This window comes from Lactobacillus sp. JM1 (genome assembly GCF_009834385.1).
Classification (GTDB): Bacteria; Bacillota; Bacilli; order Lactobacillales; family Lactobacillaceae; genus Lactobacillus; species Lactobacillus paragasseri.
On record NZ_CP044412.1, the window covers coordinates 1,208,432 to 1,323,774 of the forward strand.

Below are 115,343 nucleotides of genomic sequence, written 5' to 3' on the forward strand. Positions count from 1 at the left end.
AAATCACGACCGGTTGCGTGTCCACTAGTATGCTTATCTCTACCAAGTTCTTTAACCGTACCACCCGCACGGTAAATCATGTCACTTGTCTGAGCAACCATTGTTTCAACTGAATGAGAAGGAGTAGTAGCGATAAATACCAAGTCACCCTTCTTGATTTTGATCATGCGGTGGCGGTTAGTTGCCATTTTTTGAAGTGACTTAAGTGGCTCACCCATGCGGCCAGTTTCTAAGATCACTAATTCTTTATCAGGAATCTTCTTTAAATCTTTACTATGAACTAACAAGCCTTTAGGGACATTTAAGTAGCCTAATTTCATGGCAGTGTAGACAATTTTACCTGCATCTCTACCAGTTAAGAAAACGTGCCTTCCAGTTGCTGCTGCTGCTTGAAAAATCTCTTGGACACGGACAATATTCGATGCTTTAGCTGCCGCAATGATGCGGCCATTATAGTTTTCAAATATATTAAAAATATACTTTTCAATGCTAGTCTGACGATCATTTGGAAAGTTAGCTTCAGCATTAGTTGAATCACTAAGTAATGCTAAAACGCCCTTTTGCGCAATTTCAGACAAGCGTACAAAATCAGTCCGGAAACCGTCTTTTGCTGATGGATCAAACTTAAAGTCTCCAGTGTAAACAATTTCTCCTTCTTTAGTAGAAATATCAATACCTAAAGAATCTGGAATTGAGTGCGTAGTCTTAAAGAAAGATACATTTGCATTCTTAAATTCAATTTCTGTATCTGCATCAATAACATGGAATAAGTCATTTTTACGACGTCTATTTTCACGTTGGACAGCAATCTTAGCTAATTCAATCGTTAATTTTGAACCAAAGACTGGAATATCATAATCTCTTAAGATATATGGCAAAGCACCAATTGAATCAGCATGACCGTGTGTTAAGAAAATACCGGCAATCTTATCACCATAATCACGGAAGAAATCTAAGTCAGGGATTACGACATCAATTCCAAGTAACGATGAATCAGGATATTTTAAACCTGCATCCATAATAAAAATTTCGTCTTCTACTTGAACAGCGTACATATTTTTACCATTTTCACGTGCGCCGCCCAGGATCATTATCTTAATCTTTTGTGACATTTTCTTGCTTCTTTCTATATTTACTTAAATTATTTATGGATCTTAATGATCAAAACGAAGTTAATCTAATTAATTTTACCATATACTTATATGAATTTGAAAGAAACAAAAAAGCTACTCTTCATGACAAAGAGTAGCTGAGGCTTATGAATTATTAAGATTAACGACGTAAACCTAACTTGTTAATTAATTCACGGTAACGTTGAATATCCTTGTTCTTCAAGTAACGAAGTAAGTTACGACGGTGACCAATCTTCTTAAGCAAACCAACGTATGAGTGGTGGTCTTGCTTGTTAGCCTTTAAGTGAGCGTTCAAGTTGTTGATATCACTAGTTAAAAGTGCAATTTGAACTTCTGGAGAACCAGTATCGCCATCGTGACGTGCGTATTCTTTAATTAATTCATCTTTCTTTTCTTTTGAAATAGCCATTAGAAAATACCTCTCTTTTAAATAATTGCCATTAACAACGTTAACCGTCGGCGGCGGGAAAACAGCGTTAATGGTTCCAACAAATAATAATATTACATTGAAGTTTTTAAAAAAGCAAGCCCAAATTACCTTGCACCAAAAGCTTCTATTAAGTATAATTAACGAGTAAATCTATTTTATCGAGGTGATTTTGATGCCACAAATTAAATCAGCAATTAAACGTGTTAAGACTACTGCTACTGCTAACAAGCGCAATGCTGCTGAATTAAGTAAATTGAGAACTGCTGTAAGAAAATTCAACGAAGCTGTTGAAAATGACGCAAAAGATGTCCTCGATTTAGAAGTTAAAGCTGCACGTGCTTTAGATAAGGCTGCTTCTAAAGGTCTTATTTCTAAGAACAAGGCTAACCGTGATAAGTCACGCTTATCTAAGAAGGCTGCTAACAAGTAATCACTTGCTTGACACTTTATATTAGACAAAATAAAAGCTCGGAGATAATTCTCCGGGCTTTTTTGTCGTCTAAATTTTTAGTAAGAAAAGTTTTAAAAACTCATTCCCGCGATATGTTCCATTTTTATATCCAAAATCAAGTTCAATTGCCTGCTTTAATAGGCTCGCTAGCTTATTCAAAGAGACTTTATTTTCCATAGCTAACTTTACCCGATATGGATTTACCTTTAACTCTTTAGTAATTTGATCTTTACTCCAACGCCGATTTTGAAGAACTTTAACGCAATTCAAAAATTCAATTTGCGACTCAAAAATAGCTAATAATTGAATCGCACTTGCTCCTTCTCTTAGATGATCATCTAAACGCTGAGTAGCTTCTTGATAATTTTTATTAAAAGCGGCTGTTAATATTTCAAAAATATTTTCTGAAAGAGAGCGATCAATATTTTCATTAATTAGGGTCTCTGTAATTCTTTTATCTTCCCCAACAATATTTTTTAATTTCAAGTAATTACTTAACGCTGCATCTAAAACTTGATCACTTCTTTGGATTAAAATTTGCAGCGCCATGTTCGTAATTTGGTAGCCTTCTTCCTTGCTAATTGCTTTAATTACCCCACTCACTTCATAAGGCTTAAGCGCTGTTTCAACAACATTAACATGCTCCAGCAAAAATTTACTCATCTTTTTTCGGCGATCGATTTTTTCATAATTAGCTACAAAAGCCACTATATCTTCTAAGTCATCTAAATGTTCGATAATTTTAGTTAATTTTTCAATTTGCTTTTTATACTTTTGCGGGACCTTAGCCATTAAAAAGAAAGGATTCTTAACAACGACAATTTTCTTAGAACTAAACAAAGAAGACTCTGTTAAAGTAGCCATTAGTTCATCCAACCCATCTTCAAGGCAATCCACAATTACTTGGTCAAGGTCTGTAAATTTCTTTTGATTAAGATAATTACGCACTAAATAATCATTAAAAAAAGAATCTGGTCCCTGGATCAAAAGATTAGCATTCTTAGGATTGGTCTGTTTAAAAAGAGAGATTAATGTCATTTTGTATTTCCTTTATAAAAAGTCGTAATTGTCTCACTGTTAAACGGTGAGTAATTCCAAGTAATTGTACCACTATCTTGCGTATTTAAGTATGAGATGCTCAAGTCTTTCAATGTTTTTAAAGTTTCCTGATGGGGATGACCAAAGCGATTATTTCGTCCTGATGAAATAAAAACGAGTTGCGGATTTAACTGTTTTAAAAAGTCTGGATCACTAGAAGTCTTACTACCATGATGCCCCAGTTTGAAATAATCTACTTGTAAATTATAGTGATTTAAAATTTCTTTTTCTCCTTCTCTACCTAAGTCTCCGGTAAAAAGCCAACGTTTATTTGCTAACTTAAAAGTTAAAGACAGAGAATCTTCATTTTTACCCAAACCAGGTTTAAAAGGATAAACTACATCAAAATTTAAATCTTTAGTTTTAACTTTATCTCCTGCAAGTAAGGGAATTAATTGGACATCTTTTAAATGGCCATTTATTTTTCTTCTAAAAGATTGGTTATCTGTTAATCCTCTAGCAAAATATAATTTTTCTACTGGAATTTGATCAAGGAGTGCTTTTAAATCACCAATATGATCCGCATCTTGATGACTTAAAAAAACGCCATCCAAATGATCAATTCCTTGAGCATATAAAAATGGGATCGTAATTCGATTTAATTGTGGCTCGCTTTTCTTTTTACCAAAATTCAATTTTCCGCCGGTATCTATTAAATAAGTCTTTCTATTCAACGGCGTAGTAATCAAAATGCTATCGCCTTGGCCAACATCAATAAAAGAGACTTGTCCTTTTAAAGGAAAATGAATCAAGCAAAAAATACTAACATATGCTCCAACTATGATCGATCTTAACTTTAATTTTTGAATCTTATGTTTAGGTAAAATAATTAAAAATACTGTCACAACTAATAAAAATATTGTTTGCAGCCAATTGATTTGACCAAAAGTTACTAAGCCCAATTGCTTATCAGCAATAAAATTAGTTAAATCTGCAAGTCCTTTAAAAATTGGTTCACTTAACTTTACAGTTGCTGGCAAACACCAAAACAAAAAAATTACAATAAAGGTCAGTGGTAAGAGAATAAAATTAAAAATTGGAACAATTAAAAAGTTATAAATGACAGTTAAAAAATTAATCCGATAAAAATTATGTAATAAAATCGGTGTGATTAACAAATTAAGAGCAAAATTCTGTCTAATTTTCTTAAAGTCTTTACTTATTTCTAGACCAAAAACTAGTAAATAGCTCAAAATAGCTCCACTGCTTAAAAATAATAAAGGATTAAAAAGCAAATGCGTTAAAACCACTATCCCTAACTTGTCGCCGCTACTAACCATAATTTTCTTTCTTTTAAAGAAAACACCCCAAAAGTAACTTAAACTTGCACGAACAAAGCCAGCCTGAAAATTAGACAATAAGATTTCGATTACTAAAAAAGTAACGCAAAGTATTGTAACCTCTTCTTCTGTTCTCTTCATCACTGTCCCTAGCCATGTAATACCTAAGATATATAAACTCACATGTAAACCGGAGATACTCAGAAGATGAATAATGCCTAGGTCTCGATAACTATTCAGTAAAACCTTATTATCTGTACTCGGGTTTTGTGCTAACACCATTTCACTAGCAAAAAATCTAGTATATTGGGGCATTTTTTCAAAATAATTCATCAAAAATTTACGGAGCATATGAACCCAATCAAAAACAGCAATCTGCTTAGGATAAATTTGATAACTCTCAAGCTTAACTCTTTCCCTGATTTTTTTACTGCGATAATATTTTTGATAATCAAATTCACCAGGATTCGTTGCAGGCATAATCGTTTCTACTTTTGCCTTGTAGTTTACCAAATAAACGACATGATATTTGTTTAATTCCTTTTCAAAAGACTTATTTGCACTTCCATTGACTAAAACTTTATTCTTCCCTATTTTTCCTTCTCCATAGAAGAAATTATCACTCACCTTCACTTGATCACTATATATTAGAATCGGCTCTCTAATTTCTAATTCACTTGTTCTTTGATTAATAAAGCATAAAGTTATAATTACTCCTAAAAATATTGCAACTAAATACCAATATTGCGGAAATTTATAAGTTAGCAACAAACAAAAAATAATTAAAAACAATGTAGCAACAATACCTTGGATAAGGTTAGTGGTCTGCAAGATAAGAAAAGTTGCTGAAATACAAACTAAGCCAAGCAATAAATAAAATCCAGTGGCATAGAAACTAGAGTGCCAACTGATCTTTGAGCTTTTCAAAAGTTTTTTCACCAATTCCTGTTACCTTAGTCAAATCTTCAATTTGCTTAAAGCCACCATTTTGATCACGATAAGCAATGATTTGCTCTGCCTTCTTTTGACCAACGCCGTTTAACTTTTGTAAGTCCTGCACCGTTGCTGAATTTAAATGAACTTGCTCTGAACTTGAACTAGAAGTATCGGAAGCGGCAGGATTTTGACTATTAGAAGTTCCATTTCCAGGAAGATTTTCTACTTTTTCACCAATATGCGGGACATAAATTTGATCTTGATCTTTTAATAAGGCTGCTCGATTAATTGCCCGCGTCTCTGCTTTATCAGTTAAGCCACCACAAATTTTCAACAGATCGTTTAGTCTAGCCCCATTTTTCAATGTATAGACACCACTATGTTTAACAGCTCCAGCAATGTCTACAGTTACTGTGTTTTGCTTTGATGAACTATTTAAGTTTGATGTAGATTGAGTAGTTTTATTCTCACTTTTAGAAAATTCCGTTGACTGGGTCTTATTATTTTCGCTCAAAACCTGGGTGTTATTGACTGCTGGCTGATTATTTTTTTGAATAAAATATCCTCCACCTAGGATCAAAACAATAATTCCAATTACCCAAATTTTCTTTTCTATTATGAATTCTTTGATTTTTTCTAAATCCATTTTTATCACCTCATTATTTATTACGAAAAAAAGCAGCAATTTTTTTGCTGCTTTCAATTTATTTTTCTAAATAATTTAGTGCATCTTCGAAACAAGCTACTGGCACAATCTTCATCTTAGTATGTATTTTCTTAGCAGTTCGGACTGCTTCGGCATAATTTGTTTCATTCTTTTTAACCCCTTCTGGTTGATCAGTTGGTGCAAAAAAGACTCTCATTCCTTGACGGCTGGCGGCTATTACCTTTTTATCAACGCCGCCAATCATTCCTACCTTACCATCACTATCAATTGTTCCTGTACCAGCTATTTTCTTAGCACTAAGATTCTTACCAGTAAACAATTGATAACACTCAAGTGTAAACATTAAACCTGCAGACGGGCCGCCAATATCTCCTGCATCAATTTTAACTGCGGGATCAGTTACGACCTTCGTATGATCTACCAACTGAATACCAATTCCATAACGATTGGTCCCAGATAATTTAACTGTTTTTCCTGAAAAAGTCAGATGCTTCTTTCCTCGAATAACTGCTATTTGTACTTTTTTATGCTTTAATGAAGAAACGTATTTTATTAGATCCTGACTAGAAGAAAATTTTCTATCATTTACGCTAACTAGAATATCTCCAACTTTCAACTTATTCTTAAAAGTTGAATTTTTCATAACTTCCATCACATAAACGCCTAAAAATTCTTGACGATACGGGACTTTTGCTTTCTTAGCTGCGTAATAGATTGCATTGTTCTGACTAGTTTCCATGTAGTATTGCTGCATTTGATTATATTCAGCACTACTTGATGTCCCCATTAATTCAGTCTTTGAATAACGACTATCTCCTGCCCTAAAGAAACTAGTTAAATAGTCAATCATAACTGCAGGACGTTCACTCACAGTGACTAGATAAAAATTAGGATTAGGTTTTCTTGTACTTTTAACATACTTACTAATTTGAAAAGCTTCCCCCGGCGCTTCAATATAGTATTGTGTAGGCCATAGACAAAAAACAACTGCTATTAAAAATGCTGCTATTCCTAGCAGCCAAAATTTTAATTTTTTATTTTTCTTCATCATTTCGATTCCTCAGCTTTTCTTTCAAAGCAGCTGCCACTGACTTTGGAACTAGAGTTGAAACATTGCCACCAAAAAATACTGTTTCTTTAATCATACTTGAAGAAATGAAGCTATCTTCTGGACGAGTAAACAATAAAACTGTATTTAATTTTGGATCTAAAGTCTTATTAATTCCAGCAATATCACGCTCATAATTAAAATCAGTGGTATTTCTCAATCCTCGAACAATTGCCCCAGCATTAAGTTCATGAGCTACTTCTACAGTCAATTCAGCTGGACGAGCAATCACTTCAACATTTTCATCGTTTTCGAAAACTTTTCTAGCCAAATCTAAGCGCTCTTTTTCATCAAAAAGATACTTCTTACTTGTATTCGTCATAATTACTACATACAGTTTTTCAAACATTCTAGCTGCTGCTTCAACCACCTCAACGTGACCATTGGTTATTGGATCGAAACTCCCAGGGAAAATTGCCTTTGTCATTTTACTTCCTCTTGTAAACTTTTACTTTTGTTCTACCTAACTGATGATCCTTAATAATTGAAAAGCCAGAAACTTCTGGTAATTCATCATGCTCATCAGTCTCAGCTACAATCAATGCATTATCATTTAATAGATCATTTTCAAGTAATTTAGTCATAATCTTAACAATCTTTTGCTTAGCATACGGAGGATCAAGAAAAATTAAATCAAACTTTTTCCCTTCCTCGTTTAAAATTTTAATGGCACGATTATCACTACACTTTAGAACTCTAAATCTATCTTCTTCTTTAGTAAGTTCAACATTTTTCCTAATAATTTGACATGCTTGACCACTAATATCAACTAAAACTGCACTGTCATAACCGCGAGAAACAGCTTCAATTCCTAAAGCTCCACTACCAGCATAAAGGTCTAATACTCGCCCACCATCAAAAAATTGCCCCAAGGAGTTAAACAAAGAGCCCTTTACTTTATCGCTAGTCGGACGAGTAGCATTACTTTTTAAAGTATGTAAATTACGCTTAGCATATTTTCCTGCAATAATCCTCAAACTCGTAAATCCTCGTTTTCTTCTCGTAATTTTTCTGCTTCTTCTTTTAGTTCACGCATCATCTTTTCTTCGTGTTCAGCAGAAAAATCAAGCTTATCGGTTTTTGAAGTTTCTACTGACTGGACATAATTCTTACTCTTTAATTCAGTAATTACCTTTGAAGCATATTCTGAACTTACATATAGAACTACATACTTATTTTTACGTGAAAAATAGATAATATTGCCAAATCGGCGCAACTTGTATTGATCGCTAATTTGATAAAGCCAAACAATTATTTGTGTGCGCGCCGTCATTTTGTTATTTGACTCATCTTTAAAAACCAAACTCAAAGTACACTCCTACTTTCTATCATTGTCTTCTTTTCAGCAGCTGAAATATTTAAGACTAATCCTAAAGCAGCAGTTAAGACAATCATTGAAGATCCACCATAAGAAATAAATGGCAAGGTTACCCCAGTGATCGGCAAAAGACCCAAAACTGCTCCTACATTAAAGAGCGTTTCGGTAAAAATCATAGTTACCACACCAAAGCAAACCAAAGCATTGAACTGTGAATCAGCGTGAATTCCAACTTCCATAATGCGCCACATCAGGAAGAATAATAAGGAAATAATCACAATCGCACCAATTACACCTAACTCTTCAGCAGTAATAGATAAAATAAAGTCGGTATATGGCTCTGGTAAATAACCTCTTTTTTGCATACTGTTACCTAAGCCAACACCAAATAAACCGCCATTGTGAATTGCATAATAGGAATTAACTAACTGAGCACCACCAGTTTTTTCTAGTTTGAAGGGATGAACAAAGGCTAATAAGCGTTGGAACTGATAAGAATCCTTAATGAATCCTGGTGTCCAAACCAATAACACTAGCATCAGCAAGACAATCCCAACGAAAAGCCCGATAAGCCAATAAACTGCTAACTTAGTTGGAATACCAGAAACACTGTACATCACAAACACAATCATAAACAGAATGGCTGAGCCACCAAAATCTGGTTCTAAAATAACCAGTCCAATCATCATAAACGAAATAACTGTCGGTCCAAATAAATTATGCCAAATTTGACCTGGAACAAACTTTCCATCCCGTCTTGATAAAACAAAAGCTAAATATAGTACTAAAGACAACTTAGCTACTTCCACAGGTTGAATATTAATAAAACCTAAATTGATCCAGCCAACTGCACCATTAATAGCAGCTTTTCCATGACTAATTACTTTCAAGACAATCAAAAAGAATAGCATAGAAAATGAAATACCTAAGTAAGACATAACAAATTTTCTATTTTTGAATATTTTTAATTTCAAAGCAAAACATGGAATTCCAAAGAATAAAAATGCAGCAACAAAATATATAATTTGCCTTTTCATATATACACTAGGTGAAAAGCCATTTACTAACAAAATATCTGAACTTGCTGAATAGACCATGATAACCCCAATGGTTGACAAAATCAGGTATGGGATCAAGATGCTATAGTCTAAGTATCTTAATTTTTGTCGCACGATATACTTGCCCCTTTAGTTAAATAATCTTTCTCATTATATCACTACCTTTACGGATAAAAAAAAGTAGCTCCACAAAATGAGCTACTTTTAAAAATCAAATAAGAATTTAACTACTTATTACGTCTCTTATCTGCCTTTTTTCTTTCGTTAGTGTTTAAGATCTTCTTACGTAAACGAATGCTTTCTGGAGTTACTTCACAGTATTCATCATCATTCAAGAATTCAATAGCTTCTTCCAAAGTCATAGTCTTAGGAGTCTTAATTGAAGCTGAGTGGTCCTTACCTGCTGCACGGGTGTTAGTTAAGTTCTTACCCTTAGTTACGTTAACAGCAATATCGCGTTCACGTGATGATTGACCTACAATCATACCTTCGTAAACTTCAACACCAGCACCGATGAATAATTCACCACGTTGCTCAACTGATTGAAGTGAGTAAGTAGTTGATTGACCTTGGTTAATTGAAACCAAAGCACCATTACGACGACCTGGTTCCCAGTTCTTAACTACTGGTTTATATGAATCAAAAGTATGGTTCATAATTCCGTAACCAGCAGTTTGAGACATGAATTCGTTGTTGTAACCAATCAAACCACGTGATGGTACTAAGAATTCAAGTCTAGTTTGACCATTACCAGTAGATTCCATATTCTTCATTTCACCTTTTCTTTGTGAAAGAGAATCAATAACTGAACCTACGTAAGCATCTGGTGTATCAACTTGAACTGCTTCAAATGGTTCACACATTTGACCATCAATTTCACGGTAAATAACCTTAGGACGTGAAAGTTGTAATTCGAATCCTTCACGACGAAGTTCTTCAACTAAAATTGACAAGTGTAATTCACCACGACCAGAAACAGTCCAGGCATTTAATTGATCAGTTGGTTCTACCTTCAAAGAAACGTCAGTACGAGTTTGACGAATCAAACGGTCTTCAAGTTTCTTAGGAGTAACTTGGTCACCTTCACGACCTGCAAATGGTGAGTCGTTTGCGACAAAGTCCATTTGAAGAGTTGGTGGATCAATCTTAAGAAGTGGCAATGCTTCAGGCTTATCTGCAGAAGCAATAGTTTCACCAACATAAATATCATTAATACCTGAAATAGCAATAATGTCGCCGGCTTTTGCTTCTTGAATTTCGTTACGCTTCAAACCGAAGTAACCGAATAACTTAGTAACACGGAAGTTTTGCGTTGAACCATCACGTTTCATAACAGTAATGTTGTCTCCAACCTTAACTTTTCCGCGGTAAATACGACCTACACCAATACGACCTACATAATCATCCCAATCAAGCATAGTGATTTGGAATTGTAGAGGCTCATCAGAGTTATCAACTGGAGCAGGAATGTTCTTAACAATAGTATCAAAAATAGGATCCATTGTTTCTTCTTGCTTAGCTGGGTCTGAGTCATATGAAGAAGTACCATTTAAAGCAGATGCATAAACAACTGGGAAATCAAGTTGTTCATCACTAGCACCTAATTCAATGAATAATTCAAGAACTTCATCTAGAACTTCCTTTGGACGAGCACCTGGACGATCAATCTTGTTAATAACTACGATTGGCTTAACACCAGCTTCTAAGGCCTTCTTAAGCACAAAACGAGTTTGTGGCATAGTACCTTCGTAGGCATCAACAAGTAATAAACATCCATCAACCATGTGCATGATACGTTCTACTTCACCACCAAAGTCAGCGTGTCCTGGTGTATCCAAGATGTTAATTGTAGTGTCACCATACTTAACAGCAGTGTTCTTAGATAAGATTGTAATACCACGTTCACGTTCAATAGCATTGGAGTCCATAGCACGGTCTTCTAGATTCATGTGCTCTGGCAATGTATCTGATTGTTTTAATAATTGGTTAACCAAAGTAGTCTTACCGTGGTCAACGTGTGCGATAATGGCAATATTTCTAATATCGTCTCTTCTTTGCAAAAGAAATTCCTCCCCGAACTTCATAAAAAAACTGTGACTCCAGTCACAGCTATCTTATGCAAAATAATAATGCAGTTATTGAAGCTTTATATCTCTATAGTTTCGTTTTACAATTCTACTCTAAAAATATCATGCCGTCAACGAAAGTACAAGCTGTGAACTGTTTATTTTTAACAAAAATATTATACCAAAAACTTCGATTATTGCCGTCTTTTCTTTCAATTGTTATCATATTCATAGCAAATTTAAAATTAAGGAGATATTTATTTTGATTTTAATGCATGATATTACGCGCGATGGCAACCCTGTCTTAAGACAAGTTGCTAAGCCTTTAACCTTCCCATTAGCTGATGAATATAAAGAATTAGCTGACGAAATGATGCAATATTTAATTAACTCGCAAGATCCTAAAATTGCTGAAAAGCACCAATTAAGAGCTGGCGTTGGTCTAGCTGCTCCTCAAGTCGGCAAGAGCATTCAGATGGCTGCCCTTTTAGTTCCAAATGATAAAGGTGAGATTATTTTCAAAGAAGTTTTTGTCAATCCAAAAATTCTTTCTGAATCAGTTAGAAAAGCTTGTCTTGCTGAAGGCGAAGGCTGCCTAAGTGTTGACAAAGATATTGAAGGCTATGTTCCCCGTCCTGATAAGTTAAAGATTCATTATTATACAGTTGATGGCGAAGAAAAGACAATTCGCTTAAAGGATTATCCAGCAATTGTTGCTTCTCACGAAATTGACCACTTAAATGGTCACTTATTCTATGACCGTATCAATAAGCGAAATCCTTTTGATTTAGCAGAAGATACCATTGTTATTTCTTAAAAATTAGTTCTTAATTTTTTGGAAATTGGGCGTTAGGACAAAATGTTCTATCGCCTTTTTACGTACTATATATAATGTAAATTGGTATACTTAAAAGTAAGTTTATGATAAAATTTTAATAGCTATGAATTTCTGCGACTTTTTCGCAGAAGTTTTTTTGAACGTTTTAATATAAGGAGATTATAAGAAATGATCTACAAAGTTTTATACCAAAAAGACCAGATCGTTAATCCAAGAAGAGAAACTACTAAAACTCTTTTTTTAGAAGCAGATAATGTAGTTGCAGCAAGAACTATGGTTGAGGATAATACCCCCTACAACATTGAACTCATCCAAGAATTAACTGGAAACTCACTTGCTTATGAAAAGCAAAGTCCAGATTTTAAGCTGACAACTTTCAAATCTGAAGATAAATAACGACCTTGAAATTAAAGAATAATGAAGTCGGCGTTTTCGCTATAGGGGGTCTAGGCGAAATCGGCCGTAATATGTACTGCGTTGAGTACCAAGATGAGATTATCATCATGGACTGCGGTATCAAATTCCCAGAAGATGACATGATGGGAATTAATTATGTTATCTCAGACTATTCTTACCTTATTAAGAATAGGAAAAAAATCAAAGCATTAGTTGTAACTCACGGACATGAAGACCACATTGGCGGAATCCCTTACCTTTTAAAGAAGATTCCTGAAATTCCAGTTTATGCAACACCATTTGCCCTCGCTTTAATTCGCGGGAAACTTGATGAACATGGAATTTTAAATTCTAGTGAACTTCACGAAGAGCATGAAGATACGGTTTTGAAATTTGATAAGCTTTCAGTCAGTTTCTTCAGAACAACTCACTCAATTCCTGATACTTTGGGAATTGCAGTTCATACTCCAGAAGGTGCAGTAGTCTTTACGGGAGATTTTAAGTTTGACTTAACCCCTGTAATGAATCAACCTGCCCCTGACTTTCAGAAGATGGCTAAGTTAGGTCAAGAAGGCGTACTTGCACTCCTATCTGACTCAACTAATGCGGAAGTTCCAACCTTTACAAAATCAGAAAGATTTGTTGCTCACTCCCTACACGATATCATCACTGGAATTAAAGGTAGAATTATTTTTGCTACTTTTGCTTCTAACCTTTATCGTGTATCAACTGCTATTAAGGCAGCTGTTGACACTGGAAGAAAAGTCGCAATCTTTGGTCGCTCAATGGAAAATGGTGTTCAAAACGGTATTGATCTTGGCTATCTAAATATTCCTGAAGGAACTTTAGTCGATGCCAATGAAATCAACCATACTCCACCTGAAAAAGCGATGATTTTATGTACTGGTTCTCAAGGAGAACCACTTGCAGCTCTTTCAAGAATTGCAGATGGAACTCACCGTCAAATTTCATTACAACCAGGCGATACAGTAATCTTCTCATCTAACCCTATTCCGGGCAATACAACTAGCGTAAACCACTTAATTAATAAGTTAACTGAAGCGGGCGCTAATGTTGTTCATGGTAAGATTCATAATGTCCACACTTCTGGACACGCTGGTCAAGAAGAACAAAAGATGATGATCGAGTTAACCAAGCCTGAATACTTTATTCCTGTCCACGGTGAATACAGAATGCAAGTTGTTCATACTGAAACTGCTCAGTCTACTGGAATGGCTAAAGATCATACCTTCGTTCTAAAAAATGGTGATGTACTTGCTTTAACCAAAGATTCATCAAGAATTGCTGGTCACATCAATATCCCGGATGTCTTTGTTGACACTTCTGGTAGTGACGATGTTGGTAATATCGTCGTTCGTGACCGTCAAATTTTAGCTGAAGAAGGTCTTGTGGTAGTGGTAGCAACTGTTGACTACAAACATCAACGTGTTTTAGCAGGGCCAGATATTTTAAGTCGTGGTTTTGTTTATATGCGTGAATCAACTGAATTGATTAGTCAAGCACAGAAGCATGTCTACCATATTCTTAAGACTGAAATGGCTAAAGATCCGCAACCAAAAGAAAATGAAATTAGAAAGGCAATTATTGAGAATCTTCAAGATTTCTTATATTCTAAGACTGAAAGAAGACCGATGATTTTGCCAATGCTAATTGAAAAGAAATAAAATAAGCCCCAAATGGGGCTTATTTTTATATGAATTAGGCAATTAACAATGAAAAAGGTTCATTTACTTGTAAATTTAAAATCTGGTAGCGATAAAGGCGCAAAAGCCCTCAAAGAAATTGAAGCTGTCCTGAAAAAAGAAAAATTGGCATATAATATACAAATTTCTACTTATCCTAGACAACTCGTCCCGATTGCAACTAAGACAGCTAATGAAATTAACAATAATCATGAATATATTGTTGTAGTTGGCGGTGATGGATCTTTGAATCAGGCTTTAAATGGGATAAAAAATTCACTTCATCCTGACACTCCCCTTGCCTATTTTCCAGCTGGTACCGGAAATGATTTTGCTCGAGCAGCCAAACTTCAAAATAACCCCTTGAAATTTATCAAAAAAATCAAAAATCATCCAACAGTAACAAATGTCGACTGTGGCAGATATCAAGATTTGCTTACAGGTGAAGAAAAATACTTTGTCAATAATTTAGGAATTGGCTTTGATGCGTTTGTGGTCAATAAAACCAATCATTCAAAGCTCAAAACTAAGTTTAACAAAATCAATATAGGGAATTTAACTTATGGAATAAATATTGCTCAAGCTCTCAAGGGACAAGATAATTTCAAAGTTAAGATTTTAACTAATGAACATACTTATTCCTACGATCACGCATACTTAGTTACGACAACTAATCATCCCTACTTTGGCGGTGGTGTTCCAATTTTGCCAATTGCTAATATTTATAATCATAAATTAGATATTGCGATTGTAGAAAAGCCTAACTTGGCCAAATTCTTATATCTCTTTTCTAAGCTTCTCCTCAATGGATCACATATGCAAAGCAAGCAATTTCATTATTTTGAAGCTAATAAAATTGAAGTAGAAACCTATCAAGCAGAATACGGTCAACTTGATGGAGAAGAATTGAATAGAAGAAAATTCCACTTAAAATTTGAAGTTGATCATTTTAAATTTTTGAAATAAATGCAAAACAAGCCATCACATAACGAGGTGGCTTGTTTTACTAATCTCTTGTTTTTAATTTTATATCTTCCATCCCAATCATTGGGTCAATTTTACCAGAATAAATTAAATCAGGAGTTAAGATATAGTCTTTGGGTTCATTTATTTCTTCCTTAATTTCAGTTTGAACCTGCTCTTGTTTAGTATTTGCGTTAGAATTATGCTCAACTACTTCTTTCAGTCCTAGCTCATGCCTGATCTTAGAAGCTAAATCCGTCTTACGGTCATTTCCTGGCGTACGTAAGGCCATAAGGTAAGCCTTTTTTTCTCCTACCATGACAAGATTTTTCTCAGCACGGGTAATTGCCGTATAAAGCAAGTTACGTCTCAACATCATATAATTCTGCATAGTAAGATTCAAAATAACTAACGGAAATTCAGATCCCTGCGACTTGTGAATTGTAATTGCATAAGCACGAGTAATATCATTTAAATCTTTAACGTTAAATTCTATTTCTCGACCATCAAAATCAGCAATTAAGATCTTCGCCTTATCATCTGGATTAAGTCCAATAATTTTGCCAATTTGACCATTATAAATATCCTTTTCGGGATTATTTTGTAATTGAAGAATACGATCGCCAATTCTAAAGCTTTCATTATGCGCTTCAATTACTTTAGTTTTTGAAGACATTGGATTCATTACATCTTGCAAGATATCGTTCAAGTGAGTGATTCCGCCCTGACCATTATACATAGCTCCAAGGACCTGAACATCATCCTTTTTAAAACCACGCTTAATAGCTAAGTTAACAATCTGATCAATTGCATCTCCAACTAAACTAGGTTGACAAGGGATAAAGGAATAATTCTTAGTTTTATTAAAGATTATCTGTTCAGCATCTTCTTCGTTAATTGCATGAGCTAGCTTGATAATTGATGAATCCTCTCCTTGCCGATGGATTACCTGGAGTCTAGTTGTTGGGAATGCTTCTGACTTAATTAAGTCACTGAAAATATTTCCCGCTCCAACCGAGGGCAGCTGATCTTGATCCCCAACAAAAACAATTCTTTTCGTCGAATTAATACCTGATAACAACTGCTTAAATAGAAACATATCAACCATTGACATTTCGTCAATGATTAGAATCTCGCCATTTAATTCATTAACATCAGTTGCATCATTTTCGCCAATACCTAGTCCTAACAAGCGATGAATAGTTTTAGCAGAAATATCAGTAATTTCGCTCATTCTCTTAGCTGCTCGACCAGTTGGTGCAGCTAATAAAAATGGTGGATCCTCACTATATAAGGCCCCACTCGGGATGTCAGCAAGTTCCTTTAAGCACATTAAAATTCCATTGATAATTGTTGTCTTACCAGTACCTGGTCCACCAGTAAGGATAGAAATTGGATTATTTAAAGCATTTTTAATCGCATTCTTTTGCGTTTCGTCATACTTAATCTCAAGTTCTTCTTCAGCATGATTAATTGCCTGCTCAATGTTTTCATCACTGAAGTCTTCTTTTTTCACCCGATTTTTGACTAGACGTTTTAATTCATTTGAAATATCAAGCTCCGTTTGAAAAATTTCTTGCAAGGCTGCTTTATCACCTGAAACAACTACCTTACCTTGTCGCTGAAGCTCATTCACGCTATTTGCTAAGTCATCATAAGAACTAGCCTGAACCAATTCATACGCTTGCGTTAATAAATCATCTAGTGCCACATAAGTATCTCCCAGCGTACTTAGAGCATTCTGCAAAATACTTAAAATTGCACCTCTAACCCTTCTTGGATCATTTAATTCAATTCCAAGTGCTTGGCCAATATTATCAGCTGTTTTAAAACCAAAACCTCTAATTTCACCAACGGCTTGATAAGGATCTTCTTCAAGTTTTTTAAGAGAATCTCCATGATAGGCTTTATAAATATTTCCAGCAGTTTTTTTATTAATTCCATACTTAGCTAGTTTAATAACAATTTCTGAAAAAGAATCCATCTGATTAATCCCAGATAGTAAACTATCTTTCTGCTTTTGTGTTAAATCAAGGTCCTCAATTTCAGTTGGATTGGCCTTAATCATGTCTAAAGCATTCGTTCCTAGACTATCAATAATTCTTTCAGCAGCTTTTTTACCAATACCAGGGAATTTATCAGAACTTAGATATTTAGCTAGACTTCCCTCTTCATGTGGTAAAACAGGTTCATATGAACTAACACGAAATTGTTTACCGAATTTTTCATGTACAACAATTTGACCGACAAATTTATAAGTCGATCCAATCTGAATATCACCAAAATTACCAGTTACCCGGATATTATCACGATCATAATCTGCTAATTTGCTAATTAAATCTACATCAATAATTTTGAAAAGATCCTGATTATTTTCAAAAACAATCCCATTAATTCGTCCAGTAAAACTAGTTTCTGCCATTTTTACCTCTAATCAATTTTGCTACAGCATTGTATTGTTTTTGCGCTTGGGCAAAATATTTTGGATTCTGTTTTTTCGAAACTTTAAAATATTTTTCTGCCTTATCAGGGTTAGTATCAAATAAAGTTAAACCTAGCAAGAAGTTAACTTTTGCATTCCTTTGATCTTTTAGAATCTTACTATAGGTTTGATTTGCTGATTTTAAATCTCCCAGACTAAGCCAAATATCACCTATTAATTCTAAAGTCCTCTCATCCTGATTTTTCAAAGTTAAAGCATAAGCTAGTGCCTTTTGGTATTGGCCTAACTTCATAAAAATCAAGGCCTTTTGATACATCGTTTCTTCATCATCTGGAATTGAATTAAGTAAAGCTAACGATTTAGCAAAATCTCCCTGCATGTAGTAACAAACAGCAATGTTATAAGTTAAAGCCTCTGGCTGATCAACAAGTCCTCGAGCTTTTTCTAATAATTCTAAAGCTTGATCAGCCGAATTTTGTTCAATCAAATAAGTTGAAAGCTGTAAATAATTTTCAATATTTTTAGGATGATTATTTATTTTTTTAATCAATAAGTGTATAGCATCATCAACTTTGCCAGCATCATATAAGTTGGCTATTTTTTTATCCATTTTTAAATTGTATCCCTACTAGTAATCTTTCGATCTAAATAGCTTGTTTCATTCCATGCTATTTCATTAAAGGTCTTTCCTTGATTTTCAGTGTCAAGAATCGTCAGGCTAGTATTAGTCAAGCCGCCACGTTTTCTAATATCAGCAACGTCATAACCCTCAAGAGTTCTAATTAATGCACATAGAGCTGCCCCGTGGCTCACCAAAAGCACCTTATCATCTTTATTTGGATAGCGTTTAACAATATCACTAATTAAACTTTTACCACGTTTAATCATGTGTTCAAAGTCTTCACCATGAAAAGTTGATGGATCGTAGCGTTCTGGCGAATAACGAAAGGCCTTAATTTGATCAGGGTATTGACTCTCAGCGTCAACAAATTTCATTCCCTCAAGATCGCCAAGATTAAACTCTTTTAGGCGATCATCTACAATAACTGGAACAGTAATCCCCATATCATTTCTAAGCATTACAGCAGTAGTTAAAGCACGTTGTAAAGGACTAGCATAAAAGGCCCTAAACTTAGTTCCCTTTAAGTACTCAGCTAATTTTTTAATATCTTCATAGCTTTCTGGTAAGAGTGGTGAATTACCACTACCTCCTTGATAGCGCCCTTCTAAATTCCACTTTGTTTTTCCATGTCTAACAAAATATAATTGCATACTTTTCCCTCCACTTTTACTATTTATTATAAGTTTTCAGGACAGAAAATAACAGTTTCTAAAAACAAAAAGAAGCCTCATTGAGACTTCTTTTGACTATACTAATTGTAATTGCTTTTCATTCTGGTAAGCACGGTCAATAGTTGCTCCGCCAAGACATTCTTCGCCATTATAAAAAACAATTGCCTGTCCTGGTGTAACGGCACGTGCAGGCTCATCAAATTCAACATGGACTGTATTATCTTTTGCATGGTAATGCATAGTAACACCAACATCTGGCTGGCGGTACCTGAACTTAGCTGTACACTTCAAGTCAATGTCATGATCGGGTAAACCAGTAAAGAAAGAAACACCACTTGCATCTAAGCTAGTAGCATATAAAAGCTTACTGTCGTATCCCTGCTCAACGATCAATTCATTCTTTTTTAAATCCTTACCAACTACAAACCAAGGATCAGTTGATTCTTTCGTTGAACCTAAGCCAAGACCAGATCTTTGACCAATAGTATAATACATTAATCCAGCATGCTCGCCCACAACTTTTCCATCAGGGGTAACCATCTTTCCTGATTGAGCTGGTAAAAACTCACTCAAGAATTTTCTAAAATTACGTTCACCAATAAAACAGATTCCAGTTGAATCCTTCTTCTTGGCAGTTGCAAGGCCTGCAGCAATTGCGATTTCACGCACCTGAGGCTTGGTTAAGTTAGCAAGTGGGAAGATTACCTTTTTCAGTTGATCTTGTGAAAGTTGACTTAAGAAGTAAGTTTGGTCCTTATTGCCATCCTTTGGCCGCATCATATGTACAATACCATTCTCATCAACTTTAGTTGCTGCATAGTGCCCCATTGCAATATAATCTGCATCTAGGTCCATTGCAAAGTCTAAGAAGGATTTAAATTTTATTTCTTTATTGCACATTACATCGGGATTAGGAGTTCTGCCTTTTTTATATTCATTTAAGAAATATTCAAATACTCGCTCCCAATAATCTTTTTCAAAGTTAATAGAATAATAAGGAATGCCGATTTCATCTGCAACTTTTTTTACATCTTCGTAATCTTCAGTTGCCGTACAAACTCCGGAATCATCAGTATCATCCCAATTCTTCATGAAGACGCCGACAACATCAAAGCCTTGTTGTTTGAGTAAAAGAGCAGAAACTGAAGAATCGACTCCCCCACTCATTCCAACAACGACTCTAATTTTGCTGTTATCTACCATTTTATCTTTTTCTCCTTTTAGCAAGGTGCAATAATCTGACGATCTTCAAGATCCTTTAAAATGAAGTCAAGTAACTCAACCATTGGTACTAACTGCTTATTTTTAAAAATATTAACTTTCTGTAAGCCATTAGTATCAGTGACTACCATTGTTAAATGATCTAAATCTTCGTTAATTGTTAGTTTCAACTGACAGGTCGCATTATAAGGGGATTCATTATATAAAGGATGCTTATACATGAAATTACCTCTTTTAGTCTTAGTAAAGCCTGCATCAATTAAAGCGTAACGCTTAATTTCTGGACTAATTGTAAATTTACGATTATCGCCATTAATAATTACTGTATTTGCCATAAAATATCACTCTCAATATTATTATCTTATTTTTTGTAAGTGTTAAGTATATAATTTTCAATAACATTATACATTAAAACAAGTTCTAGCCAAAAATGGTTAGAACTTGTTAATTATTTACTTAATCGTTGACACATTTTAACTAAGCTATCTGCAAAACCTTTAACTTCATCTGCAGTAGTAAAACGTCCAAAACTAATTCGAATCGATTCTTCAATACGAGGAGAGTTTTTACCATACATTGCCTCTAACACATGAGAGGGATTTAATGAACCTGCTGTACATGCCGATCCACCTGAAACTGCATAACCATTCAAATCTAAGTTAGTCAAAGCAGAATAAGTTCCAACGCCCTTTAACCACAAGTTTAAAACGTGATGGGAAACGGCTCCCTTAAGTGAGCCATTAATTTCATAGTCAATCTTATTTTGATCAAGTTCATCAAGAATTATTTGCTGAAACTTTCGATAATTTTCCTGAAGCTGTTTTTTGTCCATCTCTCTCAATTCTTGGGCAGCAACGCCAAAGCCGGCAATTCCTGGAACATTCTCAGTCCCTGGACGACGCTTTAGTTCTTGCTCTCCTCCTAAAAGAAGATTACTTACATTTAAGCCATTTTTTTCATAAAGAAAGCCCAAAAATTTAGGTCCGTTAACCTTATGAGCAGAAGTAGATAATAAATCGATATTCATATCTTTAACATCGATTTCAATATTTCCAAATCCTTGCACGTCATCTACATGAAAATAGGCATTTGAATCTTTAACTAGTTCACCAATTTCTTTTAGAGGCATGATTGAACCAACTTCATTATTAACTGCCATTACTGAAACTAGAATCGTATCTGGCGTTAATTCTCTCTTTAAGTCCTTTAAATTGATATGTCCAGCTTCATCTACATCAAGATAAACAATTTCATATCCTTCTTGAGCTAAACGTTTCATTGGATTCAAAACAGAGGGATGTTCAACCTTGGTAGTAATTATTTTCTTGCCAATTTTCTTTCTAGCACGTGCTGTCCCAAAAATTGCAGTATTATTACTTTCAGATCCGCCACTAGTAAAAATAATTTCTTTATCTTCTGCATTAATTGTTTCTGCTAGTTGGTGACGAGCTGCTTCAACCACTTGACGTGCTTTACGTCCAAATGCATGTTGACTAGAAGCATTTCCAAAATCATTGGTCATCTCACTACTAATTTTTTCAATTACTTTTGGATCCATCGGAGTAGTAGCCGCATTATCCAAATATACATTTTTTCTAGTCATGTTATACCTCTTTATCTTTCTTACATTTTGGAAGTGGCTATTTTATTTTAACATAAAAAATAGACTAAGTTCATCTGAACTTAGTCTATCATTACCCTAATCTAAAACTGTTTCTTCAAGATAAGATGAAATTACGCTGGCTGCTTTAGCACCCACTTCTTTAACAAACTTATCAAAGTCATTATCAGCATTAGCATCGCCATTATCTGAAATAGCACGAATAGCAACTAAAGGCGTATTGAAATGTCTAGCAACTTGTGCAAAAGCTGCTCCTTCCATTTCCACCCCAAGTGCGTCAGAAAAGTTCTTTTTAATTTCATCTTTTTGTGCTTCAGATTGTACAAAAGTATCCCCCGTAACAACAAGACCTTCTTTAAAGTCTACATTTTGGCTTAAAAGATACTTCTTAAATGCTTCACGTGCTGGGTTCTTAAGATTAAATCTTGCTGGTTCACGTGGAATTTGACCTTCAACGTATTCTCCAGCGCTCACACAATGTGCATCATGGTAAGCAAAACTATCTACCAAAATTAAATCTTTTCTTTTCACATTTTCTTGCATTGAACCAGCAGAACCAGTCATAAACACTAAGTCAATATCTTCTTTAGTTAATAAGCTAGTTAAGTTCATAGCCGCATTAACTTTTCCAATTCCACTAAGACCTAAGTAAATGTCATTTCCATTAATTGAAAAGTGATCAAATTCAGTTGTACCAAAAACTTCTTTAGTTTCAGACTTAAAATGCTTTTTATAAAATTCGGCCTCTTCTTCCATTGGAACAATAATCGCAATTTTCATTTTTTACCTCTAAATCTAAAGTTTAAACAAAGCGAACAAAACTATAATTAATAAAACAACAACAATTAAAATTGCATAGTTCAAGCGCTTTTTTAAACGATTAATTCTATTTTCACGCTCTTCTTCTGAAGAAAAATTCTCTCTTGATTCAAAATTAGCAGATTCCTTAACTGTTGGTTCTGGATCAACCTCATCAACTTGTTGATCATCTTTCTTCAAGCGCTTAAAGTTATCAAAAATTTTTCTTATTTTTTTCTGCTGTTGCTTTTTACGATAATCTGCCCGTTTTTCAGTCATTACTTTGGTTTCCTGTTAAAATCATATTTTCCCAGAATGTAATTGCCATAACAGTCTTAGCATCCATAATCTTGCCTGACGCAATTAATTGTTTTATCTCAGGAAGACTGTACCATTCTTGAGTTAAAAATTCATCTTCATCAAGAGGACGTTTGTGCTCAATTTTTGACAAAGTATCACAATAGAATAAATGAATTTTTTCATCACAGAATCCAACTGAAGTATAAAATTCACTTACCTTTTCCCAATATTCTGCCTTATAGCCGCCCTCTTCATTTAACTCTCTTTTCATTGCATCAAGTGGAGATGCATCTGTTTCGTCAATTAAACCTGCAGGAATTTCTAGAGTTAACTGTTTGATAGGTTCTCGCCATTGCTTTACAAGAAGCATTTTTTTCTCATCATTAATTGCAATTGCTGCACTAGCATCGGGATGCTTAACTATTTCACGAGTTGCTGTTTTTCCATTAGGTAGACTAATAGTTTCAACGTTTAAGTCGATAAGTCTACCTTCGAATACAGGCTTGTTTGAGATTTCAGTTTCTCTTAGATTCACTTAATTTCTCCTTTTAGTCATGATCAACATAAACGTTGATACATTGTAGACCCTTTTTTCCTTGTGCTAATTGGTAACGTACTCTTTGACCTACATTTAACTTTTTATAACCTTCTTCTTTAATCGATTTATAAAAAACAAAATAAGATGAGTGCGTTAGATCATCCTCAATAAATCCGTACGCAGAATTCGAATCGAATTGTTTAACAGTACCCTTACGCATTATTTCTCTAAGCCTTCTTTTTCTGCTTCAGGAAAGTTTTCAGCTACAATAGCTGCACAACGCGCACATAGTTCTGGGAAGCGTGAGTCACTACCAACATCAGTTGTAGTACGACGACATCTTGGACAAACTTCACCAGCTGCATGTTCTACCACGATTGAAGCAGTTGATAATTTTTCTGCATTTTCAGGTGCTTGATCATCACTGATTGTTAAATCGGAAACAATTAAGATCTGTCTTACATTTGCATTTAATTTATCAAGAAGTTTTCTAGTTTCTTCAGTTGGGTAAAGAGTAACGTGTGCTTCAAATGATTTACCAATTACCTTAGCGCTACGTGCTTCTTCAAGAGCCTTCAAGACATCAGAACGAACCTTCATAAAGTCATTCCAGTCTGTTAGAACTTCATCTTCATTAGCAAAATGTTCTACTTCTGGCATGTTAGCAAGTTGAACGTAATCTTCTGGTTCCTTTAAATAGCCCCAAACTTCTTCCATCGTATGTGGCAAGATTGGTGTCATCAACTTAGTTAACTTAACTAAAACGTCATAAATCACAGTTTGCATTGAACGACGAGTTTCGCTGTCTTCTGGATCGATATAAAGAACATCCTTAGCAAAGTCTAAGTAAAAGGCAGATAAGTCATTTGAAATAAAGCTAAATACTTTCTTATAAACACTATTGAAATCAAACTTATTGTATGCTTCAATAGCTTCTTCAATCAAGCGATTCAACTTGATTTCCATATATTGATCAACACCAGACATGTCTGGGTAAGCAATTGAATTTTGCTTAGGATCAAAGTCAGTAGTATTAGCGAGCATAAAGCGCATAGTATTTCTAATCTTACGATAACTTTCAGCAGACTGACGTAAGATATCTTGAGAAACAGCGACGTCAGAAGTAGTATCTGCTCCGGCTACCCATAAACGAATAATTTCTGCACCCATTTGCTTAACCACATCATTAGGTGAGATTACATTACCTAATGACTTAGACATCTTGTGTCCCTTATCATCTAACACAAATCCTTGTGATAAAACTTGTTTATAAGGAGCTTTACCGGTTACAGCTACTGAAGTAATTAAACTTGAGTTAAACCAACCACGATATTGGTCACTACCTTCAAGGTATAAGTCTGCTGGGAATCCTAAACCATCTCGCTCTTTCATTACACCAGCCCATGATGAACCAGAATCAAACCAAACATCTAAAATATCAGTTTCTTTTCTGAATTTACCATTTGGTGAATGCTCTGACTTAAATCCTTTAGGAAGCAATTCTTCAGCAGTATGAGTATACCAAGCATTAGAACCTTCCTTTTCAAAAATTTGAGCAACGTGTTCAATTGTTTCCGGAGTAACAATTGGTGTGTCATCTTCTGCGTAGAAGATTGGAAGTGGAACACCCCAGGCACGTTGACGAGAAATTACCCAGTCACCACGATCTTTAATCATATTGTAAAGACGAGTTTTACCCCAGGTTGGAATGAAGCTAGCTTTTTCAATTTCTGCTAAAATTTGATCTCTAAATTTATCAACCGAAGCAAACCACTGAGTAGTTGCACGATAGATAACTGGTTTCTTAGTGCGCCAGTCATGTGGGTATGAGTGAGTGAAGAAGCTAAGTTTTAAGAGCGCACCAGCTTTTTCAAGTTTATCGGCCACCACTTTGTTAGCATCATCATAGAACATACCAACTAGGTCAGGATCTGGCACTTCTTTAGTAAATCTACCTTGTGCATCCATTGGACCAAATACTGCCAAACCATAACGACGACCAACATTGTAGTCATCCTCACCAAAACCAGTAGCATTATGAACTAAGCCAGTACCATCATCATCAGTAACATAGGTATCGTTCATAACTAGACCATATTGACCTAACCCAATCTTACCATAAAGAGGATGTCTATATGTCATTCGGTCGAAATCAGTACCCTTTAGGGTCTTAAGAACTTTATAGTCTTTCCAGCCTAAATCCTCAGCAACTGCTGAAAGGCGATCAGCACCGATCACATACTTTTTACCGTTAACTTCAACAACTACATAATCAAATTTGGGATTTACAGTAATTCCGACGTTACTTGGAATAGTCCAAGGAGTAGTAGTCCAAATTACAAGTGAAGTATCTGAATCTAAGATTCCTTTTCCATCTTCAATTGGGAAAGCAACATAGATTCTTGGTGATTTAATATCATGGTATTCAACTTCTGCTTCAGCCAAAGTTGATTCACTTGACCATGACCAATAAACAGGCTTCTTACCCTTGTAGATGTAACCTTTTTTGAACATTTCGCCGAATACTCTAATTTCTTCAGCTTCAAACTTAGGCTGTAAAGTAATATAAGGATGATCCCAATCAGCCATTACGCCTAAACGCTTAAAGTCGGTCATTTGCTTCTTAACTTGTTCTTCAGCAAATTGACGGCAAAGTTCTCTATACTTTGCGCGATCCATACTTTTACGATCAACGCCCTTTTTAGCTAGCTGCTGTTCAACTGGAAGACCATGCGTATCCCAACCAGGAACATAAGGAGCATAATAACCATTCATATTCTTGAAACGAACGATAATATCCTTAGAGATCTTATTTAATGAGTGACCCATGTGAATATTACCATTAGCAAATGGAGGGCCATCATGAAGGTCAAAGCGAGGCTTGCCTTCATTGAGCTTTAATCTTTGTTCATATAATTTATTTTCTTCCCATTCTTTTTGCCATTGAGCTTCACGCACTGGAAGATTTCCGCGCATCTTAAATTTAGTTTTGCCCAAATTCAATGTATCTTTGACTCTCATAAAAAATCCTTTCTTATATAAAAAAAGCTTCATCCCAAATAGGACGAAGCTTCTCGTGGTACCACCTAACTTGAACAGAACAACAGAATACAGTTATTCCATTCCACTTATATCTGTGTATCGCACAGACAAACGTTTAAGCCAATTGGCAGCTGATTAACTTTCGACACGTGTTAGTCTTTCACCATCACTAACTCGCTAAATCGTCTACTTGTTGGTACTGTCGACTTAAATTAGTTATTTTTTAAATCATCTGGGAAAATAATTACAGGACCATCACGCCGCTGGGTATTTTCTTCTGTAGCATGCATGCTTTCCTTAACTGGACTATCTCCGGTCAAGACACCTGGCTTATCTTCCTTTTCTTGAACAGAGTTTACTTCATTTACCGCATTATTGTCAACCTCTGGATTAGCTGATACAACATTTTCTTGTGGTGCTACTTCGTTATCCATTGGACCATCAGGAATTGACTCATCTTCAACTGGTTGCGATCCATCTGCTGGATACAAACGTGAACGACCATAATATTTATCTAAGTAATATTGCCAATCAGAATCACTTAATTCTTTAACTTGATCCTTTAACATTCCTTGAACGGCTTCTCTAAAGTCTTCAACTTTTGCCTTAAGCAAATCATAATCATGATTCAAAGTATCATACTGGCTCTGAAGTTCGGCTCTCTTTTTATCCCCATCATCTTGAGCCTTTTTAAGAATATCATCCGCGTCTTGATTAGCTTTTTTGATAATTTCTTGAGCTTCGACATTTGTCTTCTTTTTAATTTCTTCAGCATTTTCTTGTGCAGAAATTAAGGATTCATTAATCGAATCTTTTACTTTGTCATATTTTTCAACACATTTTTTTAACTCAACATTTTCATTTTTTAAATCAACAATTTGGTCAAGTGCATCCCCATATGCATCAACAATTCGATCTAAAAAACTATCTACCTGTTTGGAATCATATCCACGAAGTTTAGTTGCAAACTCTTTATTATGAATATCCATTGGCGTCAATGTCATATTATCACCTTTTCTTTGCTTGCCATGCCTTTATTTCAAGTCGTTTCTTACCTTTCTTCGTAGTGGTAAGATTAATAATCTCATATCTACCATAATGGCGAATACTAAGCATATCCTGTACAGAAACAATTATATTAGATTGAGCTACAAGATGCCAATTTAATTTTACTTCACCATCTTCAATCATCTTTTTAACTTGGCTTCTACTTAAATTAGTAACAGCGCTAACCACTGCATCTAAACGTAAAGAAATGGTAATCACACTCAATTCTTTGCTATCATCTTCTTGCACTAAAACTTTTGAAAGTGGAAATTCATGCAACTTTACTTTTGTCCTACCAACACGAGTAACTTGTTCAAGGAAGTAATTCTTCAATTCAGTTTTAACAAAAAACTGCCACGTTCCATTCTCATCATTGATAATATCGCCAAAAGTATCTAATTTAATACCTAGATGGGTCAAGACACCCAGGATTTGACTATGAGTAAGTACAGCCCATTTATGTGGATAAGCAATTTCAAAAAGTGTAATTTTAAACATTGAGGGTTCATATGCTTGAATCCAATCGCATAAAAGCAACCTCTTTTTTTCAGCATTTGAAAAACCACCAAAGCTATACAATTGTGCATAGCCACCAACAATTTCTCTAAAAATATATTGTTCCCTAGGATTTAAGAAATCAGTCAAAATTGGCTCATTTTTAAATAAAAATTGATTAAAAAGACCGACGAAATAATCTACCGTCGGTCTTTCACTTTCATCAAAATGTTGATAAAAACTACTAGCTTGTCTTTTTTCCATTTTATCTAATAAGTACGTACCTAATTATATTTGCTATCCAATAAAGAACATAATTATTTACAAAATAAATTACTAATAAAGCTACCACTGGAGCAAAGGAAATTCCAGCAATTGGAGGGATGAAACGTTCAAATATCTCCAAATAAGGCTCGACAATTTTTCCTAGTACTCGACCAACTTTAGTTACAAGTAACCTTGGAATCCAAGTTAGTAAAGTATAAATTACAATCAGAAAGCTATAGATATTCAATAAATCAGAGATAATACGTAATATCCAGCCTACAATTGAAAATATCATTAATCCATTTTATCTTTCTTTTCAACTAATTCAGCAATTTTGCCATCAGTTTCAAATTTAGGTGGAGTTGCCAAAAAGATCTTATCGCCAACGCGCTGAATTTCACCGTTTAAGGCATAAACAGTACCAGTAATAAAATCAACTATTCTACGTGCCTGTTCATCATCCATACGAGCAAAATTAATAATAACAGCCTTGTTATTGAGAAGATTTTGAGCTACTTCTTTTGCATCGGAATATACACGTGGTTCGTACAATACAATCTTGCTAGTAGCACCTACGCCTGAATTGATAGAAACAACATTAGCTCTTCTCTCATTTTTTTGAGCTTGAGGAACTTCTTCCCCTTGTTGTTCTGCTTCAGAATATGGTGCTTCATTCATTTCATCATCTTCAGCAATACCAAAAAATCTGCCTAATTTGTCAAAAGCCATAATATTTTCCTCCAAATATTAATCCTGACGACGATGCTTGAAGAATGGAATATCATTGTCTGATTCATCATCTGCACTAGTTTCGATTTGAGAAATGCTAGTAGAGTCGTCTGAACTAAATGAATCGAACTCATCGTCATCTTTTTCTTCATTTTCTACAGGTTGTGGACGCTTATTTTCTTTTCTATCTTGCTTCCAAACGCTTGTGGGGTCAAGTAAAGTATCTTGAGATTCTTTCTTTTCTGCATTTACTTCTGGAGTAGCTGGAGCAGAAGTTTCGTTTGAAACTGTATTTTCAACTTTAACTTCTGAATTTTCCATTGGTGAAGGAACTGTTTCAGTTTCTTCCTTCTTTGCAGGTTCTGGATTTACTACTTCTTGACGGCTTGGACGTGAAGGGCGACGCATTGGTTGTTTTGAAGCCTCTTCTTCTGCTTTTGAGTCAATTCCAGTAGCAATTACTGTAACTACAACTTCATCGCCCAAGTTTGCATTAATTGATGTACCAAAAATAATATTTACTCCATCACCAGCAGCTTTTGAAACAATATCAGAAGCATCTTGAGCTTCAAATAAAGTTAAATCTGGTCCCCCAGTAATGTTAAGCAATACTTGCTTAGCACCATCAATTGAAACTTCCAATAATGGAGAAGAAATAGCAAGTTTAGTAGCTTCAACAGTTCTATTTTCACCACTAGCACGGCCAATTCCCATTAAGGCTGCACCTTGATTTTCCATAACAGTCTTAACATCAGCAAAGTCAAGGTTCACATAGTCAGTTGAAGTAATCAAATCAGAGATACCTTGAACACCTTGACGAAGAACATTATCAGCTTCTTTAAAGGCATCCATCATAGGCGTCTTCTTATCAACCATTTCTAACAAACGATTATTAGCAATGATAACTAAAGTATCAACATATTGCTTTAATTGAGCAATTCCTTCTGCCGCATTTTTTGAACGCTTTGGTCCTTCAAAAGTGAATGGACGAGTAACTACTCCAACAGTTAAAGCGCCAGTTTCACGTGCGATCTTAGCAATTACTGGAGCAGCACCAGTACCAGTACCACCACCCATACCAGCGGTAATAAAGATCATATCTGCACCTTTAAGTGAGTCTTCAATTGTCTGTTGACTCTCCTCGGCAGCTTTTTGACCAACCTCTGGATGAGAACCCGCACCTAAACCACGAGTAAGTTTAGGTCCAAGCTGAATCTTGTTTTCTGCTTTATTGCTATTAAGAGCTTGTACATCAGTATTTGCAGCAATAAAAGAAACACCTTGTACTCCTTCATCAATCATTCGGTTAACGGCGTTACCACCGGCACCGCCAACACCGATTACTTTAATGACTGCATTTTTGTTGTCATCAGAATCGAAAGTAAAATCCATTTACTAAACCACCTTATTATTAATCAAAAAATTTCTTAAAGAATTCTTTGATTCCTTTTTTATTATTCTTATTATCATCATTCTCTTCAGACGTAGAGACCGTTGATGTAGCACTAGTCTTATTATAATCTTCTTTCTGCTCCATTTCACTAGGAGTTAGACGTCTTTTGAAAAATTTCATATTTTCTTGAGACGAAGATTGATTAGAAACAGGTGTAGCAACCTGATTTCCATAAATAACGCTGTTAACTAAATAGTCAATATCTGCCAAGCTATAAGCATAATTTACTACTCCATAGCCTGCTGCATACATTGGATTCCGTAGTCCCATTTGGTCAGGTTGAAAAATTCGAGCTTTAACGCCAAAATCGTCTTTTACAATATCGTCAATTCCTTGAAGTGCACTACTTCCACCCGTAATCACAACACCGCCCGGCAGGCTAAATGCATCATGAGACTTTAGTCCCTTTCCAATTCGACTAAAGGTTTGATCAAGACGAGCATTGATTATTTCACTCAAATACTCTTCATCAATCATCTTAGGAGCATTCTCGCCTACCACATTAACTGGAAATTGATTGTCACTAGAAGTTAAACTTGGATCAGCATATCCAAATTGCAATTTGATCTTTTCAGCTTCTTTTTTAGATGTATTCAGGACAACTGAGATATCATTGGTGATATCAATTCCACCTTCTAAATCAATTGTCGCGTACTTAATCTTATTTTCGTGAATTACAGTGGCTGTCGTTGAACCTCCACCTAAATCGAGAATAATTGTTCCAAATGTTCTCTCGCCTTCATCAAGAGCCACACTTGCAATTGCTAATGGTGTAGGAACAAAGAAGTTATTTTGATACCCTGCTCTTTCAATAGCTTTGCGAATATTGTGCAGGTCGGCACTAGGCGCAGTTAATAATATGCCATGAACTTCGAGAGAATGCGCGATCATTTTTCTTGGATCGTCCACATCCGTTTTTCCATCAATTAAAAATTTATTAGGTAAAAAAGCAATTGCTTCTCTACCATCTTTTAAAGCAGTATCGATCGCAGTTACTAAAACACGTTTTACATCGTTATCCGTAACTTCTCTACCATTTTCTTCAATATTAATTAATCCGACTGCATTCTCCAATTGTAATAAGCCTACTGGAATTCCAGTCACTACTCGATAAATTTTAGAATTTGTCTTTTGTGCTACTTTCTTTAAAACAGCACTGATACTTTCAGCAGTTTGATCAATATCAACTATTTTTCCATGCCGCATTCCTTTGGTAGGTCCATTTGCGGCACCAATAATTTGCATTTCATTTGATGCAGTGTCTGCGACAACTGCTTTTACACTTGTTGTTCCTATATCCAAGCCTACAAGTAAATCAGTTTTATCCAAGGTAATGCCCCCAAAACATAACTATACAATAAATTTTAACATATGGCTTACATTCTCACTAATCTCAAGTCAGCCCTAATTTTACTTTTTCTGCTTGTGTTAGCGGCCTGCTATAAGCGCCAATTTCAAAGTCAATTACTGACGGTTCTTTAAGCTGACTCTTGATTTTGTCATAGTACTGTATCTTGCTTTTAATTGTTGAAAGATTTCCAATAACTATATTATTATCTTTCATTACTAAAACGATCTGTGTCGGTCTGCGCGTTTCACCACTCAGCATCTTTACTTGATCGCGAATATGTTGTGGGAGACTGGCATAAACCTTAATATCTTCGCTAAGAGAAACTTTCTGATTATATCCAATAAATAAAAGTTTATTTTTATCAATTTTGTTTTTATCAATCACCTGACTACCCACTTTTCCTGTAGCCAAAATTTTTCGATAACCTATCCCTTCATGGATATAACCAATAATTGGACGTTCTTTAATAGTTAGAATTAAATGATTAGTATTCTGTACACTCACCTGTACTTTTTCTATTTCAGGAAAAGCATCCGACAATTGCTTACTGTATTCTTTTCCTTTTAGTAAACAAAATACAATCTTATTTCCAGGAGAAATATTTGCAGTTTTAACTACCTGCTTACTATTTAACTCGGGTGCACCCTTCACCTGAACACTTGCTACATTAGCTTTTGGAGATACATAATAGCCCAAGGCAAAAATACAGCATAATGAAAAAAGAATTATAAATCCCAAGCGTGTTAACAAAGCATGTCGTCGTTCAGCCTGCAATTTAGTTAGTGAGGCAGAGACCCGTTTTTTCTCATTATTATTAACTTTATTTTTATAATCAATCCATCCCGATAATTCTTTTTTAGGATCTTTCTTGGTTATTTTATCTTTCTTTTTGGTCACATACCTCACTTCCTTTCATTATTTGTTTTTAATTAAACCTTCCATTACTGAAATTACTTGATCAGATGCATCCGGTACACCTAATCTCTTTGATGCTTCACTCATCTGTTTAGCATAATTTGTATCCAGCAGAATATGATCAATCGACGATACAAAATTATTTGGATTCAAATCATCTTCTGCAATCACTAGAGCAGCGCCTGCTTTTTCCATATCCACCGCATTCTTCATTTGATGATTATGAGTTACATTAGGACTAGGAATCAAAATTACAGGAACTCCAAGTGCAGTAAATTCGGCCAAACTAGTTGCACCTGATCTTGCTACAACACAAGTCATTTGTGGTAATAAACCTGGCATATTATCAATATAAGGTACAATTTTCACGTTTGAGCTAATTTTCTTGCCAGCCAATTTCTTTTTGACATCACCATAATATAGTTGCCCAGTAGCCCAAATAACTTGATATGGCTTTGTTTCAAGTTCTGGAAGAGATTTTTCAACGATTTGATTAATTGCCAAAGCGCCACGAGAACCACCAAAGATCAGAACAGTTGGCATATTAGGATTTAAGTCCCACTTTTTAGCAATATCAACGTTTTCTTTGTTTAGTCCCAGAACTTGCTGAGAGCGTGGATTTCCCGTTTTAACAAGTTTCTTTTTTTCTGAAAACTGCTTTGCAGCATCATCAAATGTGTAACAAATTTTATCGACATAATGCGCTAAGAATTTATTAGCTAATCCAACAACAGAATTAGATTCATGAATAATTGTTGGTACATGCATTTTGGCTGCTTCATAAACAATCGCACCTGAAACGTACCCACCAGTTCCGACTACTACATCAGGTTTGAAATCCTTGATAATTTGTTTGGCTTCTTTAGTAGCTTTAATGAAGAGCTCAATTGTCTCAAAGTTCTTTAAAGGATGTTTACGATCAAATCCTTTGATTTTTAATGTTCTAAAAGGAACTCCAGCTGCGGGAACGATCTTAGACTCTAATCCACGATCAGTTCCGACAAATAAGATCTCATCGTTTGTAACTAACTTACGTTCTTTCAAACGCTCGATTAACGCCATAATTGGATAAATGTGGCCACCAGTTCCGCCACCAGAAAAAATTACTCTCATTTTACTTAGTCTTTAATTCCTTAATAAATTTTACAAAAAAGTCTCCACGTTCTTCAAAAGTATTAAATTGATCCCAAGAAGCACATGCTGGTGAGAACAAAATAACATCTCCTGCTTCACTCAGTTCATATGCACGTGGAACAGCTTCTTGTAAAGTATTAACAATAACAATATCTTTAATGCCAGCTTTACGAGCAGCATCAGCTAAAAGATATTTAGTTTCACCATAAAGCACAATTGATTTTACATGTTTTTTAAATAGTGGGACAAGAGAATCAAACATAAAGCCACGATCTAATCCACCAGCAATTAAAACTTCTGGTTCTTTAAACGAAGGAATAGCTACTGTAGCTGCTTCAATATTAGTTGATTTTGAATCATTATAAATCTTACGATCATTGTAAGTCATTACATATTGCAGACGGTGTGTAGCACCAGTAAAAGTACTTAATGCATATTGAATATCACTGTCGTCTGCACCCATCAATTTAGAAATAGCAATTGCTACTAGGCAATTTTGTTGGTTATGAATACCTGGGATCTTAATATCGCTGATCTTCATAATTTGATGATCATCTTTACTTTCAAGATATTCATCACCAATAAAATAATCTGCTGTCTTATCTGTTTCAGAAAATGTTTGGACTTTAGCTTTAGTTTTCTTTAATTCTCTGTCTAAAATATTCTTTTGATCAAAGTTAGCAATAAAATAATCGTTTTGATCTTGTGATTGAGTAATTCTTAGTTTAGCTTCAACATAATTATCAAAGGTCTTATGGTAATCAAGATGAACATTGTTGTAAATATCTACAATGGCCGCTACTTTAGGCTTAATATCTGTTACACCAAGCAATTGGAAGCTAGACATTTCTACTACAAGTAAATCTTTATTTGTAGCTTTTTCGACAACTTCTGAAATTGGCACACCAATATTACCAACTGCATAAGCATGACTACCTTTTTTAGATAAATGATGATCCATAATTCTTTGTGTGAGCATGACAGTAGTCGTTTTACCATTTGAACCAGTAACACAAACATATGGAGCTTCACTTACATTAAGTGCAATCTCTGGTTCAGTGATAACTGGAATGTTTAGTTTTAGCGCTTTTTCAACCATTGGATTTTCATAAGGAATGCCGGGGTTTTTAACAAGATAGTCGAATTTTTCCTTATCAAAAATCTCTACTGGATGATGTCCCGAAATAACTCGAACACCTAACTTCTCTAATTCGGCTGCGCGGTCATCATTAGATAAGTCCTTTTTATCATTTAAGGTAAGTTTAGCACCTAGCTTTAAAAGAAGTTTAGCTACTGAAAAGCCACTCTTTCCTAAACCTAAAATTAAAATATTTTTATTTTCATATGTTTTTATTTTTTTCATTTTAAAATTAACCCCAGATAATTAAATAAATAATGCTTCCAATTAAACCAACAATCCAAAATACGATATCAACTTTCCATTCAGACCAGCCAAGCATTTCGAAATGGTGATGGATCGGTGTCATCTTGAAAATTCTTTTTCCAGTAGTTTGGAAAGAAATGACTTGCAAAATAACACTGAGTGTTTCTAAAACAAATACAATTCCGATTAAAAGTAATGACCATGGCCGATGAAGGAAAATTGATACAGTTGCTAATCCTCCGCCAAGAGCTAAGGAACCTGCATCCCCCATGAAAATTTTAGCTGGTTTGTGGTTAAAAATAAAGAAACCAACTAAACCACCAATTACACTTAAAGTAAATGCAACAATTACCCAATTTCTTTCTTGGTAGGCAATCCAAGCATAAGTTGCGTAAGCAATAATAGATAAACCAGTTGCTAAACCATCTAAGCCGTCAGATAAATTAACTGCATTTGAAAATCCAACTAACCAGAAAAGTACAAATAAACTGAATAAGAAAGAATTTCTTACCATTCCTGCAAATGGAATATATAATTCAAAAGCAAAATGATCGCTAAATGCTAGGGCAATAATCAAAGCAGCAATGATAATTTGACCTAGCAATTTCTGCCAAGCTTTTAATCCTAAATTACGTTTGAAATATAACTTAATTCCATCATCTAAGAAACCAATAATTCCATAGCCTAAAAAAGCGATAATTAAAATCCAAGTAGTCTTATTTAAATCTTTCTGCCAAATTAAAACCCATAAGGTGGAAATAACACTGGCAAGCATGAAGACAACTCCACCCATAGTTGGGGTACCAGATTTTTTCTCATGCCATTTTGGCCCTTCATCTCTAATCACTTGGCCTTCATGTTTCATTCGCATAAAGCCAATAAACAACGGTAAGAAGATAACCGTAAGAGCAAAACTGCTAATGAACGGTATCAAAGAAAACTGCATTTTGTATTACTCCTTTAACTTTTTGTTATTTCAAGTTTACTGATAACTTACTATTTTTATCAATTACTTTTCCAGATGGAATAGATTGTTTTGTAACTTTCCCTTTTCCATTAATTGTAATTGGAATATCAGTTGTTGTCATAAAGCTATTAACCTCAGCTTCTGTCCACCCGACCATGTTCGGGCAAGTAACTTGACCACCGGTAAATAAGAAAATCTTATCATCCGTACCTTGTTTTACCCCGGCACTAACTGATTGACGACTAACTGTTTTGCCAGTTCCGATAATCTCAATTGAAACGCCAACGTTGTTAGCCTCTTCTTTCGCTTTTTCAATACTTTTACCAGTTAAAGCTGGAACAGTTACTTTTTCGTTAACCTTTGCTGTCGAATCTGAAAGAGAAATCAAACGATTCATAATCGGCTTAAAAATAGAAGAAAGAATTGTTTCTGCTGGTTTAGACATCTTTTGAGGTTGCTTCATTGTTAAATAAACACAATAGCGTGGATTATTAGCAGGCGTTACACCAACTACAGAGAAAATATAGTTATTATCACCTGTTAAATATCCTCCATGTGGTCCAGCAATTTGAGCCGTACCAGTTTTAACAGCGATACTCTTTCCTGGCATCTTATAAGCAGCCCCTGTACCATAAGATGCATTCACGACATCTTGCATTCCTTTTAAAACAGTTTTTGCTGTCTTAGCAGAATAAATTGGAGCACCAACTTTTGTACGGTGGAATTTTTCTACTACTTTTCCTGAAGGAGAAACTATTTTCTCAACAAATTGCGGCTTCACCATTTGTCCATTATTTGCTAAAGCGCTATATGCTTGCATCATTTGCATCGCATTAACGTTAACACCCTGTCCAAATGCTGTAACTGCTTGGTTTAATGGGGTAGAAAAGTTTAAAATTCCAGCTGTTTCACCAGGAAGGGTTACTCCTGTTTTTTTGCCAATTCTGTATTTATTTAAATACTCTTTCCATGTCTTAGCTCCCATCTTTTGCTCAAGCTTTACAAACCCAACATTACTTGATCTTGGAAATGCTTGGCTAAATGGAATACTTCCCCAACCACTATTATTCCAGTCATGAATTGTTGATCCTTGAACAGTAACTGCACCAGATTTATATTGCTCATTAGGGTTGTAATTTCCACTTTCAATTGCACTTGAATAAGTCAAGACCTTAAAAACTGAACCTGGTTCATAAGAATCTTGAACTAGTATATTACGCCAAGAAGTATCTAAACCTTGTTTGGTCTGAGGGTTAAAAGTAGGACGCTGAGAAGCAGCCAAAATTTTACCAGTTTTGATATCTTCTACAACTGCTGTTAGCGCCTTCGGCTTATATTTATCTTGTACTTGAGACATTAAAACTTCCAAATAACTTTGGAGTCTTGAATCAAGCGTTAAGTAAATATTATCGCCATCTTGAGTTGCACGAGTTGTCTTTTGACCATTAGGTAATTGATAATTTTCTGCATCCACAAATGCTTCACGATAACCATCTTTACCCGCTAACTGTTTGTCAAAATAAGCCTCGATTCCCATAGTACCGACTAAATTACTTGTTCCCTGACTTTTTTGAGGTTGAGCTAAGCCAATAATATGCGAAGCAAAATTACCATTTGGATAAAGCCTAGATGGCGTTTCGACAAATTTAATTCCTGGTAACTTCATCGCCTCAATCTTTTTCTTTTGAGACAATGTTAAGCCAGTACCCGCAGAACCAAATTCTACCTGAAAAGCCTTATGCTTCGGCGTCAAATATGAATATATTTTTTCTTCACTTAACGGAAGCACCTCGGCCAACTTTTGTGCGGTCTTACGTTTGTTTGTCACATACATTGGCTTATTATGATAATCAATTGAACTCTTGTCTAAAATTGCATATACAGTAAAAACATGGGCATCTTCTGCAAGAGTTAAACCATTTTTATCATAAATTGTTCCTCTCGTTGCTTTTAGAACTTCATTTCGCCGGTAAATTTGATTTACTCGCTTATTTAAATTCTCACCAGCAACCTGATTCGAAATACCTATATATAAAAATCTACCTATAAATACAAGAAAAACCAAAGCCAAGACTAGCTGGAGGATTCTCCCCACCGTAAAGCGGTAGCCGTGGGCTTTGGATCTATTTCTATTTAAGTTATTAAACTTTTTCATTAACGAACATTCCTAATGTTACTCTCAACCAAGTGCAAGCCTTGATCACGGGCAATTTTATTAATTCTAGTAGTTGACGTTAATTCACCAATCTCCTGACGAAGATCAGTGTTATGACTCTTTTGAGAAATTATCGTCTGCTCAACATTTGCTAACTGGTGCTGGGCACTAGTAGCAGAAATGCTGGCTGAAACCAATAAAATCATTAATCCTAATGTAATAAGTGAACCTAGAACGACTAAACTTTTTTCAAATGCTGTCCAAGGAACGCTTTTGGGATTAAGAACAATTGCTTTCTTTGGCTGCTCAGTCTGCTGTTGACTTTGTTGATAATTTAAATTTCTTGCTGAGCTATCAGCCATCTTCTTCTCCTTAAATATTAACTAAAAAACTATAATTTCTCTGCAACCCTTAACTTGGCACTGTGTGAGCGGTTATTTTCTTCTAATTCATCACTACTTGCCATGATAGGTTTGCGACTAATTAATCGCAATGTTGGTTTACTGTCAGCCGGAACCATCGGCATTCCGCGTGGTATCTCGACTTCAGAATACTTTTTAAAGATCTTTTTGACGATTTTATCTTCGTGAGACTGAAAAGTAATCACACTAATTCGACCACCCGGTCTCAATAGCTTAATTGCTTCTTCAAGAGATTCTTGCAATACACCTAATTCATTGTTAACTGCAACTCGAATTGCTTGAAAGCTCTTCTTAGCAGGATGCCCTCCACTTCGTCTTGCATATGCTGGAATTGCATCCTTAATTACATCTACCAAATCAAATGTAGTTACAATCGGTTTTTCTCTTCTTCGATCTACTATCTTTCTAGCAATCTGACGAGAAAACTTTTCATCTCCATACTTATACAAAATGTCACTTAGTTCTTTTTGTGACCAAGTGTTTATAATTGTATAGGCATCTAACTCTTGGCTTTGATCCATCCTCATATCTAATCGAGCATCAAATCGATAAGAGAAACCTCGTTCAGGTTGATCAAACTGCGGAGACGAAACTCCAAGATCGTAATATATACCATCTATTCCATCTGAAATTCCCAGCTCTACCAGATTTTTTTTCAAATGACAGAAGTTATCGTGAACCAGTATTAATTTAGGTTCAGCTCCTGGTTTCAATTCCTCAGCAAAACTTTCTTTTACCATCGAAATTGCATATTCATCTTGATCAAATCCAATAACTGTTCCTCTATTCAATTTACTGAGTAGATATCGGGCATGACCGCCACCACCAAAAGTTGCGTCAACATAAAGACCATCATCTTTTGGATTTAAATTGTCTATTGTTTCGTGCAAAAGCACACTTTTATGCTTGAATTTCATAATTTTTATAACTCGATGTCATCCAAGTCTTCTGCGATATCGTCATAGTTCTCATTGGCTTCTTCTGAGAAATCATTCCAGCGTTCTGCTGACCAAATTTCAATTCGATTAGAAACACCAACGATCACACATTCCTTAGTGAGTGCGGCATGCTCTTTCAGTGTCATGGTCAGATTAACACGTCCTTGCTTGTCGAACTCACTCTCCATCGCACCTGAGTAGAAAAGACGCGTAAACTTACGTGCACTTCTCTTTGTCAGTGGAAGTTTGGCTAACTTAGCCTCAATTTTTTGCCATTCTTCGATTGGATAGCCAAAAATACAGCCCTCCATTCCACGAGTAAATACCATCTTCTCGCCAATCTCGTCTCTAAATTTGGCCGGTATAATGAGCCGCCCTTTACTGTCGAGATTATGATGATACTCGCCCATGAACATGGTCTAGACCCCCTTTCCAATGAATAGTTTACCACACTTCCCCACTTTCTACCACAAGTTTTACACTTTTTATTTAGATATTCTGTTATTTTATGATAATCATAATTTTATCCAAAACAAAATGCCCTTATCACAAGGATAAGAGCACTTTGATTTTTAATAGAAAAAGTGGGGAAAAACGTTATAATAACAGCAAAATTAAGAGACCCACATACCAAACAATGGATGAAGCAGCGAGATAGTGCCACAATGTACCCAAAGTTTTTGCAACAGAAATATTTTTATTCTTGACAGCGGTATAAACAGAAACAATTACTACCAAAATAAAATATAATAAAAAACCATAAGGCAAAAATGACGGTTGCTTAGTTTCTTGCGTCAAGAGCTGACAAGCTGCAATGAAAAAAAATGGTAAAATATCATAACCACTAAATTGAGCCTTAGGAAATAACTTCATTAAAAAAGCTGCAACGACGATCCCACATAAAGGGACTAAAAAGATAAGCAAAAAATTCATGAAAGACCTCCAATAAGTTTATTTTAAACTATTTCAATTAAATATAAAATTATAATTAAAATCATGGTAAACTAGAATTATTAATTTAGGAGGCAGCTATGAGAAAACGTAAGAAAAAATCCGGATTTCAGAAATTAACTATTGTTATGGCCTGGTTCATGGCAGTGATTACCCTCCTTGGTGTAGTAGCTACTGCCTTAATCGGAACTGGTGTCTTTCAATTTTAATTATTTTACGCAAAAAAGGAGTCGCAATCGTGCGACTCCTTTTTGTTTAAAAATAATATTCCTTTTTCAAAAATGGATACTCTTCAGCAAGTTTTACCCAAAACCAATAAGCACACAAAACTAAGATAAAACACCATAGCAAATTAGGTAAAATACTATTTAAAAAACTTGCAAAAGATAATTGTATTATCCCTACTAGATTTAATGTTAGATAAACATAAAAGCTCACACAGAGATAAACAACTAAACAAATTAACAAGCGAAACCAAAATACTTCAGGAAGAAAACGTGCACTCTGTTGAATAAGAAAACAAATTAAAGGAAATGCTACTGTATAGATACCAATCACGCCTAAATAGTAAAGGTCCGCAATAAGGCCTAAACCCAAACAAAGCCAGATATTGGCATCATTTTTATCATCGCATAGGGCTATTAAAGTAATCCCAACAACTGTCAGCCAGCAACTGCCAGAAAAGCCTCGATGAAAGATAAAAGTTTGTAAATTATAGGCTAATACTCCATCCAAAATTAGCGCCATAAATAAGGCAATGGCAACATACCATCGACGCAATTCTGCCATTACTCTTCAACCTTTCTTTTAATTACAGATACAACCGATGGATCATTAAGGTTACCAGCCGGCTGAATTTCAACAACATCTGATAAGCCAAAAGTATCTCGTGTTGTCTTTGTAACTGTTCCGATTAAAAGACCTTTTGGTGATAAACCACCCATTCCACTAGTATAAACTTGAGTACCTTTTTTTAATTTCTGCCCATCAACCACTTGTGTAAACGCTAATTGATTATTTCCTTCAACAGAAATCACACCATGCACCTTTTTACCATTAGCTGCATCAGCTTCTACAGCAAACTTATTTGTAGACTTATCAGTTGTAGTAATTAATTCAACTTTAGAAGTTGTACTATTTACCTCAACCACTCTTCCGATTACGCCTTTACCAGACATTACTGGCATATTTTTCCTAACTCCAGCTCGTGACCCTTGATCAATAACTAATAAATCTGACCAAGTATCAGCAGCACGAGAAATTACGGACCCATTGATGATAGTATAGTCGGTTAAAGTTTTCTTTAATTTTAGAGCTTGTTTTAATTGCGTATTTTCTGCTTCCAAAGAGCTGTTCCGTGCCTTAGTTTGAGCGAGGTTATCAATTTGTTTTTTCAAATGATCATTTTCAGCTTGAGTATTGAATAAATCTTCGACATTAGCCACCCCATTAGAGACCAAATTAATTGGCCAATTCACTACTCTTGTAACAATTGAAACTGTATCATTACCAATTTTTTGAACTAAGAATGGCGTTTCTCTCTTATTACGTAAGCGGATGGAAATAGACAACATACTTAAAACTAAAATAACTAGTACGAAAATTGTCAATAACTTTTTGTTTTTGAGAAATTTTTTCATCTACTACTATCTTCCTAATTTAAAAGTTAATAGAAAAAGACCGGCTTTTACGCCGGTCTCCAAATTAACGTCTCTTACGCATAACTTCAATATTTTTGAGAGATTCACCGGTACCAATTGCAACACAATCAAGTGGATCTTGAGCAATAAAGACTGGAACTTTAGTAGCGTCTGAAATAACCTCTGGTAAGTTCTTTAAAAGAGCTCCACCACCTGTTAACACAATACCATGATCAATAACATCTGCAGCGATTTCAGGAGAAGTTTCTTCCAAAGTTTCTTTAATCGCTACAATAATATTTTGAACTACTTCTTGAATTGCCTTTGAAACATCTACTGCCTCAATATCAATTGATTTTGGCAATCCTGTTACAAGATCACGACCACGGATATTCATTGATTCAATTTCTTTTGCCTTTTCAACTGAAGCAGAAGCAATCTGAATCTTAATTGTTTCAGCGGTTCGTTCACCAATTAATAAATTGTAGTTTTGGTGAATGTAAGTTGCAATTGCACTATTGAACTTATCTCCTGCCATTCTAGTAGAACGGGAGGATACAATACCACCTAATGAAATAGTTGCAACATCAGTAGTTCCACCACCAATATCAACTACCATTGAGCCGGTTGGATCCATAACAGGAAGACCAGCACCAATAGCTGCTGCAAATGGTTCTTCAATCACGTATGCTTCACGTGCACCTGCAACTCTAGCCGCATCAATAACTGCTCTCTTTTCAACTTCTGTTACACCTGAAGGTACACAGATCATAGCAGCAGGCTTTGAATTACCCACAGTCTTTTCCATGAAATATTTGAGCATTGCAGCAGTTGTATCGTAGTCAGCGATTACTCCATCTTTCATCGGACGAATAGCAACAATTGAGCCAGGAGTTCTACCAATCATTTCTTTGGCTTCTGAACCAACAGCAATAACTTCACCCGTTTGAGTATTTTTAGCAACAACAGAAGGCTCACGCAAAACGATGCCTTTACCTTCAATATAAACGAGTGTGTTGGCAGTTCCCAAATCAATCCCAATATTTTTAGATCCTAATCCAAACACGCAAAATCTCTCCTTAAATTTATCTCTTTAATTATTTTAGCCTAAATCGTATCTTTATTTAGTCTTAGATATTATAGCATAGAAAATCTAATGTAAAAATTTGCTTTAAGAAAATTTGCTCATACTTAAGGAAGACTTAAAGAAGTTCCATCTCTCGAAAGCTTAAATAAGTATTATCAGTCACAATAAAATGATCCAGAAAATCAATTCCCATACACTTACTTGCCTCTGCTAATTTCTTAGTAAATCGCAGGTCATGCTGAGATGGTTGTTCATCCCCACTTGGATGATTATGAGCTACAAAAAAAGCCGTACTGTTATAAATTACTGCCCAGCGAAAGATATCTCGTGGATGGGCAACTGCCCTATTTACTGTCCCTTGAAAAATCAACTTTTCAGCAATAATTTTATTCTTTGAATCAAGATAAATTCCATATAGTTCTTCTTGCGGACGGCCACATAACTTATCAGCTATATAGCATCCTACCTGCGAACTAGAATAGAAACTCTCAATTTCTTTATTATTAACGCCTTTTATACGCTCTAGCATGAGCTGCAGTACGACTGCTAATTCATCTTCGCATTTGGGACTAGCCGCATACTGCCACATTTCCTTAAAACTACTTATGCCTGCTTCTTCTAGCTTTTTAAATAAACTATCAAAAGTAACAATATCTTTTTCTTTCAAAGATCTAGCTAATTTTTTTACTAGATCGACATCAGTTTGCAATAGTTCTTCTTTTTTCATAAATATCAATTACTCCTTTGATATTTATTACGAAAAAACTATTTGATTTTTTTAAGAAAACTGTAAAAATCTTTGCAAATTAATGTCGCATTCTTTTTATCTAAAATTGTTGGTTGCTTTAAATCTGGAACCATTACGCATTTTAAACCTGCAGCACTTGCAGACGCAACACCTGTGCTAGAATCTTCAAATACTAACAAATTATCTTTTGGCAGTTGCATCTTTTGAGCTGCTAGCAAATAAATATCTGGTGCAGGCTTAGCCTTTATTTTTCCTGCTTCGACATCTTTATAGCTTAGATAAAAATTAAAATAGTCCTTTATTTTTAGAACTTCTAAATTATGAGCTACTACTTCATCATAATTACTTGATGCAATTGCGAGTTTGATATTTTTTTCTTTAAACTCTACTAATGCATCTCGTACACCTGCTTGAAGCTTCAGTTTTCCTTGATCAGTCCACTCCCAAACTAGCTCATCAGTTCTTTTAATAAACTTATCGCGATCTGCTTCAGTCTTAAAATGTTGATGATAAAATTCTTCCATTTCTTTAACCGAGGAACCAACAAGCTTTAAGTAACTATCATCTGGAATGTCTAAATTTGCTTCTTTAGCGGCAACAATATTTGCATCCCAATATAGCTTTTCAGAATTAACTAGTAATCCATCCATATCAAAAATGATACCTTCAATTGGTTCAGCAATATTTTCAACTTTCATTTTTTACCTCTTTTGCAGTAATTCAAAACTGCACCAACCAAATAAAAAGATCCCGTCACTAATAGGATATCATGTGGCTTCAATTTATTCTTCAAGTTAGTATAAGCTACTTCGAAATTTTCTTCATAATTATATTTTTGCTGAGCTTCTTTAGGAAAATCTTCTAATCTCGCAGCTCTAGGATAATCTATCCGAGTTAAGGTAACTTTTTCATCTTCGAATAAATTGGTGACTGGACCCAAATCCTTGTCTTTCATCATTCCAAGAAGTATATATATTTGACCTTGGTTCTCTTTTCGAATCAAGTGCAAAAGATTCGTCATCGCCTGCAAATTGTGTGCTCCATCGACAATAATTTTAGGTGCAGTCTGAACAATATCATATCTACCAGGAATTTGCGTCTTATTAATCGACGCTTCAATCTCTTGTTTATTTAACTGTAAATTCAAAAGTTGAACCGCCCGAACTGCCACCCCAATATCATATGCTTCTACTACAGGACGTTTCAAAAATTGATACTTATTTTCTAAATCTTGATATTCAATAGCTGTTTTAGATAATTTAATTTTAAAATCTCTTCCCAATAAAAATGATTTCGATTTTTCTGCTTGAGCTTTATCAAGTAAAATATCTAAAACATCTTGAGGAATATTGCCTAGCACAACTGGTTTATTCTGTTTGATTATGCCACTTTTCTCCTTAGCAATATCTGCTAAAGTTGGTCCAATTATTTTCTCATGATCCAAACCAATAGTTGTAATGATACTTACTTCTGGTGTAATCACATTAGTCTTATCATGCTCGCCTCCAATTCCGACTTCAATTACTGCATAATCACATTTTTTTTGAGCAAAAAATTGGAAAGCAAGAGCTACTTCATATTCAAATGTTACTAAAGAAAAATCAGGATCAGTTTTTTTCAGTTCTTTTATAGCTGCTTCAATTTTGTTAGCTACTTCGACTAAATCCCTATTACTTATATTCTTGCCATTTAATTGAATTCTTTCATTAAATTCATAAATATAAGGTGACACAAAAAGGCCAGTCTTTTGACCGGCCTTTTGTAATAGATTACTCAAATAATAGGATGTCGACCCCTTACCATTCGTCCCGGTAACATGAATTGTCTTAACACTATCTTGAGGATTATTTAATTGTTTTAAAATCCTTTTGACGTAACTCAAATCATTTTTAGGGTGCAGCTTAGGTAAAGAATATATTCTGTTAATTACTTGGTCAACATTAGTAAACTTCACTTCTATTTACTTTCCTTTAATTCTTTCATACGTTCACGAACACCAGCAAGTTGACTTTCGTAGTCAGCTTTCTTTTCCTTCTCTTTGTTTACAACAGCTTCAGGAGCATGAGCTACAAAGCCTTGGTTTGCAAGTTTCTTTTCAGCTCTTTGTACTTCTTCTTCAAGACGCTTTTCTTCTTTTTCCATCTTCTTAAGTTCATCGTCAACGTTAACTAATTCAGTTAATGGAACAAAAATCTGAGCACCTGGAATTACGGCAGTTTTTGCAAGCTTTGGTGCCTCAATATCTGCTGCAACTTGCAAATCTTTAGGGTGCAAGAAGTTTTCTACATACTCGAAATTGTCATCCAAAATATGTTTATTTGCTTCATCATCTAATTGAATCATAATGTCAATTTGTGAAGACATTGGAGCATTAACTTCCATACGAATATTACGTACAGCCTTGATAACTTCAATTAAAAATGCCATGTCATTATCAGCTTGCTTGTTTTCAAATTCTGCATGAGTTTCTGGATATTTAGCAGTCATAATTGACTTACCTTCATGGGGCATTGAAAGCCATAGTTTTTCAGTAACAAATGGCATAATTGGGTGCATTAAACGCAAAATTTGATCAAGAATCCAAATTAAGTTTTCTTGCTTTCTAGCCTTTAATTCTTCATCATCACCATTTAAAGCAACTTTAGAAATTTCAATGTACCAGTCACAGAAGTCATTCCAAATAAAGTTGTATAGTTCACGACCAGCTTCACCAAACTTATACTCATCAAATAAACGAGTAACTTCTGATACAGTATGATTTAATCTATCAAAAATCCAGCTATCTGCTAAATCAAACTGCGTAGTGTCTGGCATGTGAGCAGGTTTTGCATCTTCAGGCAAGTTCATAATTACAAAACGACTTGCATTCCAAATTTTGTTGATAAAGTTCCAAGCAGCAGCTAATTTCTTTGGATCATAACGAGTGTCTTGACCAGGAGCAGTACCGTTTAATAAGAACCAACGTAGAGCATCGGCACCATACTTATCAACAACATCCATCGGATCAACACCATTACCAAGTGATTTACTCATCTTGCGTCCTTGTTCATCTCGCATTAAACCGTGCAAAACAACATCTTTAAATGGACGCTTCTTAGTAAAGTGAAGACCTTGGAAGATCATTCTTGATACCCAGAAGAAAATAATGTCATATCCGGTAACTAAAGTGTTAGTTGGGAAGTAACGCTTAAAGTCTGGATTATCAGTATCTGGCCAGCCTAATGTTGAAAATGGCCAAAGTGCACTTGAGAACCAAGTATCTAGAACATCTGGATCTTGTTCCCAGTTTTCAATATCTTTAGGTGCTTCTTCGCCAACGTAAGTTTCACCAGTCTTCTTGTTGTACCAAGCTGGAATACGGTGACCCCACCATAATTGACGAGAAATTACCCAATCATGAACATCTTCCATCCAGTGGTTCAAAGTACCTTCAAATCGCTCTGGCACAAAGTTAACTTTACCATCAGTCTTTTGATTCTTAAGAACTTCTTCGGCAAGTGGCTTCATCTTAACGAACCATTGCTTTGAAAGTCTAGGCTCTACTTGAACGCCAGAACGTTCAGAGTGACCAACTGAGTGAACAATTGGTTCAACTTTAATTAAGTATCCTTCTTTCTTTAAGTCCTTAACTAGAGCCTCGCGAGCTTCAAAACGATCCATACCAGCATACTTACCAGCTTCTTCGTTCATAGTTCCGTCATCATTCATTACGTTAATTCTTTCAAGATTATGACGGTTACCTACTTGGAAGTCGTTAGGATCGTGCGCTGGCGTAATCTTAACTAAACCAGTACCAAATTCTGGATCTACGTGTTGGTCTTCAATAATTGGAATATGACGACCAACAAGTGGAAGAACTAATTCTTTTCCTACAATATCTTTATAACGCTCATCCCCTGGTGCAACAGCTACAGCTGTATCACCAAACATAGTTTCAGGACGAGTAGTTGCAATTTCAACAAAGCCTGATCCATCTGCAAATGGGTATTTTACATGGTAAAATGCACCCTTATCGTCTTTGTGAATAACTTCAATATCACTAAGAGCAGTTTGTAATTCTGGATCCCAGTTAATAATATATTCACCGCGATAAATTAGTCCTTCGTTATATAATTGAACGAAAACTTTTCTAACGGCTTTTGAAAGACCTTTATCTAAAGTAAATCTTTCTCTTGAATAATCAAGAGATAGTCCCATTTTAGCCCATTGACCCTTGATGATATTTGCATATTCATCTTTCCAGTCCCAAACTTGCTTAACAAAAGCTTCACGTCCCATCTGGTGACGGTCTTTACCTTGTTTACGCAACTTTGCTTCCACTTTAGCTTGAGTAGCAATACCAGCATGATCCATACCTGGAAGGTAAAGAGTATCATAGCCTTCCATTCGCTTAAAACGAATTAATGTATCTTGAATTGCGGTATCCCAAGCGTGTCCTAAGTGTAATTTTCCAGTTACATTTGGTGGTGGAATAACAATTGAATAAGGGTGAGCCTTTTTATCGCCAGATGGCTTAAAAAGATCCTCATCAAGCCATTCTTGATATCTACCTTTTTCAACCTCATTAGGATTATATTTAGGTGCTAAATCTGTCATTAAAATTCCTCCAATAAAAAAGTCCCAGACAATAATTGTCTAGGACGAAATTTTCCGCGGTACCACCTACGTTAAGTATACAATTGTATACCTCTCTTATAAGCGATAACGGTGCTGAAGTGTCCGGATTAACCTACTAAAGTTCAATTAATCAGCTAATCAAGCTACTCGTAAAATTCTGAAGTCTCTCAGCATACTGACTTTTCTCTGTAATACGAATTTACTCCTCTTGATTCCTGCTTTGTTTATAATTATAGCATGAAAGAAAACAAGAGAAAAGGTGAGAATTAACCTCTATTTTCTCTGATTACTTTTACCAACTGAATTAAAACTGTCGGAATAATTGCTAAAATCACGATTAGCCAAACTTCTTGTCCGCTTAATGGTTGAACAGCAAATAAGCCATGAAGTGTTGGTACAAAGAGAATTAAGACTAAAAGTGCAGTGCCCAATGCAAAGGCTGCTAAACTGTACCAATTGTTTTTAAATCCAATTTTAAAAATGCTATGTTGTGAACGGCAATTAAAACCGTGAAGCAAACGTGCAAATGTTAAAGTTGAAAATGCCATAGTACATGCAATTGCAGGACTGTCTTTTAAGCCAATTAAGAATGCAGTAATAACACTTAACGAAATTAAGAAGCCTTGCGTACTGATTTGAGTAACAAATGGTTTATCTAACAAACTAGCTTTAGGATCGCGTGGTTTACGCTTTAAAATATCAGGATTTCCTGGCTCCATTCCGATTGCTAAAGCTGGAAGCGAATCAGTAACTAAGTTAATGAATAAAAGTTGTACTGCAACAAATGGTACTGGCAATCCAGCAATTGAAGCAAATAAAACGGTAATAATTGCCGATAAGTTACCCGATAATAAGTAACCAATCGCATTTTTGATATTTTCATAAACTGTTCTACCATTTGCAACAGCTTTGATAATTGTAGCAAAGTTATCATCAGTTAAAATCATACTTGCTGCATCTTTTGATACTTCTGTACCTGTGATACCCATTGCTACACCAACGTCAGCTTTCTTAAGGGCGGGAGCATCGTTAACGCCATCACCAGTCATTGATACAATATGATCTTTTCTTTGCCACGCGTTAACAATTCTAATTTTGTTTTCTGGAGAAACACGAGCATAAACTGCGACTTTTTCAATTTCTTGGTCTAGTTCTTCATCACTTAAAGCATCTAACTCTAAACCAGTTAAAGCAATATCTCCGTCGTTAAAAATACCAATCTTTTTAGCAATAGCTACCGCAGTAACCTTATGGTCACCTGTAATCATTACCGTTCTGATACCGGCCTCTTTTGCGCGAGCAACGGCTGCGACGCTTTCTTCTCGCGGTGGATCCATTTCTGAAACTAAACCAATGAAAGTTAAGTCTTTTTCAGTATCGGCAGATAACTCCTCATCGCTTTCTTTATATGCAAATGCAAGCACTCTTAAACCATTTTCTGAAAAATGATTATTCTGAGCTAAAATATTCTTTCGGTCTTGCTCAGTTAGTGGTCGCACTTTATCCCCAAAACGAATATTAATGCAGCGCTTAAGCAAGATATCGATTGCTCCTTTAACAAAAATTGTTGGAACAGTATGAATTAAATGCTTAGTACTCATCAACTTACGGTCAGAATCAAATGGTACTTCTTCTAAACGATCTAAGTGATTTCTTAATTCGCTCTCTGATAAACCTAGCTTTCCATTTCCAAGATCAATTCCTGGTACCTTACGATACATTTCAAGCAATGCGGATTCTGTTGGGTCACCAATCTTCTTACCATCAGATAAACTAGCATCATTATTCAAAACTACATCATATAGTAAATAACGATGTAACTGATTACTCAAATTAAGCTCTTCAGGCTTAAGAACTTTACCACCAATGTAAATATCTTCAACAGTCATTTTATTTTGAGTTAAAGTTCCAGTTTTATCAGAACATATTACAGAAACCGAACCCAATGATTCAACAGCTGCTAAATTTTTGATAATGGCATGTTCCTTAGCCATTTTTTGCGTTCCCATAGCTTGAACAATTGTAACGATTGAACTTAAAGCTTCTGGAATAGCAGCAACAGCTAGTGCTACTGCAAATAATAGCGCGTCTAGTAAAGGTTGACCACGCCACATTTGTAATCCTAAGATCAAGGCACAGAAAATCAAAATTGCGGTTGCCAAGCGTGATGAAAATTGATCAAGTGAAACTTGAAGAGGCGTTCTACGCTCCTTAGTTTCATTCATTAAGGTGGCAATCTTACCGATTTCAGTATCCATTCCAGTTGCTGTAACTAAGACATTTGCTCGTCCATATGTTACAAGCGAACTAGAATAAACCATGTTTACTCTGTCTCCTAAGGGAACTTCTTTATCAAAAGTTGTATCTAATTTATCAATATTAGTTGACTCACCAGTTAAGGAGCTTTCATTTACTTGTAATGAAAAATTATCTAAAATTCTACCATCAGCAGTAACTAGATCGCCTGCCTCAAGTAAAAGAATATCGCCAGGAACAACATCTTTTGCGGCAATTTCTTGTTTTTTACCATCTCTTAAAACTTTTGCCACAGGTGCTGACAAAGACTTTAGGGCTTCTAATGATTTTTCAGCTTTAACGTGTTGGACTGTTCCTAAAATTGCGTTCAAAATTAAAACAACAATAATAACTGCAGTACTTTCTAAATTACCAGTAAACGCAGAAATCACAGCGGCAACAATCAAGATGATGACCATTAAATCTTTAAATTGCTCTAAAAAGACTTCTAAAATACCTTTTTTCTTACCTTCGATTAAAGCATTTGGCCCTACTTGTGCTAATTTTTCTTGAGCAACTTTATTGGTTAACCCCTGCTTTTCATTAGCTCCTAATTCTTTGATAAGCTCTTCTTTGCTTTCACGATAGTATGCTTTCACTTAAACCCTCCATCTAATAGGAAAAACAGACTTTGGCATAAAAAAAGAGACCATTGTCTGAACAAAAACGTTTAGCCAATAGTCTCACCATTTAAACTTACAGCGGAAAAATTAATTTCGTTTTGACGCCATAAATACACCTTATGCCGGTTACTCCCTATATATGTTGAATATAAGTTTACCATTTTTTACGTAAACTAGCAATTAAAACTTTATTGTTTTACCCATTGCGCTCCACCTAGATTGTAAACAGTTTTTCCATGTACTTTTTTCACCGCAAAATAATTCCATGTACTGTTTTGAGGTAATTTCTTTCCAGAATATTTTTTTAAAGAAGGATCTGTATAAATCAAGGTTTCTTTTTGAAGCTTAATTTTTCCAGTCTGTGCTTTAGGAGCAGAGTGATCCGAATTTTTTAAATTATGATCACTTAGCCAAAGATCAGGCCTAACATGATAAAAAAGCTGATTATCTTTCATTTTAACCTGATCAACTTCAACTGAACTTCCATTTTTTAAATACATCAGACCAAAAATTGATTTACTAGGAAAAGAACTAGCTTCATAATTTCTTTTAAAAATATCATTGCTATGTAAAATATTTGCTAATTCAACTGGGTAGTCAGTTAACAAACCCGACACATTCTTATCTAGCTGCAAATATTGTTTCATTTGCACTTTTTTATTAACGCCCCAAAGTAAATACTTTTTATCATGCTCACTTAAGTAGTCAGCCACTTTTTTAGAATAAAAATTATTAGCATAATATTGCGTTGAAGGTGATAAATTAAATTCACCAGCTAATTGCATTGTAGGAATTTGAGGATTAATTTTAGAGATTTGCATCAAGGCTGTTTTAGAAAATGACTCTAATAATACACGATTTTCTAAATGATATTGTCTAATTAAATTAAGTAACAGCTTAATGTCTTCTTCACTGTTATCTTTAGGTTCAATCATGAATTTTACATTTGAATTTTGATAACGTTTAAATACATCTCCAAGACTATGGAGAGATTCACCATTTTGATTTTTATACGAAAGTAATTCTTGATATGGATAATCGGCAATAATTTTATCAACGCCAAAAACTCTACTCAAATTATCATCATGACTTACTACCAGAACATTATCTGAAGTTTTTTGTAAGTCAAGTTCTAAATAATCAACTTGTGCGCAAAGCGCTCGGTCATAAGCCATCCAGCTATGTTCAGCAAACTTACCCTGTTCATTATCTCCGCGATGCGCAATATTTAAAAAGCCACAGGTGAAAGGAAAAACTAAAATAAAGAAAATTACAAAAATAATTTTTTTCATATTTAAATTTCCTTACTTAATTTTATCTCGAGTAATTTCTTGATATTGTCCGCGTTTTAAGTCAGTCGGTAAAGATAATTTACCCATTGAAATTCGATCCAGTTCTAAGACCTTCATGCCAACCGCTCCAAACATTCGCTTAATTTGATGATATTTTCCTTCTTGAATTTGAATCTCAATTTGCGATAAATCATGAACTTTATCTTGGGCTAAAATTTCTAATTTTGCTGGTTTTAATTTTGTACCATCGCCTAAGGTAATACCACTAGCAAATGTTTTAATTGTTTCTTCACTTGCTACACCTGAAATTTTAGCACGATATACTTTAGTCACATGCTTATTGGGAGCAAGTAGCTCATGGGCTAAAGCTCCATCATTTGTTAAAAGCAATAAACCTGTAGTGTCTTTATCTAGTCTACCTACTGGAGCAATACCTTGATAACGATCTTTTGTTTTAAGCAATGAAATAACCGTCTGCTGACTTCTATCTTCAGTAGCTGAAATCACACCTTTAGGTTTATTTAATAAAAAATAATGATACTGTTGGTACGCAATTTCATTTCCATCAACTACCACCAAATCGTCTTCTTTAACTTGTTGTTTTGGCGTAGTTACTAGTTCTCCATTAACCATCACAACTTTCTTTTTAATAAGACTATGAACTTCTTTACGCGAGCCAACATTCATATTAGCTAAATACTTGTCAATTCTCATTTCTATATCTTTCTCAAACCAAAAAAGCGCTAGCGGTTGCTAGCACTTTTTTTACAATAAGTCTGCATCTTCTTGAGCCTTATCATCCAAGAATTTTTGATTTGGATAAATTGGCGTAATTTCCATTCCATCAATTGCGCGTTGAATCATCCCTTCAGCATCAAGTCTGTTTTCCAACTTACGAGCCTCGTCTAACTTAGGCTTAGTCTTTGGACGAGGTGGCGCAAAAATAGTACAACAATCTTCAAATGGCTCAATAGAAAGATCAAAAGTACCAATTTGCTCAGCTAGCTTAATGATTTCAGTTTTATCCATTGTGGCTACCGGACGAAGAACAGGTGTTGAAGTAACATCGTTAATCGCAACCATTGATTCCAACGTTTGGGAAGCTACTTGACCAACTGATTCTCCATTAAAAATTGCTAAACCCCCACGCATTGCGCGAATACGATCTGCTAATTGAAGCATAAAGCGACGCTGAATGGTCATCAAATAACCTTCTGGTAATTTCTCTTTGATTTGTTCTTGAATTTCAGTAAAAGGTACTGCAATAAAATTGATTTTTCCAGAATAGTTAGCCAAAATCCCAGTAAGTTCCTTTGCTTTAGCGAGTGCTTTTTCAGTAGTATATGGTGGACTAAAGAAGTGAACCATATCAATTTCAACTCCACGCTTCATTGCTAAATAAGAAGCCACTGGAGAATCAATTCCACCTGATAGCATCATAACTGCTCGACCTGCTGTACCAACTGGCATCCCACCTGCACCGTGGAGAAGCTGATTTGAAATATAAATTGCATCTTGACGAACTTCAATTCTCAAGACTAAATCAGGCTTCTTCATCTTTACCTTTAAGTTATCCATATTATCAAATAAGTAGTCACCAATCATAGCGTTTAATTGATTAGTGTCATATTCAAACTCATGGTCACTGCGTCTAGTATTAACTTTAAAAGTCATTCCATCCTTAAAAGTTGCTTGCATCAATTCAAGGGAAGCCTTCTTGATAGCATCAAGATTTTTCTCGACTTTTATAGTTGGCGAATAAGTTTGAATACCGAAAACAAGTTTTAATCGCTGATCGATTTTATCAAATGGAGCTCCATTCAAGACAATATGCATTCGATCATGCTTAGGATGTATTTCAATTTCTGGGAAATCTTGCAAAGCTCTTGTTACATTACCAGCTAATCTCCCAATAAAATCTTTACGATTTTTTCCTTTAGTGGATAGCTCGCCATAGCGAACCATTACTTCTGTATATTGCATATTTTCACCTTATTTCAAATGATTAATTTCAGCGAAGTGCTTATATATTTTATCAAAAACTGAAATAAATTGCTCAGCTTCTTCAATAGTATTACTTGGATCGAAACTTAATCTAATCGCACCAGTTGCTAAATCATCTTCAACCTTCATTGCATTTAAGGTTCCGCTCTCAACGCCACTTCTTGAAGAACAAGCGCTAGTAGTGGAAACATAAATTTCCTTAGATTCAAGCGTATGAACTAGAGTTTCTCCACGAATCCCCTCTAAAGAAAAGCATAAAACACTTGGAATAAATTTATCATTTATCGGAGAGAAAATATGAATTCCTGGCTTTCCATCTAAATAAGAAATGATTTTTTTCTTAACTGCTAGTTCTTGTGCTGCATTCTTTTTTTCATCTGATAAATATAAACGCATTGCCTTAGCGGTAGCCGCAATTGCAGGCAAATTTTCTGTGCTAGAGCGTAAGCCCTTTTCTTGACCACCACCATCAATTAGCGGCTTGATCATCTTGCCCTCTTTTTTATAAAGAATACCAACACCGCGAGGTGCATGAAACTTATGAGCTGATAAACTCATTAAATCAACTCTATTTGTAAATACTTCATCCCAAATATCTTTTCCCAAGGCTTGGACATTGTCAACGTGAAAAGTAACATTAGGATAATCTTCCAATACCTTACTAATTTCCTTAATTGGTTGGATTGTACCGATTTCATTATTTACACCCATAATTGAAACTAAAATAGTTTCCTTATCTAGGGCAGCTTTTAAATCATCTGGATCAACCTGACCATTCTTATCAACTGGTAGAACAGTCACACGAAAACCTAAGTCTTCAAGAGCACGTACTGAGTTCGAAACAGCAGCATGCTCAACACTTGAAGTAATAATATGATTTCCAAATTCTTTCTTAGCTAAAGCTGTCCCTTTAATAGCCCAATTATCTGATTCACTTCCACTTGAAGTAAAAAAGATCTCATGTGGTTTTACATTTAATAAACTAGCAATTTGCTTTCTAGAAGCTTCCAAAAGTTGGTGTGAACGATCTCCCATTTTGTGTAGACTTGAAGGATTTCCCCAAATATCCTTTGTTACCTTGTCATACGTTTCCAAAACTGCAGGATAAACAGCAGTTGTAGCACTATTATCAAAATAGATCAATTTTCTTTCTCCTCTAAAAAACGACCATTAAAATGGTCGTTTGATAATCATATAAAATACTAACTTAAAAAGTCTATCGCTTCAATCATTTACTCTTCTTCTTCGGCTTCTTCCTGCTCGCTATAATACTCTTTTTCAATTCTTTGATAACTCCCAGGCTCAACCTTTTCTAAGGCAGTCGCAATTACGTCTAGCGCTTCCTTATATTCATATTTATTTTGATACAAGTCATAAGCTTCTTTGCGAGCACGCTTAATCTCTGGATTTGAAATATACTTATTAGAATATTGCATAGTTAGCTCAACCAGGTCAGCGGAATTTAGAATCTCATCGGCTTCTTTCTTTAAGCGTTCTATATCTTCTTGAATTTGGATCAATTCACTAGATATTTTTTCCATATTTATTCTAACTTGATTCAATTCATTATCTGTATGCTTAACTTCATTCAAGACTAAAGTATACATTTGAATGAAACTTTCAGGTTTTCCAGGTAATCGGCGCCGTTCAACTTTTCGATAAACCAAAGAAACTTCTTGTTTGAAATGAATAATAGAATCGTTAGCAATTTTTTCCGCGTCAAATAATCCGTCTACATCGCCTGAAAGTCTCTTTTCAGTCTTTTCAATTTCTTTTAAACTATCAAGCATTGTTAACCATTTATTTTCAATTTGTGAGTAAACACCGTCACCATCAGCAATTTTTTGACAATCAACATCAAAATCGGCATTCATCCGGCTGACCTGACTTTTTAGTTGCCTAGCTTCAGCTAGTTCACCGTGCGTTAATTCATAACTCTGATCAACATGTTCTAATTTAGCTACAAGCTGATTAGATGCATTACTCATATGAGAGAGAATCTGCACAATTTTATCTTGGTTATTGTCAACAAACGGTCGTGCTTTAAATTCTTTAGTAAGAATATCATACAAACTATCGATTCTTGTACTTACTTCTTTATTACTCTTCTCAACCTTTGCAAGATCTAGTTTATTGAGGCTCTTTTTATTTTCATCAACTAATTCTCTTAAGCTTTTAATCTCTTCTAAAACATCAACCTCTGTAATCTTATACTTGTCTTTTACCATTTGACGATAAGTATTGCTAAGCTCATTGAGTTGATCTGGAAAAACATTTTTTAGTTCTTGATCAAAGTTCTCTATTTTAGGAAGATCAGTCTTTAATGATGTAAGTTTAGTATCAATCTTAGTCAATACCCTTTTAGCTTCTTCATGATCTCCCTCACCAGACAAATTCTTGGCAGTCTGAAAATCACTCTCTAAGGTTGCTAAATCTTCTTCAATTTGATCAATTGCATTTCCATAATTAAAAGACTGCGACAAAATTTTCTTGCGTAGTTGCTGATAATCTTTTGATAATGCAGCATAGTGTTTTTGATTATCACGATTTGCTTCTAATAAATTAGTAAATATTTGTTTACTACGTTCAACATTATCTTGATTAGTTTGCAATAGTTCAGTTGCTTCTTTAATTAGTTGATGCGTTTTTATCAGATTAAACTTTGCGTTAAGTCCCGCTGCTTGTTCAAGAAGATGCTTCAATTCTCCAACATCTTTAGTATCAACTTTTTGATATACTTTTTGCCATCTTTTAAAAGTCTCTAAACTTTTACCGGCTAATTCCATCTTTTGTAGACGCTTGATGTCTTCTTCAACACTCAAATCTTTTAACTCATCAGTTAGCGCATCTAATTCCGCAATCTGGTGATTAAAATATTTATTAAGGATAACAACTGTAGCAATTACAGCAATTATAGCAATTAATATTACAATAATAAGAATAGATAACCCTGATGACATAATACCCTCCATATTTCATATTAATTATACCAGACTTCATCTCAATCCCAGCTAGAAAATCCTTACTTTTACTTGCTTTAAATTATATTTCTTACTATAATAGTCTTCGTGTAAAATATTTGCAGCAATAAGTGACAAGAACGTCAACATCTTGAGGCGTTTAGTGAACGAGTAACCCGCGCTGCACTGGGCGAAACATGCAACTTGAGATGCACGAATGTTGAACTTATTTCTCATATTTTACTCCAAAAAATTACTATTTTTTATGGAGGATTTTTTTATGTCAAGATATACTGGTCCAAGTTGGAAACGTTCAAGACGCTTAGGTATCTCACTTTCAGGTACTGGTAAGGAAATTAGCTGTCGTAACTACGCACCTGGTGATCATGGTCCTAACAACCGTGCTAAGGTTTCTGAATATGGTCAACAATTAAAGGAAAAGCAAAAGTTACGTTGGATGTTTGGTTTAAATGAACGTCAATTCCAAAACTTATTCATCCGTGCCGGCAAGATTCGTGAAGGTAAGCACGGTGTTAACTTTATGGCTTTACTTGAAAGACGTTTAGACAACATCGTTTACCGTTTAGGTTTAGCTTCAACTAGAGAACAAGCTAGACAACTTGTTAACCACGGTCACATCTTAGTAGATGGCAAGCGTGTTGACATTCCTTCATACGAAGTTAAAGTTGGTCAAGAAATCAGCTTAAGAGATAAGTCAAAGAACTTGCAACAAGTTAAGGACGCTTTAGATGCAGTTGTATCACGTCCACCATTTGTTTCATTTGACGACAGCAAGATGACTGGTACTTTAGTTCGTCTTCCAGAACGTGACGAAATGGAACCAGAAGTTGATGAAGCTCTTATCGTTGAATGGTACAACAAGAAGCTTTAATATTTACTGCTTCATTACAAAAAGTCTTTCCAATTGCGGGAAGACTTTTTTGTTTTCTCCTCTTCTACTTTGCTACACTAAGAATAAAGCTTTTAACCATAAAAAGGAAAACAAAATTATGACTGAAGATTTAAATACACGACTTGAAAATGCTGCTAAGGGGATTACTCCTCAAACTTGCCCAGATGAGCGAAGAAGATATTTAGGTTCTCTACGAGAGCGAGTTTTAGTACGAATGACTGTAGAAGAAACCAATAATCCAACCTTAGATACCCTGTTTTTAAAACATATTAATGATTTCAAGGGATATACCATTTTAATCAATGGAAAAATGCCTCAAAACAATTTTATCAACAAATTAATGGGCTTATGTTCGCAGCAAGATATAAAATTTACCTTAATAAATGATGATACAGCAAAAGATGAGCCAAACGCTACTGGCGTTTTAGTAGTTTCAAAAACTGCTATTAATCATTATCGGATTGAAATTGGTCAAGTTTATGCTCCAGAAGCTCCTCATGAACAACTTTCCGAATCCAAAAAAGAAAGTTTCTGGAATAGATTATTTAGAAAAAAGGATTAAAGATGAAACCTCTTGCTTTTCGTATGCGACCCAAGAACTTAGATGAAGTGGTTGGACAAGAACATTTAGTAGGAAATAAAAAAATAATTAGAAGAATGGTTGAAGCCAAACTATTGTCTTCAATGATCCTTTACGGTCCCCCAGGTATTGGAAAAACTAGTATTGCCAGTGCAATTGCTGGTTCTACCAAATATGCTTTTAGAAAGCTTAACGCAGCAACAGATACGAAAAAGGATCTTCAAATTGTTGCTGAAGAAGGAAAAATGAGTGGCACAGTTATTCTTCTTTTGGATGAAATTCATCGACTGGATAAGACCAAGCAAGATTTTCTTCTTCCGCTTTTAGAATCAGGTAATATTATTTTAATTGGAGCAACAACAGAGAATCCATATATATCCATCTCTCCTGCTATTCGATCCAGGTGTCAGATTTTTGAATTACATCGACTTAAAAGTACTGATATCTCGAAGGCAATTGATCGTGCACTTACCGATTCTGAAAATGGTTTAGGAAAGTACAATGTTGAACTAACAAAAGATGCTCGTAACCTTTTAATAGACAAAGGAAATGGCGACTTAAGATCAACGCTTAATGCCTTAGAATTAGCTGTTTTATCAACTGATCAAGAGAAAAAAACTAAATCTCCTAAAGATAAATTAATTATTGATAAAGCAGAAATGCAAGATTCCATTCAATTCAAGTCCCAAAGCTACGATGCAAGTGGTGATGGCCATTATGATTTAGTATCTGCATTTCAAAAATCAATTCGCGGCTCTGATACTGATGCTGCCCTTTATTATTTAGGTAATCTTTGTGAATCAGGCGACCTAGTAGCAATTTGCAGGCGTTTATTAGTAATTGCATATGAAGATATTGGCTTAGCAAATCCACCTGCATGCAGCCGCGTCGTTAATGCAGTTCAAGCTGCACAAATGGTTGGCCTTCCAGAAGCACGTATTATTTTGTCAAATGCAGTTATTGAACTTTGTTTATCTCCTAAAAGCAATAGTGCAATTGTTGCAATTGATTCTGCAATAAGTGACATTCAAAATAAGCAAAATGATCCTATACCTGATAGTTTAAAAGATGCGCACTATAAAGGAGCACAAAACCTAAACCATGGAGTTTCATATGTCTACCCACATGATTACCAAGGAGATTGGGTTGCCCAACAATATTTACCTGATAATTTAAAAAATGTATCTTATTTTAAACCTAAGGGTAATTCAAAAATAGAAGATGCACTTAAAAGACAGTATCTTCGACTTAAAAAGATGCAACATGACGGCTTACAAAAGTAAATTCAATTTGTTGACATTAACTGTATCTTTGCTAGAATATAGTTGATCTGAGTTGATCAACCTAATTACAAAGTTGACCGATCAAACTAAAGACGTTGGAATTTATGAATAACATCTGAATCGGAATACTAGTCTAATCTAGGATCCATATTCACTGCGACATAGATTCAAATATTGAACACTGCGGGTTCAACAAGCGTCATTACGTTGCAGTCAACTCAGATTCCATTGAAATTTAAGGAAGCGGCGTAAGCCGCTTTTTTTATTAAGTGAGGGTTTACATAAGTGGTATTAAAAGTCTTAATGCTAATTTTTATATTATTAGTATTTATTACAGCTTGGTATTTAGTTAGAAGTAAGAACAAGGGACAATTTATCATTTTTACTTTTATTGGAAACAGCAAAATCAATACTTTGTTTACAGTAACAAGTTTAGTACTAGTTTTAACCGGTATTATTGGAATTATTATCTTGTTTACTTTACCCAAAATATTTAATTTCATTACCTTGATCATTGCTGCAATGGCTATTTCAATTTTTTCTTTCACCTTTATGAATTTAAATGAATAGTTTTATTACTCTATTTAAATCAAATTTTGGTAAAATATTGATGGAGAGGTGATCAACATGTTAAAACAATACCAACATATCCAAGTTGCCGTAGATGGTTCTAAAGAAGCTGACGTTGCATTTAGCAAAGCTGTTGAAGTAGCCAAAAGAAATGGTGCTACTCTTGAAATTCTTCACGTAGTAGATACACGTGCCTTTCAAGATGTTTCAAGCTTTGATTCTGCAATGGTTGAACAAGTATCTGAAGAGGCAAAAACTAAAATCGAAGAATATTATAACCGCGCAAAAGATGCCGGTGTTAAAGATGTTCATTACTCAATCGAATTTGGTTCTCCAAAGAATATCATTGCTCATGAATTTCCTGAAGAACACAATATTGACTTAATTATTCTAGGTGCCACTGGTTTAAACGCTGTTGAAAGACTTTTAATCGGTAGTATTACGGAATACGTTACTCGTACTGCAGCTTGCGATGTTCTAGTAATCCGTCAGCCAGCCGCACAAAATGAAGATATTAAGAAAAATCAAGAAAATTAACGGTACCAAAAAGACCTTATCCTAAATGGACAAGGTCTTTTTTTAACTTAAAAATCTCCTGCAGTACTAAAAATATAGTCTTTATGGTGCCATTTCATTGATAAAATGAGTCCAATACCGATCATATTACCCAGCAAGGCAGATCCCCCTTGAGAAACAAACGGAAGCGGGATACCAGTTAAAGGTAATAGATCGATTCCCATTCCAATATTTTCAAAAACATGGAATAAGATCATCATAATAATCCCAGTAGAAATGTATGAATAAAATGCATTTCTTGTTTCAAAAGTAATTTTAACCATTTGAAAAATTAGATAGAAATAAATCAAAATCAAAGCACAGCATCCAACAAATCCTAATGATTCACCAATTACTGAGAAAACCATATCTGATGTTCTAACTGGAACATAGACACTCACTTTTCCAAAACCATGGCCCCAAATTTGACCAGACCCAATTGCCTTCATACTCTGCCATAACTGATAGGCACCTGATGAAGTATCTTGAGAAGGATTAAGCCAAGAGTTAATTCTTTGAAATTGATAAGCTCTAAAATTAAACGTACTTCCTAAAAATGCCTGTCCCCCAGGTGTAGTAACCAAAAGAATAGCTGCCGCGCCAATAATAAAAACTAATCCATAGACTGGTATAATTATTTTCCAGCTTATTCCTGAAACTAAGATTACTCCACCAACAATTGCAAAAAACACAAGCATAGTACCAAAGTCATTCTGCAACTTTAGTAAAACTGCAACTGGAATTAGCCAAGCAAAGATTTTTCCAATTAAAACGCAATCAGTTTTAAAAGTATGGGCATATTGCTCATTATGTCGTTCTACTACCCTGGCTAGCATCAAAATGAAAGCCGGTTTCATTACCTCGGATGGCTGAAAAGTTAATGGTCCAAGTTTAAACCAACTCTTTGCACCAGTATCTTGAAACACCTGCTTATTATATAAAAACAGCACAGCAATTAATAAAATGATACCTATACCATAAGCTATGGGCGCGATTTTAAAAAGCTGTTCTGCATCAAATTGCATCACAAAAATTACTAATCCAATTGAAACTAAATACCATACAGCTTGAATTAAAACAGCTTTTTTGGGACTTCCCATCTTGGGATCATTTACTGTTGCCACCCAAATACCATACAGACTGATGACTGCTAATAAAAAGACTGGAACTACAACACCCCATGCGATGCGATCATACCAATCTGCTTTATTTTCAACTTTTGTCATTGTATATCCCTACTTTGTTTATTTTTCATGCAAAGTAAAGTATGAAAGTAATTCATTAATAGCACTTTCTAACGTCTTAGAGTAAAGGCTATGGTTAGTTTTAGAAGATACTACATGATAGCGTTCCTCTTCTTGTTCAATAATTCCAATAGAACGCTTACCTGGAATAATAACTTCCCATGTAGGCATAGGAGTGCCCTTTCTTTCATTAACTTCAATATCAATACTTTCCAATTTTCTAGACATATATATATTCTCCTACTTTTTATTCGAATGAAATGCCTGCGCAATAATTTCATCTTCATATCGTTCCGGATGCGGATTACGGCGCAGGGTAAAATAATCCGGTACTGGATCTACTCCTCCCTTAACAAAAGGATTACAGCGTATTATTCGCGATATTCCCATTATTAAGCCTAAAATTGCCCCATGCTTTTTTAAAGCGTCAATCATATAAGTTGAACATGTAGGATAATACCTACATGTTGGTGGCAAAATTGGAGAAATAAACTTCTTATAAACATTTACCAACCCAATTAACAATTTATTCATTTTAACTTAAAAATTCAAAAAAATGAACCCATGTACTAGGAAAGAAAATTGCAAAAGGATTACCGCTTGCAACACCGCATCCAATAAGTGCTCCTAAAAGCATTGTCACAAACAAATACAAAATTATCTTTCCCACTTTTTTTAAATGTTTATTTACTAATGAAAAATCAAAACTTTCTCTATTCATAATTAGTGTCTCTGGTGATTTTCAATATTTTTAAGTAATACACCTGTACCATTTGCTACAGCTTCTAATGGATCGTCGGCTTTTAACACAGGGACTTGAAGATAGTAAGTAATCAATTTATCAATATTCTTAAGCAAAGCTCCACCACCAGTCAGCATAATACCACGATCAATGATATCCGCCGATAATTCTGGTGGAGTTTGTTCCAAAACTTCTTTTGTTGCTGCAACAATTGACATTAATCCATCTTCAAGAGCTTTTTGCACTTCTAACTCATTGATTGATACCTGCTTTGGCAAGCCATCAACCATATCACGTCCTCGGACAGTCATTGTCTTAGTTGGATCAGCCTCAAAAGCAGTTCCTAACTGAATCTTAATCTGCTCAGCAGTATGTTGACCAACCAAAAGATTCTTGCTTCTCTTAATATAACTTGCAATGGCCTGATTCATCTTATCACCAGCCCAACGAAGTGAACGAGAAGTTACAATTTCTCCCATTGACAAAACAGCAATATCTGTCGTACCACCACCAATATCAATAACCATATTTCCTTGAGGTTTAAAAATATCTAGGCCAGCACCAACAGCTGCTACTTTAGGCTCAAAATCTAAATATACACGTCCACCACCAGATTTTTCAGCTGCTTGAATAATTGCTTTTTGCTCAATTGAAGTAACCCCTGTAGGAGCACAAATCAAAATATTTGGTTTAGACATAAAACCTTTTACATTTAATTTTTCAATAAAGTAGCTGAGCATCTCTTCTGTGATGTCAAAGTCAGCAATAACACCATTCTTTAATGGTCTAATGACTCTAATATTACCTGGTGTACGTCCTACCATCTTATATGCCTCAGTACCGACTGCGACAACTTTATCTTTATCAGTATCAACAGCAACAACAGAAGGTTCATTCAAAACAATCCCTTTGCCGGATACATTTATTAGAACATTTGCGGTTCCTAAATCAATTCCTATATCTCTTGCCACGCTAGTGCCTCCAGTATTTAATCATTAAAAATTGTAACATAAATACCGCTTTACTTTAAGAACAAGTACAAAGAACTGCCATTCTAAACAATTTCTTATGAAAATCCTTAAAAAAACATCTTTAAAGCAAGTGATTGATCTACTAAGGCTAAAATAAATTGCCCTACTAAAAAACCTAATGCAATAGAAATAAAAAGTAAAAAGATTTGAATTTCAAAAGTATGACCTTTCTTGAATAATTGATCAACTCTCAATCCTTTTACAGCCTTAAAAGAAAATGCAATAGTTACCAAATATGTAATAAGACTAACAACAGCATGAACTCCCACTTGTTTCATCATATAATTTTCTCCATAAAAAAAGACGAACAAGATGTTCGTCTTTTTCTTCTATTATTTGCCGTAATTTTCACGTACATGTAATCTATTAACTGCACGACGCAAAGCAATTTCAGCTTCTAACATTTCTCTTTCGTTATGTTTCTCTTTAGCTTCTTGCATGTGTTGTTCAGCACGCTTCTTAGCTGATTGAGCACGTTCAACATCGATGTTGCGCGCACGTTCTGCACTATCTGCTATGATCGTTGCTTCATTATTTGAAAATTCAATGTAACCACCATTAACAGCAATGTGGTCAACACGATCATTCATTTCATGCGTTCTCTTTACTCGAACTTCACCAATAGCTAAAGGAGTAACGATTGGAAGGTGATCATACATAATCGTACGTTCACCATCAATTGCTCTCATTGCTACCATAGTTGCATTATGAGAATAGACAATTCCATCTGGTGTTACAACGCTAACTTTTAAAATCTTTTCTGGATCTGCCATAACGCATCACCCTACTTTGCTTCTAGCATTGCTTTTGCTTCAGGATTTTTAGGAGTAACTCCCATCTTTTCAGCCTTTTTGACAACGTCTTCAATCGGACCAACGTTACGGAAAGCATCTTCTGGAAGATCATCTAACTTACCATCAATGATCATCTTGAATCCTTTAATTGTTTCTTTAATTGGAACATAAGAACCTGGAAGACCAGTAAATTGTTCAGCAACAAAGAAGTTTTGCGAAAGGAAGAATTGAATCTTTCTTGCACGTTCAACAATTAATTTTTCATCGTCTGATAATTCATCCATACCTAAAACGGAAATGATGTCTTGCAATTCTTGATAACGTTGCAAAATATGCTGAACTTGAACAGCAACTTCATAGTGCTCTTCACCAACAACTTCTGGATCTAATGCACTAGAAGTTGATTCAAGTGGATCAACAGCTGGATATATACCTTGTTCAACCAAACGACGTTCTAGGTTAGTAGTAGCGTCCAAGTGAGCAAATGTAGTTGCTGGAGCTGGGTCGGTATAGTCGTCAGCTGGAACATAAACAGCTTGAATAGAAGTAATAGATCCCTTCTTAGTTGAAGTAATACGTTCTTGCAATTGACCCATTTCAGTTGCTAAAGTTGGTTGATAACCAACGGCACTTGGCATACGACCAAGAAGAGCTGAAACTTCAGAACCAGCCTGAGTGAAACGGAAGATATTATCAATAAACAATAATACGTCCAAACCTTCAACATCGCGGAAGTATTCCGCAATAGTCAAACCAGTTAATGCAACACGCATTCTGGCACCAGGTGGCTCGTTCATCTGACCAAAGACCATGGCAGTCTTTGATAAAACTCCAGATGCCTTCATTTCAAAGTAAAGGTCATTACCTTCACGTGTTCTTTCACCAACACCAGTAAATACGGAAATACCACCGTGTTCTTGAGCGATGTTATGAATTAATTCCTGAATAATAGTTGTCTTACCAACACCGGCACCACCGAATAGACCAACTTTACCACCACGAACATATGGTTCAAGCAAATCGATAACTTTAATACCAGTTTCAAGAATTTCTTCACTCGTACTTAACTCATCGTACTTAGGTGCTTCTTTATGAATACCTTCACGTTTTACATCTTTACCTAAAGCAGGACCACCATCAATTGGATCACCTAATACGTTAAAGACACGTCCTAAAGTATCTTTACCAACAGGAACAGAAATTGGAGCACCAGTGTCTTCAACTTCCATTCCACGTCTCAAACCGTCGGTAGATTCCATTGAGATAGTTCTTAAAACACCATCACCAAGTTCTAGTGTAACTTCAAGAACAAGAGTATCACCATTGTTATTCGTGACACGTAAGGCGTTATTAATATCAGGCAAATCTTTATCTAGTGGAAATTCCACATCAACGACAGGTCCAATAACTTGGACAATTTCGCCTTTACCCAAAACATCTACCTCCTTTTCTATTTTATTCTAAGGCATTTGCTCCACCGATAATTTCAGTAATTTCGGTAGTAATCTGTGCCTGTCTTGCTCGGTTCAATTTTGTCTTCAAACCAGATACAACATCATCAGCATTTTTAGATGCACTCTGCATTGCAGTCATTGAACTGGCATGTTCTGCAGTTTTAGCATCCAAAATAGCACCAAAGATCATTGATTTAGCAAACTGTGGTAAAACTGTTTTTAGCACTGAATCAACATCTGGTTCAATAATATAATCTTTTGGCATTGTATCTTTATGATTAATATCAATGTCAGATATTGGAAGCATGCTCTCTACTCTAAAAGCAGAAGTCAATGTATTTACGTGGTGCGTATAACAAACGAAAAGCTCATCATAAACGCCATTTAAATACATTTTAACAGCAGTCTGGATAATGTCTCTTACTTCATTGTAAGTTGGAACATCACTTACTCCGCTATATTCATACACAACATTTAGATTTTGTTTCTTAAAGAATTGTGCTGCTACACTACCAACTGCCAAAATTTTAACGTCTTTATCTTGAGCATCAGCATCTTTAAAAATACTCATCATATTCTTAATAACTTGACTGTTATAAGAACCAACTAAACCTCTATCACCACTAATTACTAAGTAACCAGTAGATTTAATTTTCTTACGAGGTTGAACTAAAGACGCAAGAGTACCTAAATCAAAAAAGTTACTATAATCGATGCTGGCAGAGCCACCAAATTCGTTATATTCTTTGGTTTCTTTACCTAATTGCTTCACAATTTGTGAACTCATCAAGTGAGAAACTGTTGCTCTAACCTTATCGTTATAAATAGTATATTCTTGATCCAGCTTTTCAGTTCTATTCAGTTTAACACCAGAAACCATTCTCATAGCTTCAGTGATCTGACCTGTCTTCTGGATTGAAGCAATCTTTTTTTTCAGTTCAAGGAGAGATTCTGCCAATGAAAAAACCTCCTCTTCTATTTCTTACTGATTGAAAAACCTTCGTTGAAGTTCTTTAAAGCTTCGTTAAGCTTATCTTCCTCAGGTAAATCTCCCGTTGTCCGGATCACATCAAGCAAGTCATTATAGTTACTTGCAAAGTAATCATATAATTCAAGTTCATAACGTTGAATATCCGGTACAGGGATAGCATCCAAAAAGCCATGTGTTAAAGCATAAAGAATCAATACTTCATCTTCAACAGGAAGTGGCTTATGAAGTGGCTGCTTCAATACTTCAACAGTACGACGTCCACGGTTTAACTTAGCTTGAGTAGCTTGGTCAAGATCACTACCAAATTGAGCGAAACTTTCAAGCTCTCTATATGAAGCTAAGTCAACACGCAATGTACCTGCTACTTTCTTCATAGCCTTGATCTGTGCACTACCACCAACACGAGAAACAGATTCACCAGCGTTAATGGCAGGACGAGTACCAGCGAAGAATAAGTCGGCTTCCAAGAAAATCTGTCCATCAGTAATGGAAATAACGTTAGTTGGAATATATGCCGAAATATCTCCAGCTTGAGTTTGAATAAATGGTAAGGCAGTCATTGAACCGCCACCAAGTTTCTTATTCAGCTTAGCACTACGTTCCAGTAAACGAGAGTGTAAGTAGAATACGTCACCTGGGTAAGCTTCACGACCAGGTGGACGACGAAGAAGTAAGGAAATTTCACGGTAAGCAACGGCTTGTTTACTCAAGTCATCAAATACGATTAATACATCCTTACCATTGTACATAAACTCTTCACCCATAGCAGTACCTGCATATGGAGCGATGTAAAGCATTGGTGCTGGTTCACTAGGTCCAGCTTCTACTACAATTGTGTAGTCCATAGCACCAAATCGTTTTAAGGTTTCAACAGAGTTTTTAACTGTTGATTCCTTTTGACCAATGGCAACGTAAATACAAATGACATCTTGTCCTTTTTGATTAATGATAGTATCTAAAGCAAGAGCAGTTTTACCTGTCTTACGGTCACCAATAATCAATTCACGCTGTCCTCGACCAATTGGAACTAAAGCATCGATAGCTTTAATACCAGTCTGTAAAGGTTGGTTAACGGATTGTCTATCCATAACACCAGGAGCTTTACTTTCGATAGGTCTAGTTTTATCAGTCTTAATCTCACCTAAACCATCTACTGGTTGTCCTAATGGGTTCACAACACGACCAATTAATTGATCGCCAACAGGAACTTCCATAATTCGACCAGTACGCTTAACTTGGTCACCTTCACGAATATCATCAAAGCGACCTAAGATGATGATACCAACATCATTAGCTTCTAGGTTTTGCGCAATACCATATGAACCGTTAGAAAATTGTAACAATTCACTTGATAATACGTTATTTAGACCGTGAGCACGGGCGATACCGTCACCGACGTAGGTAACAGTACCAACTTCGTTGACGTTGAGCTTATCATCATATTTCTCAAGTTGTTGCTTGATCAAAGCGCTAATTTCTTCCGCTTTAATGCTCAATGGTTTCACCTCTTTTATCTATTTTCAATTAATTGCTCACGAATTTGTTGCAATCTAGTTCTTATCGAACCATCAATAATGCGATCCCCGACTTTGAGGATTATACCTCCTAAGATACTGGAATCCACTTCATTTGTCAGAACCAATTTCTTAAAACCATACTTCTTAGCATAAGCTTGACTAATACGATTTAACTCGTCCTCATCAAGATTAATAGCACTCACTGCTGTGCCAGAAGCAATATTTTTATCTTCATCATAGAGCGCATCAAATGCGTTGATAATTTCAGTCAAGGCATTGAATCTTCCATATTCTAAGAGAAAGTCTAAAAAATTCTTTGTCTCAGAAGAAAACTCGCCACTAAAACTTGATAAAAAATCTTCTTTTTGATTCTTTCGAATAATTGGATCGCTTAACAAGCGTAGCATATCAGGATTCTCTTTAGCGACTTGAAGCAACACATTCATATCTTCGTGTACTTCATCAAGCTTTTTAGCATCCTGTGCATAAGCAAACAAAGCTTTACTGTATCTGGAAGCAATTTCTTCTCTACTTAAAGCCATTAGTCATTCAGCCCCTTGATAAATTGATCTACCAAGTCCTTTTGATCTGCAGCAGATAAACTCTTACTAATTACTTTTTCAGCAATTGCTACAGAAATATCTGCTACTTGATCACGAGCTTCGTTTAAAGCATCTGTTTTTGCTTGCGCAGCGTCTTTAGATGCTCTTTCTCTAATTGCGGCAGCTTCTTGATCAGCCTGACTAATAATACTACTCTTAGTCTTTTCCGCATTGCTCTTTGCAGTAGAAAGAATTTGTGTTGCCTCCTGTTTAGAGTCTTTCAAGGCCGCTTCACGTTGATTAGCAAGAAGAGCTGCCTTTTTACGGTCACTTTCTGCTTGATCAAGGTCGCTGATTACCTTTTGACGACGCTTTTCCATCATCTTTGTTACTGGGCCCCAAGCAAAATGCTTAACCAAAAGGAGCAGAGCTGCAAAGATCAGAAGATAGTAAAGCGTATCTCCTAACTCTAATTTTAAGGCTGCAAACATAAATTGCATGTCTCAACCCTTCTTTCTCGTAATTACGATCTTATCTCTAAAACGCAAATTACAGGAATAGAATCAAGAAACCAATAACGATAGCCAAAATAGGAACGGCTTCGATCAAACCAACACCGATAAACATAGTTGATCTCAAGTTGTTAGCAGATTCTGGTTGTCTTGCGATACCTTCAATAGTTTTTGAAATAACTTTTCCGTTACCCCAGGAAGCAGCTAAAGCAGCTAAACCGGCGGCAATTGCGGCAGCTAAATATTTCATAGAAAAAACCTCCGTAAAATTATTCTTCAGTAACCTTCTTACCAATGTACACCATTGATAAAGTTACGAATACATATGCCTGGATAGAGCCAATAAAGACAGAGAAGCCTTGCCAGATTAAAGTTAGTGGAACCGAAGCGATGACGGTAAACCAACCCGCACTCTTTGCAAAACGTCCACCGATTAAAGTTAGTAAAACTTCACCGGCATAAATATTACCGTAAAGACGTAGTGATAACGTCAAGAAATTGGTAAATTCCTCAATAATATTGATTGGAAGTAAAAATCCAACCGGTTTTGCATAATTTGCAAAATAACCTTTAGCACCAAACTTCTGAACACCAAAGTTATAAGACAAAAGCAATGTCATCATAGCCATAGTCATTGTAATCAATGGGTTGGCAGTTGGTGATTTGACAAGGATATGGTCATTAATTGAAAACTCAAAGAACAAACCTAACTGATTCATAAAGAAAATGAACATAAATAGGGTAAAGGCATAAAGAGATAGATGTTTTTGTGCATCTACATCAGCAACATTATCTTTAACAATTCCATTTGTAAAATCAATTAGATACTCTAACAAATTTTGCTTTTTATTAGGTTTTAAAGAAACATTGCGTCCTAAATACCAAACAAGAAAGAAAACCGCAATTGCGACTAACGTTCCCCCTAAGCAGTTAGTTACATTGAAATTCAAGCCGAATACATTAACGACTACAGATTTCTCATTCACTTCGTGACCTCCCTTCTTGTGCTGAATACCTCAAACACACTAAAAATGATAACACCCAAAAATTTCAATTTCAAAAGATTTTTGAGTAAAATTACTTAGTTCCGAACAATCTATCTCCTGCATCCCCTAGGCCTGGATAGATGTAACCGTTATCCATCAATTTTTCATCTTCTGCTGCTGCATAGATGTCAACATCTGGATTTGCTTCTTGAACGGCCTTTACACCTTCAGGAGCTGCTACTAAAACAGCTAAGCGAATGTTTTTAGCACCGCGCTTCTTTAATGCTCCAATAGCCATATTTGCGGATCCACCTGTTGCAAGCATTGGATCAACAATAATACATTCACGTTCTTCAATATCTGGTGGCATCTTGAAGAAATATTCATGTGGCTTTAAAGTTTCTTCATCACGATACATACCAATATGTCCAACTTTTGCAGATGGGATCATTTGAAGAACACCATCAACCATTCCAAGACCAGCACGCAAAATTGGTACAATAACCAATTTCTTACCTGCTAATTCTTTTTGAGTTGACTTTCCAATTGGAGTTTCAATCTCAACATTCTTCAATGGCAAATCACGTGTCATTTCATACACCATGAGTCCACCAATTTCACCAACAATTTGACGAAATTCATTCGTACCTGTATCCTTCTTACGAATGATCGTCAACTTATGTTGGATCAACGGGTGATTCAAAACGGTAAACTTACCCATAATGGCCTCCTATTTTAAAAATAATACTTCGTTCATTATTTTAACAAATTATTAGATAAATGTTTCTTAAATCGTACGAAAAAAGGCATGTTTTTGATACATGCCTTTTAATATTAATGAAAATGATGTCCAGCAGCTGCTTTGTTTAAGCGATTCATATATGCAGGACTAATTGCTCCATGATCAAAACCTTGCACATAAATACGCTTAATATTATTTTCGCTATCAAAGTATCTGAGAGCACCGAATAAGTTGTGCGCTGCCTTATCAATTGTTTTACCTAAACTATATTTATTAGAACTATCAATTTTATCAAGCACTTCATCTAAAGCAGCTACTCCAGTTTCCTTATCCCATTTAATTTTTGAAAAGTCTGCTTCTTTATCAACGATAAATACTGGAGCACTAGGAGCATAATGACGATATTTCATCCCTGGAGCCTTTGGTACACCTTTAGTTTGAGTTGTACCCTTATTCATCAAAACTTCCTCTCCAAGCACTTTTGAAATTTCTTCAGGAGTAATTTCTCCAGGGCGAAGAACAGTTGGTGTTTCTACTGATAAATCAACAATTGTCGACTCTAAACCAATTTCCGTTGGTCCATTATCAATAATTCCAGCAATTTTCCCCTTTAAGTCATGATAAACATGTTCTGCTGTTGTTGGACTTGGCTTGGTTGAAGTATTGGCAGACGGACCTACAATTGGCTTTCCTAGCTCACTAATTAGGTCATGGGTCATTTCATCATCTGGGCAACGAAAAGCAGCAGTTGGGAGTCCTCCTGTTACAGCATCCGGTAAAGTACCTTCTTTAACAAAAAGAATAATTGTTAATGGACCAGGCCAGAAATGCTTAATTAATTTCTTTGCTCGCTCTGGTACTTCATTAACATAATTTTCCATCATTTTTTCATCAGAAACAGTGACAATTAATGGATTATCACTTGGACGTCCTTTAGCCGCATATACTCCTTTAACAGCTTTTTCATTAGTTGCTAAAGCACCAAGACCGTACACAGTTTCAGTTGGAAAGGCTACCAATTCACCTTTCTTCAAGAGTTCAACTGCTTCAGGAATTTGTTTTTTGCTGAAAATCTTAGTTTCCATTATTTCTTCCACCTTCCGTGAACCATCCTTGGCTTACCTGCTAAGTCATTTCTAAACTCAATTTTAAAGTCTGGCAATTCTGTTTCAAACAAATCTTTTAATTGATCTTTTTCGCTAAAACCAAATTCCAGAAAAAATTGCCCATGAGAATACAAATGCGAACGAATTTGTTTAGCAAATTTTCGATAAAAATCCAAGCCATCTTCTCCACCATATAATGCAGTATCTGGTTCATTTTTTATTACATTTGCATCCATCAAATATTTTTCGCTAGTTTTAATATAAGGTGGGTTAGAAACAATAGTATCAAACTTTTCTAAACCTACTAAAACATTAGCTTTACGAGTTTTAACATCCAAGTCATATTTTAAAAAGTTTTCTTCGCTTTCACGTAAAGCAGCATCAGTAATATCGCTAGCATATAGAATTAGATTTTCGATTTTTTGATCTTGAGCCTGCTTCACTAAAGCAACCATAATTGCTCCCGAACCAGTACCTAAATCAAGAATTTTTTCACCAGATTTAATATTTTCAAGAGCCCACTTAACAAGCTCTTCAGTTTCAAATCTAGGTATTAAAACACCGCGATTAACCAAAATTTTATAACCATAAAACCAAGCATATCCCAAAATATATTGCGGAGATATTCCTCTACGCAATTTTTTCATATCTTTCAATGCTTGTTTTTCTTGATCTAGATTTAATTCATCATTTATATGTAATGCAAATTCTGAAGGTGTATAGCCTAATCGTTCGCCCAGGACATAGTCAACGTCATCTGAACGAAGTTCAGGACTATCTTTTAACACAGCTTCTTTTATCTGCTTTAAACTTTTAGGCATTTTCTTCAGCCATCTTTTCTAGTTGTTGGGTCTGGTAATAAAGAACTAAGGCATTAATAATCTCATCAAGTTCACCGTTCATTACTCGGTCTAGCTTGTTCAAAGTTAAGCCAATTCGGTGATCAGTTACACGATTTTGCGGATAATTATATGTTCTAATTCTTTCTGAACGGTCTCCAGTACCCACTGCATCTTTTCTTTTAGCATCATATTTATCACGATTTTGACTTTCATAATAATCATAAACACGTGATTTTAAAATTTGCATCGCTTTTTCACGGTTTTGCTGTTGACTACGTTGATCTTGCATAGCAACTACAATTCCAGTTGGAAGGTGAGTCATACGAACAGCACTAGAAGTTTTGTTAATGTGCTGACCACCGGCACCAGATGAACGATAAACATCCACACGAATATCTTTAGGATCTAAATCAATATCTACTTGTTCATATTCCGGCATAACTGCAACTGTCGCAGTCGAAGTGTGAACACGGCCTTGAGATTCAGTCACAGGTACACGTTGAACACGGTGAGCTCCATTTTCATACTTTAATTTTGAGTAAACTTTATCACCGGTAATCATAACAGCAACGCGCTTATAGCCTCCTACTTCAGTTGGCTCTGAGTCAATTAAAGATACTTTCCAGCCTTGAGTTTCAGCATATTTCTCATACATTCTAAGTAAGTCACCAGCAAATAAGGATGCTTCATCCCCACCAGCAGCTCCTCTAATTTCCATAATGATATCTTTATCATCATTGGGATCTTTACGAAGCATCAAAATCTTGATTTCATCTTCTAATTCAGCAACTTCTTTTTCTAATTCAGAATTTTCTTCCTTAGCCATTTCAACCAAATCATCATCAGATTCACTTGAAATAATTTCTTTATTGTCGTCGATTTCTTTTATATCAGACTTATATTTTCGATACTTTTGTACGACTTCGCGCATATCAGCTTCTTCTTTAGAAATTTCCATATAACGCTTAGTATCATTAATAACTTCCGGATCGGCCATCATTTCTTGAAGTTCTTCATAATGGGCAACTAATCCTTCTAATTGGGCCATCACTTTATCCATTTTTATTATCCTTCCTTACTTTTATCTTTGTTTATCGGGATGAAAATAGTGAAAACGACACACGGGATAATAAGACTCATCTCCGCCAATTTGAACTTGTTCACCCTCATAAACAGGTTTTCCAGAATTAATTCGTAAATTCATTGTAGCCTTATGACCGCAATAGTGACAAATGGTCTTCATTTCTTCTATTTTATCAGCAAAAATCAATAAGTTTTCACTGCCTTCAAATAAATGATTTTGAAAATCATTCTTTAAGCCAAATGCCATAACGGGAATCTTTAATTCATCAACAATTTTTGCACATTCTAAAACATGATGTTTCTTTAAAAACTGCGCCTCGTCAATTAAAACACAAGCTACAGTCCCATTACCAGACTCAACATCATTCTTATTCATTTTTGAAACATAATCAAACAAATTCAAATCTTCACTAATCGGCTCAGCCTTACGGTGCAGGCCAATTCTAGAAGCAACTGTACCAACACCGCTCCTATCATCCACACTACTCGTCATCAAGGCAATTTTCCGACCTTGCGCCTCATAATTATGGGCAACCTTTAGTATTTCAATTGACTTACCACTACTCATTGCACCATAGCGAAAAAACAATTGCGCCACTGCAAAATTCCTCCATTATCAAGTTTATGTACTTTCACTAGTATTATCCTAATTAGTATAAAGTAAATTTAAAAATCGTGCAGGTAAAAATAAAAAGGTCGTTTTCATTTTATTGATATGCTATAGTAAAATTTAGTTTTAAAGTGAGGGATAAGAATATGAATTTAAAATCAGGCATCGCTAAGGTAGCCGGTAAATCATCTTACTGGTTTCTTCATAATGTATTAAAGGGCGGGACGAGTTTTCCTGGAAAATTTGCCATGAAAATTGATCCTGAAGTATTAAATTCATTAGCAAAAGGCTATGAAACGATCATTGTTACTGGAACTAATGGTAAAACAATGACAACTGCTTTGATTGTAGAAGCATTAAAGAAAAAATATGGCGATATTTTAACCAATCCATCCGGCTCAAACATGCAACAAGGAATCGTTACAGCATTTTTAGCTCATAAAAATAAGAAAGCCAAAAAGAAAATTGCTGTACTAGAAGTTGATGAAGCAAACGTCAAAATGGTAACTAAGTTACTTCATCCTAGCGTATTTGTTTTGACAAATATTTTTCGTGATCAAATGGACCGTTATGGTGAAATTTATACTACTTACCAAAAAATTGTTGACGGAATTAAATTAGCCCCAAATGCTACAATTATTGCTAACGGGGATGCAAGTATCTTCTCTTCAGTTGAGCTTCCAAATAAAAAAGTATTTTATGGATTTAAGCTACCAGATGATAAAGATGAAAATGACTTTAAAGCTCCAGTAAATACTGATGGTGTGTTATGTCCAAAATGTGATCATATTTTACATTATCATGAACGAATTTACGCAAATTTAGGAGATTTCTTCTGCCCTAATTGTGGTTATCATAGACCAGAATTAACTTATAGTGTAAATCAAATTATTAATCAAACTCCAAATAGTTTAAAATTCAAAATGGGTGAAAAAGAATACAGTATTGGCATCGGAGGAACTTATAACATCTACAATGCTTTAGCAGCTTATTCTGTTGCGCGTGAGTTTGATTTAAGCGAGGAAGAAGTTGCTCAAAGTTTTGCTGAAAACAAGCGAATTTTTGGTCGCCAAGAATTAATTAATTATGCCGGCAAAGAAATCGACTTAATCTTAGTCAAAAATCCTGTTGGCCTTGATGAAGTTCTTCATATGCTCAACACTGAGAAAGATAACTATTCTTTAGTTGCTCTTTTGAATGCAAACCATGCAGACGGAATTGATACCTCTTGGATTTGGGACGCAGACTATGAAGGCCTCAACAAAGATAAAATCAAAAAAGTATTAGTTGGTGGGAAACGCTGGCATGATATGGGCTTTAGATTAGAGGTTGCTGGATTTAATCCGGGTCTAATGACCACAGCTACCAATAATGATGCTTTATTAGATGAAATTTCAAAATTACCAACTAAAAAAGTATATATTCTGGCTACATACACTGCTATGCTTTCACTTCGTAAAACTATGGGTGAAAAGAAAATTATTAAAGCAGGTATGTAACACATAAAAGGCCACTGTCGCTTATGACAGTGGCCTTTTATTAGCCTTTATAAATATTTTCTTTTAGAAAGGTATCAACTATCTTTTCTCTCATCGCTAGAAAGACATGATTATGTCCACTAGGATGGATTCGATTAGTTAAGACAACCATCGCAGTTTGATTAAGGCGATCAATTAAGATAAAAGTACCAGTAAAACCTGTGTGATAAATAAGTGGATGCTGATCAACTGGATCAAAGCGTAAATCCCATCCCCAAGAACGAGGATGTACGTTTTTAGGTGTTTCAATTTGAAATAAGTTAGCTAATGTATCCTGCTTTAAAGCTAGAATATCATGACGTAGTCCTAAATAAGCCTGCGTCATTTTTATTAGATCTTCTAAGTTTGAAAATAAGCCAGCTGACCCACAATCCTTACCTAGTACACGTGCTTTAGGATCATGTACAATTCCTTGCAGTAACTCACCTTGTTCAGTATAAGCGGTAGGCACACAATCAGATGCTTTTGGATGAAATGTTGTTTCCTTCAGCTTAGCTGGTAAAATAATCTCCTGCATAATTACATCTTGGACAGGTAAGCCATATATTTTTTCAAGTACCAATCCCAATAAAATAAAATTGGTATCTGCATACCGCATTTTCGTTTCAAATTCATCAGTAACTGGTAAGCTGATAATTGCTTTTAGTAAATCAGGAGCTGCTAGTTCATCTCGATTAGGAATCCAACCACGAATTCCACTAGTATGCGTCAATAAATGACTAAGGCGAATACGATCATCTTTAAATTCAGGAATAAATTCTTGAAGTGGCTCAGTAAAATTAAGTTTACCCTCTTCTTTTAATTTTAAGAAAACATTAGTAGTCCCTAACACCTTAGTTAAACTTGCTAAATCATAAAGTGCAAATGGACTAAGTTGTTCAATCTCAGGCATCAAACTAGCAAAACCTACTGTTGATGTAAACACCTGTTTTTTCTTAATAAATGCGTAGTTTACCCCTGGTACAATGCGTTCACTAACCATACTTTCAATTAAATGCTGAGTCTTAAAAAATTCTATCATCCTACCACCTGGATTATAAAATAAAACCGCCAGATCAACGATCTGACGGTAACATATTGAGATATTCGGGCTCGAACCGAAACATCCAGGAACCAGAATCCTGTGCCTTACCAATTTGGCTATATCTCAGTATTATCACCCGTACGAGAATTGAACTCGTAACTCCACCTTGAGAGGGTGGCGTCTTAACCATTTGACCAACGGGCAAATTCAACATATGTAAATATAATTGAATATCGTAAATCTGTCAAGTTTCATAATAATTTTTCTTAAAAAGTAATTTTAAATGAAAAAAGCTGCATCACGTCTTACTCACCATGATGCAGCTTTTCAATTATATCACTTATTATCCTACTTTATGACATAGTTTTACTACTTTTCTCAATCTCTTTAATTCGATTAATGTCCATTTTCAGCAGATTTTGTTTTAATTCTAGCCACTGTTTACTTAAATTTTTACTTTTTTTCTTAGCTTTTGTTTCTGAATAAGTAACTAATTTCTCTAAGTTAGAAAAGTTCTGGATTAGTTGATGCGCTTGATTTTGAATCAATTTAAAATCGTTTTTCACATCTTTTGTATTTTCACTGACTTGTAAAATTGCACGAATCTGCGGTTGACAAAAATCTTGCAAAACACTGGTAATTTCTTGCAATTTTGCAACATCTTTTCTATCAAAATGCAGTAAATCCTTCTGTTCATCCTTTTCTACTAGATCAATTGCAACCTCATTTCTAAAATAAAGCTCTTGAGCAAAACCATGGATATCTTTTTCTACCGCCAAGAAATTCTTGTTCATTATTAATTACACTTTCTTTTACTTATTTTCTTTACTCAGCTTAAACATAATCCAATCACATATTAAAATCAAAATTCCAAGGCCAAAAGTGAAATAAAATGCTGCCATACTTCCCTGAGCAGTCAAAGTAGTGTATTTTGCTGTATGCTTATTCTGAAAAATAGCTATAATTGCTGCTAAAATTGCTGTTCCCATTGAACCAGCTAGTTGTTGCGCTGTCTGACAAACAGCAGTTGCGTCTGACTTAAGGTTATTATCTACTATTTTCAAGCTTTGGGCCATTGTATTACTGAACGACATTCGATGTCCTAACATCAAAATTCCATAAAAGCAGATAATCATCCAGGTATTTAAGTTTAGTCCCCAATTAGCCAATAAGAAGCTCCCTAATGCCATTAAAAAAGCTCCACCATATAATGGCACTCTTGCACCTAAGCGATCATATAAACGGCCAAAATACGGATTTAAAAGTCCAGCAATAATACTTCCTGGAAGTAAAACCAGACCACCGATTAAAGAGCTTTGTTTGTTAACAATTTGAATATAATTGGGTAATACAAAACTTACACCAATATTGATAAATTGAAGCAAAAAGTACGCAAATGCCCCAAAAACGAAAGCTTTATCTTCAAAAACTTTCAAGTCAAGCAACTTTCGAGTAGATCTTTTTGAAATTGTAACAAATAAAATGAACAAAACAACCGTTAAGATTAATAGTCCCCAAAGACGCCAGTTTTGTAATCCTTTACTTAATTGATTTACACCAATAACTAAGCTTACTAAACTAAGACTTAAAAATATATAAGCTAGCCAGTTAAATGACTTCTTTTGAACCGGATGATAACTTCCAATTACAAAAATACCGGAAATAAAGACAAAGAGGGCAAAAATTGCAGCAATAATGAAAATCCAGCGCCAATTAAGATAATACGAAACACTGCCTCCAAATGTAGGACCTAAAGTCGGTGCCATTGCAATTACTAAACCAGCAATTCCCATGTAAAATCCCCAGCTTTGCCTAGGCATTACCTCCACGATTAAATTAAACATCATCGGAGTGCATAGACCTACTCCCAGAGCTGAAATTAATCTTCCTAAAAGCAAAATGTAGAAACTTGATGCAAAAGCAGAAATCATGCTTCCAGTTATAAAGGCAACTGCTGATGAAATGAACAATTGTCTTGCTGTAAATCGTTCATTTTGATAAGAAGAGCTAATCATAATAATCGCAATCATCAGCAAATAGCCAGTTGTAATCCATTGAATAGTGTCCAATGAAACTTGGAATTGCTTCATCATAGCAGGAAAAGTTACATTTAAACTAGTTTCAGTTAAAATTCCAACAAAAGACATGAATGCTGTTGCCAAAACTGCAAGTGTATTTTTAGTTTGTACTTTCATTTTTTCTCCAATAAAAAAGAGTGGAGGCAATCGCCTCTACCCTTTCTTTAACTATTAATTATAGTTATATTAATCCGCATACTATCAAAATATGCTAAGTAGATTTATTTTAAACGTTTAGTCAAATCATCATGTAAGTCTTCATAACCAGGCTTGTTCAAAAGACCAAACATGTTTCTCTTGTAACTTTCAACACCTGGTTGGTTAAATGGGTTAATACCGTTCAAGTAACCTGAAATACCTACAGCTAATTCGAACCAGTAAATTAAGTAACCTAAAGTGTGAGCTGATTGATTTTCAATATCAACAGTCATAACTGGTACTCCACCATCAGTATGAGCTAAAACTACACCTTCATATGCACGATCATTTACGTAGTTCATAGTCTTACCTGACAAGAAGTTCAATTGATCTAAGTTTTCTTTATCGTCTGGAATAGTTACATCATGTTCTGGATTTTCGACACGAATAACAGTTTCCATTAAATTACGACGACCTTCTTGGATATATTGACCAAGTGAGTGAAGATCAGTAGTGAAGTTAGCGCTAGATGGGTAAATGCCCTTTTGATCCTTGCCTTCTGACTCACCCATTAATTGCTTCCACCATTCACCAAACATTCTTAATGATGGTTCATAGTTTTCAAGTAATTCAGTAGTATAACCCTTACGATAAAGAATGTTACGAAGAGCAGCATACTGGTAAGGATTATCTTCTGATACATCTGGATCAGTGTATGCAGCACGTGCATCTGCAGCACCCTTCATCATTGCATCAATATCTCCACCAGCTACAGCAATTGGAAGTAAACCAACAGCTGATAATACTGAGAAACGACCACCAATATCATCTGGAACTACAAATTCTTCGTAGCCTTCTGCATCAGCTTCAGTCTTTAACGCACCCTTAGCACGGTCAGTAGTTGCATAAATTCTCTTAGCAGCTTCTTCTTTACCATACTTCTTGATTAACTTATCCTTCAAGACACGGAAAGCAATTGAAGGTTCAGTAGTAGTACCAGACTTAGAAATAATATTGATTGAAAAGTCCTTGTCTCCTAACCATTTAAGTAAGTCATAGAGGTATGAACCTGAAAGAGAGTTACCACAAAATACAACAGTTGGATACTTTTCCTTTTCTCTGCCATAAAAAGAACTATTTAAAAATTCAATTGAAGCTTGGGCACCAAGGTAAGAACCACCGATACCAATACCAACTAAAACTTCAGAATCATTTTGAATCTTCTTAGCTGCTTTTTTAATACGGTCAAATTCGTCTTTATCGTAATTAATTGGTAAATCAATCCAACCACGGAAGTCACTACCTGCGCCAGTACCTTCGCGTAATTCTTGATCTGCAGCAGTTACCATTGCTTGCATTTCCTTTAATTCATTTTCATGAACAAACGGAGTTAATTTACTTGCATCAAAGTGAACAACTTTACTCATTATTTAAACTTCCTTTTTTGTAACTTTTTTCACGTACAAACCTTATTTTAGCAGTTACTTCTTCATAAAACTAGAGTTTTTATTATAAGAATCGATAAATAATTCGATATATTATAAAACCAATTATCGTACCGCAAACATTAAAAAAGACATCGTCTATATCACTTACACCAGTTTCAAGAACAAATTGTAATCCTTCAATACAAACTGAAAGACAACCACCGGAAAAAATCGTTAAAAGCATATTTTTTTTCTGAATAACTGTTGGAAATAATAAACCAAATGGAACGAACCATAAAATATTTCCAAGCGAATTATAGAAAAAATCAAGCATACTCTCTCCCTGGGTCAGCTTAAGCGTTTCTTTCATAAACACTAGATTAATATCACTTAAATTGCGATGAAAATTAAAGGTTAATTGCCATGGAAAATATGTATCTCTAAATACCGTAAGCATTAATAATAAAATGACATAAAAGCTAAAAATCCAAACGCATGCTTCTGATTTTAATGTTCTTCGATGTCTTATAAATAATAGCCAACATAAACGAATAATTGCAAAGATAATAAAATAAAAAATTGTCTTATCTAAGCTATACAAAATTAGCTTAATTAGAGCAAAATGATTAATATGTGCTGCATAATGATGATAGATATATTCATATAAGGGTTGTAAAAAAAGCATAACCTAACCGACTCCGTAATTTTGGCTTAATTATAACGTAAAGCTCTCTATGAAAGACATTTTTTTCTAAAATATTAAAAAATCGCAAACCTTTAACAAAAGTTTGTCGTTTTTTAAAATTACCAGTAAAATATTCCTTATTAAAAGGAGTAGTGAAGCGTGAATAAAATAAAACGTAATTTTTGGCAAACTAGAATTGGATTCTTAACAATCCTTACACTTTGCTTTTGGGCAAAATATATGTATGCGGCTTATTTTGATTTTAAGCTTGGTTTAAGTGATCCATACCAGCATTTTATTGTTTGGTTAACTCCACTTGGTACATGTATCATTATCTTGAGCTTAGGACTTTATTTTTCTAAACCACTAATTTCATACATTGCTATGCTGGTTTTAGATACAATAAATACAATTTTGCTCTTTGCAAATGTAATTTATTATCGTCAATTCTCAGATTTTTTAACCAGTAAAACTATCCAAAATACCGGTAAAGTATCACAAGGGCTAGGTAAAAGTACTGTTGCTCTACTGCATCCCAGCGATATCCTTCTCTGGCTTGATCTTATAATAATTATTATCTTATTAATTATAAAGGTTATCAAAATTGATCCACGTAAATACGGCTTTAAGCGACCATTTGCAGTTTCATCATTTGGGGTTTTCATGCTAACTTTGAATATGTTTTTAGCTGAAACTTCACGTCCACGTCTGTTAAGAAACACTTTTGATCGCTCCTATGTAGTTAAATACTTAGGAATTGATACTTATTCAGTATACGATCTTTTAAAAAGCGCACAGTCAAACCAAGTTAAGAAAAATGCTAATGCCGAAGATATTAATCAAGTATTAGCTTTCACTAAAAAACATTACGCTAAAGCTAATCCAGAATATTTTGGAAAAGCTAAAGGTAAAAACGTCATTGTCTTACACCTCGAAAGTTTCCAGCAATTTCTAATTGGCTTAAAAGTTAACGGTCAAGAGGTCACGCCATTTCTCAACTCGCTTTATCATAGTAAAGATACAGTTAGTTTTAGCAACTTCTATCATCAAGTAGGCTTAGGCAGAACTAGTGACGCTGAGAACATGCTTGAGACTGGAACATACGGTATTTCAGACGGTTCATTATTCTCTTCCCTAGGGTCTGAAAATACATTTCAAGGTGCTCCGCAAATTCTTCGTCAAACTGGCTACACTTCAGCTGTTTTTCATGGTAATACTGGAACATTTTGGAATCGAAATGAAGTATATAAGAATCTTGGCTATAATTACTTCTTTGATGCAAACTACTTTTCACAAAAGAAAAATGACAAAATTGGATATGGACTAAAAGATAAGTTATTATTTGGTGAAAGTATCAAATATCTTGAACAAATGCAGCAACCTTTTTATGTTAAATATTTAACTGTTACTAATCACATCCCATTCCAATTAGACCCAGAAGATAAAGACAATAACTTTACTACTACTGATACTTCAAATACAACAATCAATAACTACTTCGAAACAGCCCATTATCTTGATCAATCAGTCAAAGAATTTTTTGATTATCTAAAAAAGAGTGGTCTTGATAAAAATACAATAGTCATTCTCTATGGTGACCATTATGGTGTGGGTAGTTCAGACGACGAACTATCTGCTTTAGCACCTGTTCTAGGCAAAGACTTCAACAATTGGACATCCTATGATACTGCTGAACTTCAAAAGGTTCCATTCATGATACATATGGATGGAATCAAAGGTAAAGTAGATAATAAAATTAGTGGTGAAATTGATGTACTTCCAACCTTACTGCACCTTTTAGGAATTTTAAATAAGAATTATATTCAATTTGGACAAGACCTATTTTCTAAACAATATCGTCAAGTCGTTGTCTTTAGAAACGGCACGATAATTACTCCTAAGTACGTAATTATCGGCGGTAAAGGAACCAAAGGAACAGTTTACAACCAGCAAACTGGAGAAAAAATTACCAAATTTAATAAAAAGCAAAAAGAAGAAATCAATAAATTAGCTAGCTATGGACGCACTTCACTACACTATTCAGATTTATTGAATAATCATAATCTTTTACGATTCTACACTCCTGCTGGCTTTATTCCGACAAATCCAAATGAGTTTGACTATAAAGTCAATTATCAAAAAATGCTGACATTACGAAAACAACTTGGTAACAAATCTACGTCTCTATATTCTCAGCATAAAGGCACAACTACCGATCTTTACAGCACAGATGCTTCTGAAATTGATAAAGACGAAATCAACAAGGTTCCTGAGAATATTCAGTCTGCTACAAGCGACAAAGACAAAAACCATCAGGACAATGCTCCTAAAAAAGATAATCCTGAAAAATAAGTCAAAAAGTTTCTGAGAAAAACTCAAGAAATGAAAAATCCTACTAAATCTAACATTGATTTAGTAGGATTTTGTTTTAAGTTAAGATCTGAAATTTGTTAAAAATAAGATTTGCCTTTGCCACTCTTTAATCTTTAATAAATTCTTTATAACCCTTATCATACAAAGTCACAGTAAATTTTGCTCCCTTGCCTGGTTCTGAATCTACATCAATCTTACCGCCATGTTGCTTAATAAGCGATAAAACAATAGAAAGCCCTAAACCTGATTCTCCAGACCCAATTTTAGCTCTAGATGGATCAGCCTTATAAAATCTTTCAAAAATATACTTCATCTGCTTTTGATTCATGCCAATACCAGTATCTGCGATTTCAAACTGGGCTCCATGTTTTATTCTCCAAGCAGAGATTTTGATTTTTCCATTTTCAGTAAATTGCAAAGCATTTTGAACTAAATTGACCATTATCTGCGTAAATCTGTCTTTATCTGCATAAACCTCAACTTCAGGTGGACAATTAAGAATCAACTTATCATTTTTTTGAATAGCTTTTTGTTTCATCTGAGTTAGTAAGTTCGTTAAGACTTCAGTAGCATTGAATCGAGATTGAATTAGACTAATTTTATTATTTCTGATTTTTTCGTAATCTAAGTTTTCATTTACTAACCTAATTAGTCGTTTAGTTTCACTATGCATCAAAGCAATTGACTTAGGCTTTGCCTCTTCAGGAATAGCATCATATTCAAAACCCTCAAGTAATCCATTAATTGTAGTTAAAGGCGTCCTCATTTCATGGGCAGCGTCAGCCATAAATTGCTCTCGTCTTTTCTCTTGTGCCTTGATTTCATCATTTGACTCTTTTAACGCATTAACCATAATATTAAAATTACGTGCCAAGTCATCAATTTCATCAGTATCTTTATGTTTCAAATGCACATTAAAGTCACCTTGAGCGACTTTTTTAGTAGCATTTGATAAAAGTTTGATTTTTCTAGAAATATAATATGACAATATAAAGCTAATTAGACCACCAATTACCAGAGAACTAAGCAAGGCTGTAATTAGATTATGTTTTTCACGTACAATCATCTGTTCGACATTCTGTACACGTGAACCAATCCAAATAACTCCAACCAGTTTTCCTTTGCTACGCCAAGGAACAATTACACTGGTATAAGCATCCTTATTAGAAAAAGACGTCACACGTCCATCTTCATGATCATTTCTAATTCGAATAGTTTTTCCATTCTTCAATTGCTTAAACAATTTCTGCGGCAAAGCCCAGTTCATTGTAGTTTCAGGATAAACTTGCCTATTTTTATTATTAAAAATGCGAAGATTTACATCTTCGCCTTCCATTACTACCTGTAAATTCTTTAAAAATTTTGCATCTAATTCATGTCTAGGATTATCTTTAGCTAAAGCCAATTTTCCAATTGAGGTTCCATACCCCTCTAAACGTGAATAGCTTTGAGAATATGCCTGAATGGTGGCAAAGTGAATTGTGGATGAGCCGATAATTACAATACTGGTAATAATTACCAGCAGAAAACCCAACATTTCTTGGTAGAATAGTTTCAATTTCTATACCTCAGAATCGTCAAACTTATAACCCACGCCCCAAACTGTTTGCACCACTTGAGGACCAGCTTTCTCTAATTTTTGCCGTAATTTTTTGATATGAGCGTCAACAGTTCTTTCTTCACCGAAGAATTCATATCCCCAAACTAATTCTAAAAGCTTATCTCTAGAAAAAACTTGTTTTGGCTTTTGAGCCATAGTATAAAGTAAATCAAATTCCTTCGGGGTTAAACCTTCAACAATATTATCATCAAAGCGCACTTCTCTTCGATCTTTTGAAATCTTTAAATGCTTAGTAATTACATCGTACTTTAAACCATTAGAAGCATGCATATCTTTTTCTATATGACTTCTTCGATATAAAGCTTTAATGCGAGCAATCAATGCTAATGGACTGAATGGTTTAGTAACATATTCATCTGCACCAATGCCCAGTCCCAAAATTTGATCAGTTTCTGAGTCACGTGCCGTTAACATAATGATTGGAATTGAAAGAGAAATAGCCCTAATTTCTTTAGCTACTTCCATTCCATCCTTCTTAGGCAAGTTAAGATCTAACGTTACAATGTCATAAGAATCTGGATGCGCCTTAAACATCTCAACAGCTTCTACACCATCTTTTGCTATATCTACTTCCCATTGTTCTTTACTGAAGAACATCTTCATCATTTCTGCAACAGAATTGTCATCTTCAACCATTAATATCTTTAGCATTATTTATCCTTAAATCCTTTTACTCTAGTATGTTTAATTTTATCTGGTTCAATATAATCATGTGGTAATTCATGCCGGGCACGTAAAAAAGCCTGCAATTTCTTTTCAGTTAAGATTATCGGAGCCAAAATAAACAAATAAAAAGTAAGCAACCAGATTAAGAAATAGCGATCCCAGCGTAATAAATGGATTCCTAATCCTAATAAAAATTGAATTAAACCAAAAAGCATAAAATAATTTCGTGCAACTTTTTGAGCATACTTGTAACTTGCCTCATTAACTGAAGCCAAATATGACATATATCCATAAACTTGATTCGGATTAGGTGAAGGAGCGATCAGCCAAATGACTCCGATTACAAACATTATTACCCCGCAACCAATATATATCATTTGACCAACTCCATTCACTTAAATTTATTCTTTACCAGGAGCTGAAATTACTAAACGTAAGTCACCGCTAAAACTAAAGTCTTTCATTTCATTAGGAATAATAAAATTGCTTCCCAACTTAATATCATATTCTTTACCATCGGCAATAAACTTACCATTACCTTTAATTACAGATACCAAAAGATAAGGATGATCCTTTAAACTCCAATTAAAACTCCCATCAACATCGATCTGCCATAAATAAAAATGCGGTGACATTGGTGGCTGAGCCAAAGTAGTAATCTTAGCATCTCCAATTGTTTCAGAAGTAATGTTCAGCTTTGGATCTTTATGTGGTACTTGAATAGTATCAAGAGATTGCTTAATATGCAACTCTCTCTTTTTACCAGTTTTCTTGTCTACTCGATCCCAATCATACAATCTATAGGTTACATCACTTGATTGTTGTGTTTCAATAACCATAATTCCTTTAGTTAAAGCGTGAACCGTTCCAGAAGGTACATATAAAAAGTCTCCCTCTTTTACTGGTACATAACGTAACAGTTTGGACCACTTTCCATTTTTAATCCAATCTTCTAGTTCTTCCTTACTTTTTGCGTTGTGCCCATAAATCAGTTTAGCACCAGGTTCAGCATGAAGCACGTACCAACTTTCAGTTTTTCCAGAATCATTTTCATGAATTCTAGCGTATTCGTCATCTGGGTGTACTTGAACAGACAAATTATCATTTGCATCTAAGAATTTAACTAATAGCGGAAATTCCTTAGTTTTTGGATTACCAAATAATTCTGGATGCTCTAAATATACTTCTCTTAATGTCTTTCCTTTTAAAGGACCAGCATTAACTGTTGAAGCGTCATCTTTGTATCCTGATATTACCCAAGCTTCTCCAACTTTTCCATCTGGAATATCATATCCTAAAACTGTATTTAACTTACGGCCACCCCAAATTTTTGGTCTAAAATATGGTGTTAAAAATAATGGTTCCATAAAAAAATCACCTCAATAAAAGTATATATCTTTTTGAGATGATTTTGAAACCACTTTCAACTATTTTTTGAATATTTTTTAATTCCAGTAATTAAACGACTAATTCCATCTTCTACCATTGAAATTGGTGATGCTAGATTAAGACGTAAAAATTTATTGCCATTACCGCGATAAATAATACCAGGTGAAACGATTAGCCCAGTTTCTTTTCTAATATAATCAGCTAATTCTTGACTATTTGCCGAAACTATACTTACATCAAGCCATAACAAGTACGTTGCTGGTCCTGATACAATTTTCACGCCTTCTAGATTACTAGTTATTTCTTTTTTAGCATAATTAAAATTATGATTAATTATAACTAATAATTCATGTAACCAGTTAAAGCCTTCAGTATATGCAGCAAGATTACTTTTTTAATTTATTATAGGGAAAAGATAATTTTGAGAAAATTTACAGTTTTTCATACTAGAATAAATTATATTTATAGCAAAAAAAGATGAGTCATATTAAAACTCATCTTTTTTATAAATTTAGTTATTACGCTTGCGTTTTGAAATACCTGCTAAACCGATAACTCCTAACATTGAGCTTACAGCACCTAAAATTGTTGCAGCAATACCGTCTTTAGCTCCTGCCTTTGGAAGTTCTGACTGAGTAGTTTTCTTAACTGGAGTAGTTGGAACTTCTGGAGTACGTGGAGTATCAGGAGTATTTGGTGTTGTTGGGTTTTCAGGTTTCTCTGGAGTTGTTGGAACATTTGGAGTCACAGGTTGATGTGGTTTCAAACTATAACTATTAATTGCATCCCAATCAATAAACTTGCCCCATTCTCCATCTAAAGCAGCACTATTTGGAGAATCTTTTTCGAGACTACCAATCATATTTTTATTTTCACTATCACCATTCCAAACCCAAACACCTTGATTAGTTAATTTGGCTAAAACAGTGGTAGTATTATCTGGATTCAGTTGCAAGATAAAGCTTGGTGCCCAAGTCGAATTGTTACCTTTTCCAGCTACTTCACCACGATTAGTCATATAAGCTGTAATTAAAAGTTGATTTTCTTTTCCTTCAATAGGAACTGCATAATATGAATATGTCGCCGTACGCCAATTTGCGGGTACTGAAGCGGTTAATACAACACCAGAACCATTTAATGGCACATAACCATGCGTTAAACTATCAGAAACAAAGCCAATCATCGCTACATTGTCTCCAACAACCTTATTAGCAAGCCGAGTAATTTCTCCTTTAGTTCGTCGAGACAATCTTGTTGCTGAAAATAGATAATACTTATTTCCAACTTTAACAATATCAGGTCTTTCCATTTCATCGCTAACCATTAATGACGTTACTAAAGGTGAGTAAACATCATCTAACTTAACAGTTGGATTGTTTTGATCCCCACTTAATTTTAAAATTCCCAGTGCACCATTAGCCACAGAAGCGAGAGCTTGATCATCATTATTACCAAAATAGCTCAAGAAATTATTGACATTGAACTTATCATTTCCACCATAATTAGCCCATCTATAAACTTGATCTTCGCCTTGGTAATTATCGCTTCCAGTGTTTGCTTCAAATACTAAATAACGATCACCATTCTCTTCTTCCACTACATGAGGATCTCGTAATGTATAATTATCTCTATTTCTACTTTTACCATTTGAGAATTGATCATAGTTTGATAATGTTTACCATCACCAATAAAAATCACATGATCATTATCAACACTAGCAATTGAAACACCATTGTTATCAACATTTAACTTCAAATTAGCTGTTGCCAACTGTTGATCATTTAGCTTACCATTTGATGTATCATTTTTTGTATAAAATAGTTGAACAGAACCATCTTTATTTACAATGGCAGATCCTGACCATTCCTGTAAATCAGGAGTTTCATTATATCCAAAGATAGAACCCGCATTTCTCCAATGCGAGAATTCATTATCATTATATTTATTATACAAAAGATAAATATGATTATCGTTCTTTTTAGGCATTCCCATCATTGCAATGACAAGTTGGTAGCCCTTATAGTTTGATACATAACCAGTTATAGGGTCTTGTACTGGCCACGAATCCCAGATTTCCAAAGTTTCAGTTTTACCAGTTTGTGCATCTTTAGTTACCGCTGCATCCATATTTTTTATTTCTTTTGCATTAAAATATGGAACTGCATATTTTGGATCTCTTCTTATAAGAGCCTGTCCAATTGCATCTAAATCGTTTAATGTTAATTTTGTTCCGTCTTGTGGATCATTATCAAAATTAACTTTATTTAAATTATTAATTTGATCATTAGTTAATTTTGTGACATCAATACCAGAATTATTAACAATTTCTTTGATTTTTCCCTTTAATTCGGTTTTCTCTGAAGAAGTTGAACTTTGCCCTTGAGAATTATTATCCTTAAAATGATCGGAAATATTGTCAGAATCTTGGTTTAAATCACTAGAGGCTTTACCATTATTAATGATTGCAGAAGAAATTGGAGTACTTCCTACTTGTGTTGATGAACTATCTTCCTTACTGTCATTAACTTGGCTACTTGTTTCTTTACCAGAATTTAAACTAGAGTTTAGATTGGTCTCAGTTCCAGCTACTTTGTCGTTCGTAGCATTTTCTTTTAATCCACTATTATCATTTTTGTTAACCGAAGCAGATGCTTTTACTGTGGTAACTTGACTAGCATTAGCATTATCAACAGTATCAGTATTAGTAGCAGCATTTACAGTGGAAGCACTTAATACAATTGCTGCTGTAGACAAGGTCCCCATTAATAAAGATTTTCCGCTTAAAGACATCTTTTTATGTTTTTTATTTTCCAACATCTTTTCTCCTCCTACATGCTAAGCGTTTAACATTTCAACTAACAGACTATCATCTTTTATTATAAAAATAAATATTATTTTGAAAAATTTGTATAGCTTTAAAGATCTACACTTTTTCATTAAATGTCAATCGTTTATCAATTTTGTATCAAAAAGACATATAAAAACCGTATTGAATAATAAGATTCTATAATTTTTCATGTTGATGAATATTTATGATATTCTATTTAAAAGATTTTCATTATATAAAGAAAGAGGTGAAGAGAAATGAATAAGCTCATTCCACAAGAATATGATGAAGTTATTTTAAAAACAGGTGAATTAGTTTGTCTAATGGACCAATTAGATGCAACTCACTTTTTACCTGATTATGGCGTTGAAACCCCTGAACAAGAAAAGAAAACAATGGCTATGATGCCAATTTCAATTGACGATATAGAAAAAGTTGTTTATAGACCTAAAGGCGCTCAGTAATTGACCGAGCTTATTAGCTAAAAACTGTCATTAAAATTTCTAGTTAATAAAAAAGTTACCTTCTTAGGTAACTTAAATCAACTTATTTAAATATCTTCTATAAACTCCATTTCACAGCTAAATATATAAAAATAAAACCACCTTTTTAGCCAAAAGTTAGCCAAAAGGTGGTTTTATCATGCTTGAGTGTTGATAAATCAACATTCCTTAAACTATTTATGGAGATGAGGGGAATTGAACCCCTGTCCAAACGTATTCCGTCGTTAACCTCTACGATCATAGTTATATTACTTAAATTTCGTTTTGATAAAACGCCATATAACAGGGCTAAACTATCAAAACTAACCTAAGAATCTTATTTCTAACTATTAAGGTAAGTAGTTAAACGTAGCTCGTTAAATGGTAAGACCCGCAGACAGACACGAGCAATCCGTCATTGGATCACGCAGGCTGACTAAGCAGCTACTGCGTAAGAATTTTCGTTATTTGCAGTTATAATTTAACTGTGACGTTTTAACGTAGACGTGACCTACGAATCGCAGTCAACGCGAATCTACGCCTGTCGAATCCCAAAACATCCCCAGATGTTTCAATGATATCACAGTCACTGTTAAAATGCTATAATCTTGCTCTCACGATTACTTATCTAATTTAGCTAAACGAACAACGTCACGTGCGATCATTAACTCTTCATTGGTTGGAACAATCATTGCAGTAATCTTTGAATCTGGTGTAGTGATAATTCCTTCCTTGTTGGCCTTATTAGCTTTTTCATCATATTCAAGACCAAGCCAAGTTAGGCCATCCATAATCTGCTTTCTTACACTTGCATCATGTTCTCCAATTCCTGCAGTAAAGACTAAAACATCTAAACCACCCATTTCAGTCATATAAGCTCCAATATAGCGAACAATTCGGTTAATAAAAATATCTTTTGTAAGTTTAGCCTGCTTATCACCATTTTTAATTGCTTTTTCAATATCTCTCATATCTGGGGAGATTCCTGAAAGACCGAGTAAACCAGATTCGGTGTTTAACATCTTAATAACTTCATTAAAGCTAGTAATGTTGCCTTTTTTCATAATAAATTGAAGTAAAGAAGGATCAACGTCACCACTTCTAGTACTCATTGTAATTCCCGCAACCGGACTGAATCCCATTGAAGTATCAAAAGACTTCCCATCTTTAATAGCAGTGACAGATGCACCGCTACCTAAATGACATAAAACCATCTTTAAATCTTCAACTGGCTTCTTTAGTAAATCAGCTGTGCGACGTGATACATAACGAGCTGAAGTACCATGTGCGCCATATTTTCTAGCACGGAACTTTTCATAGTACTTATATGGTACTGAGTATAAGTATTGGACAGGATCTAACGATTGGTGGAAAGAAGTATCAAAAACAGCAACCTCAGGTACATTAGGTAAAACTTTCATGAAAGCATAGATGCCGTCAGCTTCAGCTGGGTTATGCAATGGTGCATAGTCACTCATATTATAAATCTTCCAAAGATTATCATCTGTAATGACTGTACTATCAGTAAATTCTTCACCACCAGCAACGACACGATGCCCTACCCCAGCAATATCTGCTAAAGAATCGATAACATTGTATTCTTTAAGCCAACTTAGCAACTTTTGAACTGCTTCTTCTTGATTAGCAATATCACTTTGTTCATCATGTTGACTACCATCTGCTAAAGTCATTGTGAAAACAGAACCTGGTAAACCAACACGGTCAGCCATGCCAGATGCAATTACTTTTTCATTATCTAGAGAAAATAATTTGTATTTAAATGATGAACTACCTGAATTTACTGCTAAAACTTTTTTCATTTTATATACCTCTCGTATTATATAAATTAATTTTCACTCTTATGATACCAGTCATTTAGTTTCATATTAAATGCTACTAAAGATTCTGGTTTCTTTAATGAATCTAATTTAGCCACCAAAACTTCACGCTTGAGAGCATGTTCCCCATGATTTTGGAAAACTAAAATTGATTTTTGTTGAATTTGGCTTAAAAACATGTCATCAGGCAAATCGACAATCGCCTGAATATTAACTTTTTTAGCCAACCAAGTCATGAATTCAGTAGATCCTTTACCAGTAAATAGTAATCTAGGTACTACTAAAAATGCAAAACCATCACGCTTCAGATTATTTACTATTTGTTCAATAAATAAAGTATGGGCAAACGAATGTCCCTCTTTTGCATGATTTTCGAAACGCTCAGCATTATTATCCAATGGATAATAACCTACTGGCACATCACTTACCACTATATCCGCTTTTTCAATCATCCATGGATCTAAAGCATCTTGACAATATAAATCAATCTTTAAATCTTCAAGATGGGCGCCAATATCTGCTAAATCCAATAATGCTTCTTCATTATCAATTCCAATTAATTTGTAATTGTTTTGTGAATGATTTTCCTGAATCAGCTGTCTAATAACCGAATAAAGTAAATTTCCAGTTCCAATTGCGGGATCAACCACAGTTTTTTTACCTGTCGGAACGATTCTTTGCCAAATCAAAGCAATTACTGTAGCAATTACTGAAGGTGTGGGCATCAAGTTATAGTCACTGGCATCTTGAGTAATTGCTTTTAAAGTTAATAAAGTAAATATTTGTACTTTTAAGGTACGTGGCAAATTATCATAATCTAATTGACGATACTCTTCAGTTAATTCAGCTACGGTTTCTTTATCTGGGGCACCTGATTCTACTTTGATTTTTCCATTTTCTAGATTATCAAAGGTTTCCGTCAATGCCGATGAAAAAGAAACATTCAGCGCTTTTTGTAAATGCTCAATAGCTGTCTGAAATTTTGGATATAATTCTTCTACTTTTTGCATTTTTCTTCCTTCTTTAATATTCCTTCTAATATTCTATAGGTATCATCAAATACTAGCAAGCAATCATTGTTACTTGGAAAAATAATTTATCAAAGAAAGATTACTTTCCATATTTTCAGTAAAACTGCGTTGATACATCATTACAAAGGTAATGCAAATATTAATAAGCAGCAAACTACTAATTAAGGCACTTCCCTTAAGCCTTTTTACTCTTATCTTTTTTCTCATCCTGTATTTTATTTTCCTTTTTCTTTGGTAAATCTGTTTTGAAAAACATCTCGCTTTGTCTACCATCTTTTTCAGTTACTAAAATAGAAAAAGAATCTTTTGAAGTAGAACATTTTATTTTTTTAACTTGAAAAAGTAGCGGCATGTGTCCTCCCTCATCTGTTCTCATTCTCAAAACATCATTTGAACTCATATCAATTACATATGTATCGTAAATTAAATCACCATTCTTTTTCTTCTTATCCGATAACTTTCTAAGAACAATTTTAGTTGGATCTGAACCCGTTGTACTTACTTCAACATGTCCACTTTCTTTTAAGAAATTATTTATCTGTACATAACTATACGAAATTTCATTAACTCCGGTTTTCTGGCGATTAACTTTTCTAAGTGTGCCTATAAGTCCAAATAATATTTGCGCACATAAAATAGTAACTGCGATTGCAAATACAGCTTCTAATAAGGTAAAACCCTTTATCTTTTTCATTATTTTATTTTCTATGATAGACATGATCATGCACTAATAATATCTTCTTATCACTATGTCTAAAAATATATTCCGCATAAGCCTTATCTACTCGTTTTTCAATCTGTTTTTCAGTCTGTCTATTTTGTTTAATTGTTATCCCTAAAAGCAATACTCCTAAACAGGCTATCGTGAAGCCTACACATGCTTCCAATAAAATGAAGCCCTTGACTTTTCTATTCTTCAACCATCCTACCCCATGTCATCTGTATTTTAATTTTCTTTTCTTTGCTTCCACTCTTAACAGTAATTGTTCTCGGCGATATGGTTCCGCGATTGCTAATATATAAATTATCAAAATTATAAACTCTAACATGTCGATTCAAATATACTTTTGACACTTGATGCGGCTCCATTATCTGAATTGAAGAATTATTGTCAAAATATGATAAAAAATACGACTTCTTTTCTACTGTTGAGAGATGCAAATACTTATTGATAGTTGATCTAATTTGACGCGTGGTACTGTCTAAGATTATCTGTTCCTTAATATTTTTAACATAAAGCGTTGGCATTAACACGAGTAAACAAATTATTGTTAAAGTAACTATCGTTTCAATCAAGGTAAAAGCTTTTATTCTCTTAAAAATCATTTCTGCGGTAATTTTTCATATCTTTCTTTTTGTTTTTGAGAAATATATTCCTTCTTTACTAGCTCTTCTAATGAAGTACCATCTCCATTATCTTCAGCTAATTGTCTTTGGGTCTCAATCGTTGTTCTTAAGGCTTCATCTGTTTTGGTAGTCGCTCTTTCTTTTTGCTTACTTAAGCCCGGAACAATTAACAAAATTAGCATCGCAATAATGGCAATTACAATTACCATTTCAACTAAGGTAAATCTTTTTACCTGTTTATTTTTCATAATAAAATGCTTTAACTTTCTCATTTTTACCTCTACATTGTTTCCATTAAATGATACATTGGCATTAAAATTTTTAAATACATTCCTAGAATACAAATTCCAATAAAAATAAAGCACAGCGGCTGCAAATTAACGATTAAACTGTTTAATTTGAGATTTAATTCATAGAAAAGTGTCTTGCTAAGCAATAATGCTCTTTTCCCAATTTGCTCTCTTGTCGTTCCAGTCTCTAAAAGCATAATTAAATTATTAGAAATAAAAGCTTCACTCTCAATAATTGCTTTAATTTCAATTCCTTTTTCTAATTGATTCTTCACTTTTGCTCCTAAAACTTGTTGCAACGAATTCTTTGGTTGCTGATCAGTAAGTTGACAAATTTTTTGCAGTGAGAAGCCATTGATCAGTAAAACAGCTAAGTCAGACACGATAAGATAGTGAACATATAAATTTAATGTTGGTCCAATTATAGGTATCCTAGTTAATTTATTCAGGGCATAATAATCTTGTTTATTGAGCAACATGATTATCTTACTAATAAGAAATGCACCTATAATAACTAACAACACAAGTCCACCTAACATTAAATTACTCGTCCAGTCATTATCTGACATTTCTGTCTTTAAAAAGGTTTGCATACAAATCAATAGCGTAACCATCATTCCAATTAAAAGTGCAGGATAAGCCAATTCTCCTCGCAATTTCTTTAACTGCTTATTTTTCAATCGAATAAGTTTACTTAATTGGTCCAAACAAGACAATAGATTTCCGTCAATAATCGCCATATTCATTTGTGCAGATAAAGTACTAGAAAATCCCACTTCATGCAATACATCTCCAAGTTGCCTGCCTTCTTCAACTTGTTTATTTATATAGACTAATTGGCTAGAATTACCACTCCATATTTTAGGCAGTAGTTTTAAACTAGCATTAAGCGAATAACCATTAATTAGTGCTTGTCTTAAATAATCAATAAAAATTAATTGAGCAGCGCTGTTCAGTTTATCCTTCTTCATAAAGATGCTTCGTATCTTCACTAATCTTTCCTCTTTCAACTAACTGCTCTAAATTACTTTGCCAATTACTTAAATCATGGCGATTGTCATTAAACGCAATAGCTTGATCAAGTATTTTTCCATACCTAATATCCATTAAACAAGCAACTTTATTTTGATTTTTTATTGGTAGCAACCTTTGATAAGAAACAGCTGTCAGACAATTGCATAATTCATCTTTAGTGATTCCTAATCCTTCAAGACGTGAAATTGTTTGCAAGGCTGTTTTCGCATGAATAGTTGCTAAAACCAAATGTCCACTTAAAGCTGCATTAATACTGATTTTGGCAGTTTCTTGATCTCGAATTTCCCCAATAATTAAAATATCCGGCCTATGTCGTAAAGCAGCCTTTAGTAAATCTGGATAAGCAATTCCCGCAACAAGATTTACCTGTGTTTGTAAAAAATTGGGATTCCAAACCTCGACCGGATCTTCAATAGTCATTACAACCTTTTCTTTTCCCACTAGTTGTGCTAGTTCATACATGGTTGAAGTCTTTCCCGATCCTGTTGGACCACTAGTCACTATCAACCCCCGTTGATTAGTAAGTCTTTTTAGCAAATCGAATTGTTCCGAGAGAAAATAATTATTACTTTTTTCTCCATAAATTAATCGAATTACTAAAGACTCATCTCCCTCAAATTCCCCCACACTTGAAAAGCGTAAAAAAACCTTTTCATCCCCAAATTTAGTCTGATAAGCACCCACTTGTGGTCTACGACGCTCAGATATATCCATTTGCGCCTGAAACTTGAAATAATTAAGTAATTCTTTTCCTGCTTGCTGGCCTAATTCTTTTATTTTACTCAAGCCTAGGGCAGTTCGAATCTTTATTTCATAGCCTCCAATAGCTGGAAAAATAAAGATATCACTAGCATGGCTTTTAATTGCTTTTTCTAAAATAACTTCTGATACTTCGTTCATAATTAATCCCTCCTTTGCCATACACTTATTAGTACGCAAAAATGTAATAGTTTTTTTATTATTTTAAAAATTGAGTAAAAAAAAGACTGACGCAAAGGTCAGCCATAAAAAAATAGACCTAAAATGAAAATTAGGTCTATTTCTTGATAAATTATTATTCATCATCATCTGCAGCAGCAGTATAAACATTAGAAACATCATCGTTATCTTCTAATGCATCAATTAAATGAGAAAATTGCTCTTTTTTATCTGCTGGAACTGGAGTGGTGTTTTGCGGAATCATAGTTAATTCAGCGTTAGCTAACTTGTAGCCAGCTTTTTCTAAAGCATCACGTACAGCTGTAAATTGCTTAGGATCAGTGTAGATTTCAAATGCATCATCACTAGTTTCTAAATCATCCCCACCAGCGTCCATAACACCAAGTAAAACTTGATCTTCGTCAGCATCAGTAGTGGAACGATCAATTACAATATATCCCTTACGGTCAAACATGTAAGCAACAGAACCAGTTGCACCGAGTGAACCTCCATTACGAGTAAAGGCAACACGAACATCAGAAGCAGTACGGTTCTTGTTATCAGTTAAAGCTTCAACTAAAACTGCAACACCACCGGGTGCGTAGCCTTCATAGGTAATTTCATCATAATGTTCATCTGAATTACCTTCAGCCTTCTTAATAGCACGTTCAATATTAGTCTTAGGCATGTTTGCTGCACGTGCTTTATCCATAACCATACGTAAAGTAGGATTTCCTGAAGGGTCAGGACCACCACTCTTTGCAGCCATATAAATTTCACGAGATAATTTTTGGAAAACTTTACCTCTCTTAGCGTCTTGCGCATTCTTGCGGCCTTGAATATTGTGCCATTTTGAATGTCCTGACATAAGAATCCTTCTTTCTTTTTATTTAATATAGTTAACCTTGTCAATCATAACGCACTCAAGGTTTAAATTCAATCTATGATTAATTATGAATTACTTTTTTCTTGATGGTGTCTAATCCAGTAGATAAAAATACAGAATAAAATAGCTAAAAGCGCTCCGGCTGAATCAAGAGCAACATCGTGAAGACTTGGAGTTCTATCTCCAGTCAAATATTGGTGAAATTCATCTAATCCCGCTAATCCAATAATCCCTAGCCAAATAAATAAGGGGCCACACCATTTTTTAAATAAGCGGTCTAAGCCTAAACAAGCAAATAAACCAACTAAAAAATATGATGAAAAATGGGCAAATTTTCTCATGACAAATTGAGTCATTCCCGCTTCCCCATTGTCCAAAAATGCATTGTGCCAACGTCCAGCATAATAGATATTCCACTTTCCAACTACTCTTTCAATAATTGGAAAATGTCGATGAATAAATCCTGGTGACATCTCTTGTTCGTGATAAGTCATTGAACTAGAAATAAATAAACCTAAAAGCACTAAGAGCATCAAACAAACAAAGATCATTTCTCGCTTCGTTAATACTGTTTTTTTCATTTTTCAACTTTCCTACTTTCAAGTTCTTCAGCAACCAAAATAATTATTTTTTTAGCAATTTCAATTTTAGTTGTCTCTACTATATTCTCGGTTGTTTTATCTTGCCTTAAAATCGTAACTTTATCTTTATCGCTACCAAATACTCCATGACTGACATCATTTGCAACAATCATATCAGCGTTTTTCTCTTGCAGTTTTTTAGAAGCATTTTCTAATAAATTGTTTGTTTCAGCGGCAAAACCAACAACAACTTGGTTTGCCTTTTTTATACTTCCCATTTTTTTCAAAATATCAGGAGTTTCTTTCAAATAAATCTTTAACTCATCCCCCTGATCCTGCTTTTTGATTTTATGAGTAATATAATTTACCGGTTCATAATCTGCTACAGCAGCTGCCATAATCAAAGCATCTGCTCCTAAAAAAGCAGTCTTAACAGCTGAGAGCATTTCTTCAGTAGTTTCTACCTTAATATTTTTTAAATTAGGTGAGTTAGGTAATGAAACAGCAATGTGTCCTGAAATTAAAATCACCTCTGCCCCAGCAGCAAGAGCAGCTTTAGCTAAATCTATTCCCATCTTACCACTCGAACGGTTACCCAAAAAACGAACTGGATCAAGTGGAGATATGGTTCCACCTGCAGTAATTACAATTTTTTTACCAGCTAATACTTTTTTAGCTTGAAGAGAATCATCTATCCAAGCCATAATGTCATCTGGCTCTGGCATTCTTCCCTTGCCGCTATATCCTTCAGCTAAGCGCCCAGTAGCAGGATCCATTACAGCAATTCCATCTTGTTTTAATAATGCTAGATTTCTTTGAAAGGCAGGATTACTCCACATATGACTGTTCATAGCTGGAACTACGTATTTAGGTGAAGCTGTTGCTAAAAAAGTCGTAGTTGCCGCATCATCAGCAATACCATTTGCAATTTTGGCAATAAAATTAGCAGTTGCTGGAACTACAACAGCCATTTCTGTCCAATCAGCCAATTCAATATGTTGGATCTGGTTAGCTCTTTCTTTTTCCCAGAGATCAGTCAATACTGGATACTTAGTTAAAGCAGCTAATGTTTGGGTACCGATCAAGTGGACAGCTTCTTTTGTCATAGCTACTCTTACTTCATGTCCTTTTTTTTGAAAATTTCGTACAACATTAATTGCTTTATAGGCAGCAATACTACCTGTAATATAAATTGTAGCTTTCATTTCTTCTCAACCTTAATTTCATAATTTCTTTCTACTATAACACAAGCCAACTAAGACAAATTATTAAAAAATAAATTATCAAATTAAAAAACATTACCAGATTCTGATATGATTTATATTGAATAAAGATATAGCTCCAATACCTTGAAAGGATAAATATACAAAATGAAAAAATATTATCAAAAGATTTTTTCTCTTTTTATTGTAATGGGAACATTATTTTTTGTTCTTACTGGTTGCTCCAAAAAGGATAATTCATCGTCTAACAAAATATCGATTGTTACGAGCACCAATGTTTATGCTGATATTGCCCAAAATGTTTTGGGTAAGTACGGTAAGGCAACAGCCATTATTACTAGTAGTTCCACCGATCCCCATGATTTCGAACCAACTACTGCAGATGCAAAAAAAGTTCAAGACGCCAAAATTATTGTAGCTAATGGTTTAGGATATGATTCCTGGCTAGCAAAATTAGCTAAATCAAGTAATAAGTCTGCTGTCTTAGTTGGCGAAGACTTAATGAATTTGAAAAGCGGTGATAATCCTCATATCTGGTTTGACTTAAATATGCCAACTAAATATGTCAACTATTTGGTAAAGCGTTTATCTAAAATTGATAAAAAGCATGCAAACTATTATAAAGAACATGGAACTAAATACTTAGAAAAAATAAAAAAAGTTCAAAAAATGGCTGATTCTATTGATGGTACAAAGCAAAAGCCAGTATATGTTAGTGAACCAGTATTCGATTACGCTTTGAAAGCTACCCACTTTAAGATTGGTGATAAAGCTTTTGAAGAAGCAATTGAAAATGAAACCGATCCAAGTGCCAAAATTGTTCATCAAATGAATCAAACTATTAATAATCGTGATATCTCTTTCTTTGTTAAGAACTCCCAAGTAAATAGTTCCACTGTTAACAATTTCGTTAAAAGAGCTAAATCAAAGAAGATTCCAATCTTGCAAGTTCGTGAAACCATTCCAAACAATACAACTTATTTGAAGTGGATAACAGAAAATTACCAAAATTTAGCAAATATCAATAAAAAGTTAAAATAATTACCAAAAAAGAGGCATAAGCCTCTTTTTTATTACCCTAAAATATCTTTTAATTTGCTATTAAATTGCTTAGGAATTTCCGCCATAATTACGTGACCAGTTGGTGACATAATAAAACTATCTACTTGATCATTTTTTTCTTCAAGAAGTTTTTCATATCCTTCACGATAATACGGACTCTCCTTAGCAATAAAAAAAGTAATTGGAATTGATGCGTTTTCTATAACTTTTCGCCAATCTAGCGACATATGATTTTCTAATAAGTCCACATTATCTTTTCTATTAAACGGATCTTCTTCTTTTGCTTTCATGAGTTTGGCATAAACATCATCATCTAGTCCTGCAAAAGTTTCGTGAACATGAGGTCTTTCTTGGCATTTTTCATGATAATTTTCACTTGTATAGTCCATAAAACCATACTTCCAATTCCTATCATTAAGCATCTTAGGTGATTGATCTATCACTAATGCACGTTTAACTACAGTTGGCCATTTTTTTATTAGACAAAAAATAATCGAAGCGCCCATTGAGTGTCCCATGAAAGTAGCCTGTTTAATTTTTAGAAAAGAAATTAATTCTTCTAAGTCTTGTGTTAGACGGGCAATATTATGACCTTTTTCTGTTCGTTGGCTCTTCCCCATATTCCGATGATCATAAGTAAGTACTTGATATCCTAAATTATTAAGAAATGATACTTGAGCAGACCATATTTCTTGATATGCCCCAAAACCATTAACTAAGACAATCGTCTTCCCTTTCCCAGTTAATTTATAATTAATTTTTATATTATCACTTGTTTCAAACAGCATTTTTACTCCTTATTCTGCTTAATTCTAATGAATAAACATCCAACTACAGCAATAATCGCAGTAATCAGTGCTTGACTTAATCCACTACTTAAACTTACATTGATCCCGGTATAAACGCTTTGTTGAAGCGAGCTTGTGGCAATTTCAGCTGCATACGATAAAACCCCATATGAACCTACTGCGGCAATTAAAAGTGGTAAAATTGCAATCTTTTTACCAAATAAAACCATTACCATTGCCAAAATATAAAGACCAATTAGTAGGAAATAAATCAAATGATAAATCTCGGCTGCTTGTTTTACATCAGCAGAATTCTGCCTTAATTGTTCATTTACTAATTGTAATATTAACTGATTAAAAACTTGTTCTTGCTGCGTATCATTATTTAGTTTTAAGTCAGATGCAGCTAATTTACCATTGGCCAAATAATTACTACTCAATTGATTTAGCCCTTGATATGATGTCTTTAATTCAATATTTTTGGGTAATTGTGATAAAAGTGTATCTTCGATTCCTGATTCTTGCAAAAAGGCAACTCCCATTTGCAAGTCACTATTATTCGCTTGGTCAACAACTTTATTAATTGAGCTTTTCACAAGACCAGCGGTACTATCAACTTTCAATTCAACTGGACTTGTTAAAGTCAAACTCAATGAAATAAAGATTAATCCAACTACAACTAATCTCCAAATCCATTTTATAAATTTCATTTTTTCTCCTAACGAAAATTTTAATAGTCTTTTATAATCCCCAAAATAATACATAAAGTTTTTTGGGGTGCTATATAATAAAAGTGTAACAAATATTAAAGGAGTTCAGCATGATTGATGAAAAACTAAAAGAATTTTTCAATAAATTTCCTCATATCAAGGAAAATAAACCTTTACAAAATACTCTGAGTAAAAAAATCAACAACCTAATAAAAAAAGAAATTCAGCATGGTGCAAGTCAGGTTGAAGCAGAACAAAAAGCACTTTTAAATTTAACTGATCTAGACACTTTATTATCACAATTAAAGAATTTAGAAGAAACTGACTACAGTAAATACAATGACTTTTTTGCTAAAATCTTTGATTCAAAATTAGTTAACGAATTAAATCTCAAATTAAATCAAATTGATGAGATTCACCTTAACTACCGTTTGGGCGATATTTTGGTCTTACCCACTAATTCATCAAACTTAATTGTGCATGACTTTATGTCTCGAGACATTGAAAATCTTCATTCAACGGTCGAAAAAGTTGGCAATGTCTTAAAAATTACCCAAGGTCCACGTAAGCTGGTTGGAATTTTTAAAAACAAAACTTTATTATTTTTACCTAAAAATTTTACTGGTTTTCTAACAATTAGAAGTCAAAGCGGTGATGTTTATATTAATAAAGTCACAAATTATTGCCTGCTTGATGTTACTGCAGTTTCTGGAGATCTATTGTTAGCTCACTCTAAGCTTAAACGCGTCCAGGCAGACCTAAAGTCAGGCGATATTGCTGTTTCTAGTACATCTGCGAATGTGTTTCATATTAATGCGCATTCTGGAATTTTAACTAGCGATCATGTTTGCGCAAAAGAAGAAATTTCTTATCATACAAGCAGTGGAAACATAGATTTAGATAATATTTCTACCAAAAACTTTTTTATTGATACAAAGAGTGGAAAAATTATTATTAATGACCTTAATAGCGAAAGAATGGATTTAGTCACTGATACAGGAAATATGAGCCTAAATAATATTAAAGGTAGCGGTGATATTAAGTCTGGAATTGGTAAAATAAATTTATCAATTGCTGATAAGTCTAACTTTAGTTTTTCAATTAAAAGCAGAGTTGGAAGTATCCGTGTAAATGTACCAAGAACAGAATTATTTAAATCGTTGATTGTAAAATCAAATTGAACACTTTAGAAAAATAAAAAGTCCATTCGGACCTGTTTGATAGAATGTTAATAACCACAAAAACTTTCTATTGGAGGTCAAAATGGACTCTTTACATTCTACCATGAATCGGCACGTTAAAGGAAAGCATTTATCATTTGAAGAGCGAGTTATTATTCAATTGCGTTTGAAAGATGGCTGCTCTTTGCGTGCAATTGCTCGTGAACTCAACTGTTCTCCTTCTACTATCAGTTATGAGGTTAAACGTGGCACTGTAAAACTGTATCATGGTAAAGTCAAAAGATACAAGGCTACTCAAGGACATGATGTATATCAAGCTCATCGTAAAAATTGTGGGCGTAAATCAGACTTTCTCAAAAAAAATCAATTTATTCACTATGTCCACAAACATTTCTTTAAAGACGGTTGGTCGCTTGATGTTTGCAGTAATCGTGCCACTGTTGCTGGCGAATTCTCTAGCAGCGATGTTGTCTGCACCAAAACTCTTTATAATTACGTTGATAAGGGCTTATTAGGCATTTATAATTACGACTTGCCTGAGAAGCTTAAACGCAATACCAAGCTTCATCGTGTTCGCAAAAACAAGAAAAAGCTTGGCAGAAGTATTGAAGAACGTCCAAAAGAAATTAGTGAACGTAATGAATTCGGTCATTGGGAATGCGATTTGGTCCTTGGACATAAGACTAAAGATGATGAAGTGCTGTTAACCTTATCTGAGCGCATGAGTCGTGAATTCTTAATTATTCGTATTCCCGACAAGACTTCTATCAGTGTCATGCAGGCCTTTAAAGAACTCCAAAGACAATACAGTGAACACTGGAATGATATTTTTAAAACTATTACCACTGATAATGGTTCAGAATTTGCGGATCTTTCCAACCTAGAAGAAGCATCCAATACACTGGTTTACTATGCCCATCCTTACACTTCTTGTGATAAGGGAACAGTTGAAAGACACAATGGTCTTATTCGCAGATTCATTCCTAAAGGAGAAGCAATAGCTAACTATTCTTTACAAAATATCATTGACATTGAAACCTGGTGCAACTCATTGCCAAGAAAAATTTTAGCTTATCACACACCAGATGAAATCTTTGAAAGAGAATTAGATCGAATCTATCAAGCAGCTTAACTAAAAGTGTTCAATTTATTATTGCAATTTACGGAATTATTTAAATTCAAAATTAATACTAAAAAAATCGGTCCTACCGATCTTCCACTCGACTCCATTATTTATGGCAATAATGAATACGATGAAATTGAAGGATACGTTGGCGATGAAAATTCAAGCAATTCACTAATAATCACAAGTGAAATCGGAAAAGTATCAATTAAAAACTAAAATTAAATAGCCTTAGAAAAAATGCTAGCAAACCTAAAATTTGCTAGCATTTTTTCTAAATCATTAATCCAACTTTATATCCTGCAAAAACTAAAATTAAGCCACCGCCATAAGATAATAAAGCATAAAGAAGAAATATTTTATAATTATGGTCTTGCCAATGAGAAAGCAATTCAACATTTAATGTAGAAAAGGTCGTATAACCTCCCAGTACCCCAGTTCCAACCAAAGCATAAATAAATGGCGATAAGTTGCGCGAAAAAACTAGTCCTAACAAAAATGCTCCAGTAAGATTTATTAATAAAGTGGCATAAGGAAAATTGCTAGACCAATGCTTTTTACCATAATTAGTAATTCCGTATCTGAAAACTGCTCCCCAAATTGCTCCAAAACCAGCTGTTACAAGTGTACTTATCATGCTCTTATTGCCAACTTCCTACCTAATATTTTTCCTGTAATCATTCCTAAATAAGCAAATAAAAATCCAATAAAGATTGAACTAAAGAAATATATCAGTGCCTGATTATTCATTCCGTTTTCTAATTGCTTAAACGTATCCAAATGGAAACTAGAAAAGGTTGTAAATGCACCTACAAAACCTGTACTTAACCCTGTAACTAGCCAATCTCGTCCTTCTCTAAATTCAATAAAGAAATATGTTAGAAATGCTAATAAAAAGCAACCAATGATATTAGCTACAAAAGTTCCAGCCTGTGACCAAATTACATTTAAATAAGCACGTAATGCACCTCCAAAAAATGCAAATAAGCTAACACTGATATAATTTTTCAACTTTTTATTCATTAAAAACCAACCTTCTTATTGCATATGCAATTCCATCTTCATTATTTGTTCGAGTAACATAATTAGCTCGCTTCTTTATCTCTAATACCGCGTTTCCCATAGCCACTTTATAAAAATCTGGAACGTCAAACATAGAAATATCATTTTTTTGATCACCAAAAATCATTACTTCATCTTGTTTAAGATTAAGTTTCCGTGCCAATTCTTTCAAAGCGTTTCCTTTTGAAGCCCGCTTAGAATTAATTTCAATTAATGTTTCATCAGAGGTGGAAACATTATATTTTTCAATAACTTCTTGAGGTAAACCACGATAAACCCTTTCCATTTCTGATGGAGCACCTGAAAACATAGCTTTTGTAAATTTTAAATCTTTTGCTATATCTTTTAACTCACAAACTTCAATTGGCATTCTAGTTAGCCAACTTTCACGCGATAAATAGTAGTTGACAAAGTGATTTAATGTAATAAACTTATCCCTTACTTCAACATGAAAGTTAGCTTTCAGTTGCTGAGCTATTTTTTCAAAAAACTGGAAATCTTGATAATTTAGTAATTCTTCAACTACCGCATTTCCTTGTGCGTTCAAAACCAGAGCGCCATTAAAAGCAACAGCATATTGATTAGGATCTTGCAGATCTAACTGATCTAAATACTCTTTAATTCCTGGAAATGGCCTCCCCGAGCAGGGAACGATTTTGATACCTGATCGAGATGCTTTTTGTAAAGCTTCCTTTGTTTCATAACTTATTTCTTGTTTATCATTCAATAAAGTTCCATCAAGATCAACGGCAATTAATTTTATCTTCATCAATTTTCTCCTATGTAAACGTTCGCTTTCCTTTCTATTATACAAAAAAAGACGACACTACTCCCTTATTACACATAAGAAAGTAGGCGTCGTCAGATCTTAATCGGTTAAATTGGTGAACGCCATCACCTATTATAATTTAATCAAGGCAGTTTATTTTGAACCCATCTCTTCTTCAACGACTTTAGCCACTTCTTCACAATACTTATCAGCTAATTCTTGTGTTGGTGCTTCAGTCATAACACGTAGTAAACTTTGAGTCCCAGATGGACGAACAAAAATCCGTCCTTCATCGCTCAATTCTTCTTCTACCTTTTTAATTGCTTCGGTAATACGCTTATGTTCTTTCCAGTCTTTTTTATCTTTAACAGGAACATTGATTAAGCGTTGTGGATATTCCTTAAAGTCGCTTAATAATTCACTTAATGACTTACCGGTATCCTTCATTACGTATAATAAATGCAATCCAGTAAGCATTCCATCACCAGTATTATGATAGTCACTGATAATAACATGACCAGATTGTTCACCGCCTAGATTATAACCATTAGCTCTCATTTCTTCTGAAACATAACGGTCACCAACTTGAGTTCTGACATTCTTAAGGCCACGTCTTTCTAAAGCCTTAGTAAAGCCTAAGTTACTCATCACAGTTGTAACAATCGTATCTTTCTTTAAACGGCCATGATCAGCAAGATATGAACCAATTACATACATAATATGGTCGCCATCGACTTCGTTACCATTTTCATCAACAGCAATACAACGGTCAGCATCCCCATCAAATGCTAAGCCCAATTGAGCACCTTGCTTTACAACTTCTTCTTGTAACTTCTTAGTATGAGTTGCACCTACATGATCATTAATATTTAAGCCATTGGGATGAGTTGCGATTGTAGTAAAATCAACGCCCATATCAGCAAATAATCTTGAAATTAAAGCACTAGCTGCGCCGTTTGCACCATCTACAACAACTTTAATTCCGCCTAATTCTTCAGGTAAAGTATTTTCAATAAATTGCAAGTACTTTGAAGCACCTTCGTGGTAATTCGTTACAGTACCTAAACCTTCAGCTGAAGGACGTGGAAGCTTGTCTTCTGGCGCATCAATTAATTTTTCAATTTCTTCTTCTTTAGCATCAGATAGTTTTAAACCATCACTACCAAAGAACTTAATCCCATTATCTTCAACTGGATTATGAGAAGCTGAGATTTGAACACCAGCATCTGCACCTTGAGCACGAACTAAGTAAGAAAGGCCTGGAGTCGTAATCACACCAACTTCTAAAACTTCAATTCCTACGGAAAGTAAACCAGAAATCAATGCATATTCTAACATTTGTCCAGAAATACGAGTATCACGCGAAACTAATACTTTAGCTCTTTCACCATCTTTTTTATCTTTGGTAAGAACATATCCTCCATCACGACCTAATTTAAAAGCCATTTCTGGAGTTAAGCCAGCATTAGCACCCCCCCGTACACCATCTGTTCCAAAATATTTAAGCATAATTTTTAACAACCTTTCCTTGTTTTATTCCTTTTTAGCAGTAGTATCAGTCACCTTTATATGAACTGGTATTACTGATGGTGAAGCCTTAACTACGCCCTTTGGTAATTTAATTGTTACATCTCTTGTAACATCTTGATTAATGCCACTTAAATCAACCTTTAAAGGAAGAGATGTTATTTTCTTTAGCGTATTCTCATCACCATATATCTCAACTGTTTCTTCTTTCGCGGTTAATGAATAAACATGAGTTGATGATTCATTTTTGGACGTCACGTTTATTTTAACCTTTTTTTTCGACAAGTTAATTGGGATAGTAATGTGCGCTGTTGCTGGATCAATAGCAACATTGAGTTGATGTCCTTCTTTATCAAGTGCTACCAGCATTTCTTCACGCTCAAATGTGCTGTCTATTCCCTTTGGTAAATTTGCACGAGCTACGATACGATCAACTTGGTTAACTTCGCTCTTAGCGCCAGTAATGTTAACAACTTCTGGATCGCTCTTTGCTGTGCCAAGATTATACCCATGAGATACAGCACTCTTATTATACTCTATTTGTACAGGAAGGGTACGAGATTTTCTTTTTTGAATGTTTACGCGCACTTTACTTGGACTCACACTATAAGTTAACTGAGTACTTAAACCATTTACCTTAATTGGTACCGTATGTTCTCCAGTTTTTAAATGGCTTAAATCAATATAAACACGAAAATTTTGAGTATTAATAGTTGAAGTAACCAGCGCATTTGATCCTTCTAAAGTAAGATTTATTTTTTCGGGATAGCCAGTTACATAATACTTATCAGTATTAACAGAAACTTGCAGGGGAGCTTTAATTACTTGCGTCTTGGTTGCAGTTTTCAGAGTTTCCTCTCGACGTCCTTGAGTTACAAACCCCTGTTGATTAGACGAAACATAAATGGCCAGTAAAATTGCCAATATCAATGCAACAATGCGATAGAACCAAGGTTTATCAAAAAACTTTTTCATTTTTTATTTGACCCCCAATTCCAAACATGATTTACAATTCGTTGATACCATTTTGGCTTCTCTTCTTCTTCCTTTGGAACTAATTGAGCATTTAAGTACTTCAAATACTCTTCTCTAGTCAAATCAAGCATAAATTGGCTATTACGAGTGATTGTTACACCACCTGTTTCTTCAGATACAACAATTGTAATTGCATCAGTAACTTCTGAAATACCCACTGCTGCCCGGTGACGAGTTCCTAGCTTTTTAGGAATCATACTATTATCTGAAAGTGGCAAATAAGCAGCAGCAACCGCGATTCGATTGTTTCTAATAATTACTGCACCGTCATGCAATGGCGTGTTAGGAATAAAGATGTTGATTAATAACTCGCCAGTAATATCTGCATCAATCGGAATACCAGTTTCAATATAATCTTCCAAACCAGTATTTTGCTGGATCGTAATTAAAGCCCCAATTCTTCTTTTGGACATATATTGAATCGCCTTATCTAATTCTCCAATCATTTTCTCAGCGGCCTGTTTTTCAGTCATAGTTGTGCCACCAAAAATTGGCGATCTTCCTAAATGTTCAAGTCCACGTCTAATTTCTGGTTGAAAAATAACGATTATTCCAATTACAGACCAAGAGAGAATTTGATCAACAAAATACGTTAGGGTATGTAAGTGTAATAATCCGGCTATAATTCTAACTATGATAATTAGAGATATTCCTTTAACTAATTGAACAGCCTTGGTTCCTCTTACCAACATAATTAAGCGATAAATAATATACCAAACAATCAGAATATCAATAATGTTCATTAAATTTTGCCAAGTAAATATTTGCTCGATGTTAAATTTCACTACTCATCCCTCCTAAGCCTTAATTATACCTAAACTACCGTCTTATCGACCATACATTTTAAATTCAAGAAACAGATCATTATATTCCTGAATTTTCTTAGGGCCTAAATCTTGATAAACTTGTAAATTTTTCATTGCTTGTTTACTTGGATAAAATTGCTTATCATTTTTTATCTCTTTAGGTAGTAATTTTTGAGCTTTGATATTTGGCGTTGCATAACCAATATACTCGGCATTTTGAGCAGCATTTTTTGGATCAAGCATGAAATTAATAAAAGCATATGCCCCTGCTTTATTTTTAACAGTACGGGGAATAACAAAATTATCAAACCACAAGTTTGAACCTTCTGGTGGAACCACATAATGTAAATGTTTATTATCATTTAACATTGTCCGCGCTTCACCAGACCATGTTACACCAACAGCTGCTTCATTCTGAATCATATACATTTTTAGCTCATCAGAAATAATAGCCTTTACATTGGGGCCTAATCCATCTAATTTAGTTTTAGCTAATTTAAGATCTAATGAATTAGTAGTATTTAATGACTTCCCCATCGACGCTAATGATAGTCCCATAATATCTCTAGCAGAATCAACTAATAAGATATTATGACGATAATCTTTTGACCAAAGATCGTTCCAATGCTTTATCTGTCCAGGTTTTACAAACTTGTCATTATACACAATTCCTAATGTCCCCCAGAAATATGGGACTGAATAAGTATTCTTAGGATCAAATGAGTGATGCAAAAATTCACTTCCGATATTTTTATAATTTGGAATTTTTTTTGTATCAATTTTATCAAGTAACTTAGCCTTTCGCATTTTCGAAATCATGTAATCAGAAGGAACACAAATATCGTAAGCAGTGCCTCCCTGCTTTACCTTCGTATACATAGCTTCATTCGAATCAAAGGTTTCATAAATTACATGATAGCCAGTTTGCTTTTCGAATTTTTTTATCAGCTTAGGGTCAATATAGTCGCCCCAATTATAAATAATTAAATTCTTATTATTGGCGCTAACACCACTATTATCTAGCTTCTTAGCCCAAGCCTCTAACCCCAAGCAAACTGCTAAAATAGCTAAAATTCCAATCAATAACTTTTTCATTGTGCACGCCCCTTACCGATATGGGATTTGTGATTAGTAATTACATAATAAATTAATACCAAAACCATTACGAAGATAAACATTAAGGTACTTAAGGCATTGATCTCTAAATTAATCCCTTGCCGTGCGCGTGAATAAATTTCTACAGATAATGTTGAAAATCCATTTCCAGTTACAAAAAAAGTAACTGCAAAATCATCTAATGAATAAGTCAAAGCCATAAAAAAGCCAGCCAAAATTCCCGGTGTAATAGCTGGAATCATTACTTTGCTATAAACTTGCCAAGTCGAAGCACCCAAATCTCTAGCAGCATCGACTAAAGAGTAATCAAATTCTTTTAAACGCGGTAAAACCATTAATACAACAATCGGAATTGAAAATGCGATATGACTTAATAATACTGACCCAAAGCCCAAACCAATTCCTAAAAAAGTAAAGAAGATCAAAAAACTGGCACCAATAATTACATCTGGTGAAACCATCAAAACATTATTTAATGCTAATAAAGTTTTTTGTCCTTTTTTATTCTTAGTCTGACTAATTGCAATTGCACCAAAAGTTCCAATTACTGTCGCAATCAAACTAGATAAGAGAGCTAATAAAATTGTTTCTAGAAAAATTGCTAGTAGTCGATTATCGTTAAATAAATCCTGATAATGACTTAAAGTAAATTTTTCAAAATGATCCATATTATGACCACTTGAGAAAGAATAATATATTAAATAAAAGATGGGTAAATACATCAAAACAAGGACAAAAGCAAAATAAATCCGAGACCATTTTATTTTTTTCATAGCTTGATCTCCTTTTTACGACGATGATCAGACGAAGTAAATAGCATAACAATTACCATTAGGACTATTAATACAACCCCAATTGTCGATCCCATTGACCAATTCATTGTGGTCATAAAATATTCTTCAATTGCAGTACCAAGCGTAATTACTCTGTTTCCGCCAATTAATCTTGTCAACATGAATAAAGAGAGTGAAGGAATAAATACTGCTTGAATTCCTGACTCAACTCCAGATTTAGAAAGTGGCCATAAAACCTTCATAAATGTTTGCCACTTACTTGCACCCAAATCATAAGCTGCTTGAATTACAGCCGGATTAATATCACAAATTGCATTATAAATCGGTAAAATCATAAATGGAATTTCAATATAAGCCGCTACAAAAATAAAAGCGAAATCAGTAAATAAAATATTTGCCGGTGCTATACCAAAAAGCTTTAAAAAGTTATTTAGCAATCCATGCTTGCCGAAAATTCCGATAAATGCATAGGCTTTTAAAAGCAAATTAATCCAAGTTGGTAAAATAATCAAAAGTAGCCAAAATTGCTGATTTTTCATTTGACTTAAAATATATGCAATCGGATAGGAAATTAACAAGGTAATTAAGGTAATTAAAAATGCATACCAAAATGAATTTAGCGTCATTCTCAAAAAAGTTCCATTAACAAAAAATTGTCGGAAATTTTTCAAGGTAAAACCATCATCACCTTTAAAGGCATTAATAGTAATTAAAATAATCGGAGCAATAACAAATAAACCAAGCCAAAGTACATAAGGCACAAGAAAAAATAGCCTACTCTTTTTCATATCTTACTCTTCTCCTTCATATGCCTCTAAACGTTTATCAAATTCTGCTTCGCTTTCACCAAAACGCATCACATGAATGTCCTCAGGATCAAAATATACCCCTACTTCTTTTCCAATGCTAGTTGGATTAGTCGAGTGAATCAGCCATTCATTTTCATCACTATCAATGGCCTTAATTTCAAAATGATCTCCCAAAAAGAGCTGACTTTCAACCATAACTCTTAACTTTCCATGTTCAATATCAGTAATATCTAGATCTTCAGGCCTTAAAACGACCTCTACTTTTTCTCCTGGTTTAATTCCTGCATCAGCACATTCAAAACGGTGATTACCGAATTCCACTTCATAATCTTTAATCATTCTTCCGCTCAGAATATTTGAATCACCTATAAAGCGAGCTACGAAATCATTAACTGGTTCATCATAAATATCAACTGGACTTCCACTTTGTTGGATTTTTCCTTCATTTAAAACAAAAATTTCATCACTCATAGCCAAAGCCTCTTCTTGATCATGAGTAACAAAAATAAAGGTAATTCCTAACTTTTTTTGGATTTCACGCAATTCAAATTGCATATCTTTTCTTAAACGCTTATCTAAGGCAGATAAGGACTCGTCTAAAAGTAGAACTTTTGGCTGATTCACAATTGCTCTTGCAATTGCAACACGTTGTTGCTGCCCACCACTTAATTCAGAAATTTCGCGATTTGCAAAGCCATCTAACTGAACCATATGAAGAGCTTCTTTAACAGCTAACTTTATTTCTTGCTTATCTTTTTTCTTGATTTGCAAACCAAAAGCAACATTTTCAAAAACATTCATATGCGGAAATAAGGCATAATTTTGGAAAACCGTATTAATTTTTCTCTTGGCTGCATCCAAGTTGGTAATATCTTTTCCATCAAAAAATACT

Annotated in this window: 118 protein-coding genes, 2 tRNA genes, 1 other RNA gene, 1 pseudogene, 1 riboswitch and 1 other annotated feature (2 of these 124 running past the window's edge); of the genes and pseudogenes, 17 read left to right on the forward strand and 105 right to left on the reverse strand. The window is 34.6% G+C overall.

The window, feature by feature from the left end; translation table 11 throughout:
- On the reverse strand, positions 1-1,112 hold the 5' portion of the coding sequence (locus F3I00_RS06180; RefSeq protein ID WP_020807140.1) for a ribonuclease J. The gene continues 664 nt to the left of window position 1, outside the view; only the first 1,112 of its 1,776 coding nucleotides appear in the window; the start codon lies at positions 1,110-1,112; its stop codon lies off the left edge, out of view.
- A 160-nt stretch (positions 1,113-1,272) separates the two neighbouring features.
- The gene (rpsO, locus tag F3I00_RS06185; protein WP_003648633.1) at positions 1,273-1,542 is read right to left on the reverse strand and encodes a 30S ribosomal protein S15; all 270 of its coding nucleotides are present in this window, start codon (positions 1,540-1,542) and stop codon (positions 1,273-1,275) included.
- Between the two features lie 193 nt (positions 1,543-1,735).
- On the opposite strand from rpsO, the gene rpsT reads away from it, so the two are divergent.
- Positions 1,736-1,993, forward strand: coding sequence for a 30S ribosomal protein S20 (gene rpsT / locus F3I00_RS06190; RefSeq protein WP_003647133.1), 258 nt, complete (start codon positions 1,736-1,738; stop codon positions 1,991-1,993).
- A 69-nt stretch (positions 1,994-2,062) separates the two neighbouring features.
- On the opposite strand, the gene holA is transcribed toward rpsT, so the two are convergent.
- The 9 genes from holA to typA form a co-directional block, all read right to left on the reverse strand.
- A complete protein-coding gene (gene holA / locus F3I00_RS06195) occupies positions 2,063-3,052 on the reverse strand; it encodes a DNA polymerase III subunit delta (protein WP_020807141.1) in 990 nt (329 codons plus the stop codon).
- On the reverse strand, positions 3,049-5,334 hold the full coding sequence (locus tag F3I00_RS06200; RefSeq protein ID WP_035425701.1) for a DNA internalization-related competence protein ComEC/Rec2: 2,286 nt from the start codon (positions 5,332-5,334) through the stop codon (positions 3,049-3,051). The genes holA and F3I00_RS06200 overlap by 4 nt, the downstream gene beginning before the upstream one ends.
- On the reverse strand, positions 5,288-5,974 hold the full coding sequence (locus F3I00_RS06205) for a helix-hairpin-helix domain-containing protein (protein ID WP_020807143.1): 687 nt from the start codon (positions 5,972-5,974) through the stop codon (positions 5,288-5,290). Before F3I00_RS06205 ends, F3I00_RS06200 begins: the two co-directional genes overlap by 47 nt.
- 58 nt (positions 5,975-6,032) lie before the next feature.
- Positions 6,033-7,043, reverse strand: a complete 1,011-nt coding sequence (locus F3I00_RS06210) for a SepM family pheromone-processing serine protease (protein ID WP_020807144.1) — start codon at positions 7,041-7,043, stop codon at positions 6,033-6,035.
- Positions 7,030-7,530 (reverse strand): pantetheine-phosphate adenylyltransferase, encoded by a 501-nt coding sequence (gene coaD, locus F3I00_RS06215; protein ID WP_003648626.1) that lies wholly within the window; start codon positions 7,528-7,530, stop codon positions 7,030-7,032. Before coaD ends, F3I00_RS06210 begins: the two co-directional genes overlap by 14 nt.
- Position 7,531: 1 nt before the next feature.
- Positions 7,532-8,080 carry a 16S rRNA (guanine(966)-N(2))-methyltransferase RsmD gene (gene rsmD, locus F3I00_RS06220; protein WP_020807145.1) on the reverse strand — a complete coding sequence of 183 codons (549 nt, stop codon included), beginning with the start codon at positions 8,078-8,080 and terminating at the stop codon, positions 7,532-7,534.
- On the reverse strand, positions 8,077-8,412 hold the full coding sequence (locus F3I00_RS06225) for a YlbG family protein (protein WP_003648624.1): 336 nt from the start codon (positions 8,410-8,412) through the stop codon (positions 8,077-8,079). Before F3I00_RS06225 ends, rsmD begins: the two co-directional genes overlap by 4 nt.
- Entirely contained in the window at positions 8,409-9,593 is a 1,185-nt protein-coding gene (locus tag F3I00_RS06230; RefSeq protein WP_020807146.1) for an FtsW/RodA/SpoVE family cell cycle protein, read from the reverse strand. Before F3I00_RS06230 ends, F3I00_RS06225 begins: the two co-directional genes overlap by 4 nt.
- A 113-nt stretch (positions 9,594-9,706) precedes the next feature.
- Positions 9,707-11,563, reverse strand: coding sequence for a translational GTPase TypA (gene typA / locus F3I00_RS06235; RefSeq protein ID WP_003647125.1), 1,857 nt, complete (start codon positions 11,561-11,563; stop codon positions 9,707-9,709).
- A gap of 244 nt (positions 11,564-11,807) precedes the next feature.
- Between typA and def the strand changes: the two genes are divergently transcribed.
- From def to F3I00_RS06255, 4 genes are all read left to right on the forward strand, one after another.
- A complete protein-coding gene (def, locus tag F3I00_RS06240) occupies positions 11,808-12,362 on the forward strand; it encodes a peptide deformylase (protein WP_020807147.1) in 555 nt (184 codons plus the stop codon).
- A 189-nt stretch (positions 12,363-12,551) separates the two neighbouring features.
- Positions 12,552-12,779: a DNA-dependent RNA polymerase subunit epsilon gene (locus tag F3I00_RS06245; RefSeq protein ID WP_003648621.1), complete on the forward strand. Its 228-nt coding sequence runs from the start codon at positions 12,552-12,554 to the stop codon at positions 12,777-12,779.
- A 5-nt stretch (positions 12,780-12,784) separates the two neighbouring features.
- Positions 12,785-14,464 (forward strand): ribonuclease J1, encoded by a 1,680-nt coding sequence (gene rnjA, locus F3I00_RS06250; RefSeq protein WP_003648620.1) that lies wholly within the window; start codon positions 12,785-12,787, stop codon positions 14,462-14,464.
- A 48-nt stretch (positions 14,465-14,512) separates the two neighbouring features.
- Entirely contained in the window at positions 14,513-15,448 is a 936-nt protein-coding gene (locus F3I00_RS06255; RefSeq protein ID WP_159311033.1) for a diacylglycerol kinase family protein, read from the forward strand.
- 40 nt (positions 15,449-15,488) lie between these two features.
- Here the strand turns inward: F3I00_RS06255 and F3I00_RS06260 are convergent, their stop codons facing one another.
- The 26 genes from F3I00_RS06260 to F3I00_RS06385 all read right to left on the reverse strand — a co-directional run bounded on the left by F3I00_RS06260 (position 15,489) and on the right by F3I00_RS06385 (position 40,891).
- Positions 15,489-17,867: an ATP-dependent RecD-like DNA helicase gene (locus F3I00_RS06260; RefSeq protein ID WP_020807149.1), complete on the reverse strand. Its 2,379-nt coding sequence runs from the start codon at positions 17,865-17,867 to the stop codon at positions 15,489-15,491.
- Positions 17,854-18,498 carry a lipopolysaccharide assembly protein LapB gene (locus F3I00_RS06265; protein ID WP_003648617.1) on the reverse strand — a complete coding sequence of 215 codons (645 nt, stop codon included), beginning with the start codon at positions 18,496-18,498 and terminating at the stop codon, positions 17,854-17,856. Before F3I00_RS06265 ends, F3I00_RS06260 begins: the two co-directional genes overlap by 14 nt.
- Before the next feature lie 2 nt (positions 18,499-18,500).
- Positions 18,501-19,160 (reverse strand): histidine phosphatase family protein, encoded by a 660-nt coding sequence (locus tag F3I00_RS06270; protein WP_020807150.1) that lies wholly within the window; start codon positions 19,158-19,160, stop codon positions 18,501-18,503.
- A gap of 96 nt (positions 19,161-19,256) precedes the next feature.
- Positions 19,257-20,384: a tRNA 2-thiouridine(34) synthase MnmA gene (gene mnmA, locus F3I00_RS06275; RefSeq protein WP_020807151.1), complete on the reverse strand. Its 1,128-nt coding sequence runs from the start codon at positions 20,382-20,384 to the stop codon at positions 19,257-19,259.
- A gap of 17 nt (positions 20,385-20,401) precedes the next feature.
- On the reverse strand, positions 20,402-20,737 hold the full coding sequence (locus tag F3I00_RS06280; RefSeq protein WP_003648614.1) for a DUF1831 domain-containing protein: 336 nt from the start codon (positions 20,735-20,737) through the stop codon (positions 20,402-20,404).
- 113 nt (positions 20,738-20,850) lie between these two features.
- A complete protein-coding gene (locus F3I00_RS06285) occupies positions 20,851-22,005 on the reverse strand; it encodes a cysteine desulfurase family protein (protein ID WP_020807152.1) in 1,155 nt (384 codons plus the stop codon).
- Positions 22,006-22,101: 96 nt separating this feature from the next.
- Positions 22,102-22,803, reverse strand: coding sequence for a 5'-methylthioadenosine/adenosylhomocysteine nucleosidase (locus tag F3I00_RS06290; RefSeq protein ID WP_020807153.1), 702 nt, complete (start codon positions 22,801-22,803; stop codon positions 22,102-22,104).
- Between the two features lie 15 nt (positions 22,804-22,818).
- Positions 22,819-23,100: a hypothetical protein gene (locus F3I00_RS06295; RefSeq protein WP_020807154.1), complete on the reverse strand. Its 282-nt coding sequence runs from the start codon at positions 23,098-23,100 to the stop codon at positions 22,819-22,821.
- Entirely contained in the window at positions 23,093-23,656 is a 564-nt protein-coding gene (locus tag F3I00_RS06300) for an NUDIX hydrolase (RefSeq protein WP_003648610.1), read from the reverse strand. Before F3I00_RS06300 ends, F3I00_RS06295 begins: the two co-directional genes overlap by 8 nt.
- Positions 23,657-23,669: 13 nt before the next feature.
- A complete protein-coding gene (locus tag F3I00_RS06305) occupies positions 23,670-23,879 on the reverse strand; it encodes a cold-shock protein (protein ID WP_020807155.1) in 210 nt (69 codons plus the stop codon).
- Positions 23,879-26,680, reverse strand: a complete 2,802-nt coding sequence (gene ileS, locus F3I00_RS06310) for an isoleucine--tRNA ligase (protein ID WP_020807156.1) — start codon at positions 26,678-26,680, stop codon at positions 23,879-23,881. The genes F3I00_RS06305 and ileS overlap by 1 nt, the downstream gene beginning before the upstream one ends.
- Positions 26,681-26,913: 233 nt before the next feature.
- Positions 26,914-27,705, reverse strand: a complete 792-nt coding sequence (locus tag F3I00_RS06315; protein ID WP_020807157.1) for a DivIVA domain-containing protein — start codon at positions 27,703-27,705, stop codon at positions 26,914-26,916.
- Positions 27,706-27,709: 4 nt separating this feature from the next.
- Positions 27,710-28,507, reverse strand: a complete 798-nt coding sequence (locus tag F3I00_RS06320) for an RNA-binding protein (RefSeq protein WP_020807158.1) — start codon at positions 28,505-28,507, stop codon at positions 27,710-27,712.
- Between the two features lies 1 nt (position 28,508).
- Positions 28,509-28,805 carry a YggT family protein gene (locus F3I00_RS06325; protein ID WP_003647107.1) on the reverse strand — a complete coding sequence of 99 codons (297 nt, stop codon included), beginning with the start codon at positions 28,803-28,805 and terminating at the stop codon, positions 28,509-28,511.
- Entirely contained in the window at positions 28,805-29,239 is a 435-nt protein-coding gene (locus F3I00_RS06330) for a cell division protein SepF (protein ID WP_003648605.1), read from the reverse strand. Before F3I00_RS06330 ends, F3I00_RS06325 begins: the two co-directional genes overlap by 1 nt.
- 18 nt (positions 29,240-29,257) lie before the next feature.
- Positions 29,258-30,631 (reverse strand): cell division protein FtsZ, encoded by a 1,374-nt coding sequence (gene ftsZ, locus F3I00_RS06335; protein ID WP_020807159.1) that lies wholly within the window; start codon positions 30,629-30,631, stop codon positions 29,258-29,260.
- 19 nt (positions 30,632-30,650) lie between these two features.
- The gene (ftsA, locus tag F3I00_RS06340) at positions 30,651-32,021 is read right to left on the reverse strand and encodes a cell division protein FtsA (RefSeq protein WP_003648603.1); all 1,371 of its coding nucleotides are present in this window, start codon (positions 32,019-32,021) and stop codon (positions 30,651-30,653) included.
- Between the two features lie 64 nt (positions 32,022-32,085).
- On the reverse strand, positions 32,086-32,940 hold the full coding sequence (locus F3I00_RS06345; RefSeq protein ID WP_159311034.1) for a cell division protein FtsQ/DivIB: 855 nt from the start codon (positions 32,938-32,940) through the stop codon (positions 32,086-32,088).
- An 18-nt stretch (positions 32,941-32,958) separates the two neighbouring features.
- The gene (gene murG, locus F3I00_RS06350; protein ID WP_065169546.1) at positions 32,959-34,071 is read right to left on the reverse strand and encodes an undecaprenyldiphospho-muramoylpentapeptide beta-N-acetylglucosaminyltransferase; all 1,113 of its coding nucleotides are present in this window, start codon (positions 34,069-34,071) and stop codon (positions 32,959-32,961) included.
- Between the two features lies 1 nt (position 34,072).
- The gene (murD, locus tag F3I00_RS06355) at positions 34,073-35,455 is read right to left on the reverse strand and encodes a UDP-N-acetylmuramoyl-L-alanine--D-glutamate ligase (RefSeq protein ID WP_020807162.1); all 1,383 of its coding nucleotides are present in this window, start codon (positions 35,453-35,455) and stop codon (positions 34,073-34,075) included.
- 7 nt (positions 35,456-35,462) lie between these two features.
- On the reverse strand, positions 35,463-36,422 hold the full coding sequence (gene mraY / locus F3I00_RS06360) for a phospho-N-acetylmuramoyl-pentapeptide-transferase (RefSeq protein ID WP_003648599.1): 960 nt from the start codon (positions 36,420-36,422) through the stop codon (positions 35,463-35,465).
- 25 nt (positions 36,423-36,447) lie between these two features.
- Positions 36,448-38,598: a penicillin-binding protein gene (locus F3I00_RS06365; RefSeq protein ID WP_020807163.1), complete on the reverse strand. Its 2,151-nt coding sequence runs from the start codon at positions 38,596-38,598 to the stop codon at positions 36,448-36,450.
- Positions 38,598-38,960, reverse strand: a complete 363-nt coding sequence (gene ftsL / locus F3I00_RS06370) for a cell division protein FtsL (RefSeq protein ID WP_003647099.1) — start codon at positions 38,958-38,960, stop codon at positions 38,598-38,600. Before ftsL ends, F3I00_RS06365 begins: the two co-directional genes overlap by 1 nt.
- Before the next feature lie 29 nt (positions 38,961-38,989).
- Positions 38,990-39,937: a 16S rRNA (cytosine(1402)-N(4))-methyltransferase RsmH gene (gene rsmH / locus F3I00_RS06375; RefSeq protein ID WP_020807164.1), complete on the reverse strand. Its 948-nt coding sequence runs from the start codon at positions 39,935-39,937 to the stop codon at positions 38,990-38,992.
- A 5-nt stretch (positions 39,938-39,942) separates the two neighbouring features.
- Positions 39,943-40,374, reverse strand: coding sequence for a division/cell wall cluster transcriptional repressor MraZ (mraZ, locus tag F3I00_RS06380; RefSeq protein WP_003648596.1), 432 nt, complete (start codon positions 40,372-40,374; stop codon positions 39,943-39,945).
- A gap of 181 nt (positions 40,375-40,555) precedes the next feature.
- Positions 40,556-40,891 (reverse strand): DUF3397 domain-containing protein, encoded by a 336-nt coding sequence (locus tag F3I00_RS06385; RefSeq protein ID WP_003648595.1) that lies wholly within the window; start codon positions 40,889-40,891, stop codon positions 40,556-40,558.
- 98 nt (positions 40,892-40,989) lie between these two features.
- Between F3I00_RS06385 and F3I00_RS06390 the strand changes: the two genes are divergently transcribed.
- Entirely contained in the window at positions 40,990-41,118 is a 129-nt protein-coding gene (locus F3I00_RS06390; RefSeq protein WP_003648594.1) for a DUF4044 domain-containing protein, read from the forward strand.
- Positions 41,119-41,164: 46 nt separating this feature from the next.
- On the opposite strand, the gene mreD is transcribed toward F3I00_RS06390, so the two are convergent.
- From mreD to ezrA, 13 genes are all read right to left on the reverse strand, one after another.
- Entirely contained in the window at positions 41,165-41,698 is a 534-nt protein-coding gene (gene mreD / locus F3I00_RS06395) for a rod shape-determining protein MreD (RefSeq protein ID WP_020807165.1), read from the reverse strand.
- Complete coding sequence (mreC, locus tag F3I00_RS06400; RefSeq protein WP_020807166.1) at positions 41,698-42,549, reverse strand: rod shape-determining protein MreC; 852 nt, start codon at positions 42,547-42,549, stop codon at positions 41,698-41,700. Before mreC ends, mreD begins: the two co-directional genes overlap by 1 nt.
- Positions 42,550-42,613: 64 nt before the next feature.
- On the reverse strand, positions 42,614-43,615 hold the full coding sequence (locus F3I00_RS06405; protein WP_003648591.1) for a rod shape-determining protein: 1,002 nt from the start codon (positions 43,613-43,615) through the stop codon (positions 42,614-42,616).
- Between the two features lie 136 nt (positions 43,616-43,751).
- Positions 43,752-44,363 (reverse strand): RadC family protein, encoded by a 612-nt coding sequence (locus tag F3I00_RS06410; RefSeq protein ID WP_020807167.1) that lies wholly within the window; start codon positions 44,361-44,363, stop codon positions 43,752-43,754.
- A 38-nt stretch (positions 44,364-44,401) separates the two neighbouring features.
- Positions 44,402-45,082 (reverse strand): HAD family phosphatase, encoded by a 681-nt coding sequence (locus tag F3I00_RS06415; protein WP_020807168.1) that lies wholly within the window; start codon positions 45,080-45,082, stop codon positions 44,402-44,404.
- Complete coding sequence (locus F3I00_RS06420) at positions 45,079-46,338, reverse strand: folylpolyglutamate synthase/dihydrofolate synthase family protein (protein WP_020807169.1); 1,260 nt, start codon at positions 46,336-46,338, stop codon at positions 45,079-45,081. Before F3I00_RS06420 ends, F3I00_RS06415 begins: the two co-directional genes overlap by 4 nt.
- Positions 46,339-46,340: 2 nt before the next feature.
- Positions 46,341-48,980, reverse strand: coding sequence for a valine--tRNA ligase (locus F3I00_RS06425; protein ID WP_020807170.1), 2,640 nt, complete (start codon positions 48,978-48,980; stop codon positions 46,341-46,343).
- Between the two features lie 37 nt (positions 48,981-49,017).
- Positions 49,018-49,226: a binding site (T-box leader), on the reverse strand.
- Between the two features lie 41 nt (positions 49,227-49,267).
- A complete protein-coding gene (locus tag F3I00_RS06430; RefSeq protein ID WP_020807171.1) occupies positions 49,268-51,895 on the reverse strand; it encodes a cation-translocating P-type ATPase in 2,628 nt (875 codons plus the stop codon).
- A gap of 212 nt (positions 51,896-52,107) precedes the next feature.
- Positions 52,108-53,211 carry a glycerophosphodiester phosphodiesterase family protein gene (locus F3I00_RS06435; RefSeq protein WP_020807172.1) on the reverse strand — a complete coding sequence of 368 codons (1,104 nt, stop codon included), beginning with the start codon at positions 53,209-53,211 and terminating at the stop codon, positions 52,108-52,110.
- A gap of 12 nt (positions 53,212-53,223) precedes the next feature.
- Positions 53,224-53,925, reverse strand: a complete 702-nt coding sequence (locus F3I00_RS06440) for a pseudouridine synthase (protein WP_020807173.1) — start codon at positions 53,923-53,925, stop codon at positions 53,224-53,226.
- Positions 53,926-53,976: 51 nt separating this feature from the next.
- Entirely contained in the window at positions 53,977-55,194 is a 1,218-nt protein-coding gene (gene thiI, locus F3I00_RS06445) for a tRNA uracil 4-sulfurtransferase ThiI (protein ID WP_020807174.1), read from the reverse strand.
- Between the two features lie 9 nt (positions 55,195-55,203).
- Positions 55,204-56,358 carry a cysteine desulfurase family protein gene (locus F3I00_RS06450; RefSeq protein ID WP_020807175.1) on the reverse strand — a complete coding sequence of 385 codons (1,155 nt, stop codon included), beginning with the start codon at positions 56,356-56,358 and terminating at the stop codon, positions 55,204-55,206.
- Between the two features lie 89 nt (positions 56,359-56,447).
- Positions 56,448-58,175 carry a septation ring formation regulator EzrA gene (ezrA, locus tag F3I00_RS06455; protein WP_020807176.1) on the reverse strand — a complete coding sequence of 576 codons (1,728 nt, stop codon included), beginning with the start codon at positions 58,173-58,175 and terminating at the stop codon, positions 56,448-56,450.
- 280 nt (positions 58,176-58,455) lie between these two features.
- On the opposite strand from ezrA, the gene rpsD reads away from it, so the two are divergent.
- From rpsD to F3I00_RS06480, 5 genes are all read left to right on the forward strand, one after another.
- Positions 58,456-59,067, forward strand: coding sequence for a 30S ribosomal protein S4 (rpsD, locus tag F3I00_RS06460; RefSeq protein WP_020807177.1), 612 nt, complete (start codon positions 58,456-58,458; stop codon positions 59,065-59,067).
- A 118-nt stretch (positions 59,068-59,185) separates the two neighbouring features.
- Positions 59,186-59,650 carry a YueI family protein gene (locus F3I00_RS06465; RefSeq protein ID WP_020807178.1) on the forward strand — a complete coding sequence of 155 codons (465 nt, stop codon included), beginning with the start codon at positions 59,186-59,188 and terminating at the stop codon, positions 59,648-59,650.
- Between the two features lie 2 nt (positions 59,651-59,652).
- On the forward strand, positions 59,653-60,951 hold the full coding sequence (locus tag F3I00_RS06470) for a replication-associated recombination protein A (RefSeq protein ID WP_020807179.1): 1,299 nt from the start codon (positions 59,653-59,655) through the stop codon (positions 60,949-60,951).
- A 285-nt stretch (positions 60,952-61,236) separates the two neighbouring features.
- A complete protein-coding gene (locus F3I00_RS06475) occupies positions 61,237-61,521 on the forward strand; it encodes a hypothetical protein (protein WP_003648576.1) in 285 nt (94 codons plus the stop codon).
- Between the two features lie 57 nt (positions 61,522-61,578).
- The gene (locus F3I00_RS06480) at positions 61,579-62,058 is read left to right on the forward strand and encodes a universal stress protein (protein ID WP_020807180.1); all 480 of its coding nucleotides are present in this window, start codon (positions 61,579-61,581) and stop codon (positions 62,056-62,058) included.
- 47 nt (positions 62,059-62,105) lie between these two features.
- Here F3I00_RS06480 and F3I00_RS06485 read toward each other — a convergent pair whose 3' ends face one another.
- The 19 genes from F3I00_RS06485 to F3I00_RS06575 form a co-directional block, all read right to left on the reverse strand.
- Positions 62,106-63,302 carry an FtsW/RodA/SpoVE family cell cycle protein gene (locus F3I00_RS06485; protein ID WP_003648574.1) on the reverse strand — a complete coding sequence of 399 codons (1,197 nt, stop codon included), beginning with the start codon at positions 63,300-63,302 and terminating at the stop codon, positions 62,106-62,108.
- A gap of 18 nt (positions 63,303-63,320) precedes the next feature.
- Complete coding sequence (locus tag F3I00_RS06490; protein ID WP_003647078.1) at positions 63,321-63,548, reverse strand: DUF2969 domain-containing protein; 228 nt, start codon at positions 63,546-63,548, stop codon at positions 63,321-63,323.
- Positions 63,549-63,560: 12 nt separating this feature from the next.
- Positions 63,561-63,854 carry a membrane protein insertion efficiency factor YidD gene (yidD, locus tag F3I00_RS06495; RefSeq protein ID WP_020807181.1) on the reverse strand — a complete coding sequence of 98 codons (294 nt, stop codon included), beginning with the start codon at positions 63,852-63,854 and terminating at the stop codon, positions 63,561-63,563.
- Position 63,855: 1 nt separating this feature from the next.
- Positions 63,856-64,041: a DNA-directed RNA polymerase subunit beta gene (locus tag F3I00_RS06500; RefSeq protein WP_003648572.1), complete on the reverse strand. Its 186-nt coding sequence runs from the start codon at positions 64,039-64,041 to the stop codon at positions 63,856-63,858.
- Positions 64,042-64,043: 2 nt separating this feature from the next.
- Positions 64,044-65,033, reverse strand: a complete 990-nt coding sequence (locus F3I00_RS06505; RefSeq protein ID WP_020807182.1) for a rod shape-determining protein — start codon at positions 65,031-65,033, stop codon at positions 64,044-64,046.
- Positions 65,034-65,140: 107 nt separating this feature from the next.
- A complete protein-coding gene (locus F3I00_RS06510) occupies positions 65,141-65,374 on the reverse strand; it encodes a DUF1146 family protein (RefSeq protein WP_003648570.1) in 234 nt (77 codons plus the stop codon).
- A gap of 51 nt (positions 65,375-65,425) precedes the next feature.
- Positions 65,426-65,866 (reverse strand): F0F1 ATP synthase subunit epsilon, encoded by a 441-nt coding sequence (locus F3I00_RS06515; protein ID WP_003647073.1) that lies wholly within the window; start codon positions 65,864-65,866, stop codon positions 65,426-65,428.
- Positions 65,867-65,877: 11 nt separating this feature from the next.
- Complete coding sequence (gene atpD / locus F3I00_RS06520) at positions 65,878-67,320, reverse strand: F0F1 ATP synthase subunit beta (RefSeq protein ID WP_003648568.1); 1,443 nt, start codon at positions 67,318-67,320, stop codon at positions 65,878-65,880.
- A 22-nt stretch (positions 67,321-67,342) separates the two neighbouring features.
- Positions 67,343-68,299, reverse strand: a complete 957-nt coding sequence (locus tag F3I00_RS06525) for a F0F1 ATP synthase subunit gamma (RefSeq protein ID WP_003648567.1) — start codon at positions 68,297-68,299, stop codon at positions 67,343-67,345.
- Positions 68,300-68,316: 17 nt separating this feature from the next.
- The gene (atpA, locus tag F3I00_RS06530; protein ID WP_004897610.1) at positions 68,317-69,828 is read right to left on the reverse strand and encodes a F0F1 ATP synthase subunit alpha; all 1,512 of its coding nucleotides are present in this window, start codon (positions 69,826-69,828) and stop codon (positions 68,317-68,319) included.
- Between the two features lie 14 nt (positions 69,829-69,842).
- A complete protein-coding gene (locus tag F3I00_RS06535) occupies positions 69,843-70,391 on the reverse strand; it encodes a F0F1 ATP synthase subunit delta (protein WP_003648565.1) in 549 nt (182 codons plus the stop codon).
- On the reverse strand, positions 70,391-70,891 hold the full coding sequence (gene atpF / locus F3I00_RS06540) for a F0F1 ATP synthase subunit B (RefSeq protein ID WP_003648564.1): 501 nt from the start codon (positions 70,889-70,891) through the stop codon (positions 70,391-70,393). The genes F3I00_RS06535 and atpF overlap by 1 nt, the downstream gene beginning before the upstream one ends.
- A gap of 49 nt (positions 70,892-70,940) precedes the next feature.
- Complete coding sequence (gene atpE, locus F3I00_RS06545; protein WP_003648563.1) at positions 70,941-71,153, reverse strand: F0F1 ATP synthase subunit C; 213 nt, start codon at positions 71,151-71,153, stop codon at positions 70,941-70,943.
- 19 nt (positions 71,154-71,172) lie between these two features.
- On the reverse strand, positions 71,173-71,889 hold the full coding sequence (gene atpB, locus F3I00_RS06550) for a F0F1 ATP synthase subunit A (protein WP_003648562.1): 717 nt from the start codon (positions 71,887-71,889) through the stop codon (positions 71,173-71,175).
- Positions 71,890-71,980: 91 nt separating this feature from the next.
- Entirely contained in the window at positions 71,981-72,610 is a 630-nt protein-coding gene (upp, locus tag F3I00_RS06555; protein ID WP_003647066.1) for a uracil phosphoribosyltransferase, read from the reverse strand.
- A 113-nt stretch (positions 72,611-72,723) separates the two neighbouring features.
- On the reverse strand, positions 72,724-73,716 hold the full coding sequence (locus tag F3I00_RS06560; protein ID WP_020807184.1) for an L-threonylcarbamoyladenylate synthase: 993 nt from the start codon (positions 73,714-73,716) through the stop codon (positions 72,724-72,726).
- On the reverse strand, positions 73,716-74,558 hold the full coding sequence (gene prmC, locus F3I00_RS06565; protein ID WP_020807185.1) for a peptide chain release factor N(5)-glutamine methyltransferase: 843 nt from the start codon (positions 74,556-74,558) through the stop codon (positions 73,716-73,718). Before prmC ends, F3I00_RS06560 begins: the two co-directional genes overlap by 1 nt.
- Positions 74,551-75,639 carry a peptide chain release factor 1 gene (gene prfA / locus F3I00_RS06570; protein ID WP_159311035.1) on the reverse strand — a complete coding sequence of 363 codons (1,089 nt, stop codon included), beginning with the start codon at positions 75,637-75,639 and terminating at the stop codon, positions 74,551-74,553. The genes prmC and prfA overlap by 8 nt, the downstream gene beginning before the upstream one ends.
- Before the next feature lie 21 nt (positions 75,640-75,660).
- Positions 75,661-76,260 carry a thymidine kinase gene (locus F3I00_RS06575; protein WP_003648558.1) on the reverse strand — a complete coding sequence of 200 codons (600 nt, stop codon included), beginning with the start codon at positions 76,258-76,260 and terminating at the stop codon, positions 75,661-75,663.
- A gap of 158 nt (positions 76,261-76,418) precedes the next feature.
- Between F3I00_RS06575 and F3I00_RS06580 the strand changes: the two genes are divergently transcribed.
- Positions 76,419-77,771 carry a Mur ligase family protein gene (locus tag F3I00_RS06580; protein WP_020807187.1) on the forward strand — a complete coding sequence of 451 codons (1,353 nt, stop codon included), beginning with the start codon at positions 76,419-76,421 and terminating at the stop codon, positions 77,769-77,771.
- A 40-nt stretch (positions 77,772-77,811) separates the two neighbouring features.
- On the opposite strand, the gene F3I00_RS06585 is transcribed toward F3I00_RS06580, so the two are convergent.
- The 7 genes from F3I00_RS06585 to F3I00_RS06615 form a co-directional block, all read right to left on the reverse strand.
- Positions 77,812-78,831, reverse strand: a complete 1,020-nt coding sequence (locus F3I00_RS06585) for a serine hydrolase (RefSeq protein ID WP_020807188.1) — start codon at positions 78,829-78,831, stop codon at positions 77,812-77,814.
- A 56-nt stretch (positions 78,832-78,887) separates the two neighbouring features.
- Positions 78,888-78,960 (reverse strand) — tRNA-Gln (locus F3I00_RS06590).
- Positions 78,961-78,966: 6 nt separating this feature from the next.
- Positions 78,967-79,038: transfer RNA gene (locus tag F3I00_RS06595), tRNA-Glu, on the reverse strand.
- A gap of 149 nt (positions 79,039-79,187) precedes the next feature.
- Entirely contained in the window at positions 79,188-79,628 is a 441-nt protein-coding gene (locus F3I00_RS06600) for a hypothetical protein (protein WP_020807189.1), read from the reverse strand.
- A gap of 18 nt (positions 79,629-79,646) precedes the next feature.
- On the reverse strand, positions 79,647-81,029 hold the full coding sequence (locus tag F3I00_RS06605) for a DHA2 family efflux MFS transporter permease subunit (RefSeq protein ID WP_024273072.1): 1,383 nt from the start codon (positions 81,027-81,029) through the stop codon (positions 79,647-79,649).
- Positions 81,030-81,133: 104 nt separating this feature from the next.
- Positions 81,134-82,477 carry a glucose-6-phosphate isomerase gene (locus tag F3I00_RS06610; RefSeq protein ID WP_020807191.1) on the reverse strand — a complete coding sequence of 448 codons (1,344 nt, stop codon included), beginning with the start codon at positions 82,475-82,477 and terminating at the stop codon, positions 81,134-81,136.
- 82 nt (positions 82,478-82,559) lie between these two features.
- Complete coding sequence (locus F3I00_RS06615; protein ID WP_003648552.1) at positions 82,560-83,162, reverse strand: VanZ family protein; 603 nt, start codon at positions 83,160-83,162, stop codon at positions 82,560-82,562.
- A 159-nt stretch (positions 83,163-83,321) separates the two neighbouring features.
- Here F3I00_RS06615 and F3I00_RS06620 point away from each other — a divergent pair, with 159 nt between their 5' ends.
- The gene (locus F3I00_RS06620; RefSeq protein ID WP_020807192.1) at positions 83,322-85,514 is read left to right on the forward strand and encodes an LTA synthase family protein; all 2,193 of its coding nucleotides are present in this window, start codon (positions 83,322-83,324) and stop codon (positions 85,512-85,514) included.
- Between the two features lie 127 nt (positions 85,515-85,641).
- On the opposite strand, the gene F3I00_RS06625 is transcribed toward F3I00_RS06620, so the two are convergent.
- The 6 genes and pseudogenes from F3I00_RS06625 to F3I00_RS06650 form a co-directional block, all read right to left on the reverse strand.
- Entirely contained in the window at positions 85,642-87,093 is a 1,452-nt protein-coding gene (locus F3I00_RS06625; RefSeq protein ID WP_020807193.1) for a HAMP domain-containing sensor histidine kinase, read from the reverse strand.
- Positions 87,094-87,096: 3 nt separating this feature from the next.
- Positions 87,097-87,807 (reverse strand): response regulator transcription factor, encoded by a 711-nt coding sequence (locus tag F3I00_RS06630; protein WP_003648549.1) that lies wholly within the window; start codon positions 87,805-87,807, stop codon positions 87,097-87,099.
- Positions 87,807-88,199, reverse strand: coding sequence for an SdpI family protein (locus F3I00_RS06635; protein ID WP_020807194.1), 393 nt, complete (start codon positions 88,197-88,199; stop codon positions 87,807-87,809). The genes F3I00_RS06630 and F3I00_RS06635 overlap by 1 nt, the downstream gene beginning before the upstream one ends.
- A 24-nt stretch (positions 88,200-88,223) precedes the next feature.
- A complete protein-coding gene (gene manA / locus F3I00_RS06640) occupies positions 88,224-89,189 on the reverse strand; it encodes a mannose-6-phosphate isomerase, class I (RefSeq protein ID WP_020807195.1) in 966 nt (321 codons plus the stop codon).
- A 56-nt stretch (positions 89,190-89,245) separates the two neighbouring features.
- Entirely contained in the window at positions 89,246-89,491 is a 246-nt protein-coding gene (locus tag F3I00_RS06645; RefSeq protein ID WP_003648546.1) for a hypothetical protein, read from the reverse strand.
- Positions 89,492-89,722: 231 nt separating this feature from the next.
- Positions 89,723-92,028: pseudogene (locus F3I00_RS06650) on the reverse strand (glycoside hydrolase family 68 protein).
- A 267-nt stretch (positions 92,029-92,295) separates the two neighbouring features.
- Between F3I00_RS06650 and F3I00_RS06655 the strand changes: the two are divergent.
- Complete coding sequence (locus tag F3I00_RS06655) at positions 92,296-92,502, forward strand: hypothetical protein (RefSeq protein ID WP_020807897.1); 207 nt, start codon at positions 92,296-92,298, stop codon at positions 92,500-92,502.
- Positions 92,503-92,718: 216 nt separating this feature from the next.
- Here the strand turns inward: F3I00_RS06655 and ssrA are convergent.
- The 11 genes from ssrA to coaBC all read right to left on the reverse strand — a co-directional run bounded on the left by ssrA (position 92,719) and on the right by coaBC (position 101,651).
- Positions 92,719-93,084: a transfer-messenger RNA gene (gene ssrA, locus F3I00_RS06660) on the reverse strand.
- Positions 93,085-93,140: 56 nt separating this feature from the next.
- A complete protein-coding gene (locus F3I00_RS06665) occupies positions 93,141-94,340 on the reverse strand; it encodes an acetate/propionate family kinase (protein WP_020807898.1) in 1,200 nt (399 codons plus the stop codon).
- A 26-nt stretch (positions 94,341-94,366) separates the two neighbouring features.
- The gene (locus F3I00_RS06670) at positions 94,367-95,368 is read right to left on the reverse strand and encodes a class I SAM-dependent methyltransferase (RefSeq protein WP_065169755.1); all 1,002 of its coding nucleotides are present in this window, start codon (positions 95,366-95,368) and stop codon (positions 94,367-94,369) included.
- 196 nt (positions 95,369-95,564) lie between these two features.
- Positions 95,565-96,083, reverse strand: coding sequence for a competence type IV pilus minor pilin ComGF (gene comGF, locus F3I00_RS06675; protein WP_024273074.1), 519 nt, complete (start codon positions 96,081-96,083; stop codon positions 95,565-95,567).
- A 215-nt stretch (positions 96,084-96,298) separates the two neighbouring features.
- Positions 96,299-96,715 (reverse strand): type II secretion system protein, encoded by a 417-nt coding sequence (locus F3I00_RS06685; RefSeq protein WP_020807902.1) that lies wholly within the window; start codon positions 96,713-96,715, stop codon positions 96,299-96,301.
- Positions 96,712-97,008: a competence type IV pilus major pilin ComGC gene (gene comGC / locus F3I00_RS06690; RefSeq protein WP_020807903.1), complete on the reverse strand. Its 297-nt coding sequence runs from the start codon at positions 97,006-97,008 to the stop codon at positions 96,712-96,714. The genes F3I00_RS06685 and comGC overlap by 4 nt, the downstream gene beginning before the upstream one ends.
- Positions 97,009-97,016: 8 nt before the next feature.
- Positions 97,017-97,997: a type II secretion system F family protein gene (locus F3I00_RS06695; RefSeq protein ID WP_020807904.1), complete on the reverse strand. Its 981-nt coding sequence runs from the start codon at positions 97,995-97,997 to the stop codon at positions 97,017-97,019.
- Complete coding sequence (gene comGA, locus F3I00_RS06700; protein WP_020807905.1) at positions 97,984-98,961, reverse strand: competence type IV pilus ATPase ComGA; 978 nt, start codon at positions 98,959-98,961, stop codon at positions 97,984-97,986. Before comGA ends, F3I00_RS06695 begins: the two co-directional genes overlap by 14 nt.
- 154 nt (positions 98,962-99,115) lie before the next feature.
- Positions 99,116-99,847 carry a YebC/PmpR family DNA-binding transcriptional regulator gene (locus F3I00_RS06705; RefSeq protein WP_065169783.1) on the reverse strand — a complete coding sequence of 244 codons (732 nt, stop codon included), beginning with the start codon at positions 99,845-99,847 and terminating at the stop codon, positions 99,116-99,118.
- An 83-nt stretch (positions 99,848-99,930) separates the two neighbouring features.
- Positions 99,931-100,446, reverse strand: coding sequence for a VanZ family protein (locus F3I00_RS06710; protein WP_003648482.1), 516 nt, complete (start codon positions 100,444-100,446; stop codon positions 99,931-99,933).
- Entirely contained in the window at positions 100,443-101,651 is a 1,209-nt protein-coding gene (gene coaBC, locus F3I00_RS06715; RefSeq protein WP_020807907.1) for a bifunctional phosphopantothenoylcysteine decarboxylase/phosphopantothenate--cysteine ligase CoaBC, read from the reverse strand. Before coaBC ends, F3I00_RS06710 begins: the two co-directional genes overlap by 4 nt.
- Positions 101,652-101,816: 165 nt before the next feature.
- Between coaBC and F3I00_RS06720 the strand changes: the two genes are divergently transcribed.
- A complete protein-coding gene (locus F3I00_RS06720; protein ID WP_020807908.1) occupies positions 101,817-102,710 on the forward strand; it encodes a metal ABC transporter solute-binding protein, Zn/Mn family in 894 nt (297 codons plus the stop codon).
- 32 nt (positions 102,711-102,742) lie between these two features.
- Here F3I00_RS06720 and F3I00_RS06725 read toward each other — a convergent pair whose 3' ends face one another.
- Positions 102,743-103,519: an alpha/beta fold hydrolase gene (locus tag F3I00_RS06725; protein WP_020807909.1), complete on the reverse strand. Its 777-nt coding sequence runs from the start codon at positions 103,517-103,519 to the stop codon at positions 102,743-102,745.
- A gap of 2 nt (positions 103,520-103,521) precedes the next feature.
- Complete coding sequence (locus tag F3I00_RS06730) at positions 103,522-104,229, reverse strand: hypothetical protein (RefSeq protein ID WP_020807910.1); 708 nt, start codon at positions 104,227-104,229, stop codon at positions 103,522-103,524.
- Positions 104,230-104,339: 110 nt separating this feature from the next.
- Between F3I00_RS06730 and F3I00_RS06735 the strand changes: the two genes are divergently transcribed.
- Positions 104,340-105,410, forward strand: a complete 1,071-nt coding sequence (locus tag F3I00_RS06735) for a DUF4097 family beta strand repeat-containing protein (RefSeq protein ID WP_024273075.1) — start codon at positions 104,340-104,342, stop codon at positions 105,408-105,410.
- Positions 105,411-105,492: 82 nt separating this feature from the next.
- Positions 105,493-106,542: an IS30-like element ISLga1 family transposase gene (locus F3I00_RS06740; protein WP_024272995.1), complete on the forward strand. Its 1,050-nt coding sequence runs from the start codon at positions 105,493-105,495 to the stop codon at positions 106,540-106,542.
- A 265-nt stretch (positions 106,543-106,807) separates the two neighbouring features.
- Here the strand turns inward: F3I00_RS06740 and crcB are convergent, their stop codons facing one another.
- From crcB to F3I00_RS06795, 10 genes are all read right to left on the reverse strand, one after another.
- Positions 106,808-107,170, reverse strand: a complete 363-nt coding sequence (crcB, locus tag F3I00_RS06750; RefSeq protein ID WP_020806677.1) for a fluoride efflux transporter CrcB — start codon at positions 107,168-107,170, stop codon at positions 106,808-106,810.
- Positions 107,167-107,556: a CrcB family protein gene (locus F3I00_RS06755; protein ID WP_020806678.1), complete on the reverse strand. Its 390-nt coding sequence runs from the start codon at positions 107,554-107,556 to the stop codon at positions 107,167-107,169. The genes crcB and F3I00_RS06755 overlap by 4 nt, the downstream gene beginning before the upstream one ends.
- The gene (locus F3I00_RS06760; protein ID WP_020806679.1) at positions 107,549-108,364 is read right to left on the reverse strand and encodes a Cof-type HAD-IIB family hydrolase; all 816 of its coding nucleotides are present in this window, start codon (positions 108,362-108,364) and stop codon (positions 107,549-107,551) included. Before F3I00_RS06760 ends, F3I00_RS06755 begins: the two co-directional genes overlap by 8 nt.
- Positions 108,365-108,440: 76 nt before the next feature.
- Positions 108,441-108,503: riboswitch (Fluoride riboswitch) on the reverse strand.
- Between the two features lie 14 nt (positions 108,504-108,517).
- Positions 108,518-109,873 carry a phosphoglucosamine mutase gene (gene glmM, locus F3I00_RS06765; RefSeq protein WP_159311036.1) on the reverse strand — a complete coding sequence of 452 codons (1,356 nt, stop codon included), beginning with the start codon at positions 109,871-109,873 and terminating at the stop codon, positions 108,518-108,520.
- 24 nt (positions 109,874-109,897) lie between these two features.
- Complete coding sequence (locus tag F3I00_RS06770; RefSeq protein ID WP_003648472.1) at positions 109,898-110,866, reverse strand: YbbR-like domain-containing protein; 969 nt, start codon at positions 110,864-110,866, stop codon at positions 109,898-109,900.
- On the reverse strand, positions 110,863-111,711 hold the full coding sequence (cdaA, locus tag F3I00_RS06775) for a diadenylate cyclase CdaA (protein WP_003647030.1): 849 nt from the start codon (positions 111,709-111,711) through the stop codon (positions 110,863-110,865). The genes F3I00_RS06770 and cdaA overlap by 4 nt, the downstream gene beginning before the upstream one ends.
- A 42-nt stretch (positions 111,712-111,753) precedes the next feature.
- Positions 111,754-112,827 (reverse strand): PotD/PotF family extracellular solute-binding protein, encoded by a 1,074-nt coding sequence (locus F3I00_RS06780; RefSeq protein ID WP_003648470.1) that lies wholly within the window; start codon positions 112,825-112,827, stop codon positions 111,754-111,756.
- The gene (locus tag F3I00_RS06785) at positions 112,824-113,621 is read right to left on the reverse strand and encodes an ABC transporter permease (protein ID WP_003647028.1); all 798 of its coding nucleotides are present in this window, start codon (positions 113,619-113,621) and stop codon (positions 112,824-112,826) included. Before F3I00_RS06785 ends, F3I00_RS06780 begins: the two co-directional genes overlap by 4 nt.
- Complete coding sequence (locus F3I00_RS06790; protein WP_020806680.1) at positions 113,618-114,430, reverse strand: ABC transporter permease; 813 nt, start codon at positions 114,428-114,430, stop codon at positions 113,618-113,620. Before F3I00_RS06790 ends, F3I00_RS06785 begins: the two co-directional genes overlap by 4 nt.
- Positions 114,431-114,433: 3 nt before the next feature.
- Positions 114,434-115,343 carry the 3' portion of an ABC transporter ATP-binding protein gene (locus F3I00_RS06795; protein WP_020806681.1) on the reverse strand. The gene runs 182 nt beyond the window's last position, so the window shows 910 of its 1,092 coding nt (coding positions 183-1,092); the start codon falls outside the window, past its right edge; the stop codon is at positions 114,434-114,436.

Bases quoted from the DNA above. Each gene is read 5' to 3' on its own strand.
- F3I00_RS06780 (WP_003648470.1), bottom strand. From the start codon at position 112,827: ATGAAAAAGTTATTGATTGGAATTTTAGCTATTTTAGCAGTTTGCTTG.
- rpsD (WP_020807177.1), top strand. From the start codon at position 58,456: ATGTCAAGATATACTGGTCCAAGTTGGAAACGTTCAAGACGCTTAGGT.
- F3I00_RS06280 (WP_003648614.1), bottom strand. From the start codon at position 20,737: ATGGCAAATACAGTAATTATTAATGGCGATAATCGTAAATTTACAATT.
- F3I00_RS06410 (WP_020807167.1), bottom strand. From the start codon at position 44,363: ATGAAAAAAGAAGAACTATTGCAAACTGATGTCGATCTAGTAAAAAAA.
- comGA (WP_020807905.1), bottom strand. From the start codon at position 98,961: ATGAACGAAGTATCAGAAGTTATTTTAGAAAAAGCAATTAAAAGCCAT.
- F3I00_RS06315 (WP_020807157.1), bottom strand. From the start codon at position 27,705: ATGACATTGACGCCAATGGATATTCATAATAAAGAGTTTGCAACTAAA.
- F3I00_RS06465 (WP_020807178.1), top strand. From the start codon at position 59,186: ATGACTGAAGATTTAAATACACGACTTGAAAATGCTGCTAAGGGGATT.
- F3I00_RS06485 (WP_003648574.1), bottom strand. From the start codon at position 63,302: ATGACAAAAGTTGAAAATAAAGCAGATTGGTATGATCGCATCGCATGG.
- F3I00_RS06610 (WP_020807191.1), bottom strand. From the start codon at position 82,477: ATGAGTAAAGTTGTTCACTTTGATGCAAGTAAATTAACTCCGTTTGTT.
- F3I00_RS06470 (WP_020807179.1), top strand. From the start codon at position 59,653: ATGAAACCTCTTGCTTTTCGTATGCGACCCAAGAACTTAGATGAAGTG.
- prmC (WP_020807185.1), bottom strand. From the start codon at position 74,558: ATGCCTAAAAGTTTAAAGCAGATAAAAGAAGCTGTGTTAAAAGATAGT.
- ileS (WP_020807156.1), bottom strand. From the start codon at position 26,680: ATGAGAGTCAAAGATACATTGAATTTGGGCAAAACTAAATTTAAGATG.
- F3I00_RS06720 (WP_020807908.1), top strand. From the start codon at position 101,817: ATGAAAAAATATTATCAAAAGATTTTTTCTCTTTTTATTGTAATGGGA.
- F3I00_RS06515 (WP_003647073.1), bottom strand. From the start codon at position 65,866: ATGGCAGATCCAGAAAAGATTTTAAAAGTTAGCGTTGTAACACCAGAT.
- mraZ (WP_003648596.1), bottom strand. From the start codon at position 40,374: ATGTTCATGGGCGAGTATCATCATAATCTCGACAGTAAAGGGCGGCTC.
- atpF (WP_003648564.1), bottom strand. From the start codon at position 70,891: ATGCAATTTATGTTTGCAGCCTTAAAATTAGAGTTAGGAGATACGCTT.
- F3I00_RS06295 (WP_020807154.1), bottom strand. From the start codon at position 23,100: ATGACTGAAAAACGGGCAGATTATCGTAAAAAGCAACAGCAGAAAAAA.
- F3I00_RS06710 (WP_003648482.1), bottom strand. From the start codon at position 100,446: ATGAAAAAAACAGTATTAACGAAGCGAGAAATGATCTTTGTTTGTTTG.
- F3I00_RS06490 (WP_003647078.1), bottom strand. From the start codon at position 63,548: ATGTCTAGAAAATTGGAAAGTATTGATATTGAAGTTAATGAAAGAAAG.
- rpsO (WP_003648633.1), bottom strand. From the start codon at position 1,542: ATGGCTATTTCAAAAGAAAAGAAAGATGAATTAATTAAAGAATACGCA.
- F3I00_RS06205 (WP_020807143.1), bottom strand. From the start codon at position 5,974: ATGGATTTAGAAAAAATCAAAGAATTCATAATAGAAAAGAAAATTTGG.
- F3I00_RS06325 (WP_003647107.1), bottom strand. From the start codon at position 28,805: ATGATATTTTCAATTGTAGGCTGGATATTACGTATTATCTCTGATTTA.
- F3I00_RS06435 (WP_020807172.1), bottom strand. From the start codon at position 53,211: ATGAAAAAAATTATTTTTGTAATTTTCTTTATTTTAGTTTTTCCTTTC.
- mnmA (WP_020807151.1), bottom strand. From the start codon at position 20,384: ATGGTAGATAACAGCAAAATTAGAGTCGTTGTTGGAATGAGTGGGGGA.
- F3I00_RS06755 (WP_020806678.1), bottom strand. From the start codon at position 107,556: ATGAATAAAAAGTTGAAAAATTATATCAGTGTTAGCTTATTTGCATTT.
- ezrA (WP_020807176.1), bottom strand. From the start codon at position 58,175: ATGTCATCAGGGTTATCTATTCTTATTATTGTAATATTAATTGCTATA.
- thiI (WP_020807174.1), bottom strand. From the start codon at position 55,194: ATGCAATATACAGAAGTAATGGTTCGCTATGGCGAGCTATCCACTAAA.
- atpE (WP_003648563.1), bottom strand. From the start codon at position 71,153: ATGAAATATTTAGCTGCCGCAATTGCCGCCGGTTTAGCTGCTTTAGCT.
- F3I00_RS06585 (WP_020807188.1), bottom strand. From the start codon at position 78,831: ATGATAGAATTTTTTAAGACTCAGCATTTAATTGAAAGTATGGTTAGT.
- F3I00_RS06685 (WP_020807902.1), bottom strand. From the start codon at position 96,715: ATGATTTTTAAGAGAATAAAAGCTTTTACCTTGATTGAAACGATAGTT.
- mraY (WP_003648599.1), bottom strand. From the start codon at position 36,422: ATGCAGTTTTCTTTGATACCGTTCATTAGCAGTTTTGCTCTTACGGTT.
- F3I00_RS06560 (WP_020807184.1), bottom strand. From the start codon at position 73,716: ATGGAAACTAAGATTTTCAGCAAAAAACAAATTCCTGAAGCAGTTGAA.
- F3I00_RS06285 (WP_020807152.1), bottom strand. From the start codon at position 22,005: ATGACTAGAAAAAATGTATATTTGGATAATGCGGCTACTACTCCGATG.
- F3I00_RS06265 (WP_003648617.1), bottom strand. From the start codon at position 18,498: ATGGATAAAAAAATAGCCAACTTATATGATGCTGGCAAAGTTGATGAT.
- F3I00_RS06705 (WP_065169783.1), bottom strand. From the start codon at position 99,847: ATGTCAGGACATTCAAAATGGCACAATATTCAAGGCCGCAAGAATGCG.
- F3I00_RS06415 (WP_020807168.1), bottom strand. From the start codon at position 45,082: ATGAAAGTTGAAAATATTGCTGAACCAATTGAAGGTATCATTTTTGAT.
- F3I00_RS06330 (WP_003648605.1), bottom strand. From the start codon at position 29,239: ATGGCTTTTGACAAATTAGGCAGATTTTTTGGTATTGCTGAAGATGAT.
- F3I00_RS06770 (WP_003648472.1), bottom strand. From the start codon at position 110,866: ATGAAAAAGTTTTTTGATAAACCTTGGTTCTATCGCATTGTTGCATTG.
- F3I00_RS06615 (WP_003648552.1), bottom strand. From the start codon at position 83,162: ATGCTTTTTTTACAACCCTTATATGAATATATCTATCATCATTATGCA.
- F3I00_RS06260 (WP_020807149.1), bottom strand. From the start codon at position 17,867: ATGGCAGAAACTAGTTTTACTGGACGAATTAATGGGATTGTTTTTGAA.
- F3I00_RS06210 (WP_020807144.1), bottom strand. From the start codon at position 7,043: ATGAAGAAAAATAAAAAATTAAAATTTTGGCTGCTAGGAATAGCAGCA.
- yidD (WP_020807181.1), bottom strand. From the start codon at position 63,854: ATGAATAAATTGTTAATTGGGTTGGTAAATGTTTATAAGAAGTTTATT.
- typA (WP_003647125.1), bottom strand. From the start codon at position 11,563: ATGAAGTTCGGGGAGGAATTTCTTTTGCAAAGAAGAGACGATATTAGA.
- glmM (WP_159311036.1), bottom strand. From the start codon at position 109,873: ATGCTTAAATATTTTGGAACAGATGGTGTACGGGGGGGTGCTAATGCT.
- F3I00_RS06740 (WP_024272995.1), top strand. From the start codon at position 105,493: ATGGACTCTTTACATTCTACCATGAATCGGCACGTTAAAGGAAAGCAT.
- ftsL (WP_003647099.1), bottom strand. From the start codon at position 38,960: ATGGCTGATAGCTCAGCAAGAAATTTAAATTATCAACAAAGTCAACAG.
- F3I00_RS06255 (WP_159311033.1), top strand. From the start codon at position 14,513: ATGAAAAAGGTTCATTTACTTGTAAATTTAAAATCTGGTAGCGATAAA.
- F3I00_RS06785 (WP_003647028.1), bottom strand. From the start codon at position 113,621: ATGAAAAAAATAAAATGGTCTCGGATTTATTTTGCTTTTGTCCTTGTT.
- F3I00_RS06440 (WP_020807173.1), bottom strand. From the start codon at position 53,925: ATGAGAATTGACAAGTATTTAGCTAATATGAATGTTGGCTCGCGTAAA.
- F3I00_RS06245 (WP_003648621.1), top strand. From the start codon at position 12,552: ATGATCTACAAAGTTTTATACCAAAAAGACCAGATCGTTAATCCAAGA.
- murG (WP_065169546.1), bottom strand. From the start codon at position 34,071: ATGAGAGTAATTTTTTCTGGTGGCGGAACTGGTGGCCACATTTATCCA.
- F3I00_RS06425 (WP_020807170.1), bottom strand. From the start codon at position 48,980: ATGACAGATTTAGCACCTAAATATAATCCTAATGAGGTTGAAAAAGGT.
- coaBC (WP_020807907.1), bottom strand. From the start codon at position 101,651: ATGAAAGCTACAATTTATATTACAGGTAGTATTGCTGCCTATAAAGCA.
- murD (WP_020807162.1), bottom strand. From the start codon at position 35,455: ATGAAAAAAATAAAAACATATGAAAATAAAAATATTTTAATTTTAGGT.
- ftsZ (WP_020807159.1), bottom strand. From the start codon at position 30,631: ATGGATTTTACTTTCGATTCTGATGACAACAAAAATGCAGTCATTAAA.
- F3I00_RS06320 (WP_020807158.1), bottom strand. From the start codon at position 28,507: ATGGAAAAAAGACAAGCTAGTAGTTTTTATCAACATTTTGATGAAAGT.
- F3I00_RS06480 (WP_020807180.1), top strand. From the start codon at position 61,579: ATGTTAAAACAATACCAACATATCCAAGTTGCCGTAGATGGTTCTAAA.
- F3I00_RS06730 (WP_020807910.1), bottom strand. From the start codon at position 104,229: ATGAAATTTATAAAATGGATTTGGAGATTAGTTGTAGTTGGATTAATC.
- upp (WP_003647066.1), bottom strand. From the start codon at position 72,610: ATGGGTAAGTTTACCGTTTTGAATCACCCGTTGATCCAACATAAGTTG.
- F3I00_RS06665 (WP_020807898.1), bottom strand. From the start codon at position 94,340: ATGAAAAAAGTTTTAGCAGTAAATTCAGGTAGTTCATCATTTAAATAC.
- comGF (WP_024273074.1), bottom strand. From the start codon at position 96,083: ATGAAAAAGATAAAGGGTTTTACCTTATTAGAAGCTGTATTTGCAATC.
- crcB (WP_020806677.1), bottom strand. From the start codon at position 107,170: ATGATAAGTACACTTGTAACAGCTGGTTTTGGAGCAATTTGGGGAGCA.
- F3I00_RS06270 (WP_020807150.1), bottom strand. From the start codon at position 19,160: ATGCAATTATATTTTGTTAGACATGGAAAAACAAAGTGGAATTTAGAA.
- comGC (WP_020807903.1), bottom strand. From the start codon at position 97,008: ATGAGAAAGTTAAAGCATTTTATTATGAAAAATAAACAGGTAAAAAGA.
- rpsT (WP_003647133.1), top strand. From the start codon at position 1,736: ATGCCACAAATTAAATCAGCAATTAAACGTGTTAAGACTACTGCTACT.
- F3I00_RS06790 (WP_020806680.1), bottom strand. From the start codon at position 114,430: ATGAAAAAGAGTAGGCTATTTTTTCTTGTGCCTTATGTACTTTGGCTT.
- mreD (WP_020807165.1), bottom strand. From the start codon at position 41,698: ATGGCAGAATTGCGTCGATGGTATGTTGCCATTGCCTTATTTATGGCG.
- F3I00_RS06630 (WP_003648549.1), bottom strand. From the start codon at position 87,807: ATGCTAAAGATATTAATGGTTGAAGATGACAATTCTGTTGCAGAAATG.
- manA (WP_020807195.1), bottom strand. From the start codon at position 89,189: ATGGAACCATTATTTTTAACACCATATTTTAGACCAAAAATTTGGGGT.
- F3I00_RS06535 (WP_003648565.1), bottom strand. From the start codon at position 70,391: ATGGCTTTAAGTAGAGAAGAAATTGCTTCCAGATACAGTAAAGCTTTG.
- F3I00_RS06600 (WP_020807189.1), bottom strand. From the start codon at position 79,628: ATGAACAAGAATTTCTTGGCGGTAGAAAAAGATATCCATGGTTTTGCT.
- prfA (WP_159311035.1), bottom strand. From the start codon at position 75,639: ATGGATAAAGTGATGGCCCAATTAGAAGGATTAGTTGCCCATTATGAA.
- coaD (WP_003648626.1), bottom strand. From the start codon at position 7,530: ATGACAAAGGCAATTTTCCCTGGGAGTTTCGATCCAATAACCAATGGT.
- F3I00_RS06695 (WP_020807904.1), bottom strand. From the start codon at position 97,997: ATGAAGAAGGATAAACTGAACAGCGCTGCTCAATTAATTTTTATTGAT.
- holA (WP_020807141.1), bottom strand. From the start codon at position 3,052: ATGACATTAATCTCTCTTTTTAAACAGACCAATCCTAAGAATGCTAAT.
- F3I00_RS06390 (WP_003648594.1), top strand. From the start codon at position 40,990: ATGAGAAAACGTAAGAAAAAATCCGGATTTCAGAAATTAACTATTGTT.
- rsmH (WP_020807164.1), bottom strand. From the start codon at position 39,937: ATGAAATTCAAGCATAAAAGTGTGCTTTTGCACGAAACAATAGACAAT.
- F3I00_RS06760 (WP_020806679.1), bottom strand. From the start codon at position 108,364: ATGAAGATAAAATTAATTGCCGTTGATCTTGATGGAACTTTATTGAAT.
- F3I00_RS06305 (WP_020807155.1), bottom strand. From the start codon at position 23,879: ATGCGTAAGGGTACTGTTAAACAATTCGATTCGAATTCTGCGTACGGA.
- F3I00_RS06605 (WP_024273072.1), bottom strand. From the start codon at position 81,029: ATGAAAGTACAAACTAAAAATACACTTGCAGTTTTGGCAACAGCATTC.
- F3I00_RS06385 (WP_003648595.1), bottom strand. From the start codon at position 40,891: ATGAATTTTTTGCTTATCTTTTTAGTCCCTTTATGTGGGATCGTCGTT.
- F3I00_RS06500 (WP_003648572.1), bottom strand. From the start codon at position 64,041: ATGAATAGAGAAAGTTTTGATTTTTCATTAGTAAATAAACATTTAAAA.
- mreC (WP_020807166.1), bottom strand. From the start codon at position 42,549: ATGAAAAAATTTCTCAAAAACAAAAAGTTATTGACAATTTTCGTACTA.
- F3I00_RS06290 (WP_020807153.1), bottom strand. From the start codon at position 22,803: ATGAAAATTGCGATTATTGTTCCAATGGAAGAAGAGGCCGAATTTTAT.
- F3I00_RS06670 (WP_065169755.1), bottom strand. From the start codon at position 95,368: ATGCAAAAAGTAGAAGAATTATATCCAAAATTTCAGACAGCTATTGAG.
- F3I00_RS06580 (WP_020807187.1), top strand. From the start codon at position 76,419: ATGAATTTAAAATCAGGCATCGCTAAGGTAGCCGGTAAATCATCTTAC.
- F3I00_RS06735 (WP_024273075.1), top strand. From the start codon at position 104,340: ATGATTGATGAAAAACTAAAAGAATTTTTCAATAAATTTCCTCATATC.
- F3I00_RS06510 (WP_003648570.1), bottom strand. From the start codon at position 65,374: ATGATGAAACAAGTGGGAGTTCATGCTGTTGTTAGTCTTATTACATAT.
- F3I00_RS06365 (WP_020807163.1), bottom strand. From the start codon at position 38,598: ATGAAAAAGTTTAATAACTTAAATAGAAATAGATCCAAAGCCCACGGC.
- F3I00_RS06725 (WP_020807909.1), bottom strand. From the start codon at position 103,519: ATGCTGTTTGAAACAAGTGATAATATAAAAATTAATTATAAATTAACT.
- F3I00_RS06635 (WP_020807194.1), bottom strand. From the start codon at position 88,199: ATGATATATATTGGTTGCGGGGTAATAATGTTTGTAATCGGAGTCATT.
- F3I00_RS06655 (WP_020807897.1), top strand. From the start codon at position 92,296: ATGAATAAGCTCATTCCACAAGAATATGATGAAGTTATTTTAAAAACA.